Genomic DNA, 115,343 nt, shown 5'->3' on the forward strand with positions numbered 1-115,343 from the left:
TGAAGGACATACTTTTTGGTGAGCTTAATGTAATAATTCCACACTACGCGCACTTCCATAATTCTATAAAGCAGCAGGAAAAAGAGGATCAGACAAATAAATCGACTAATTATGGTTGAAATTGCAGCGCCTTGCACTCCAAGTGCGGGAAAGCCAAAGTGACCAAAGATCAAGATATAGTTACCAATCACATGAATGATATTCATCTGCATGGAGACAACCATAGTCTGCTTCGTAAATCCGTGTGTGCGAATCGTAGCCGCTAATGCATTAATGAGAGCTTGGAAAAAGATAAAACTTCCCACAATGTGAATATAAGACTTTGCATAGACCAGAATGTCCCCTGTTACATTTAGAGCTTGAAGTAAATAACCTCCAAAGGAAAGCAAAAAAGTGCTGAGGATAAGGCCGATCGCTAAGTTAAGCGTGAGGGCATTACCAATGACCTGCGCTGCTTCTTGAGGCCTCTTAGATCCGAGGTATTGGGATACAACCATGGCAGCGCCGTTTCCGATTACGCTAAGCACAAGAATAGCCATGGCAATAATCTGATTAGCCGCCCCGACCCCCGCGACAGCATCATCAGACACGGAACTGATCATAAAGGTATCCACACTGCCCATCAGCATGAACAGAAAAAGCTCCAGGAAGATGGGCCAGGTTAACCTTACGAGATTCAATTCTTTAGATTTCAAGAGTACACCTTCTTCATTATAATACTGGATTCACCAGATCACTAAACATAGGGTATATTAGCACAGCTTTCATCAAAAAGCATTAGCAATCATAAAGCTATCTACATTGCTCCATCCATTATTAGATATTTGTTCTCTAAAACTACCCTTTACGAAACTTTCCGCGCGGAGACACGTCCATATATTCACAGTAAAATATGGGAGGATTTTGATAAATGGTTCTTTTAAAAAAGATACTACCTGCTTGTATGGCATTGTTCCTTGTTACTCAAACTCTTGTATCGGCTGCTCCTGCTCCCAAACCAGTCATTATAAATATCAATGGTTTATTTATTGCTACAGACATCAACCCTCATATTCAGTCAGGTAGAGTAATGATTCCAGTTCGAACGCTCGCTTCGCTGGGATTGACCTATTCTTGGAATGTTCTATCACATACAGCTACAATTACGAATCTGGCAAAAGATACATTTACAATGATTCAGGGGAAGAGTATCGCTTATAAAAACGGGCAACCGGTACAGATGGACAGCGAAGCCAATAACTATAATGGTCGTATGATGGTGCCAGCACGTTTTGTTAGTGAAGCTTTTGACTACAAGGTCTACTATGAAAAGGCTCGTGGAATTTTGTTTATCTCAAGCAAGGATTACTCCCCTAGCAGCAAAATTTTGGAGGCATCTACTCTTAAGGAGGCCCGCTTGGCGGCTATCTCCATTCCGATTATGTTTTCCTTCAAACCCGATTTTGGAAAAGAGGGCGACTCGTCAGGAGGTTTTTACAGCTATTCTTTCGCAGCTAATGATGCCTCACGTTACACTTACAATGATGGTTATGCCATAACAGTGGTTGAAATTAATAACGGTGCAGCAAATGCGGTCTGGCAATATTACACTGTGGATATCCCAGGTTATGGGCCAACTACTTTAGGTGGAGAAAGACCTGATAAAATGGAGGAAATGTTCCATGACTTTTTTAACTATTCTGATGGAGTCTTCTATCGGCGGACTAATGGATCAACTGAGATATTTAAATACACAACACAAACATACGGGGATATCATTCAATTCGTTCCTGATTCAGAGGAGTAATGAGGACGGAACAATTCTGCTGAAGAATAACAAATGAAGAAGGCACCTCATCTGGAGTGAATCCAGCGGGGGTGCCTTTTGATTTTAAATCAGGATCGGTTGAAATCGCTTAAGCCTTTTGCTCAAACAGCTTAGTAATTTCGATAATAACTTCAGTAGCCTTAACCATATTGTCTGCAGAAGCATACTCGAACTTACCATGAAAGTTCTCTCCACCCGTAAAGATATTGGGGGTTGGCAATCCCATGTAGGACAGCTGAGAACCATCCGTTCCACCGCGAATTGGACGAATAACGGGTGTGATTCCGAGGTGTACCATTGCTTCATGGGCAATATCAACAATATGGCGTACAGGCTCGATTTTTTCACGCATATTGTAGTATTGGTCGTTGATCTCAAGTATGACGTTCTCCGAACCGTGAGTGCTCTTGAATTCATCGACTACACTGGTTATAAAAGCCTTCCGTTCCTCAAAATGCTCTCGATCAAAGTCGCGGATAATGTAATGGAGCTTGCTCTGTTCAGCATTTCCCTGCATCGAGATCAGATGAAAGAACCCTTCAAACCCTTCTGTGAACTCAGGGGCTTCATTCGCCGGAAGTCTATTGTGCAGAGCCATGGCGATTTTGGATGAATGGATCATTTTCCCCTTAGCTGTCCCTGGATGAACGTTTACTCCATGGATTGTAATTTTAGCAGCTGCGGCATTGAAGCTCTCATATTCCAGTTCCCCGAGCGGCCCGCCGTCAACCGTATAAGCATAAGCTGCACCAAAAGCAGGAACATCAAATCGATGTGCTCCACGTCCGATTTCCTCGTCAGGAGTAAACGCTACTCTTAAAGTACCGTGTTTGATTTCAGGGTGATTCAAAAGATAAGTCATAGCTGTCATAATCTCGGCCATACCGGCTTTATTGTCGGCGCCAAGCAGAGTGGTACCGTCTGTAGTAATTAGCGTGTGTCCTTTGTATTCGTTAAGCTCAGGAAAGCTAGCCGTAGAAAGCACGATATTCAGGGCCTTATTCAAAATCAGGTCGCCGCCCTGATAGTTCTCAACGATTTGTGGATTCACATCCTTGCCAGTAAAATCGGTAGCCGTATCCAAATGCGCTAAAAATCCGATGACCGGGACTTCTTTGTCGCTGTTGCTGGGAAGAGTAGCCATGACATATCCGTTCTCATCTATAGTCACGTCTTGCATGCCGATCTCTTGAAGCTCATCGACCAGCTTACGGGCAAGCACCCACTGCCCTTCCGTCGAAGGACAAGTATCACTATCCTCATTCGATTGTGTATCTATCTTCGCGTAGGAAATAAATCGGTTCATAACCTCTTGCTTCAACTTACCCATCTCCTCTATATAGTCGTATGTATATAGTAACATTTTCTACGTTTAGTCTCACTTTAATGCTTTATGGAAGAGAAGAGGTCAGGGGTTTCTGCTGAAATAGGGGGGGAGGAATAATATATGGAAAAATCTGTGGGGCTTTCTCCCTCTTTTTTCGTGTTTTTTTTGCAAAATACTGTAACTTTAGACTCGAATTTTAGTCATCGAACTGCACCGCACGCGAACTGTAACAAACTCGCACCCGAACTACACCGTACAAGCACCCGAACTCGCACCGCATTAAACTAAACTCGCACCTGAACACGAATCCGCACCGCACCCGCACCCGAAATGCACCTGAACACGAATCCGCACCCGCACCGCACCCGAAATGCACCTAAACTCGAATCCACACCGAACTAAATTCGAACTCGAATCCGTACCGCACCCGAGAATGTACCGAACTCGAACGTGAACTCGTACCGGACCCGATCCTAAACTTGCCCTCTCGCGGACAGTGTAGCAACTAATGATGTATTAATCCGTTGGTTGATCATTGAAGGAACATAGCTAGAGCTGAAATGTTGTATAAAGTGCAGGAATTAGTGGGTATCGGGTGTGTTGAAGTCAGAAATGTTGTATAGAGTGCAGGAATCGGTGGGTATCGGGTGTGTTGAAGGCTGAAATGTTGTAGAAAGTGCAGGAATTAGTAGGTATCGGGTGCGTTGGAGGCTGAAATGTTGTATAAAGTGCAGGAATCGGTGGGTATCGGGTGTGTTTGGGGGTCCGTTGCTCAGTAGTTTTCCTATACAGTGCTACTTGTACATGCGTCCATCATACGATAGATCATATATTATCTAAAAATTATCAAATATTTTGTCGAATAGTGGTGCTTTGAGGAACCACTTTTAGTGAATGGTATGAAAAAGACTGATCCTCCGGTTTTACCGTGGATCAGCCTTAATTATTAATAATTAGATCTTAGGAGACTAATTCGCCCTTAATAGCTTCAGCTGCAAGCTTATAGGAATGTAAGCGAGCTTGATGATCATAGATCTGTGAAGCGATGATAAATTCATCGGCGTCTGTGTCCGCAAGAATTTGTTGTAATCTTGCATGGACAGTTGCTTTGTCTCCTGAAATGGAATACTGCAGCTTATCCTGCAGGATTGCTTTTTCCTGAGGAGACCATAAACCATCCAGACTATCAACGGGAGGCTGGAGCTTGCCGGTACGACCGCGGATAATGTTAAGAAATTGCTGCTGCTGGGAAGTAGCCAGCTTGCGTGCTTCTTCTACGGTTTCAGCCGCAGTGATGCCTAGACCAACCATAACATGCGGTTTATCTAGATGCTCAGAAGGCTGGAAGCTGCTGCGATATAGATGAAGAGCGGGGAGCAGATAATCCGGTGCGAAATGGCTGGCAAAAGCAAAAGGAAGACCCAATTGGCCAGCCAATTTAGCACTGAAACCGCTGGAACCCAGAAGCCAAATCGGAACGTTAAGTCCTTCTCCGGGGATCGCCCGAACTCCCGGTGGACGGGAACTGCTAGCAGTGGGGTCGAAATAGGCCCGCAGTTCGCTTAGTTGCTCAGGGAATTCACTGCCATCGCTGCCAAGACCGCGTCTTAATGCCCGGGAAGCAGGTTGATCGGAGCCAGGTGCACGGCCGAGCCCGAGGTCTATACGGCCGGGATATAAGGATTCCAATGTTCCAAATTGTTCTGCGATCACCAGAGGAGCATGGTTGGATAACATAATTCCTCCTGAGCCCACGCGGATAGTACGGGTGCCTGATGCTACGTGACCGATAACCAGTGAAGTAGCTGAACTGGCAATACCGGGCATATTATGATGTTCTGCCAGCCAATAGCGGTGATATCCCCATTGTTCGGCATGACGGGCCAAATCGAGTGTATTATGAAGTGAATCCGCCGCTGTCCCTCCTTCAATAATGGGGGCAAGGTCCAACACGGAAATCGGAATGTCCTGCAATAGCTTCAATATGATCCCTCCTAAAAGTTTTGCGAAGCAAAACTGCCTCGAAAGCGTAAACTATAAAGTTTTGCGAAGCAAAACTGGCTTCGAAAGCGTAAACTATAAAGTTTTGCGAAGCAAAACTGCGTCGTAATCGTACACGCTACATATAATCTGATTATCTTTTAAGCAGTATTTGCTGCTTTCTGCTAATCTACACGATATTATAACATGAAGTTAAGTCATTTACCTACTTTTAGTAAGTTTACAGACGGCTCTGTAGTCATCCATAACCCCGAACCGATAAATAATCTATTTGACGAATCCAATTCATCTGAAAAGCTTCTCAGATTTTATACATGAATATCGCCAAAAAAAAGTAGTTTTAAATATAAATTTAAGCTTGGAGAAGTACTTTTTCAAACAGCTTTCTAATATATATGTTTTTTTGACCTTATTTAATGACTGGATTCCAACGGAGTTTCTATATATAACCTAAGGAAATAAACTTGTAAGCGGTTTAAAAAAGATGTTGTGCTTTTCAGATCAACTTGCTATAATCACCTTGAAAAGGTTTTCTAAAAAGGAAGTACACACTATGAAGCCAACAATTCGAGATGTCGCCAAGATGGCTGAAGTATCTATCAGTACCGTATCCCGTGTGATGAATGCACCCGAGACGGTGATAGAAAGCAAGCGCAGCAGAGTTATGGATGCAATCCAGACCCTGCAGTATCAGCCTAATGCTTTTGCACGAGGTCTTATCTACAAGAAGTCATTTACACTCGGTTTACTCATCCCGGATATTGAGAACCTGTATTTTGCAGGGGTTATCCGTGGAATGCAGGATGCGTGTATCAAACTCGGTTATAGTCTAATGATTTGTAACACCGACCGAGACAAAGAACGCTTACTGTCATACATTGATGCCTTTCATGAGAAACAGGTAGACGGGATTGTTTTCGCCAGTGATGTTCTGTACCCTGAGTACTATGAGAAATTAGTGGGCTGCCGAATACCATTTGTGCTGGTCTCCTCACATTCTGATGAGTATGACATTCCTTGTGTGGAGATTGATGATGAAGTTGCCGCATATGATGCAGTGAAATTTCTAATTGAGCTGGGTCACAAGCAAATCGGGATGATTGGTTTTAACCATGATAATTCCATTTCAGGTCCGCCGCGTTACGATGGATTTGTAAGAGCTCTGAATGAATTTGGCTTGGAGCACAACGTGGAGAAGATCAAATTTGCTAATCATCGCTTTGAACACGCTTATCAAGCTGCTCATGAGTTGTTCACTGAGTACCCGGAAATAACGGCTGTATTCTGTGTCGCTGATGAATTCGCAATGGGTACGATTTCGTACTTGAAGGATCGGAACATTCATGTACCCGGTCAAGTGTCGGTCGTAGGGTTTGATAACCTGCGGATGTCCACTATGTTTATTCCAAAGTTAACTACCATCGCACAGCCTATTTATGATTTAGGATACCGCGCAGCTGAGAAAATACATGAGCTTCTTACTACGGGAAGCGTAGAGGTAAAGCGTGAAAAGATGGAACATAAATTGATAGTGAGAGAATCATCACGTGAAAAATGAGACACTCTCCTTTTTTTCACAAGACTCTGAAAAGCTTTTCAAATTATCGAAAGCTCAAAACTCTTAAAAGCCTTGAACTAGACTATTGGAACCATATAATTGATTATTTAAGATTAAAAGTATAATTCAGGACTATTGGAAACCTTTGGGCAGTATGCTATGATGGAAATGTAAGCGTTATTTCGGAAGATATTCTCGCAGGTTAGACCATTTCGTTAAGTATCTTTAATTCTTTTTGAAAAGCTTTGCAAGGAGGTGATTCAGCCAATAGACGGCTCTGGCATCCACATATTATTCATGAAGATGCAATTCTCTAAACCAATTAAAGGGGATGTATGAAAAGATGAAAAAAGCTCCAGGACGCAAAATGCCATTGGCAATTGTGCTTTGCTTGTCATTTACAATGATGCTTAGTGCATGCGGCGGTAATGGTAATAACAATGCTGCACCAACAAATGCACCGGCAGCAACAGAAAAAGCAGCTGAACCGGCATCGACAGAGAACACCAGTACCGACACAGCCGGATCACCACTGGAACTGGCGATGAAGGGTGACTATAAAGGAACAAAAGTAACCATGTTCGGCCCGTTCGTAGATGCCGACCAAGTGAAGTTTGAGAACAGCATCAAGGATTTCGAAGCCAAGACAGGCATCGATATCCAATATGAAGGCTCCAAAGAATTTGAAGCTACTATTAATATCCGCGTAGATGGCGGAAATGCTCCGGATATCGCTGACTTCCCGCAACCAGGTTTACTTTCATCCATTGCTAAAACTGGTAAAGTAGTCGATCTGACAACTGTTCTGGATCAGGACAAATTGAAAGCGAACTACAACCAAAGCTGGCTGGATATGTCCACCATGGACGGTAAAGACGGCAAAATCATGGCGGGTATTTGGAACCGCAGTAACGTGAAGAGCCTTGTATGGTACCCTAAGAAACAATTTGAAGAAGCCGGTTACAAGATTCCAGAAACTTGGGATGAAATGTTGGCTTTGACTGAGCAAATCGCAAAAGACGGCGATCCTGCATGGGCAATTGGCATCGAGAGCGGCGCAGCAACAGGCTGGGCAGCAACCGACTGGGTAGAAGATATTATGCTACGTACTACTACTCCTGAGAATTACGACAAATGGGTAAAAGGTGAGCTACCATTCACTTCCCCAGAAGTAAAACATGCAATAGAAGTCATGTCCAAAATTTGGTTGAATAAAGATTATGTCTATGGCGGTACAAAATCCATCGTTACCACTGCATTCGGCGATGCTCCAAAACCTATGTTCGACAACCCGCCAAAAGCTTGGTTCCACCGTCAAGGTAACTTTATTACAAGCTTCTTCCCTGAAACAGCAAAAATTGATGAGGATTATGGCTGGTTCTACCTACCTTCCATTGACCCTCAATACGGCAAACCAGTACTCGTAGCCGGTGATATTTACTCCATGTTCAATGACCGTCCTGAAGTTCGTGCGGTATTGGAATTCTTCACAACAGGTGAATCCATTAAGACTTGGGTTCAATCCGGTGGTGTAATCGCACCAATGAATGACGCTTCCCTGGACTGGTACAGCTCTGAGTCAGATCGTGCTATGGCTAAGTTGGTTCAAGATGCATCGACCCTTCGCTTTGACGGTTCTGACCTTATGCCTGGTAGTGTAGGCGCCGGAACGTTCTGGAAAGGTATGACAGACTATGTGAGTGGCACAGCTACTCTGGATCAGGCTCTTGAGCAAATCCAGTCTGGCTGGAAAAATTAATTACATTAATACAATGATGAACTGTTGATTGGCTAGGATTCCACATGAAGAGGGGCAGCGAGAACGGAAGAAACATCTGCCCCTCTTTTTGTTTTATAAAAAATGGTTGTAACAATGCTTACGAAGAGAGTTTTGCCTACGGCAAAACTTTAAAGATGATGCTTACGAAGAGAGTTTTGCCTACGGCAAAACTTATAGGAGGAGCTAAAATGGGTGCACAAGCAAAGCAAAAAATCAGTATAAAGGCGGTGCTCTTATCCCTAGCTGTATTATTAGCTAATATCGTGGTAAACGGGCTAATTTTCAGATTTTTCCGGGATTCAACACTTAATCCGCTGGTTACTGCTGTTCTTGCCGTCCTTTGGGGCGTGCTAGGCGTTTATCTAATTTACTATACCTTGACCTGGGCGGTTGAGCGGTATCCTGAGTATATCCGAACCAGGGTACTACCTTATGTATTTATCGGCCCCGCAGTTATTCTACTAGGCTGGTTATTGATTATGCCTGCACTGCGGACGTTATACTTAAGTTTTTTCGATGCTTCTTCCGAGAAATTTGTGGGATTAAGCAATTATGCAGCCATATTCAGCGATCATTTGATGGCCACTGCACTGCGCAATAACTTATTGTGGGTATTCTTAGGAACTTTGGCTTGTGTTACCTTCGGCTTGTTGATTGCTATTCTGGCAGACCGCAGCAGCTATGAAAAAATCGCTAAATCTATCATTTTCATGCCAATGGCTATTTCCTTTGTTGCAGCAGGTGTCATTTGGAAATTTATTTACTACTATCAGCCGGGTGATGAGCAGATTGGTTTGCTGAATGCGATCGTTACTTATTTTGGGGGCGAGCCGCAGGCTTGGACCAGCATGCTGCAGCCTTGGAACAACCTTTTCCTCATTGTAATTTTGATTTGGATGCAAACGGGTTTTGCGATGGTTATTTTCTCAGCAGCAATTAAAGGTGTTCCCGAAGATATTATGGAGGCTGCTCGTGTGGACGGCGCCAGTGAGATTAAAATCTTTTTTGGCATTATGATTCCGTATATTTCAACCACGATCCTGACGGTCACTACAACTATTATTGTCTTCACATTGAAAATATTTGACGTCGTCATGGTGATGACGGGTGGTCAATACGATACAGAGGTGGTAGCAACACAGTTCTATCGACAGTTCTTTATGTACCGCAACTTCGGTTACGGCTCGACGCTGGCTATCGTTCTGCTGATTGCAGTTTTACCAGTAATTCTTATTAATCTGCGTCAGTTCCGCAAGCAGGGGGGATTCTAATGGTCGGCAAGAAAAAAAGAAAAGGTGGCAAGACGGTAGTTAATATCGTCCTCGGATTGATCTGCGCGATATGGCTGCTTCCAACACTGGGTCTCTTTATCTCATCCTTTCGGCCGGCGGCAGATATTCTGCATACCGGTTGGTGGAAGATATTCCCGCATCAGGAATGGAAGTCTGGCAAGACCATTCAACTCTCCAAGGATGTGGACCTTCGTCAGCCTATAGAGGTGAATGGAAAGACCTATAGTGACGATCAGTTAAAAGCAGGCGTTGCAGCAGACGACGGCCGTCTACTGTGGGAGAATCGCAGAGCTCGTACTGTAAATGTTCAAGAAAAAGGCTGGAAAGTGAAAACGGATGTAACACTCGATAACTACAAAAATGTTCTATCGGGTAAGGAATATAAGATTAAGGAAGCAGACGGTACCGAAATCACACAGAAGGGCTCCGGTCTTTCCCAAGCCTTCTGGAATACACTTACGATCGCCGTTCCCGCGACTGTAATTCCGGTGTTGATCGCCTGTTTTGCCGCTTATGCCTTCGCTTGGCTGCGGTTTCCGGGTCGAAAAACCTTGTTCGTCATTATTATTGCGATGCTCGTAATACCGATTCAGGTAGCGCTTATTCCAGTGTTGAAGGATTTCACGTCGCTTGGCCTGAACGGAAGTTATCTGGGGATTTGGTTAGCACATACTGCATTTGGATTACCACTGGTTACGTACTTTATGTACAACTTTATCAGCCAATTACCGAAGGACCTGTTCGAATCCGCCTTCATTGATGGTGCAAGTCACTTCACGATCTTCAGCAAACTGATTCTACCGTTGTCCGTACCTGCATTGGCATCTATCAGTATCTTTCAATTCTTATGGGTCTGGAATGATTACCTCGTCTCGCTTATTTTCATTGGAAATCAGCCGTCTGTACAGGTTATGTCCATGAAAATTGCCGACCTTGTAGGATCACGGGGGAATGACTGGCATTTGCTCACCTCGGCAGCTTTTATCTCGATGCTGACGCCGCTGGCTATTTTCTTCCTGCTGCAAAAGTATTTTGTCAGAGGACTTATGGGCGGGTCGGTGAAGGGTTAATCCATAGCTAAAATGAATATCACAGAGAGCAGACTGCTTTTAGGAGGGGCCTTATAGAGATGAAGATGAAACCATACGAACATCCAGAAGCATTATATCCTTACCGTGAGTGGAGCTTGGGTGAGGATGCGTATAATGATGAGAACAACCAACGTAGTGAGAGTATATTTGCACTTGGCAACGGCTATATCGGGATGCGGGGTAATTTTGAAGAAGGTTATCATGGAGATAAAGGAACGTCTGTAACCGGCAATTATCTAAATGGATTTTTTGACTCGGAACCTATTGTCTATCCGGAGGGTGCCTATGGGTATCCTTCCCGTAACCAGGCTATGCTTAACGTTACCGATGCCAAAATCATTGAACTTCGTATTGATGGACATCCCTTTCATTTAAATACGGGCCATGTGCATCGGTATGAACGGAAACTGGATATGAAGAACGGTATTTTGCACCGGTTGGTTGAATGGGAATCACCAGCCGGTCACCGCGTACTCCTGCAAATTCGGCGGGTGGTAACCTTGCAGCATAAACATTTGGCGGCCGTAGATTATGAGGTTACGGCCCTGAATTTTGACGGTATGGTTACGTTTCATTCGGTTATGGACGGCAAAATTGCCAAACAGGAGGTTACTGATGATCCACGCCTCGGGGCGGGCAGTGCCGAGCCGAGCTTGCTGCTGGAAGGGTCCGAGCATGGTGAATCCCTTATCTGGATGAAGCAGCGGACACGGCATACACGGTTTGCGCTGTTCACAGCTATGAGTCACACCGTGCATTCGTCATCCGGCTATGAAATGACGGAGAAGCTGGAAGGAGAACGAATCTCTGCAGAGTTTGAAGTTCCGGTACTTAGCGGGGAGACCGTATCGCTTACCAAATACATCTCCTATCATACTTCCAAGGATTATCCGGAAGACGAACTGATGGGTCGGAGTGTTAATGTACTGCAGATGGCGGAGAATACGGGCTTTGAGGGTCTGGCTCTAGAACAACAAGCCTACCTAGATACCTTCTGGAGTCGGACAGATGTAGAGATTAACGGTGATCCTGCGTTGCAGCAGGGCATTCGCTTCAATGCGTTCCAACTGCTGCAATCCGTGGGCCGGGATGGCGTTACGAACATCGGTGCCAAAGGGCTGACAGGTGAAGGCTATGAAGGCCATTATTTCTGGGACACGGAAATGTACATGCTGCCCTTCTTCACATTCACCCAGCCAGAAATTAGCAAGGCACTGCTGGAATTCCGCTATGCCACACTTGGCAAGGCTCGGGAACGGGCGACTGTTATGTCCCAGAAGGGGGCGTTATATCCTTGGCGTACCATTGACGGGGAAGAGAACTCATCCTATTTCCCGGCGGGTACAGCGCAGGCGCATATCAATGCCGATATTGCCTATGGTCTCAAGCAGTACGTACAAGCAACGGGTGATTATGAGTTTTTGGCTGCCAAGGGTGCAGAGATATTGTTCGAGACTTCCCGTTTCTGGGCAGACATGGGACATTTCAATCCGGCACGTGGCGGGGCTTTCTGCATTGATGCGGTGACGGGACCGGATGAGTATACGGCAATCGTCAACAACAATGCATATACCAATCTGATGGTGCAGGATCAATTGAACTTTGCTTTTCAAACAGCGGGGCTGCTGAGAGAGAAGTACCCTCAGGATTATGAGCGCCTTCAGAAATCGCTCGGACTGACTGAGGAAGAAGTTCAGGGTTGGCTGGAAGCAGCACAGAAGATGTTCATTCCTTTTGATGATGTACTCGGAATTTATGCACAGGATGATACCTTTCTAACTAAGCGAAAATGGGATTTCGAGAACACACCTGCAGATAAGTATCCGCTGCTCTTGAATTATCACCCTCTTGTGATCTATCGACATCAAGTGCTTAAGCAGGCTGACTTGGTAATGGCTATGTTCCTGTTGGGAGAAAAGTTCAGCTTAAGCGATAAAATCAGGAATTATAACTATTATGAGCCGCTGACCACGCATGACTCTTCCTTATCACCTTGTATCCATAGTATTGTCTCAGCGGAAATAGGAGATTTGGAAGAAGCTTACGCTTACTTCGACCGTACAGTACGAATGGATCTGGATGATATTAATCGCAATGCCAAGGATGGATTGCATACCGCAGCAATGTCAGGCTCATGGATGTGTATCGTAAATGGGTTCGGTGGTTTACGTCTTCATGAGGGAGTGTTGTGCTTTAATCCGACATTGCCACAACAGTGGGACAGCTACCGCTTCAAGATTGTAAACCGCGGACAATTGATTGATATATTGGTCAGTCCGGGAGAAGTAGTCTATACACTTGTGGAAGGTAAGGGATTAGAGATTAAGCATAAGGGACAAAGCTTATTATTATCTCCACAGGAGCCGGTAAGAATGTCGCTTATGAAGAAACTCGAGGCTGTAATCTTTGACCTAGATGGTGTTATTACAGATTCTGCGGAGTATCATTATCTGGCTTGGAAGGCATTAGCTGAGGAGCTTGGACTTTCCTTCGACCGGGCAAAGAATGAACGGCTCAAAGGTGTCAGCCGAATGGAATCTCTGGAGATCGTGCTCGAAGATAGCGGACTACACCTCTCCGAGAAGGAGAAGCTGGAGCTGGCTACGAAGAAAAATGAGAACTACAAACGGATGATCGAGCGGATTACTCCTGCTGATCTATTGCCGGGGATTGGATCGCTGTTGGACGGCTTGCAGGCCCGCGGGGTCTCTATTGGATTGGCCTCAGCCAGCCACAATGCTCCCTTAATTCTAGAAAGATTAGAGGCAGGTCACTGGTTCCAGGCTGTCGCTGATCCGGGAAGCATTGCTAAAGGGAAACCCGATCCAGAGATCTTCCTTCTGGCTGCTGAAATGTTGGGTGTAGATCCTATGAACTGTATAGGTGTAGAGGATGCAGAGGCTGGTGTTCGCGCCATCCAAGCTGCAGGTATGAAGTCGGTGGGAATCGGGTCTTCCGATCAGCTTGGAGCTGCTGATCTGTTGTTGTCATCTACTTTTGAGCTTAGTACGGACCTGCTATTCGGATTGTTTAATCGCCAATAAGAGTGAAAAATCCCCCGTCTCATCTTCCAATAAGGGAGCGGAGCGGGGGATTTTTAGCATAGCGATTATAAAAAATCAAAGTCAGGGAAAATCTGTCCCAGATGTTGCTTCATATGCTCAAGGTAATCTTCTATTAACCATTCCAATGTGACAGTGCCTCCTTGAGGGAGCAGATACACAAGAGATAGTTGAAGGGGGGCCAGAGTAGAAATAACGCGGATTACAGACTGGTTGAGACTTACCCATAGATTCAATATCTCATCCGGGTCTGCGCTGCTATAGTTCTGGGCATCCACCCATTGGTTTTGATTGTATGAAGTTAGGTCAAGGGGCTGGGACTCATGCTGAATCCTAATAAACCGCGATAGGTTGTTGATGGCTGAGTCGCATAAATGTCCTAAAATTTGCAGCCGGGACCACTTTCCTTCTGGATGCAGTTCAACCCATTCCGTATGAGAGAAGCTGTGATACAACTTAGGAACTTGTTGAAGCAATGAATCTAACCCTGAAACAGTGTTCATGATCGTTACCCCTCATTCGGTTATTTAGCATCACTTGTACTAAGTATGATTTAGGTTGTTCCGCCTACTTCTAATTCTACAGGGAATATATGCTCCATGGCGACCGAATGTCCTTCTACCTGTTCAAGGATCAGGTCAACAGCCAGCTTACCCATAGCTTCAATGGGCTGGCGAATGGTTGTGATAGACGGTGTCAGGAGGCCTCGAAGAGAAATGCCGTCATAGCCGATAATCTTAATATCCTCAGGAACCCTACGCCCGCTTTCACGGCAGGCTTTAAGAGCATAGGCGGCAATAACATCACTGCTGGCAAAGATACCATCCACATCGGGATGTTCCTGAAACAGCAGCTCCAGCAATCTTTCATATTCATGAAAGTTAAAGCCGTTAATATCGGTATGCAGAGAGGTGTGCCAAATCCCTCTCTGCTCCACGATGTCCTGAAACGCTTTATGTCTATCCAGAGACAACACATTTAAATGCGGGTGGCCGCCAATATGAGCCAGCTTGCGGCAGCCTCTGTCTACAAGCAGTGTGGTTGCCAATAATCCGCCCTTATAATTATCCGAACAAATATAAGGGATATCATCAGAAAGCTTCCGGTCAAAGGTGACAACCGGTAAATGGATCTGATTATAGGCTTCAACTTCTAAGGTATGACTGCCCATGATAATACCATCTACCCTGCTGGATCGGAGCATGTCAATATGGTCTAATTCCTTGCTTTTATCCAGTTGGGAGTTGCACAGTAGCAGCTTATAACCGTGGCGGTAAGCGTGATCCTCGATATGTCCGGCTAATTCACCAAAGAAGGGGTGGGATACATGAGGAACAATCAATCCAATGATATTAGACTTGGAGCGGCTAAGGGAGCGAGCCAGCTCGTTGGGGCGATAATTCAGCTCTTTCATCGCCCCGTATACTTTAGCTTTCAACTCTTCGCTTAAATAACCCCGGTTGTTCAGCACTCTGGAGACCGTTGTAACGGAAACGCCAGCCTTGAGTGCAACATCTTTTATTGTAGGCATGTCAATGCTCTCCTAAGTTATACGTCCTTAAGGCAGGATTCCTCCCCGGTAACTTCGTCAGCATAATGAATGGAGAACTGACGTGTAACCAGATCGGCCTGCAGGGTTGCCCGCAGATTCTCGAGATTCCAGGTTAATTCTAACTTGGAAGATACACCAGTGTCCACTACTGTAAGCTCTCCGTCAAAGACAGGATAGGAATTGCGGAATCTCATCAAGTTAAATAATCTCTTCAGTACAGGGCGTTCCAAATTCTGCTCTACTTCTTCCCGGGAGTAATAATGGCGATTAATATTACGGCCCACCTTCGTTTCCTCCAACAGTTCAATATCATTCTTACCTGCCAGCAGACCCACATAATACACTTGTGGAATTCCTGGTGTGAAGAACTGAATAGCGCGGGCAAGAACATAGGCGTCATCATCGTCACCCAGTGCGGAATAATAGGTACAATTCAACTGATAGATATCCAGATTATTGTAGGCCATGGTGTTGTATACCTTTTTAACGTTAGCACCCTGCGAGAACAGGTTGTTTTTTGTTTCTTCAATTTCTTCCGGAGTCAAAAGATCGGCCACATCTACAATCCCGATTCCATCGTGTGTATCCAGTGTGGTGAACTGCTTTCTTGGACAGATGGTCAGCCAATGGGCTAGACGCTCGGACTTACCGCTATATAGGGCATGCAGAACAAGCATAGGAAGTGCGAAATCATAGACCCAGTAACCTTTCTCCGCGAGCTTCATTTGAATGCTGTAATGCTCATGAATTTCAGGTAGCAGTTCAACCCCGTACGGTTCAAGAATAGCTTTTACCTCATCTAGCATTTCCCAAGTATCCGGTTCAATGAAGAAGCAACTCGTTCCCGCCTTCTTGGTGGCATAAGCAAATGCATCCAGACGAATAATCGAGGCTCCGCGCTCGGAAAGACCCTGTAGATGATGCTTCACGAACTGTTTAGTGGTTTCGGTGTACATATTCAAATCTACTTGTTCTTCATCAAAGGTACACCAAATTTTCTCGGTGCTTCCATCGGCAAAGGTTACGTCAATGTAAGGGGCACGGGGCTTGCGTTTATATATGGCATCCACATCTTCCTGGGTAGGCTCTCCGCCTGGCCAAAAGTCCTTATAACGGATGAATAGGTCGGCATATGGTGATTGGTCTTTATTATTCTTAAAATCATTGAAATACTCCGAGCTGCGGGAGATATGATTAATCATGAAGTCATACATCAAGTAGAAATCCTTGCCCATCAAGGCGATATCATCCCAGGAACCGAAGTCAGGGTCTACTTCCTCATAGGTTAGCGGTGCAAAACCGCGGTCTGCAGAGGACGGGTAGAACGGCAAAATATGCACGCCTCCGATAGTATCGGTAAAATGTTCTTTCAGAAGCTCCGCAGTTTCTTTTAAGTTACGCCCTAAGCTGTCGGCATAAGTAATAAGCATCACATTGTTTTTAATGGTCAAAAGTGTACTCCCCTGTCATAAGAAATTGGATTTCATGGTAACCCTTACATTCCTATTATAGGGAAACTACAAGATGTATGTCAACCGGTTGACATACATCTTGCATAATTTATTCTATTCAAAAAAGTATGGCTTTTAAAAAGGAAAAGAGGAATGAGCAAAAGAACCACGAATTAGTTAATATTGTCGAAATTTCCCGATTTATTAGTGGGTATAAGGTCTTAAGCGAAGACGAATGGGAGTGTAAATATGGGGGATGAAAGAATCTATCTCAGGATGTCGATTTATAGCCTTGTTATGATTCTGTTCCTTAGTATGACGGTATCCTTTCGACTGGAAACCGTTAGTGCGAAGCAAGGTTCAGCCCCGAATGTATTGATTCTTAATTCATACCATAAAGGCTTTGATTGGACCGATGACCAGAATGAAGGGATAGCAGACCGTTTCAAAAAAGCCGATACTATACCCACTATCCATAGTGAGTATTTAGATTGGAAGCGTTATCCGTCGAACGAAAACCTGAATAATTTTTATACTATGATTAAAGCGAAATATCAGTCTATTCCTATAGATGTAGTTGTTGCTACGGACAATGCAGCCTTGGATTTTGCTATGAAATATCGCAAGGAGCTTTTGAGTGATGCCCCTATTATTTTTAGCGGGGTGAATGAGGCAGATGTGAAAAGAATCAAAGATCGAAATAACATTACCGGTGTGCTAGAAGAAATTGATCCTACAGAAACTCTAACCATGGCTTTAGAGATTAATCCTTCTATTAATAAAGTTTATGTGCTCTTTGATAATTCTGAGAGTGGCGCATCCACGGGCCAAATGATTATCGATAAGATATTATCTCTAGATCTTGGGTTGCAGGCTTATCCTATGAACCGCCTAACTAGTGAAGAAATCATGCTTAAGGTTTCGACACTTCCTTCTAACAGTATCATTCTTATGTCTACATATTTTAGTGACGCCACAGGAAGAATTATTGAATTCGGCCGTTTTTCGAGTGAACTCAGTGAGAACAGCCGTGTACCGGTTTACCATACTTATGATTTTGGATTAAACCATGGTGCTTTTGGCGGAAGTATGATCAGTGGAAGGATTCAGGGTCAGAGAGCTGCAGAGATGGCGCTGCGTATACTACACGGAGACAATCCTAATAGCATTCCTATATCTTCAGGGGATACCCTTCGTAAGGTGTTTGATTATAATGAACTGCAGCGGTTTCACATTTCTTTGCGGGAACTGCCAAAGGGAAGCGAGGTTATGAATAAGCCCTTCTCCTTTTATGAGACGTATAAAAGCCTTGTGCTCAGCATTATCGGGGCCTTTGTCGTATTGCTTGCATTCATTGCCATCCTTTTGTTCTATGTGGGCTTAGTCAAACGGATAAGAAAAAACCTGGAGAAGAGCAACGAGCGATTTGGACTTGCGGCTTACGGCTCTGATGCGGTCATTTGGGATCTGGATATGTCCACAATGGTTTACTATTTCTCAGACAGCTGGTATGAATTGCTTGGGTATGAGAGGGATGAGGTTGACGAGACGCGGGGCGGATGGAAAAAGCTACTTCATCCGGAGGATATCGAAGAGGAAAATATGCAGCGGACCCAGCATCTGGAGGGCCGGACGACTTATTACTACAGTGAATATCGGATGGTTGCCAAGTCAGGAGAATATAAGTGGTTTCAGGCCCGGGGCAAGGTGTTGCGGAGTTCAAACGGGGAATATATTCGCTTTGCGGGATCGATAATTGACATCACAGACCGCAAAGGGTACGAGACCAAGCTGCAAATGAGCTATCAGGAGCTGGAATCTACTTATGAAGAACTTACGGCACTGCAGGATGAGCTGCTGGGACAGTACAACAAGGTAGTAGAGAATCAGAAACTGCTGCAGAACAGTGAAGAGAAATATCGGCTGTTGGCCTATAATGATGTGCTCAGTGGCTTGCCTAACCGCCTGTCATTAGGTGAAGAGTTGAAATCATTTATTGAAGAAAATCCCGACGGTCATGCGGCAGTATTCTTTTTGGATATTGATAACTTTAAGTATATCAACGATACGATGGGGCATACCTTTGGCGATCAATTGCTAATTAAAGTGGGAGAGCGTCTGCTCGACCTGTCTGATGATCAAAGCAGGCATTATCGTTTTGGCGGTGATGAATTTGTTATTCTACTAAAGAATATTACAAGTGCGAGTGAGGCTATTGCCTATGCAGAGGCTTTGGTTCAAGGTTTCAAGGAGCCTTTCCAGCTAGGGGAGAGTGTTGTTCATATTTCTACCAGCATAGGCATTGCCACGTATCCTGAGAATGGTATGAATGCGGAAGAACTTCTGAAGAATGCCGATATCGCCATGTACAAAGCCAAAGAAGCCGGTAAAGGAATTTATGTTGTTTATGGACAAGCGATGCAGAAGCATTTTGATGAACGAATGATTATTGAAAAGCATCTAAGAAATGTAATTCCAAATAATGAGCTCTCCTTGCATTACCAGCCTATAGTTAATATTACTGGAGAGATGTGGGGCTTTGAAGCTTTATTGCGTTGGAATAGCCCGGTGTTAGGGTTCGTCTCCCCACTCTCTTTTATTAGAATTGCTGAAGATTGTCGATTAATCGTACCGATCGGTGAATGGGTGCTGCGTACAGCCTGCCTCTTCATTAAGGACCTGCATGGAAAGGGTTATGAGGGGTATCGGGTATCCGTTAATATTTCCGTCATTCAATTGATGCTTGAAGAATTCTCGAATGTGGTACTTTCAATCCTGGAAGAAACAGGGCTATCTCCGGAATTTCTTGAGCTTGAGATCACGGAATCGATCTTCATGGAGTCCTTTGAGACCATTGGTGCTAAGCTGGAGCTTCTGAGGGATAAAGGGGTCAGTATTGCCTTGGATGACTTTGGAACAGGCTATTCTTCACTCAGTTATTTGAAGCAATTGCCGATAAATACATTAAAGATTGATAAATCTTTTATAGACAGCATTGATACCCCTAACAATATGTCTTTGGCAAACTCTATAGTGACTATTGGTCATGACATGGGGCTGAGCGTTACGGCAGAAGGGGTGGAAACGTTAGAACAGCTTGCTTTTCTCGAACAAACCAATTGCGACAAAATACAAGGCTATTATATCAATAGACCGATTGTTGAAAGAGAGGTGGAGGACTGGATAAAGAGCCAGTTAGCAGATCGTTTAAAGTCTTGATTATACCGATCCCATTTCTATGTGAATTGTCACAAATAGCAGTATTGTAACTGGTAAACATGCCCAACGCATACTATAATAATATAAAACTAAAGTTAAAATTAGAAGGGATGGCTTAAATGTTTAAAAAAGTACTAGCAAGCAGCTCAATCCTGTTTTTGGCCTTATTTCTAGTAAGCACTTCTGTCTTTGCAGCAACAACGGATACTACTACTCTCACTAAGAATCAACAAGAGGCTTTAAGAATTATTGAGACAGCTAACGCTGAAATAGCCGCAAAAATTGACACAGCGGTTGCTGAAGCAGATGCACTGCAAGCTACCTATGTAGCTGAGATCAGAGAGATTCAGATTAAAGAAAAGGGATTAACTTTAACCAAATTGATGGCAGAGCGCAAGGCAGAATATACTAAAGTCTTAAATGAAATTAGTACTACCCTCTATAATGAAACGCTGGCAATCTCTCAAGAAGCCATCAGACAAGCCGCTAAGCTTGGAGTTAAAGCAGAATGCAGTTGGGTTTTGGTGAAGCTGGCTGATACAACGATTTGGATTGACCCTATAGCTGTATCTATGTAAGGAAGGAGCGAATCACATGAGGGGCTTGAGCCTTGGAAAAGACGGAGATGGCATAGAACAAGAACAACAAGGATCTTCCAACTTCCTCCTCTTGGCAAGGGGTGACGGCTCGGAAGTGATTCTACAGACTATCGAAAAAGGAAAAGTATTTTATGTGTACCCTAGTGAAGATGCAGAGACGCTGGAGTTCTTTTACATACTTGAAGGTGAATGCACAAGTAACGTCGATGAAAAAAGCGTTGTATTAAAACGAGGCGACTATTTTTACTCGCAGCAACTACAGGATTCGGTGTTTTTTAATGTTTTAACTGATATAAAGATGTTGTGGTATACTACTAAACCTGCGTTCCACTTAATTAGTTCTATGATTGGAAAGCTCGCAACTGTAGTTAAGAAAGTGGAAGAAAAGGATAATTATACTTATCAGCACAGCGGAAGAGTACAGAAATACTGTTTGCAATTAGCCATAATGTTAAAGCTATCGAAGGACCGTTTGGAAGACTTATATTTCGCGGCCGCATTCCATGATGTAGGAAAGATTAATATTCCAGAAGATATTCTGAATAAGCCAGGGCGTTTAACGGAAGAGGAGTTTGATATCGTTAAACGTCATTCTTACGATGGATATGTTTTAGTGAAGGATCTTTACTATAATAATATTAGCCACATTATTCTCCAACATCATGAACGACTGGACGGTTCGGGATATCCTTACGGCCTGAAAGAAGATGAGATTATGCTGGAAGCCAAGATAATCGGAATTGTTGACACTTTCGATGCCATGACTTCAGACCGGCCTTACCGGAAAGGGCTTGATGCAACGATTGCTATGGCAGAGTTGAAACGATTGTCGGGAATTCATTATGATGCTCATCTTGTTGATTTGTTTGAGAGAGCACTAATAGTAGATGGAACATTGCAACCCGCTGAATAAAAAAAGAGCTATTCCTTATAGGAATGGCCCTTTTTTATTTTTATTGCAACCAGCTTATTTCAAAATCCTCCGAGCAAGCTTCACCTTATCCTTATAAGGCGGGTAGACAACGCCGAGGTCTATCCTCGTGCTGCGTTTTACAATGCTTTTGCGGTGGGAAAAGAGGTCGAAGCTATGTTTGCCGTGGTAAGCACCCATACCTGAGTTACCGACTCCGCCGAAGGGAAGGTTGGGACTGGCTACATGGGAGATCGTATCATTAATACAACCGCCACCAAAGGAAACTCTGCTCAGAACCTCATGTTCCACATTTCTATCCTCTGTGAACAGATATAATGCCAGGGGTTTGGGATGGTCCTTAATGGTCTGGATGGCCTCCTCTAAATGGCTGTACTCCATGATCGGGAGTATGGGCCCGAAGATTTCATCCTCCATCGAAGCTTGATCCCAGGTTACAGGGTAGAGCAGAGTAGGCTCTACGTATAAATCCTCCGGTGCCACCTTACCGCCCATAATTATTTTCTCTTTATCACGCTCAATTAACCCGGCTAGTCTCTGAACCTGACGTTCATTAACGATCCGGCCATAATCAGGGTTGTTCTGCGCATCGGAGCCATAGAATACCGTGATATAATGCTTGATCAGCGAAATCAGCTCAGCTGCAATATCACTATGAGCAAGTAAATAATCAGGGGCGATGCAGGTTTGACCTGCATTAATCAGCTTACCCCAGACGATGCGCTTGGCTGCAAGCTTCAGGTTAGCACTTTTGTCGACTATGACAGGGCTCTTACCCCCAAGCTCCAGCGTTACAGGGGTGAGGTTCTTGGCAGCTGCCTCCATCACAATCCTGCCGACCGGCACACTTCCAGTGAAGAAGATATAATCGAATTTAGCGTGAATAAGCAGGGATGTGGTTTCTCTTTCACCCTCCACTACACGGATATAGGACTTATCAAAGGTTTCACTAATCATATCCCGAATAAGGGCCGAGACTCTCGGAGTACTCTCTGAGGGCTTGAGGACAGCTCCGTTACCGGCAGCCATCGCTCCAATCAAAGGTTCCAGCAGCAATTGAAACGGGTAGTTAAACGGGCCTATAATGAGTACCGTTCCGTAAGGCTCGCTTATCGTATAGCTTTTGGACGGAAATAAATGCAGGGGCGATTTGACCCTCACAGGCTTCATCCACCGGTTCAGCTTCTTAGTCACGGATCTTATACTGTCGAGGACAAAGCCTATTTCGTTGGAGTAAGCCTCGAATTCGCTTTTATGAAGATCGGTGTTCAAAGCGGTAAAGATTCGGCTTTCGTTGCGAAGGATGACCTCCCTCAACTTCTGCAGCTGCTGGATTCGAAACGAAGCCTCTCTTGTAATGCCGCTGTCAAAAAAATGCCGATGTTCTGCAAGCATGTCGTCTATATGTTGAGAAGTTAGTTGTTCCACTGAAAAACACTCCTTTGGGCTGCTGGTAGGATACGAACGGATTCTTTATTGTGGTAAACGGTAAAAGGCGAACGGCTCTCCATGACGAAAAGAGCTGCTGGCTTGATCGAGATTGTCCAGCGTGTGCTGATCTAGCGAAATAGAGATACTTTTCAAGTTTTCCTTAAGCTGTTCGACCTTGGTGGCACCAACGATAACAGTGGAAACGGCAGGTCTGCCCATCAGCCATGCTAAAGAAAGTGCAGTAGGCGAATGTCCGAGATCTGCGGCAATATGCCCAATGGTTTCTCCTAGCTTAATACGGCTGTCGCTGAGAAATCGGCGGAAATTAGGGTCCGTATCTGCACGAGAGCCTGCTGGCGCGGTGGTACCTGCATTGTATTTTCCGGTCAAAATACCTCCGGCAAGCGGAAAGTAAGGGATCATTCCAATGCCTTGATCCAGACAAAGCGGCACAAGCTCTTGCTCAGGTGTCCGGTCTGCGAGGGAGTAGCTGCACTGAATGGATATATATCGAGAGAAGTTCTTCGCTTCACTGATACTGAGAGCTTTCATGAGTTCCCAAGCCCAATAGTTGGAGGCACCGATATAGCGTACCTTCCCTGAGGAAATCATGTCATCTAACGTTCGCAAGGTCTCCTCAAGCGGGGTTCGCGGATCAAAGGTATGGATCTGGTACAGATCAACATAGTCCGTTCTTAGGCGGCGCAGGCTATCTTCCAGCTCCTGCATAAGATGGTGGCGGGAAGAGCCCGATCCGTTCGGGCCTTTTCTGGCAACCAGTCCGGCCTTGGTTGTTAAAACGGCCTGCTGCCGTCTGCCCTCAAGCGCCACTCCGATCATACGCTCGGACTCCGTTCCTGCATAAATATTGGCCGTATCTATAAAATTAATACCTTGATCCAAAGCTGCATGTATAATCTCAATGGACCCCGTTTGATCGGCCCGTTTGCCGAAGGCATTCGTACCGAGTCCGAGAGCAGATACTTGTAGTCCACTAGGGCCAAGCTGACGATAATCCAGGGGAATCACTCCTTAGTTGTAGGCATGACAAATGGGTTATGATATATATAAGTATAATTCATTTGGTTACCAATGGAAAAAAGGGGGATGTAAATGTTTATCCGTGCAGAAACACAGACGGTTCATGATAATTACAAGCTATTGATCGGCAGTATTGTACCTAGACCTATTGCCTTTGTAACTTCTATAGATGAAGAGGGAATTGTGAATGCAGCACCGTTTAGTTTCTTCAACATTGTAAATAATGATCCGCCTATGATTATGTTCTCCTGTAATCGGTTGCCGAATGGGGAGATGAAGGGGACCTCCCGTAACATACTGAGCCATAAGGAATTTGTGGTTCATATTGTAGACGAGGATAATATCGAAGCGATAAACTACACCTCCATTAATGCGCCACATGGGATTAGTGAAATCAGTCTCGCGGGGCTTACGACGGTTCCGGCACAAGAGATAAAGGTTCCGCGTGTACAGGAATGTAAGATCGCCATGGAATGCAGGTTGGTGCAGCACGTCGATCTGGGTACATCCGATATGATTATCGGCGAGGTCTTAGTATTCTATATTGAAGATGAGCTTTATGAGAATGGCCGGATTAACATCGATAAGCTGAAGCCAGTAAGTCGTTTGGCAGGGGCCACTTACGGGACGATAGGGCGAACATTTGATAGGGCTAGACCCCTATATGACAGCAAATAAAAATAGGGACGCTCCAAAGCTATAGCTTTTGGGAGAGTCCCTTTTTCACAAATCGAACGGCCCGAGCCATCTCAAGCCCCGATGGATCACTAGCCGCAGCGTAGGTATCAAACTCTGCACGCTCTACCTCGTCAAGCAATCGGTTTAAATGAGAGAAAACAGCTCCGAGATCGCGGATGGCTGTCAAGGAACACCGTCCTTGCAGATCTGAAAAGCTGGCAAGCTGCAGCTCACGAGCGCGGCGGAGGTTATCCGCAAGTGAAGTCTGGCAATCAGCATCCTCAGACAGAGCTTTGGTGCCATAGATGGCAATACAGTCGGCGGTAACTTCTACTATCTCTATCATCCAGTCGGCGGCTACATAATGCGACGGGATGAGCTGTATCTCTTCCGCAATTCCTTTTATATACGAATGAATTACCTTCAAGTGGGCTGTCGAAGTCATCAGCTTCTTCAGTTCGCTCCGGTATTTGTAGTGGGATAAGGTGAAATGCAGCTCTTTCTGCTCCTGCCCCCCGCGCTTAAGCCATCGGCCTGCCTGATCTAGAGCATCCGCAGCCTGCTTATATCCGCGTCCACCCGTAGCAAGGCCGCTGAGTGCATCTGCCAGTAATAGACTGCTCTCATAGGTCATGCGTTTGGCCTTGACGAAGGCATTAGGGGGAACAATAATAATATTAATTATTACGGCTATGGCTACACCAATGAAGGTCTCGGTGATTCGCCACAGAACGTAGCTGTCCTGATAGAAGCTAAGTGCAAGGATCGAAGTGACACCGATTTGCGTAACGGCCTGGATATTAATGCGGCAGGCGGTGGCAACTCCGATTCCAAGCAGCAGCATGATCAGAATAGAGAAGCCGCCTACATCGAAGAAGCGCCCTACGAAAAGACTGACAACTCCCCCGAGGAATATGCCAAGTAGTCGGTAAATACCCTTTTCGAGTGAAGCCTTCACGGTTCCCTGAGTAATAAGAATCGCAGCAAGCGGTGCAAAGTATAAAAATTGATTGCCATATAAAGCATTTACGGCCATCCAGGAGAGGGACGCGGCAAGCGTTACCCGTATCATATAAAGTGATAAACCATATCTCTCAAGGCGGTTTTGTAACCCCTCGTTCATGTCCTTCATCTCTTTTCATAAAATTAGGAAACAGAGCATTATCTTTCAGTCATTTACATTATAGCACCGGGCAGTGGGCAGAATTTAGTTCAGTTCTTACGAACTTGTTAAGTTTTAAAATTGGGAGTTTTAAAGGATAGACTATCGCAAATGTATGATATTTCCTATATGCTATATCTATTAATAATATGTCGAATAAAAGAGAATAAGCACTTCATAAAAATGGACTATTTTAAGTAGGGAGGTTGTTTGCTATAGCTGTCGAGGAAGGGACTATCATTTCTTTTGCCGAGGTTACTAAGCGGTATGACGACGAAGATCCAGTATTAAAGGGAGTAAGTTTTGAGATTGAAAAGGGAAAGTTCTATACGCTGCTAGGTCCGTCCGGCTGTGGAAAAACAACTATATTGCGTCTGATCGCGGGATTTGCGGAGCCGACAGAGGGCTCTATTTATCTGAACGGTAAAATCATTAACCACATTCCCGCCAACGAACGGCAGGTCAATACGGTGTTTCAGGATTACGCGTTATTTCCGCACTTGAATGTTTTTGAGAATGTGGCCTTTGGTCTACGCATTAAGAAGCTGAAAAAAGATGTAATCGCGCAAAAGGTTCAGGAAGCGCTGCGTTTCGTCAATCTGGTCGGCTATGATCAGCGTGCCATTAATGAAATGTCGGGAGGTCAGCGTCAGCGTGTGGCGATTGCCCGAGCGATTGTTAACGAGCCGCAGGTATTGCTGTTGGATGAACCGCTGTCTGCTCTGGATTTGAAGCTGCGTACGGAGATGCAGTATATTTTGCGTGAAATGCAGCAGCGGCTGGGGATCACCTTTATTTTTGTTACGCATGATCAAGAGGAAGCACTGGCGATGTCAGACTGGATTTTTGTTATGAATAAAGGGAAAATCGAGCAAAGCGGCACGCCAAACGACATCTATGATGAGCCGATTAACCGGTTCGTAGCAGACTTCATTGGGGAATCGAATATCGTTCCCGGCGTGATGATTGAGGATTATCTAGTGGAGTTCAATGGTCACCGCTTTGAGTGTGTAGATGCTGGGGTTAAACCTAATGAGTCTGTAGAGATTGTGATCCGTCCGGAGGATCTTGAGATCTCCACACTGGAACAGGGTAAGCTGCGGGTGCGTGTAGATTCCCAGTTGTTCCGAGGCGTTCATTATGAGATCAGTTGTTATGATGAATCTGGGCATGAGTGGCTCGTCCATTCAACACGTAAGGCGGTTGTAGGCAGTGAAATCGGTCTGTACTTCGATCCAGAAGCGATCCATGTGATGAGGTTCGGTGAAACGGAGGAAGAATTCGACAGACGTCTCGAAGCTTACAGCGAGGTGGAGAGCCATGAACAATAAGGGCAAGTCGTATTACCTAATCCCTTATTATTTATGGATTGCTTTATTCGTAGTGGCTCCGGTCCTACTAATTATCTATTACTCTTTATTTGATCTGGATGGACATCTGACGCTGGATAATTATGTTAACTTTTTTACACCTGTTTATCTGAAAATGACGCTGAACTCCTTTTGGTACGCGTTTTTGATTACAGTCTTTTCACTCCTGATCGCGTATCCGGCGGCATATTTACTGACCCGAACCAAGCATAAGCAATTATGGCTGTTGCTGATTATTTTGCCGACATGGATTAATCTGCTGCTCAAAACTTACGCTTTCATTGGCATATTCGGCACCTTCGGGCCCGTGAATACTTTCCTGGATGTGTTAGGAATCGGGGAACAGCAAATTCTGTTTACAGGCTTCAGCTTCGTGTTCGTATCCGTCTATATATTTATACCGTTTATGATTCTGCCGATTTACAGTGCGCTTGAGGAGCTTAATCTATCACTGTTGGATGCGGCCCGGGATTTGGGTGCTTCCAGCTGGACAACGTTCAGACGGGTTATTTTTCCGCTGACGATTTCGGGTGTTCGTTCCGGCTGTATGGCTGTTTTCATCCCGGCCTTATCCTTATTTATGATTACTCGCCTGATTGCTGGAAGCCGGGTTATTACACTCGGTACCGCGATTGAGCAGCATTTTCTCGTCACACAGGATTGGGGTATGGGTTCGACGGTTGCGGTTTTCCTGATTGCCATTATGGCGCTCTTTATGATTCTGTGGGGCGGTTCTCGAAAAGAGGTGCGGCATGAGAAATAATAACCGATTCTCCAATGTGTATCTGGTTCTGGTCTTTGCCGTTCTTTATGCACCGATTTTTTATCTGATGTATTACTCCTTCAATAGCGGGGGGACCATGCATGGGTTTGAAGGCTTTACGCTTGACTACTATCGTGAGGTAATTCATGATACCCGGCTGATGATTATTGTCATTAATACGCTGGTTATCGCGCTTTTGTCCTCGGCTATTGCGACTATTATTGCGATTGTGGGGGCGCTGGCGATTCAGCGTATCCGTGACCGACGGGCGAAAAATGCTTTGCTGTCGTTGAACAATGTGCTTATCGTCAGTCCGGACGTCATTATCGGGGCATCCTTCCTGATCCTGTTCACCATCGTGGGCATTAAGCTAGGGTTTACGTCGGTGCTGCTGTCACATGTAGCCTTTAGCGTACCTATTGCTGTATTGATGATATTGCCTCATTTGCAGGATATGAGTCCAACCTTAACGGATGCCGCTAGAGATTTGGGGGCGAGCCGCAGGGATGTGTTAACGAAGGTTATTTTGCCGATTATTAAGCCGGGGATATTTAGTGGATTTTTTATGGCGCTCACGTATTCTTTGGATGATTTTGCGGTTACATTCTTTGTGACTGGCAATGGGTACTCCACGTTATCGGTTGAGATTTATTCCAGAGCCCGGCAGGGGGTATCCCTATCCATTAATGCGCTATCGACGATGATCTTTCTGTTTACCATCATGCTAGTGGTGGGGTACTACTTCCTGAATCGCCGAAAAGCGCGCCCGAATGTCGCTGAGCCTGTTGCTGACTTGGGGGTGCCTAGATGAAACAGCTAGTAAATACGTTGTTGGCTATTATTTTTACGGCGTTTGCCCTCATGTATTTGGGTGCATGGATGAACTCCAATGAAGGGTATTCCGGAGAAAATACACTGACGATCTACAACTGGGGAGATTATATCGAGCCTGAGCTGCTGGAAGAATTCGAGGCGGAGACGGGAATCACGGTCATCTATCAGACCTTTGATTCCAATGAAGCGATGCTGACCAAGGTGGAGCAGGGTGGAACCACATTTGATGTAGTCATCCCTTCTGATTATGCCATCGCTAAGATGAAGGAAGAGAAGCTGCTGGTACCGTTGGACTCTGCTAAAATCCCGAACTTGTCTAATATTGATCCACGGTTTATGGATCTTTCGTTCGATCCGGGCAATCTGTACTCCGTGCCATATTTCTGGGGAACGGTTGGGATCATTTACAATCCGGAAATGACACAGGGCATAGACTTTACGAGTTGGGACTCCCTATGGGACAAGAGGCTGAACAACAGCATATTCCTGGTGGACGGTGCCCGTGAGGTGATGGGCATGGCGCTCAACAGTCTGCATTATTCCGTGAATGATCAGGATGAGGAGCATTTACAGGAAGCGCTCACCAAGTTGAATAAGCTCTCGCCTAATGTAAAGGCTATTGTCGGAGACGAGATTAAAATGCTGCTGGCGAATGAGGAAGCTGCCGTAGGCATCGTATGGTCAGGTGATGCATCCGAGGTTATGAGTGAGAATGACAAGCTTGAATACGTTGTACCCGAGGAAGGCTCCAATAAGTGGTTCGACAATATGGTCATCCCACGCACAGCGGCTAATGTTGACGGGGCGCATCAATTCATCAATTTCATGCTGCGGCCTGAGATTGCCGCCAAGAACGCGGAATACGTCGGCTATTCCACACCTAACGTTGAAGCGCTGAAGTTGCTCCCGTCTGAGGTGTCGGAGGATACACGCTTTTACCCGCCTGCCGAGATTACCGACCGGCTGGAAGTGTACGACAATCTTGGCAAACGAATGCTCGCCCATTACAATGAGCTGTTCTTGAAGTTTAAGATGAATAAGAAATAATGCGGTTGGATCGGTAAAGAACAAGGAAGCTAATGGGAGCGACTCTGTGCAGAATTTCTGCATAGGGTCGCTTTTTGGGTTCTAAGAGTAAACGGCGAACCAGCTACCTAACAAACGTGACAAACGTGACAAACGTGACAAACGTGACAAACGTGACAAACGTGACAAACGTGACAAATCCTAGTAACCCGTAGCCCGCACTGCGCTCACTTAGCAGACAAGCCGACTACCTAGTAATTCGGTAACCGAATATCTAAGCCCACCAAGTAACCAGTCTACACCAAACAACACCAAACAACACCAAACACAGAAAACCCAGCACGCCCACCTACACCAAGCTACTCCAAATCACACCAGGCCCACCAACTCTACCAAATTATCTTTACCAAATAAAATTAGATGGAAAATATCCCTCTAAAGTAGTTAATCTGAAGGGTGGATACAATTTAGAGGGAATAAATCCCTCTAAAAGAAGGATAAGGGCATAAATTAGCCATTTTTGAAGCAAATCAGCAGAAATAGAGGGAATATATCCCTCTAAATAGTTTTATATCGTGTTTACGGAGAAATTAGAGGGATTATTTCCTATTAAATATGACCAACTAGTTACTTAGACTCCATCAGCCAGACTAACTAATTACTCAACGACTCCATTTACCCGGCGACCTCCGATAATATGACCAACTAGTTACTTAGACCCCATCAACCAGACTAACTAATTACTCAACGACTCCATTTACCCGGCGACCTCCGATAATATGACCAACTAGTTACTTAGACCCCATCAACCAGACTAACTAATTACTCAACGACTCCATTTACCCGGCGACCTCCGATAATATGAACAACCAGTTACTTAGACCCCATCAACCAGACTAACTAGTTACTCAACGAACTCAACCAACCAGACGATCGGCTTTCTCGACCAATTATCATGTTGTTACTTTAGTCCGCTTAAAATTAGAGGGAAAGAATCCCTCTAATTTGGTTTATTAAAGGGATGGATGGGGTTTAGAGGGAATAGATCCCTCTAAATCAGGGGGAAAGGTATATATAAGCCGAATTGAGAAAAACAGTGGATTTAGTGGGAAAAAATACCTATAAATAGTCATATAACGTGTTTATGGGGAATTAGAGGGATTTTTTCCCATTAATTATTATTAAAGTATTCTAGAGCGCTCCGAGATAATTCGTATCGGACGATTCTTTGCTGGCTGCCGCGATAGGAGGGGATCAGCCAACCTTTTGTACACATACTCTGCAGCAGTCGGATGGCTGTTTTGGGATCCATATCAAAGTGTTGAATGACATCCTTTGGACGAAGTGGTTGAGCTGATACTAAGGCGAGACAAAGGATCTCTTTTTCCGCAAGGTGAGTGTGTGTGACGTTGGTCTGGGCAGGCTGATACCGGTTTAGTACCATACGCAGCAATGTGATACAGAGGTCGGGGCGCTGTTCAACGTCATCGTATGCAAAGGAAATTACGTGGTATCCCATAGCATAAAGGAAGGTCTCACGATTTAGTTCATTGCAGTATTTTTGGCGGTCCATGTCTCGAACATGTGATGAATACCCTTTAATTTCAATAAGCAGTTTTGTATAACCTGGTAACCAGGCAAAGTCGGCAAAATAAGACCTCCCCCTCCAATCAGAAACCTCGTATTCAGGATGTAGGTTTTCTAAATTTCCCTTAAGCGGCCACCAAATATGTCGGAGAAACAGTATCTCGCCATGACCGTGCCCTCTTTCCAACCGCCCCAAACGTTCACCTGTTCTCTTGGTCGCATGCTGCTGAATAAACGTTGTATGTATCTCTTCAAATTTCATCGACACCACTCCCCTCAGAAAAATAGAAAACGCCCCGGATCTACTCGGATGGAGTAGATTCGGGACGTTCTTCGTCTCATATATTCGTTAGTATAGGTTAATTATAAGAATATGACTAGTACCTCAATTTGAGCGGGAGGGCTGTAACATTATTTTATTCCCAACCGCATCCTGTAGCTAATCAGTACCTCCATGGTTCTCCCGTTGAAGTACTTTTCAACAGCTGTCTGAAATTCGGAAATATCCTGTGACAGATCAGGTGTACCCAGTTTCAACACGGTCTGTATACCGCCTTGACTAAGAGTGAGGCCGATATATCGCTTCGCATTACAAGGCTCCGTATTGTGAAAAACGATTTCTCTGGAAAAAGAGAAGCCTTTATTGGCTTGAATTCGGGATAGAAGCTCTTCTTTTCTCCATTTATGTGCTCTATCTTCCGGTGGTAGCAGACGGGTTACGATGTCATCAGCTTTGGCGACCAAGTGTTTATAACGCGTCTCGATACTAGGTAGGAGCATCAGAGGCCAATCACAATCGTAAGCTGCAAAAACACCGCCTTTTCTCAAAACACGTAAGACTTCCGTTAATGTACTCACCGGCTCCATCCAATGAAAGGACTGGGAGCAAGTAACGATGTCTACGCTTTCTGAGGCTAGGTTAAGGTTGTTTGCATAGTCTTGAGCAAAGGATATGTTGCTGGCAACACCATCTTTGTTTCGTAGACTTAGTTTCTCTAATGCTTTATCGAGCATATCCGAGTTAGGCTCTATGCCAATTACCGCTTTCGCGGATTCTTCCCACAAAAACGTTGATAAACCGGTGCCACATCCTATATCTACAACAAGTGAAGGGAAAGCTCCTAAGTAATTTTTAAGCAGGGTGGTTACCAGAACGGGTGCCTCCGGTCGATAACGGTCGTATTCCTCTTGAAATCCCAAAAAACGATCAATGTTAGCTTGGCTGTTGCCTTCCGGAATCATCATATCCCTCCATGCGTGAATACTATCATGTGTAACAGAACAGTAGCTAAGTATGAAAATAAATACTACCGGAGCAGTGCAGGATCAACAGCAGGCACAAGTCCCTCGGCGGCGGCACGCTCCAGCAGGGCAGAGATAGCGGCGTATCCGCTGTCGCCCAGATTCATAGAGAATTCATTAACATATAGATCAATATGTGATTTGGCTACTTCAGGAGCCAGCTCCTGCGCATGACTTAGAACATAGTCACGAGAAGCGGTGGGATGATCCCAAGCATATTGGAGTGAGCTGCGAATCCACCCTGTGATGGCTTCTGTATCGAGATCACGTCGGGCAATAATCGCACCAAGCGGAATAGGTAGACCGGTATCCTCTTCCCACCAACTGCCCAGATCGGTCAGCATGTGGAGACCGTAAGAGGAGTAGGTGAAGCGGGCTTCATGAATGACCAACCCGGCATCGATTTGGCCATCGCGTACAGCAGGCATTATCTCATCGAAAGGCATAACAATAATTTCACCAATACCGTCTGGGACATGCTGTGCTGCCCATAAACGGAATAACAGATACGCTGTAGACCGCTCACTCGGTACAGCGATGGTGCGTCCAGTAAGTCCTGCTGGGCGCTTCACAGCTAAAGGCCCCCCAGCCGTCAGAAGCAGCGGGCCGCAGCCCCGGCCCAGTGCACCGCCGCAAGGGAGGAGCTTGTACTGCTCCAAAGCCCATGGTAGAGCAGCATAGGAGATCTTGAGGACTTCAGGACCCTTGCCTTCCGCTGCTAGACCATTAGTTATATTAATATCCGCATAGGTTACATTCAGTTTAGGTGCACCGGGTACTAGCCCGTGCGCCAATGCATGGAATACAAAGGTATCATTAGGACATGGAGAGAATGCAATATTAAGCTCTTGGGTGTTTATTGTCATTTATAGCACCTCCAGTAATATAGTTGCGGCTGCCGTGAGTGCTTCCAAGGCATCGCCGATCTTCCAAGCAGCCCGGTCACGCGGGCCGACCGGGTTCGAGATGGCGCGGATCTCCAGCGCCATCAGCCCCAGCGCCTGGGCGGCCACGGCAACCCCGTGGCCTTCCATCGCTTCTGCGGCCGCGCCCGGTACGCGCGCCGCGAGAGCGGCGGCCGTCTCCGCCGTGCCGGTCGCCGTCGAGACCGTAAGCACGGGACCCGTGCTTACCGGAAGCCCGGCCGCTGCCAGCGCGGCCGCAACCGCCTGCACCGTGCCGGGGTCAGCCGGCACGGACACGCTGCCGAAGCCGAGCTCGGCAGCGCTGCGGAAGCCCTCCGGCGTCTCCGCCCCGAGGTCGGCGGCTATCATCTCGCTGGCAACGACCAGCGAGCCTAGGGGCGCCCGACCCGGGAACCCGCCGCCGATCCCGGCGCTGATGACGCAGCCGTAGGACCCGGCTGCCAAGGCCGCGGCAGTTCCTGCCGCCGACGCTGCGGTACCTGCGCCCGCAGCCACAACGTGGAACCTATCGCTGCCCTTAAGGCCGCGAAGGACCGCGTCCCGCTCCGCTGCGACTGCCGTTACGATCAGTACGCGCCTTTGCTCCACAGCTTCGCCCGTGGAGTTTCTGAAGTGTTCAGTCATATCGCTGCCTCCTTAAACCTGTGTTCTTATATCGCAGTCTCTTATTAAAGTAGTCTTCTTCAAAAGCTGCCTCCGTAAATTATTGCTTCCTTAAATATCGCTATCTTTGTATCTCTCAGTCTTCTTTTAACGCTGTCATCGTATATCAATATATTCTTGTACGAATATATTCTTCAATACTGCTGACTCTTTTATCTTATGAATTCTCTGTAAAACTTTCGGCTCAACACCAAAATCAGTGCTTTACAGGTGACGAGAAAGACAGAAATCCGTTACGCCAATAGAGGGGTTTTCTCCCTCTATTTCTGTACCTGGTACCCCGTTTGGGCAATTAAAGGGGATTTCGCCTGCTAATTTTGAGGATACACCTCTTTGGGGCGATATGGGTAAGATTATAGGGATATTTTCAGACTGTTGAGAAAGTCCGAATTTCAACACGACACCGCGTTAATTTGGTATAATATAGATAACTTTGCTAGAAAGCGCGGTGTCTTATGTTAAACGAAAAAGATCAAGGGGATAGCGGAAAATATCAAATGGAGATGGTTTGTTTAGACCAGTTGGTTCCCTCCGATCACCTCCTTCGTTTGGTCGAAAAACATGTGGATTTTTCGTTCATTACCGAAAAGGTACGCCCTTATTATAGTGCAACCCAAGGAAGACCTTCGATTCCACCCATCCGTTTATTCAAAATGATGCTGATTGGCTACCTGTTTAACATTCGTTCCGAACGCATCCTTGAGCAGGACATTAACGTTAACCTTGCCTACCGGTGGTTTTTAGGCCTGGGCCTTAGTGAACCAGTTCCGGACCATTCCACGATTAGTTATAACCGGAATGGACGATTTCAGGGAACCGATGTCTTCCAGGAAATCTTCGACGAAGTGGTGCGGCTTGCCATTTCCCACCGCATGATTGCGGGGCGGCTCTTAATTACAGATTCGACGCACATCGAGGCGAATGCCAATAAAAATCGTTATACGCAGCAAATGACGAGTGAGTCCCCGCACGCCTATCTGCAAGAGTTGGAGACCGCAGTCCATGAAAGCCGCCGTGCTCACGGGAAAAAGCCATTAGCTCCTCCACGCGGGAAACGGGAGGAGGAGCCCAAAAAACTGAAAGTGAGCCTGACTGATCCAGAGAGCGGCTACATGAATCGTAAGAACAAACCGGAAGGATTCTTTTACTTAGACCACCGGACGGTTGACCACAAATACAATATGATTACCGATGTGTATGTGACGCCAGGCAATGTCAATGATTCAACCGTGTATATGGAGCGCTTAACCCGGCAACTGGAGACCTTTGGTTTTCGAGACACCCTCGAAGCCATAGCCTTGGATTCCGGATACATGGTGCCCCATATTTGCAAACAAACGACGCCATGGATGACTGTAATTGCCGAGCGGAAACCACCCAGCAAACCCGGCTTTCTCACGAAAGAAGACTTTACCTATGATGCGAAAAAGGATGTATACGTATGTCCATTAGGACAACCACTCACGTACCGAACGACGAACCGACAAGGCTACAACGAGTATATATCATCCAAGGGGCACTGCGCGGCTTGCCCGAAAGTCACTCAATGTACTGAAAACTCCAAGCACCAGCGTACGATTCAGCGGCATGTATGGGAAGACTTCAAAGAGAAAGTACACCAAAACCGGAAAAGTCCCGAAGGCGAGAAAATCTACAAATACCGCGCTCAAACCATTGAGCGTAGCTTTGCTGATGCCAAAAATCTCCACGGGTACCGTCGATGCCGAATGCGGGGCAAAGCCAAGATGCAGGAACAGGCATTGATGACGGCCATTGCACAGAATCTGAAGAAAATGGCCCGTCACTTAGCAAAGATGGAGGCCTATGCTTTTCATTTGTGTATGAAAAAGAGTAACCTTCACTACTTTAACCGTCATTTGGGTTTCCGCATGATATTTGCAGCTTGAAAGTTTGCTTTCTCAACAGTCTGATATTTTCCCTTTAATCTCAAATTGATGGCGTTTCGGTCGTATTAGCGGGCATTTTCCCCTCTAATTCGCCGAAGGACGGGTCCGCAACCCGGATTCGGCTAGCTGTAAGCATTCCTTTGTTCGCAAGGAAAAGGATACGCCGTTTTAGAGGTCAGGTCAAACAGGGTTGAATCATTTTGTGAAAAGCATTTGACAAAACCTTTTTATGGAGTTATATTTATCTTAATTTAAAGATACTTAACTTAAAGGGAATCAAAAAGTACGCATTTAAATACATTAGAACATATAGGATAGGAGGTGGAATAAATGAGCGAATTCGAAGGGTTGGAGCAAGAGAGTAAAGACAGCTTCGTGTGTGATAAGGATCAGGCATCTTCGCTGAAATTGTTCGTGGTGTTGTCGAAAGCTTACCGGAGCTTAATGGATCAGGCTGTTAAGGATATGAAGAGCTACGGGCTGTCATCCGCAGAGTTTATGGTGCTAGAAGTGTTGTATCACCGTAACCGTATTCCGCTTCAGCAGATTGGAGAGAAGATTCTAGTCACAAGCGGAAGCATTACGTACAATATTGATAAACTGGAGAACAAGGGATTCATGAAACGCGTTCCCAGCAGCGAAGATCGTCGAGTTACGTATGCGGAGATCACTGAGGCAGGGCGGGAGCTTTTTGACACCATATTTCCTCTTCATGTCTCTTCCATCCATGCTCTTATGGGCGGGTTGAATACCGAAGAGAAGGATCAGGCCATAGACTTTTTGAAGAAGCTGGGTAAAGGCGTTTAGAGTGGCTCCCAAGACTCGCGCCTCCAGCCAAGATTTTTAAGAATACAAATTTTTTTATCAAATATCTTAAGGTTAAGATAATAAAAACAAAGAGAATGGAGAGTGTTAAAAATGGTAAGTGTAGGATTGTTATTGATAAGATTGGTTATCGGGGTTGCTTTCATAGGACATGGTGCACAAAAGTTGTTTGGATGGTTCGGAGGTTATGGTCCAAAAGGTACCGGCGGCTGGCTGGAGTCTATCGGCATTAAACCGGGTGTTACTATGGCGGTGCTGGCAGGGTTGATGGAGCTTATTGGAGGATTGTTGTTTGCGGCGGGTCTGCTGACTCCTGTTGCAGCGATATTGATTATTGCTACTATGCTCGGGGCCATTGTTAAGGTTCATGCTCCCAACGGTTTTTGGTCCACTTCAAACGGCATTGAGTTCCCATTGACACTGCTCGTGGTAGCAGCCGGTGTGGCGCTTATAGGTCCAGGCTCGATTTCACTTGACGCATTGTTCTTTAACTGAAAAGGGGGAGTATACTAATGACACTTCAAAATGCAGGCATACATCATATTACAGCTTTCGTGGGCGACGCCCAGCGCAATGCTGATTTCTACGCAGGGATTCTCGGACTGCGGCTAGTAAAGAAAACCATTAACTTCGATGCACCTGAGGTCTACCATCTCTATTTCGGGAACGAGAGCGGCGCTCCGGGGACCATCATTACGTTCTTCCCATTTTCAATGGGTCGTAAGGGAAGAATCGGCGGCGGGCAGGTCGGTGTAACGACTTACGCGGTCCCTGTGGGATCACTCGAATTCTGGGAGCAGCGTCTTGCCGCTTATAAGATATCGGTTACCAAAGTAAGTCGTATCTCTGAAAGCTATCTTTCCTTCGCCGATTATGACGGGTTGCGAATCGAGCTTGTGGAACGGGAGGCAGGCCCTCTCAGTACTTGGTCTTTTGCAGGGATTCCTGCAGAGCATGCTATCAAAGGCTTCGGTGGCGCTGTTCTCTACAGCACAAATCCTGAGAAAACGGCAGATACCCTAAGTCGTACTTTGGGAATCGAACGTATTGCTGAAGGGGATGGGTATATCCGTTTCAGAACCACCGCAGATTTGGGGAACATCATTGACCTGAAGGCTGAGCCTGTTCCGATGGGAGCAGGGGGCACGGGCACAGTTCACCATATAGCTTGGCGGGCAAAAGATGATTCCGAGCATCTGGAGTGGGGCCGTCTTGTCCAAAGCCACGGCTACCAGCCAACACCGGTACAGGATCGCCAGTACTTTAACGCCATCTACTTCCGCGAAGAAGGCGGAATTTTATTCGAGATTGCTACCGATCCTCCGGGGTTTGCCCGTGACGAAGAACCGAATGCTCTGGGACAAAAGTTGATGCTTCCAGCCTGGTTTGAGCCACACCGTTCAACGATTGAAGAGAACCTGAGTCCATTTCAAATTCGCGAAATCGAGGTGAAGTAAGGATGAATCATGTATTCCGCAAGGGTACAGATGATAGCAAACCTACGCTTGTCTTGTTCCACGGCACCGGAGGCAATGAGAATGATCTGCTGCCCTTAGCTGATCTGCTCTCACCGGGTTCATCTGTGCTGGGTGTTCGCGGCAATGTGCTGGAGAACGGCATGCCACGTTTCTTCCGGCGCCTCTCGGAAGGGGTATTCGATGAAGCGGATCTCATATTCAGAACGCATGAAACCAAACAGTTCTTGGAGAAGGCAGCCGCCCAATATGGATTCGATGCAAACCATCTGGTCGCCGTTGGCTACTCTAATGGAGCGAATATTGCCGGCAGCCTGCTGTTTCATTATAAAGATGTTTTCCAATCCGCAGTGCTGCTGCACCCGATGGTGCCGCTACGGCGGCGTACACTTCCTTCGTTAGACGAAGTTTCCGTCTTCATCGGAGCAGGAACCAATGATCCCATTTGTCCTCCCGCAGACACTCGTGAACTGGAGGGACTGCTGCAAGGGGCCGGCGCGAAAGTCACGATGCACTGGGGTAATCAGGGACATCGGCTTAGTATGGAGGAAGCCGAGGCAGCAAGGGACTGGCTGTCTGAGCGATAAGAATAAGTAAAGCCCTCTTTCCTGCCTAGGAACGGAGGGCTTTATTGCATGTTGTTGGAGTACATTTCATAATGCGAAAATTTGCATAATTCCACATGCAAAAACTGTAATTAACACTGGATAACGTTCCGAAATCAGCAGGTTTTACACTAACCACCCACTTGTACAGCTGAAATCCTGCACAGAGTACAACAATTCCGCTCCTGAAGCACGTCTGCGGCTGAAATCCTGCACAGAGTACAACAATTCCGCTCCTGAAGCACCGTCTGCGGCTGAAATCCTGCACAGAGTACAACAATTCCGCTCCTGAAGCACCGTCTGCGGCTGAAATCCTGCACAGAGTACAACAATCCCGCTCCTGAAGCACCGTCTGCGCCTAAAATCCTGCACAGTGTACAGCAATTCCGCTCCTGAAGCACCGTCTGCGGCTGAAATCCTGCACAAACACCCATGACGCTAAGGCGTCACCCCCTAAAATGAAAATATAGGATCATCCTCGTTATTTTCGTATAAAAGTACAACACAGTTTTTACCTGGTGAAAAATGTTTATGGATTTGACTTTGTTGGGCATGATTTCACGCAAAGCTCAATTGAATAGGGAAAGAATCCGAGCGGTTATTGAATTCCACAGACGAGGATATTCTTGATGGATTAAGCTTTCTACCTGTTCTGCCTTGATGCTGCTGAAGTCATTGTCTTGAATCGCCAAGGTGTAAGCACCATGCACAGAATCACCAATCGCAATATGTCCGCTTGCATATCCCCCGATGGCTATATGCGAGGCTATGGCACAACCGCCAATAGAGAACACTCCAACAGACAACCCGCCGACCGCAAAGATTCCCACAGCCAAACCACCGACGGCTATGGCGCCCACCGCCAGCCCGCCCATAGATAGAAGTAATCCTATCGCCAGTCCTGCAAAACTGAAGAGACCCAAAGCAAGTGCACCTAAGCATAGACCCCCCAAGGTAATAATGCCTACGGATAGACCGCCTATAGCTATATTACCAACTGCAATAATTCCCTTGGCAACGTATACTCCACGTCCAATGTTTACATGGATCAGTGGAACTCCGAACCAAGTTTTCTTGCTTTTGTATTCATAGTGATACATAAATCTCCGATCAACTGCCGGTTGACTGATATGGGTAATCTCCATAGGAGGGGGATTACTCGGGGCATCCTTTACCAGACTATCCACGCTAACGTTAAACAGCTCGCTTAAGGAAAGCATTTTATCCATCTCAGGATATGATTGCCCCGATTCCCATTTTGAAACGGCTTGCCTAGAAACCCCGATGATCTCTGCCAGCTTTTCTTGCGACATGCCCCTCTGTTTTCTTAATTGTTGCATTTTTTCCGAAAATTCCATTGTTATCACCTCATGTTTATCATATCGTGAAGAAGTATTCATGACTATCAAGTCGAGTTAACATATTGTCAACCTACGGTTGCATCTGCGTGGCATCAGCTATTTTTCTATGTACACAACTATCTATCGAGGAGGAAAACCATGCTGCATATCGTGAATGGGGATTCGGTAGCGAATAAGCTACGACAAGGTATTGTGCAGGATGATATTTTGGTATGGAGGGAAGTTTACCCTCACGGCCCTGTGTTTTCAGATTCGGAAGGTATGGATAACCGTTTGGTTCGGGCAGCTTATTTGGAGCATACCCTGGGAATTCTCAGTTTGGATTATATACAAATCAGTGAGGCTCAGGAAAAGGCGCTGGCGAACTGTCATGCCTATGAGGAAATAGTATTATGGTTCGAGCATGATTTATTTGACCAGACGATGTTATGTTATTTGCTGCATCGGCTCAGCAGACTTCATTTACCGAAAACGAAGCTGAGCCTGTTATGCATTGGTGAGTATCCGGGAATTGAAAGATTTATGGGATTAGGGCAATTAACCGTGGAGCAGTTGAGCCCGTTATATGGAACTTGGAAACTGATTGGTGAACATGAATTGAAGCTGGGCACGGCCTTATGGGAGGCCTATACGTCTCCAAATCCGCAATTGCTTCAGAATGAGTTGGATGAAGACACCTTGGCCCTGCCGTTTGCACATGAGGCGTTTAAAATGCATTTATCACGGTTTCCCTCTACATTTAATGGACTAGGCATCGTAGAACACACTACGCTTGCAAGGATTCATGCTGGAATGAACACGGCATACGAGTTGTTTACAGATGTTGGTAGCACTCTTCATACTTTAGGGATGGGCGATTTAGAATATGCTTATCATTTGAGGGAAATGTCGCAGGCTCCACATCCATTGTTGCAAATCGGTGAATGGACGGAATTTCCTAGGCTTAACCCGGGATCGATGCCTTTTCCTGACGCTATTATTGTATTAACAGAGCTGGGAAACAGGGTGCTGACGGGCGCAGAGGATTGGTTCTCCACAAATGGGATTGATGAATGGTATGGCGGAGTACATCTTCAAGGAGATTCTCCAAAGTGGCGCTGGAATCCCGAACGGCAATGCATCCAGAATATCGTGATTTAGGGCCTTGAACTCCGAATTCAGTAAAAAGACGACAGCAAATCTCCAATAAACGGGGCTTGCTGTCTTTGGTTATAAAAGGATTGAATTTTTCCGCCTCTTTCAGGTAGTATGAGGAATACAAAAAAAGGCCGTAAGGTTGCTTTGGAAAGGTTGACCTAACTCATATGATTAATAGTTTAAAGGAAAGTCACGCTGCAGCATCAATCGTCTCTTCACGGAAGCAGAGACTGCAGCTGGCAGTAATTCTGGGCGGTATTGCAACGATAGGTCCCTTGTCTATTGATATGTACTTGCCGGCACTCCCTGCACTGAGTACCTATTTCGGCACTACAGCTGCCTTGGTGCAGCTTAGCTTGACCTTCTTTTTACTTGGATTAGCTCTCGGTCAGCTGGTGGCAGGCCCTCTTAGCGATGTATATGGACGTCGGCTGCCACTGCTCATAGGGATGATGATTTACGCCGTTTCTTCGCTGCTTTGCGCTTTTGCTCCCTCTATCGGGCTGCTGCTAGCGCTGCGATTGATTCAGGGTTTGGCGGGATCGGTAGGGGTGGTTATTTCACGGGCGGCGGTTCGGGATTTGTATACCGGTTCTGAACTGACAAGATTCTTCTCCCTTCTGATGATTGTGAACGGGCTGGGTCCCATAGTCGCCCCGGTCCTGGGTGGACAACTGCTGCGGGTGACAACATGGCAGGGTGTTTTCATAGTACTGTTTGTGGCTGGACTGCTCTTTTTTGCAACCATTCTTCTAAAATTACCGGAGACCTTACCGAAGGAGCGCCGTTCTAGAAGCGGATTAAAGGGTACTTTGCTTACCTTCCGTTCTTTGCTGGGCAATGCTAAATTCATGGGTTACGCTTTATCGCAGGGCTTCGTCATGGCGGCTATGTTTGCTTATATCTCGGGGTCATCATTCGTTCTGCAAAATATTTTTGGAGTCTCTCCGCAAATATACAGCTTAATCTTCGCTATAAACGGGCTAGGCATTATTATAACCGGGCAGATAGCTGGCAGATTGTCAGGAAGGGTGGGGGAACGCAAACTGTTATTTGCCGGGATTCTTCTCAGTACGCTGGGAGGCTTACTGCTTCTGACTACTGTATTGGCTGGAAGTGGACTTATGCCTACACTAATCTGTCTGTTCGCTGTGGTCGCAAGTGTCGGTATAGTATCTGCTACCACATTCTCACTGGCGATGCAGGATCAAGGGGAAACCGCGGGAAGTGCTTCGGCGCTTCTTGGATTAATACCGCTGCTGCTGGGAGGCTGCGTGGCTCCGTTAGTGGGTCTGGGTGGCGAAGAAACGGCACTTCCTATGGCTATCGTCATTGCCTCTGCTAGTCTTTGTGCATTCATTGCCCATACTGTGCTTGTTAGGGGAGGTAAAGCCTGATATGAGTCGTAAGGATTTGGTTACTCTATTATCGCTGGCGCTCTTATGGGGGGCATCCTTCTTATTCATGCGGATAGCCTCGCCTGCCTTTGGCCCCGTCTTCACAACGGAGCTGCGTGTCAGTCTGGCTGCGCTTACCCTGATCGTCTATGCTCTTCTGCGCAAGCGTCCCATCGGGGTTCTCCGGCACTGGAAGGCCTTTCTTATTCTTGGGGCTATTAATGCCGCACTCCCTTTCACTTTGATCTGTATGGCAGAGCTGCACCTGAGTGCTTCAATGGCAGCTATTCTCAATGCAACAACACCGATGTTCACGGCACTGGCTGCCTGGGGGATGGGGCAAGGGAAACCGGGTTGGTCCAAGAGCATTGGTCTTGTTATTGGGCTGGGCGGTGTGGCTGTTCTGGTAGGATGGAGCCCGGTCCCGATGGAGGGCAAAATTCTGTACTCCGTATTTCTATCTTTAGGAGCTGCATTATCTTATGGTTTCGGCGGTTTGTACGCTTCCCATGCCGGCAAAGGAATAGAGCCGCTGACGCTGGCCATCGGTCAGCAGCTTGGAGCAAGTCTGGTCCTGCTTCCGTTGGCCATTATTTATGCACCGCGTCACCTGCCTCCAGCTTCTGCCATTTATTCGGTCATCGGATTGTCCTTTCTGTGTACTTCTGTGGCCTATTTAATGTATTTCCGTCTGATTCGCAACATAGGTGCTGTGAAGACAGTGACGGTTACGTTTCTTGTGCCGATTTTTGGCATCCTGTGGGGTGTACTTTTCCTGAAGGAATCCCTTTATTTGAACACCGTCGTCGGGCTGGGTATTATTCTGCTTAGTGTAACTTTAGTCAATCGTAAATCCCGCGAGTCCAGCCCGTCCAGCCCGTCCCGTGAGACCAAAACCTTATCCAGCTATATAGATTGAACTTGATAAACTGACAAAAAGGATTGAAGTAACGGAGGGGAATTTTGGAACTGGAGGAGCGATAGCGACCGCCCGAAAGCTTTCCGTAGGAAAGCTCGCTTCGAAAGCATAAGCTGTATCCGGATTTCAACCGCTAAAAGCGGGTTTAATCAAAGAAATCTGGATACAACAGCGGCCGGAGGTCCAACATTCACCGTAGTTACGACCCAAAACCAATGTAGTAAAATCTTAAGTTCATCTTATATAGTTTCTGAATTCCTTGAGCTTACTTGCGTGGAAGCGCTTTTTTGGTTACTCTGAAGAGAGTTTGTGAGACAGAATATTCAGGAGGCGGAAGCATGAATTACCGGCAGTTGGGTAACACGGAACTTTCAATAAGTGAGGTCAGCTTCGGGACATGGGGGATTGGCGGCGATTGGGGAGGCTCAAGCGACAGTGATGCCTTAAAAGGGTTGGGAAAGGCGATAGATAGCGGCGTTAACTTTTTCGATACGGCCGATGTATATGGATCTGGACATGCAGAGCAACTGCTCGCCAAAGCTACGAAGGGCAAAGAGGACACCGTGCACATTGCCACTAAGTTTTGCCGTGCCGGTGATATTCATGATCTGCGGACATATTCTGAGGATGCGGTTAGACAATATTGCGAGCAGAGTCTGAAGCGTCTGGAGCGGGAGGCCATTGACCTCTATCAAATCCACTGTGCGCCGATGGAGATTCTGAAGGACGGACGGGTATTTGAGACGTTGGATAAGTTGAAGTCGGAAGGAAAAATACGTCATTACGGTGTAAGTGTAGAAACGGTGGAGGAAGGCTTACTATGCTTGAATGTACCGGGAGTCAAAGCACTGCAGGTCATATTCAACCTGTTCCGCCAAAAGCCTGCAGAGGAGCTTCTGCCCCAAGCTAAGGCAGCGGGTGTCGGGATATTAGTAAGACTGCCGTTAGCCAGCGGTCTTTTAACCGGGAAGTTCTCGAAGGCTACGGCTTTTGCCGCCAATGACCACCGTAACTTCAATGCAAACGGAGAACACTTCAACGTAGGGGAGACGTTTGCAGGTCTGCCTTTTGAGAAGGGTGTAGAGCTTGCGGAGGAATTGAAGTGGATTGCCGAAGGTCGTGGAGATATGGCTAGAGCCTCCATGCGCTGGCTTCTTGATTTTCCGGAGGTGTCTTGTATCATTCCAGGGTTCAAAAATGTAGCTCAGGTAGATAACAATCTAGGTGCTATAGATGTTCCTATCTTTAGTGACGCTGAAAAGGCCGCTCTTCGGGAGTTTTATAACCAACGGGTCGCCGCACACATCAGAGGCCCTTATTAATATCATAAAATCACAGAATAGCCGTCAAGGTTGCAGCATACTGCGCCGTGGCGGCTGTTTGAATCACGTAGGTTAAAGGGAGTGTATTCGAATGGGAAGCTCGGTCATTGAAATTATTGAGAAACGCAAGTCCGTAAGGGCGTATGAATCAACACCTATTGACCCTGAAGTCTACAATGCGGTTATGGATTATTTAGGACAGGAGGAAAATCTGACGGGACCCTTCGGAGGGAAAGTAAATATCGAATGGATCTGGGCTAAAGGAGATGACGGAGGGAAAGGAATTAAGCTTGGGGCGTATGGCTTGATTCAGAATCCACAGGCTTATTTGGTAGGGCGGATCAAAAATGATAAAAAGGCGCTGGTAGAGTTTGGTTATGTGTTTCATAAGCTCATCTTGTTTGTAACCGGATTGAATCTGGGTACCTGCTGGGTAGGAGGAACATTTAACCGTAATTCATTCGCCCGTGAAGTTCACATGGAGCAGGATGAGATTATCCCTTGTATCACGCCTATCGGCTATGCTCGGGAGAAGCAGCGGTTTCTCGATACTACTTTGCGATATGTAGTTAAAGCCGACAACAAGAAGCCGTGGGAAGAGCTGTATTATGATTCTAACTTTGAGACTAAATTGGCTCGAGAAGAGGCGAATGCCTTGCTAACCCCGCTGGAAATGGTTAGATTAGGGCCTTCTGCCTCTAACAAGCAGCCGTGGAGATTGGTGCTGTCCGAGGATCGGAAAGCCGTGCATTTTTACCTGATACATACTCCTAATTATAGCGGTAATAAATTAGGGTTTGAAATGCAGCGAATCGATATCGGTATTGCGGTCTGTAATTTTCATTTAGTCTGCAAAGAGTTGGGGACCCAAGGCTCTTGGGTGATGATAGACCCGCAATTGAAGATCAAAGATCAACACACCGAATATATTGCCAGTTGGATGATGGCCTAATAAACTAACCTGAAGAGCAGGGCTATGAAAGAAGCCATAGCCCTGATGCTGTCAATAGAATAAAGACTAGTGCCAACGTATCGCTTCGGTGCCAGACTAGAACAAACCAAGGGGTGCGTTCCTTGCTCGGATCATAGCCGCGCGATTCGATAGCTGTCGCAAGCTCGTCACCCATACTGATGACTAGAATGAGCAGGGGTACAATGAGCATAGACATTTGTCTGGGTGTCCAACGTTTGAGCGGATGCTTCCGCCGTCCGCGTGATCTCAGCGCCAGCTGGAGCTGGGATAATTTGCGGAGAATCCAAGGTATGAACTGCAAAGTAATCGAGACAGCCAATGACCAATTCCGCGTATGTATCCCCAGTTTTTTCAGTGGAGCAATCGCCCACTCCAACGCTTCACGAAGCGGTGCCCCTGTAGTGGTCTCCGTAAACAGAAAACCTAGTGCTATCATCAGTATAAACCGCAGAATACTTAATCCTCCCTGCACGATTCCTGAATAGGATATACCAAGAGGTCCAAGCTGCCAATCCGCATGATGCAAGGATATAGAGGACAGCACCCATAAGAACAGGAACATGATTAGAAAAGGCCGAAAGAATACGACGGTTCTCCTCCAGGTTATATCCGCAGACCAAACCAGTACAACAATGAATCCTGTTGTAAACAGCAGAGCGCCAGGGGAATTCATTCCCAGTATAATTAGAGTCCATAATGCCATTCCCAGCCATTTCACTCGGGGGTCAAGAGCTTGCCAACGAGCCTTTCGTTTGGAAACCGAGGCGCGGTGCAGACTTGCAGACGGAAGATTACTGTATACCTTATGAGCGGTCAACGCCTCTTCAGGGTCCCGACCCAATGCAGGATGAACGTCATCCGCAGGAATAGGATAGACATGATCACGAAGCTCCTTGAGGAGGCTTTCATGGCTGCCGGGTATACTGGACAACAGACCCTGCAGTTTGAGCTTTCTGCCTATCCGGGCATATACAGGTGCTTCAAGACCGGCTGCATTGAGCTCATCTGGTTCGTCGATCAGCGGAGCGACAGCGCCTTGGTAATGAACGGAACCCTGACACATCACCACAATCTTATCTGCGATCGGAAAGAAGCTGTCCAAGTCATGCGTACCAATGACAATCGTCAATCCGCTTCTCCGCAATTCCTGTATCGTTTGCAGGAAGCCGCGGATAGCTGGAGGATCGAGACCTGCCGTAGGCTCATCGAGAACAAGCAGATTAGGAGTGATGGCAATTGCTCCGGCAATACAGAGCCTCCGTTTCTCCCCCCCGCTTAATAAAAAGGGGGAACGCTGACTGTATAGTTCATAGGGGAGTCCTACCTTATCCATTGCATGTTGGATGAGTCCTGGCCTAAGGGGCTTCGACACTTCGCGTTGTTCTAGTCCGTACTCAATATCCTTATGAGCGCTGCTGGCGAACAGCTGCGTTTCAGGCTGTTGGAACACCATGGATACTGAAGAATTGTCGTCTTTAATGGAGGAGCTTATGCTGCCGGAATCAGGCTCATCCAATCTGGATATTAAGCGCAGCAGGGTGGACTTGCCGCTGCCGGTAACTCCGCAGATTAAGGTAAGCCGACCTTCAGGAATATGAAGGTTAATATTATGCAGTACCTGTTTTTTATCATAGGAATATGTAATCTCTTCTAATTTGATTGTCATAGGATACCCTCAAGATCACTTTCTGTTAGCGGCAAATTCTCCTTAGCCCACCCTTGGGATTGTAGCAAACGGCCAATGCCTAGAACAGGAGGGAGGTCCCAGCCCAGCTTATCGGGAAGAGGTGAAGCATAGAATAAGGTCCGCGGGTCTCCGTCATAAATAATCTTTCCTTCCTCCATCACTGCCACTCGGGGACTTTCAGACAGCTCCTCCATACGTTGGGTAACCCACAATACCGTTGTACCCTGTTTCCACAAATCACGGGCGAGGGTAAATATGTCTCTGCGTCCGGCGGGATCCAGCATGGAAGTGACCTCGTCAAATATAATCATCTCGGCATCCAGTGCCAGACAGCTCGCTATGGCAAGACGTTGACGTTCTCCGCCGGATAGTGAGGCAATATCGTCCTCGGCTTTATGAGCCAATCCTACTTTTCTGAGCAGCCTATCGATCCGAACCTGCATTTCAATCCGGGGAATCCCCCGGTTCTCCAGCCCGAAGGCAATATCTTCTGAAGGGGTGGAGCCGATGGTTTGCGACTCCGGGTTCTGGAATACGAGCTGTATACGCTCTTTAACAGCCTTCCGATTCACAGGGGAGTTCAAATCAAGTCCAGCAGCGCTTAGACTCCCTCCAGTGGGCATTACTAAACCGTTAAAGGTGCGTATCAAGGACGATTTACCACAGCCGTTAGCACCGGTAAGCGCAAGCCATTCACCCCGTTTAATTTGTAAATGAATTCCTTGAAGAACAGGCAGCTCTTGTTGTCCATCACGGAACATTAAAGTTAGATTATGTGCTTGAATCATTCTCGTGCCTGCTTTCCTGAAGCTGAAATCATCATTTGTTCTCGATTATAGCAAATAATTAAAGATTGATGTATTGATTTAGGGATGATATAGTGATCCTTAAAAAACTGGGGGTATTTCTCAACCATGAAGGAATGGTCTATTAGAGGTTTGGTTTTTAGCGCTTTGTTCGCCGCAGTCATGATATCTTTGAGCTCCATGAAAGTTGTATTGCCCTTTTCGGCCGTTCCGATTACGCTGCAGACTTTGGCTGTCATGCTCGCCGGATCTGTTCTGGGAGCCCGTTATGGCACGCTTTCAGTGCTGATTGTTATCGGACTGTGTGCAGCCGGATTTCCGGTTATGGGCGGTAAAGGCGGTGTATCCATCTTGACCGGTGCTACTGCCGGATATATTTGGGCTTGGCCCTTCGCGGCCTTTCTAATTGGGTGGTTTGCTCAGCGTATGACACAGACTAAATACACGGTACTCAAACTGTTGGTGGTCAATTTTGTATTCGGTTCATTACTAGTGTATCCAAGCGGGGTAAGCTGGCTGGCCTACTTTTACCAGATTGATTCCGTATCGGGAGCTTTGGTTGCGGGTATGTGGCCATTCCTGCCGGGTGACTTCATCAAGGCAGTAATCTGCTCGGGTGTTGTAGCTGCGGTCTGGAAGGTATACCCGATAGAGCGGATTCTTAATGTAAAAGCGGGCACCTGGCAGTCCGATGAAAAAACACTGCCCGGCCGTTCATAGAACGGTCAGGTCAAAAAAGTTCAGTAAACGTAAAAATCCTCCCGTCTGCTTATCGTAGACGGGAGGATTTTTACTATTTAACAGTATTCTTACTAGCCTCGTCAGTAGGAATTCCTGCTTCCTTATCCTCGGGGGGTTCAAGGCTTCCCCATACGGAGACACTGCCGCTATTCACTTTGAAGGTTGCCCAGCCGTCCTTTTCAATGGTTATGGACTCTTGCCGGTTCTTTGTGAAGTCAACCCAGGCTTCACCCGCACGATGTTCGCCTACGAACATTCGCTTCTCACCATCATCACCGTTGGAGATTACGACCGCACAGCCCGTCCCCTCATATTCCTCGACTCCGCGCCGAACCCAGCCTATGGTGTTAGGATGGTCGAAATAATCCTCCTGCTCGCCGTATGCTTTTTGATAGCGGACATAGAGCAGGGGATCTATAGCCGTCTTCTTGCTATCCACCGGTGAGGGGCCGCCGATCCCGTAATAGTCTCCATAGAATATGACAGGATAGCCGTCCCGGCGGAGCAGGGTCAGAGCATAGGCACTTTGCTTGAACCAATCCCCAACCCATGATTCCAGCGCTTCGTGGGGCTGTGAGTCATGGTTGTCTACGAAGGTTACGGCGTTGGCGGGATGCGTCTGGACAAGGGTATCCTCGAAAATTTTGGTCAGATCAAAGTCTCTGCCCCCTAGCGAAGCAGCATGAAGCTTGTAATGGAGGGAAACATCGAATAAATCGATCTGACAATCCACGGTGTTCAAAAATTCCCGGCAGGCATTTAAGTCCGAATTCCAGAACTCCCCAACGATATAGAAATCCTCACCGCGCTTTTTGGTCATCTCTGCTGCGAATTCTTTGATGAAATCATGATTAATATGCTTAATGGCATCCAATCGATAGCCGCTGCATTGGAGTGTATCCACCAGCCATTTACCCCATTCCAGCATTTCTCTATGAACCTCTGGATGGCTGTAATCAATATTGGCGAACATGAGATAATCATAGTTACCGAACTCATTATCCACATTCGAATTCCAGCTTTTATTCTCGCCTATAATTCGGAACACACCACTGCGGTTTTCTTTAGCATCAAAGTCGGTGCCGTTGAAATGACTGAAGTCCCATTTAAAGGTGGAATATTCATCTCCGCGGCCCGGGAAGGTGAACTTGGTCCAACCCTCAATCTCAAAAGGCTGCGATATGTCCTCCATCCGATTATGGGGATCCACCTCAATGACCTGGAAGGTTTCCTTTTCATCTGCACCGGCTTTATGATTCATGACTAGGTCTACGTAAACGGCGATGCCATTCTTTTGGCACTCGGCAATGGCTTCAACCAGCTCCTGCTTGGTGCCGTATTTTGTACGGATGGTTCCCTTTTGATCAAATTCCCCAAGATCGTACAGATCATATACACCATATCCCGTATCCTCTGCGGAGACAGCCTTTGTAACGGGTGGTATCCAGACCGCATCTATACCCACCGCCTTGAGGTCCGGTGCCAGCTCGCTAAGATGCTTCCAATGATTTCCGTCAGCGATAACATGCCACTCAAAAAATTGTATCATCGTATGGTTACGTTTCATCTCACACATTCCCTTCAATCCACTTTATATGTAGAATTTCTCTAGAATAAGTCCAACTGGCGCGGGGCTAATCCCTGTTCTTCAGAGCCCAGCATAGCTTGAAGCTCTTTCGCATTATCAGTAGCATCACCGCCTGAATTATTGTTAAACACTACGTACACAACTTTTGAAGATTTCTCTAGTTGAAGCAGGTGCTCACGCCACTCCTCGAGCTCTTCGGTGCTATAACGGTATAGATATCGAAGATTGCGCCAATCCGGATGCTGACTCTGATTCCAACCTCCCACACTACGTCCGTGCATGCGGACTAAGGTCATCTCCGGCGAGGTAGCCACAGGAACTATGGGAACGGAGCCGGAACCGGCTTGAGGCTCATCCACAACCGTATGAATCCAGCCTTCCTGCTCCAAAAGCTGAAGGGTCTTATCTCGGTATTGGGGACTGTACCAGCTGCTATTACGGAATTCAAGCGCACAAGGGACGTCCAGCATCAATTCTTTGGTCTCGTGTAAACGATTAATGTTCTCCCGGGTGCAATCGAACCAAGGCGGGAACTGGAACAAAGTCATCGCCAACTTCCCGCCGCGAATCACCGGTTGAATGGAATGATGGAAGGCTTGGAACATTTCCTCTATGGTATCATAATAGTTCTTCTTACCGCGCAGATGGCCTGTCATTCCTTGATAAGCCTTAACAATAAAGCTAAAGCCGTCCGGTGTTTGTTCCACCCATTTGGTATAATTTTTAACAGGCTGCACTGCATAAAAGGAGCTGTCGATTTCTACAATCGAGAAATGGGCGCTGTATGTGGGCAGTCGCAGGGCCGGTTTGATTTTGCCGTACAGCTCCTCATGATCCCCGAATCCTGTTAGACCTATCTTAATCATACCCCCGCCTCCTTCTAAATGTGCGAATATAATCTGATTTAAGTGTCAGCTATTCCTTATTAAACGAAATAGGTGGTGTGAAAAACAGGGAGTGTTGATTTAAATCTCGAATTCATGCAACATGAAGGTAATAACAGAAGCCCATTCAATGTAAAGCCCAGTTTGACAACGAAGGAGAGCTACCCATGGAGCATAAGTTTCAGCAACTAAGTAAGAATGTAATCATTATGCACGCGGAGCATGACACGGACCGACCTATTTTGGCAGCGGTACTAGGTGGCAGACGCACCCTTCTGATGGATGCGGGCAATTCACCGGCTCACGCAGAGCTATTCCGCGAAGAGTTGTCCAAAAGGGGCTATAGACAGCCTGATATTCTAGCTCTAACCCATTGGCACTGGGATCATACCTTCGGCATGTCCGCCTGGAATCTGCCTGCAGTAGCCCATGTAGAGACCGCCAACGCACTAGCTTCTTTGGCAGGGCTGGACTGGTCAGAGGCTTGTCTTGAGCAGCTGGTAACTGAGGGCACGATTAGTAAGGAAAGTGCTGCTGATATACGCAAGGAATACGGGGAAGAGCGGACCATCACGCTGATGGAGCCGGACATAATTTTTAAAGACCGAATTACCCTTGATCTTGGCGGAGTTACTTGTGAACTGGTTCATGTAGGCGGGGATCATTCAGAGGACTCCTGCTTCTTATATGTGAAAGAAGATCGTATCTTATTTCTTGGAGATGCCCTCGGCCCCTCTGTTTATGGAGGACCGCGAAAATACAGCAGTACCGGCTTCTTAGGACTGCTCCGTCTAGCGTATAACTATAGGGCAGAATGGTATGTGGAATCCCACGGAATACCCATGAATGAGGAGGAATTTCGCAAGGATCTATCCTCTTGGGAACGAATGGCACGTGTAGTGGATGTTTTCGGTCATGACCGTGAACGGGTGGTTCTGGAGATGAAGACTTTTCTGAAGATTGATGAGCTGCCGGAGGATTTGCTTCAGGGACTTGAGTATTTCATGGCGGGGACGAAATGAACTGAGCCTATGAACTAGGCCTACAGTTCTTAAGGGGGATTATCCAATATGGCGGAAACATTTAGCACAAACATTATGAAAGTTCATAATAAAAATGCAACAGGAATTCCGGTGCCGGCTGAGGTAATCACCAGTCTGAGCGGGAGTAAGAAGCCCAGTGTCAAGGTGAGCTTCAACGGATATACATATCGCAGCACCGTTGCTGTGATGGGCGGTGAATTCCTTATTCCCCTGAGTCAATCCAACAGGGAGGCCGCAGGCGTGGAGCCGGGTGATGCGGTGGAGGTCACTCTTGAACTTGATCTGGAACCTCGTACCGTTGAGATTCCGGATGACCTTAGAGTGGCGTTGTCTGCTCAAGAGGGGGCTCTTGAAGCGTTCGGAGCCTTGGCTCCATCGAAGAGTAAGGAATGCATCCGTCAGGTAAATGACGCGAAGACTCCAGAAACCCGAAATCGTCGGATTTCAGCAATCCTCGCCGCTTTATTAAAGTAATGAGACCAACATTTGATTATCCCTGTTCGATAAGGTAAAGGTAAGTTAAGGTTTATTCGAAACACACCCCGTTTCAGTGCGGCTCAGTCGAGAAACGGGGTTTTTTCTATGTATTAAGTGAAATAAATGTACTTTGTACAACTAGAACTACCTAATTCAGCGGATGCTGCTTTTTAGGTGCACATTGTACACTTATTTCTTCACTATTGGGCTGAAAAGATGATTCGGATGGACTTTAGATGTATAAAGTACAACTAAAGTCTGGCAGAAGCGCTTCATATATTAAATAAATGTATAAAGTACAACTAGAATGCACAAGAGCTGATATGGAAAGTAGGGAAATTGATAGTTTTTAGTTAAAAGCATTTCTTTTTAATGAGAAATGCTTTTTTTTCTGTGTATAAAAGTAAGGGGAGTTTAAAACAAACAATATAAATACACTATATAACAATATAAATATATTGCAAAACGATAAATATTGTGTTAAATTCAAATTGAAAAATAACTAAATGAGGTGCATTTTATGGTACGAGGAACAACACTTATTTTAAAGGTTACTGTTTTTGTTATTGCCCTTCCGATTCTTGCTTTGTGTATCTTTGTGTTGCCTTTGATAGCTAAAGAGGCGTCAGAGTTTTATCCTGCTTATTGGATATATCCCGCAATAACCGCTTTGTATGCAACCGCGATACCGTATTTCGTTGCATTGTTTCAGGCATTAAGACTCTTAAGCTACATAGACAAGGACAAAGCTTTCTCAGAATTATCTGTAAGAGCTTTAAAGATTATAAAATACTGTGCATTCACAATCAGTATTTTGTTAGCGGCATGCATGCCATTCTTATTTGTAATAGCGCAGGATGACGACGCCCCGGGTCTCGCAGCACTCGGATTGGTCATTACTTTTGCTCCAATTGTGATTGCGGTCTTTGCCGCTGTTCTTGAAAAGCTATTAAAAAATGCCATAGAAATAAAATCAGAAAATGACTTAACGGTCTGAGGTGAATTAACATGGCGATTATAATTACTATTGACGTGATGCTGGCTAAAAGGAAAATGAGCGTTACAGAACTTTCGGAGAGGGTTGGAATAACGATGGCTAATCTCTCCATTTTAAAGAATGGAAAGGCAAAAGCGATCCGATTATCCACTTTAGAGGCGATTTGTAGAGCTTTAGAATGTCAGCCTGGAGATATTCTGGAATACAAAATAGACGAAGACACCCATGGGTTAAGGTAGTTCAATAAACCACACACGAGGCTGCCGCTAATTTGAACGGCGGCCTCGTTTCGCTGTGAGGAGTATGAAGTAATGTTTTTGTACATACAGTAGTTGGAGTTGCGTGTCGTTAGGATAAGCTACCCGGCGAGGAGATGACATCATTGAAATCAATAATACAACTACTGCATTTTGGCTATCATCAGGCGATGAGTTGCTTATTTCCTATTGCGATCTTTGGGACGTTAGCTCTATCCGGCGTAATAGAGGTACCTTTTGTCTATCGTTATGATGCCATTCTTCTTATACTGCTTACAGTGCAGTACCTCATGTACCGCAGTGGACTCGAGACACGTGATGAAATTAAAGTGATCTGCATATTTCATTTAATTGGTTTGCTGCTGGAAATATATAAGGTAAGGATGGGATCGTGGTCATATCCTGAGCCCGGTCTGACGAAGTTGTTCGGTGTACCGCTCTATAGCGGATTTATGTATGCGAGTGTTGCAAGCTATATGTGTCAGGTATGGCGAAGACTGAAGATGGATATGACCGGTTGGCCGGGGCTTGCTCCTGCTGGATTACTAGGAGGAGCCATCTATTTGAACTTTTTCACACATCATTTCATTCCTGACTTCCGTTGGTGGCTGACGGTGCTTGTGCTCATTGCCTTTTGGCGAACATGGATCATTTATCGGGTACGGACCATTACCTATCGAATGCCCTTAACACTGGCTTTTTTCCTAGTAGGTTTTTTCATCTGGTTAGCCGAGAATATAGCTACTTATTTTAATGCTTGGAAATACCCTAATCAGTATCAAGCCTGGCAAGTAGTTAGTTTCAGTAAAATCAGCTCGTGGTTCCTTCTGGTAATCATTAGCGTTATTATTGTTGCCCAGCTTAAACATGTTAAAGCTAGCCGGAAAGCGTAAGCTTAATAATAGTTAAGTTACCTCTATACAGAGTGTGATACCATACGTTTATTACGTATAAATTGGAACGCTTGCTAATGAAACCGGGACACACTTAAGCTATCGAATGGAGAATGACCATGGGAGAAGACATGAAGGATGCAGGCTTACCCAGTGAGCAAGGAGTACACACGATGACGGCGATGGTCTATGATACCTATGGACTGCCAGAAGTCCTCCGACTGGAAAAAGTGGATGTCCCTGCACCGCAGGACCATGAAGTGTTGATAGAGATCCATGCGGCTTCGGTTAATTCATGGGATTGGGATCTTCTCCGTGGAAAACCGTACATAACCCGCCTGGGCAGTCTCCGTAAGCCCCGTTATCGAATTCTTGGCGCGGACATCGCGGGGCGGGTAGTCGCTGTGGGCGCCGCCGCCACACGATTCCGGCCGGGGGACGAGGTTTTCGGCGATCTTTCCGGTTGCGGCTGGGGCGGATTTGCGGAGTATGTATGTGCCAGCGAGGAAGCTTTGACACCTAAGCCTGCCGGGCTGAGCTTCGAGCAGGCGGCGGCCATTCCTCAGGCGGCCGTTCTAGCCTTGCAGGGGATGCGCGATAAAGGAAATCTGCAAAAGGGCCATCGGGTTCTTATCAATGGGTGTGGTGGCGGAGTGGGTACGTTTGCGGTTCAATATGCCAAATGGATCGGGGCAGAAGTGACCGGCGTTGACAGCACCGGGAAGCTGGATATGCTGCGCGTTATCGGGGCGGATTATGTGTTGGATTATACGAAAGTTGACTTCACCGCAAGCGGATTAAAATACGACCTGATCCTCGATGTCGTCGGAAACCGTTCGGTTGTCGCGCTGAAGCGCGCACTAAAGTCAGGCGGCACGTATGTAATGGTCGGCGGTTCTATCCACCGCATCCTCCTAGCTTTGTTGGCGGCACCGCTATCCGCTTGGCTTGAAAGGAAGACAATAGCGCTGCTAGTCCATAAGCCGAATCACGAGGATCAAATGGTATGGAAGGCGCTTGTCGAAGCAGGCCAAGTCGTGCCTGTTATTGATCGGCAGTATCCTCTAAGCGACACGGCCCAGGCGCTTCGTGATCTTGGAGAAGGCCGTGCGAAAGGGAAAATCGTCGTGTCCATGAAAAGTTAAAAAACACCCCGTTTCAGAGCGGCTTAGCCGAGAAACGGGGTGTTTCCTATTTCATTAAATAAAATAAATGTACTTTCTGCAACTAAAACTCCTACATTCGCCGGATGCAGCTCTTTAGATGCACTTTGTACACTTATTTTTTCACTATTGGGCTGAAAAGTGGGTTTAATTCGAATTTAGATGTATAAAGTGCAACTAACGTCTGGGACAAGCCCTTCATGCATTAAATAAATGCATAAAATACAACTAAAATAATTACACCAAGGTAAATTCACTACTCCCCACGCCGTGGGAGATATGTACGGCGTTACGCCCATTTCTTTTAGAGGTGTATAGTGCTTGATCCGCTCCCCCGAGCATCTCCTCATGTCCATAACGGTCATTGATGCTCTTGAAATGATCAATGTCCAGCAAAATGAGGGACAACGGGCTCTCGGTATGTGCCGATTCGGCAAGCCGTTTTCTACTCAGCTCCATAAAGTATGTACGGTTGTAAATGCTGGTAAGGCTATCTATAGTAGCCAGCTGTGTAAGCTTTTCCTGCAAAGAGTACGCTCCGTTACATCGATAAGCATGATCAATCTGCCGGCCCAATGACCATTCCATTTCCCTCTCCTCTTGAAGCAGCGGATCTGATTGCATGACATAGGAGACGGCATCTTTGCCGGCGGGAAGAAACAGTTGGGCCAGCGGTTTGCCGATAGCGGCGGAGCCCAGTCCCTGAATCATCTCGGCGGCGGCCCGGTTATAGTCAATGAGCATATCAAAACGATCCGTAACCAGCACGCCATCCCGCATGCTCTCAAAAAGGTTCTCACGATCGATAGGGGCTGCTGTGAGCATTCCTCTGGATTGAATAGCCCAAATATACATAACCGAGGTCAAGCTCATAATGACGGGTACAGGGTCCATTCCATAAGGCGTTTTGCCGAGCAAATATAATAAGGCGCCCAACATAGGGATAAAAAGGCCAGTAAGTATCGTGAACATCTGTCTGCGGTACACACGCTTCATTCGGTTCCATTGACACAGCATTAACAATGTAGATGCCAGCATACAGCCGAAGGTGAAGCTCCCGTGAACGATGTACTAGGGCCCCATAGTGATATCTACTAGTGGAGTGGGCGTATCGGCACGCAAATATACGGAACGATAGAACAAATGATGATAATCGTTGGTCCACACCAGCAGCATTGTTAGGAAGGGTATCGTATAAAGCGCTGCCACTTTTCTTCGATTGGTCAACCTCTCCAACCCCACGAAATGTAAGACCATAATCAGGCTCGAAGGGGCAATGAACGGCATCCCCAAATACTCCACTTTTAACCAAAGATTGATTTCTTGCAGAGAATTACCCGATAGCTCAAGCGCAATACCTAAGGTATAAATGGCTGAAGTGCAAGCGATAGCATTGAAGGACTTTACGCCCGCAAAATCGGTTTCCTTATAATAAGCGAGGATGGCGAGAAGGGCGTTCAGCACCCCGGGAATAGCAACGATCACAATATAATTGGAGATTAAAGTATTCATGTCGCTATGGACATAATGACGGAAAATTGCCGGAGGTATTTTACTCTTTGTCTAGTGTGAGTGTAAGGTTCAATGTGTAATATGTTAGTTAAAGCTACATCAAAATGTAATCGGGCTCATATTTGCAATAAACATGTCACTAAATATAACATTATATATTCAGGATTGGGAGGGATAGGTATGTCAACGATACTGACGGAGATTCCTGAGATTAAATTAGAGAATATAGAAATGAGGTACCAAACCGAAACGGCGGATGTATTGGCGCTTCACCAGGTTAGTCTTGATATCGCTAAGGGGGAGTTCGTTTCACTGTTGGGCCCTTCCGGCTGCGGAAAAACAACACTGCTGAGACTGATGGCTGATCTCATTGAGCCAACGGGCGGTAATATTACCGTCGCAGGCAAGAGTGCCAGAGAGGCAAGGCTCGCTCAGAAGTACGGCATCGTCTTCCAAAGTCCTGTGCTCTATGACTGGAGGAAGGTTAAAGACAACATTACGCTCCCTCTTGAATTGTTGGGAACGAAGAAATCGGTACGTGAGGAAAAGGCGCTGGAACTGCTGGAATTGGTGGGATTACAGGGCTTTGCGGATAAATACCCATGGCAGCTCAGCGGGGGGATGCAGCAGCGTGTGGCAATCGCCAGAGCCTTATCGATGGAACCTGAAATTCTTTTGATGGATGAACCGTTCTCGGCTCTGGATGAATTTACACGCGAACGTCTGAATGAAGAATTGTTGTCTGTCTGGAGTAAGGTTCAAAACACTATTGTATTTGTTACACACAGTATTCCTGAATCCATTTTTCTGTCCGATCGGGTATTTGTGCTATCCCCGCACCCGGGACGGCTATCCTCTGTTGTGAATATTCCTCTGCCTCGTCCGCGTACCGCCGAAATGAGAAACAGTCCGGAGTTTTTTGAACTGATCGCCCGTATTCGCGATAGTTTCGAAGGGGTGTAGCTATGAAAGGAAACGGCCTGTTAATGCGGAACCGCCTGCTCCCGCTCTTCGTATGGATATTCGGATTTCTACTCTTGTGGGAAGCTGTTTCCTGGCTGCTGCTGAATGTAATGGAGACGCCGCTGGCGCAGTCCAAGCTGCCTTACGTGCATGAGGTGATGGCTACCTTATGGCAGTATAAAGGCACTCTTCTCAAGGAAGGTGGAGCGACCTTCGGTAGTGCAGGTGTCGGTTTTCTGCTCGGTGCAGCTGCCGGGATTGTGTTGGCGGTACTGATGAGTATTTCGAAAATAGTTGAAAAGCTGACTTTTCCTTATGCTATTGCTTCACAAATGATCCCTATTCTAGGCCTTGCTCCAATTATCTACGGAATTGTACGGGATGATCAAATCTCACGCATTATTATCTCGGGTTATATTACCTTCTTCCCCGTTTCACTTAATATGCTGCGCGGCTTGCGCAGCGTGGATCTATCGGCACTGGAATTAATGCACTCCTATGCGGCTAAGCCGTGGGCGGTGTACTGGAAGCTTCGTTTGCCGGCAGCTCTCCCCGGATTGTTCAGCGGACTTAAAATTGCCGCTCCGCTGGCGGTAACGGGTGCCATTCTGGTTGAACTTATGGGAGCCCAGCACGGCATCGGTGTTATCATGCTGCGCAATCTTTACTACGGCCCCTCTCATACTTATATGTTCTGGTCTACGGTGATCGTCGGCGCATTGCTCGGGATCGTGAGTTATTGGTTAATGAGTCTGGTCGAGCGTGCAGTAGCACCTTGGCAGCCGGAGTTCCGCCCGAAAGGAGGCAGCCGCTAATGGATAGAAGCTCAATACAGGAGGCGGCGTATATCCCCTCTCCCGGAAATGACGGAGTTCGTCGTTCGGCAGCAACGGAGAAGAAAGGCCCTGGCTTACAACCTGAAGTTGAGGTGAAATCCAAAAGGCGCGGGAGGCCCGGAGGGTGGGTGAGATGGCTGGATGCCGGGGTGATTTTACCTTTGTTGGCAGGTGTTGTTTTCCTTGCACTGTGGGAGAAGCAGTTCTATCACTCTATATTTGATTTGAAAAAATATCAGCTGCCCTTGCCATCAGCCATTGCGCAGTCGATGAGAGAGAATTTCAGTCTGTTGTTATCCTATACCGGATATACACTGACTGAGGCGGTTCTCGGGATGTTGGTCGGCTCGGCTATCGGATTCTTGATTGCCTTAACGGCAACGGCCTGGCCTCGTTGGGGAGGGGGGAGTCTGACGATGGTGGCTGCCCTTAATGCCGTTCCAATCGTGGCGCTTGCCCCCATTATGAACCTTTGGTTCGGGGATGGCATCGGTTCGCGGGTTGCGATTGTCACGGCAACTACAATGGCGGCAATGGCCATTAATGCCTACAAGGGTATGGCGGCAATAGATCCGCTGGCGCTCGATCTTATGCATTCCTATGCGGCGGGCAAGCCTGCGGTATTCCGCTATTTGAGGATTCAGAACAGCCTGCCGTATGTATTCACTGCACTTAAGATCAATGCTACAGCCAGTATGATCGGAGCCATTGTCGGGGAGTTTTTCTTCTCTTCCAGAGGGCTTGGGTATCTGCTCTCCAACTCCATTAAGGTAGCTAAAATGCCGCTTGGCTGGTCCTGTATCGTATTGGCTGCGGTGGCTGGAGTGTTATTTTACCTAGTTGTTGAAAGATTGGAGAAGATTTTTATCAAATGGCATCCGTCTGCCAGATCCTGATTCATGAAATTCACTTCAATACATCCGGCCTCAAGTGTTAGGGACAAAGAAGTCCTCCTTAAGCCGTTTGCATAAAGAGCACCGCGATAGTAACCATACTGTGCATTCTGTTTGTGAGAGACTAAAAATTACGGTAGGGGGAGTTCAATTGATGAACGTGAAGAATCGGAAGTTTCGTGGTGTGTTCTTGTTGGCGGTTTTGATGCTCGTGATGACTGTGATGGCGGGGTGTGGAGGAAATAATAATGCCGCTCCATCTGCGGAACCGAATGCGGCTGCCAATGCTACGACTGAACCTGCTGCTGAGGCGACGGCTGAACCTGCTGCTGATCCCGTTACAGTTAAGTTGCAGCTGAAGTGGGTGCCGCAGGCACAATTTGCCGGATACTTTGTGGCTCAAGATAAAGGCTACTACGCTGAAGAAGGTCTTAAAGTGGAAATCCTGCCGGGAGGCCCTGATATCGTACCTGAACAACAAGTAGCAGGCGGTTCCGCGGATATCGGTGTGGATTGGGTGGCGAGCTTGCTGACCAGTCAGGAACAGGAAATGCCGCTGGTGCAAATTGCTCAGATTTTCCAAAAGAGCGGACTTGTGCTGGTCTCCAAAAAGGATGCAGGCATCAGTACTCCTGCGGATCTGGAAGGTAAGAAAGTGGGCAACTGGATGGGCGGTAATGAATTTGAAATCTTGGCTCTTTTTGATAAATATAAGCTCGACCCCAATAAGGATCTGAATTTCACGAAGCAAGGTTTTACCATGGACCAGTTCCTGGGTGGGGAAATTGATGCAGCCTCGGCAATGACGTATAACGAGTATCAAGTTGCGCTGGAATCAGGAATTCCTGCTGCGGATTTGAGTGTCATTGATATGAATGATGAAGGTGTAGCGATGCTTGAGGATAACCTATTCGCGAACAAAGAATGGCTGGCAGAGAATAAAGAAACAGCGGCTAAATTCGTTCGTGCTTCCCTTAAAGGTTGGAAAGAGGCTATCGCTGATCCTGCTGCTGCAGTAGATAGTGTGATGAAGCTGGCGGAAGCTGGCAGTACAACGAAGGAACATCAACTGACCATGATGAATGAGGTCGCTAAGCTGATCCTTCCGGAAGGTTTTGATCCTGCCAAGATGGGTTATACCGATGCTGCGGCTTTCCAGCAAACGGCAGATATCGCGCTTAAATTCGGTGTGATCAAAACAGCTTCCAAAGTAGACGAAGCCTACACTAATGAGATTGTTGAGATGGCTAGCAAGTAAGCTCTAACCACAGCATATTTATCAAGGGATGGCCGTCATTTTGGCGGTCATCTCCTTATAATATTATAAAATGAACTAAAAATTGATAGGCCAGAGGGGGTAACGGAGGTGAGGTTTAGGACTGTAGGAGCGATAGCGACCGCCCGAAAGCTTTCCGTAGGAAAGCTCGCTTCGAAAGCATAAGCTGTATCCGGATTTCAACCGCTAAAAGCGGGTTAAATCAAGAAATCTGGATACAACAGCGGCCGGAAGTCCAAACACTCACTGTAGTTACACCCGCTATAGGCCTATAAGGGGCCGAAGTTCGTTTTATATAGTTAACAGCAGATAGAGAAAAGAGGTGCAAGGAATGTCTCTACTGATTACAAATGCGATAAGGGTCAAGAACTATGTGGGTGGAGATTGGGTGGAATCATCCTCGGGGCGGGATGAGGAAGTGTTCAATCCAGCAACAGGTGAAGTGATTGCGTATGTGCCTATCTCCGGAAGAGATGAACTGAATAGGGCTGTTGAGGCTGCTGCATTGGCTTTTCAATCGTGGAAAAGAGTTGCCGTACCCCGGCGGGCCCGCTACTTCTTTCAATACCAGCAGCTGCTGGTTGAACACTGGAATGAGCTGGCGGAGCTGATTACGCTAGAGAATGGTAAAAGTCTGGAGGAGGCCTACGGGGAGGTTCAGCGGGGGATTGAGTGTGTGGAGTTTGCTGCAGGGATTCCGACTTTGATGATGGGCAGTCAGCTGCCGGATATCGCTACCGGTGTGGAGTCGGGCATGTTCCGCTATCCTTTGGGTGTAGTAGGGGGCATTGCTCCGTTCAACTTCCCGATGATGGTGCCGTGCTGGATGTTTCCGTTGGCGATCGCCTGTGGCAATACCTTTGTGCTAAAGCCTTCCGAGCGTACACCGCTGCTGGTAAACCGCCTCGGGGAACTGTTCGCTCAAGCAGGATTTCCTTCGGGTGTGCTGAACATTGTTCATGGTGCGCATGAGGTTGTGAATGGCTTGCTGGAGCATGAGGAAGTTAAAGCAATCTCATTCGTGGGCTCGCAGCCTGTGGCGGAGTATGTCTATAAGACCGGGACCTCCCATGGTAAACGTGTTCAAGCTCTAGCTGGAGCTAAGAATCATTCTATCGTTCTTCCCGATGCGGATCTGGATAACGCAGTGAAGAATATAATATCAGCGGCCTTTGGCTCAGCGGGTGAGCGATGCATGGCTTGTTCCGTAGTGGTGGTTCATGAGGATATCGCTGATGAATTGGTGGGCCGTCTAAAAGAGGCGGCGGATGATCTTCAAATTGGCAATGGCATGGATAAAGGTGTATTCCTGGGTCCAGTAATCCGTCAGGCTAATAAGGATAGGGCTGTATCGTATATTGAGGCGGGTGAACGTGAGAATGCCAAGTTGGTCCGGGATGGCAGGACAGATGCTGTAGTAAGCGGTGCTGGTTATTTTATCGGGCCGACGATCTTTGATCATGTAAAGCCGGGCATGGTGATTTGGAAAGATGAAATATTTGCACCCGTGCTAGCTGTAATTCGCGTCAAAGATCTAAGTGAAGCCATAGCTGTTACGAATCAATCTCCGTTTGCGAATGGGGCCTGCATTTATACGGACAGCGCCAAGGCGATCCGTGAGTTCCGTGAAGAGATTGATGCGGGGATGCTGGGTGTGAATCTGGGTGTTCCTGCTCCCATGGCGTTCTTCCCGTTCTCTGGCTATAAGAAATCCTTCTATGGAGATTTGCATGCGAACGGCCGGGATGGCGTTGAATTTTATACTCGCAAAAAAATGATCACTGCACGTTATTAATCCATTCATATAAACCAATAGGGAGTTTGAGGGGAGAGAATGCTATGCAGAGCTTGGAGACGGAAAGTGAGCTGGCGATTAAGAAGGATCAGAAGTACTTATGGCATAATATCACCCCTTACAGTGAAACTAACCCGCCGATGATCGCAACTTCGGCTAGCGGTTCATGGGTCACGGATATTCACGGAAATAAATATTTGGACGGTATGTCTGGTTTATGGTGCGTGAATGTGGGTTATGGCCGGAAAGAGCTGGCGGAGGCTGCTTATAACCAATTGCTAAGTCTGCCGTATTTTCCGTTGACGCAAAGCCATCTGCCTGCTATTGCTCTGGCGGAGAAGCTGAACGAATGGCTGGGAGATGATTATGTAATCTTCTTCTCGAACAGCGGATCGGAAGCGAATGAAGCAGCTTTCAAAATGGCCCGTCAATACCAGCAGCAGATCGGCCAGCATTACCGCCACAAATTTATCGCCCGTTACCGCGGGTATCACGGTAATTCGATGGGAGCCTTGGCGGCTACCGGTCAGGCGCAGCGGAAGTATAAGTACGAACCTCTCGGAGGAGGATTTCTACATGTGGCGCCGCCCGACAGCTACCGCCGTCCTGCCGGACAAACGGTAGAAGAATTCAATCTGCAGTGTGCGCAAGCCATTGAGGATACGATCGTATGGGAAGGCGTGGAGACTGTCGCGGCTGTGATTATGGAGCCGGTGATTACAGGGGGAGGAGTGATTGTGCCGCATCAAGTCTATATGGACCGGGTGCAGGAAATCTGCCGCAAGCATGGCGTGCTGCTTATTATTGATGAAGTAATCTGCGGCTTTGGGCGCTCCGGACGTAAATTCGGCCATCACAACTTCAATATTAAGCCCGACATCGTGACGATGGCTAAAGGGTTGACCAGTGCCTACCTCCCGTTGTCCGCAACAGCCGTACGTAAGGATATCTATGAAGTCTTCAAGGATAACAGTGATGACTATGGTTACTTCCGCCACGTTAACACGTTCGGGGGGAATCCTGCAGCTTGTGCATTGGCTTTGCGCAATCTAGAGATTCTGGAACAGGAGGATCTTATCGAGCGTGCGGACATATTGGGTGCTAGATTGAACCGAGAGTTCTCAGAACTGCTTGATCATAAGCTTGTAGGTGACATCCGCAGCTTTGGATTAGTTACAGGTATTGAGCTTGTTGAAGATAAAGTTACTAAGAAACCGGTGCATCTGGACACGGTAAAAGGAATTATAGCCAAGTGCAAAGCTAAAGGGCTTATTATCGGCAAAAACGGCGATACCGTAGCCGGTTTTAATAATGTGCTAACCTTTGCTCCGCCATTATCCTCCACTGACGAGGATATACAGTTTATTGTGGATACCTTTAAATCTGTAATGAGCGAGAGCTAGGCAGGGCGAACTTTTCCGGATAAAGAAGTTGGTAAGCCCGCAACGCCACCTGAATCGATATCCGATTCTCCGGTAACATGAAGTCTTCGCCGAGCAGTTCAGTGATTTTATCTAAACGGTAATAAAGTGATTGTCTGACAATGAACAAATTCCGTGCTGCAATCTGCTTGGAGCCGTCGTGGTCCAGATAGACACGGAGGGTCAGCATCAGCTCACTGCCCTTGGTCTGATCGTGGTCGATTAGGGGCCCGAGATAGCTGCGTATGAAGGCTTGAAGCGTTATGCCGTCATTTAAGCTGAGTAGTAGCTGGAACACGCCGAGCTCTTCATAGAACAGTAATGATTTTTGGTAACAGGGGTATAGAGATAATGCTTGAACAGCTTCCTGATAACCCGCATACGCATGTTTAAGCCCGGTATGGGGTTTGCCGACGCCGATAATGAGTTGCAGGTCCTTTAGCTTCTCGTCGGATCGGATGTGCTGTAAGGAATCGAGTGCCTGCTGCAGTCTGGGCTTGCCTGGAAGCTTGGATTGGATATCAAGGGCGATGACGGTCAGGCGGTTATTTTTGAGCGTGATAAGTGGACGCAGGGAATATTTCTCGAAAATGGATCTCAAGATGAGCGACAAGTGGAAGGTGATGGATTCCCAATCATTTTCGGAGCTGTTCCATTTCACATCCCGGGGATTCTCAATCTCGATCAGGCATACGCGGTACGGGAACTCGTTCATCACATTGAAGTCTGGTCCGATCAGGCTTTTAAGGCGCTTATCGTCTTCTATCCGACCGTTGATCAGCTCATCAACCCATAGATTCTCCGAAAAAAGCTTACGCTCTTCCATATAACGCGTGCGAAGCAGCTCCTGGGCAATAGACAGCGATGCGGAGTCCAGCAGCAGGCAGTCGAATTCCTGCGGTTTGTGGGTACAAACCATCATGAGATAGGCCCATGTCTGATCGAGTGCCCCTACAGGCTTAATCATCATAGTTTTATTCCCGTATTCCCGTGTATAAGGCGCCGCATCAGGTTGGCTGCCTTCCACCTCTTCGCCGAAGGTTGCGAAGAAACGAAGTAAGGGGGCTTGATCCTCGGGGGAAAGCGCCGGGAAGAACAGGGGTTTGCCTTGCAGCTGCATATAGACGATTTGTGTGCGGGTGCTTTTAGATAAGAGTTGAAGGACTTTGATTGCCCCTTGCGAGGTTAAGGTTAACCGGTGGAATTCACGTGAGATACTCTCCAGTTCCTGAAGCATCCGGTGATGGCGGTTGATAATAAGGGAATGCAGATCCATTGTGATATCTACAAAGCGAACGGTGCGGGTGAAGATGATCAGCGGGAAATCATGCTTATCGGCCAACTCGACTAACTCTCGCGGAACGGAACTGAAATAACTACCGATTTCAATGCAAAGACAGGCGGCATTTTTGTAAATTAGATTCTCCATAAAGGCCAGTGAAGAAGGCACATCAACGCCTATGCCAATACCCGTAGTCAAAATCATCTCCTCGCCATGAATCAGACTCTCGAAGCTTGCGCTTTCGAGTACATGCACCCAACGAATGGACCGATTAAGCCCGCTTTTTCCTCCGATCACCTCCGCTTCTGCGAACAGTGGTCTTTTTAGTGCATCGCGAATGGTAAATACAAGCTCCCAATCCATAGCTGTTCCCCCTAATCTAATCGTAAATCGTAAAAAATACACTTTTGAAATTAGACAATGTGTCTAGTGTAACGAAAATAGGAATTGATTATAGTTTGTATATAGTATGTTAGAATATATTACTTAACCCGGCAGGGGTTGGATAAGTTTGGGTGATTTATTTCTATTTTACTATAAAAAACACTTGCGGTAAGCAGAAAATTAAGACGACTATCGTAATAATGTTATATTATATAACACATATATGCTGTGGGGAAGAGAATATGAGCCGAAAATTCGTAAGTGCGCTGGGAATTTTCCTCGAATCGACTGAAAGACCTATGCTTCAGCATAGAAATAACCTAATACCAGATGGAGGGATAGCTGATGGGACATGATGCTCCGTTAACCACATTTTCACCGGATATGTTTATGCGTAATTTCGCTGAGGCCCAGTCGGGATTGACCCGTAAGGGCGCGATAGATGAGTCTAACCGCTGTCTCTATTGTTATGATGCTCCCTGCATTAAAGCCTGTCCGACCAGCATTAATATTCCTTCATTTATTAAAAGAATTGCCACGGATAACCTCAAAGGTTCGGCTTATACCATCATGGACGCAAATCCGGTGGGAGCCAGTTGCGCCCGCGTCTGCCCAACAGAGGAACTGTGTGAAGGGGCTTGTGTGCTGAATGATACCTCCGAACCGATCAAAATCGGCTTGCTCCAGCGTTATGCAACAGATTGGGCGATCCAAGCCCAAGTTCAATTATTTACAGCCGATGAATCTAATGGCAAAAAAGTCGCTATAGTGGGCGGCGGACCGGCCGGATTATCCGCAGCCCGCGAGCTGGCCCGTAAGGGATTTTCCGTTGTGATCTATGAGGCAAAGTTGTTGGCTGGAGGTCTGGATACACATGGAATTGTATCCTTCAGACTACCGCAGTCCGTATCCCTCTGGGAAGTAGAGCAGGTAGAGAAGTTGGGTGTGGAGATACGCACGGGTGTAAAGGTCGGCGTAGATGTGTCGGTAGAAGAGCTTAAATCCAGCTACGATGCCATAGTACTGGCTGCGGGAATGGGTTATGTCCCCCCAATAGGTATTGAAGGAGAACGATTATCAGGTGTATATGACGCTATCCAATTGGTGGAGAGCACCAAGTCGGGCATTCCAACGTTGGAACTGATGGGCCAACGTGTGGCTGTCATCGGCGCAGGCAATACAGCCATTGATGGAGCAACGTGCTCCGTACGTCTCGGTGCAGCGAATGTGAAAATGGTCTACCGCCGCACGCGCGAGGAAATGACCGCTTATGATTTTGAATATGAATTCGCCAAGCAAGAAGGCGTAGAATTCAGCTGGTTAACCCTTCCCAAGCGAATCGTTGGCGATGAGCTTGGGAATGTCACGGGTCTTGAATGTGTACAGATGAAGCTTACGGGTGAGGTGGGCAAGGATGGGCGACTTGTCCCGATGCCAATCGAAGGCTCTGAATTTATAATGCCGGTAGATGCCGTAGTGGTTGCGATCGGTCAAAAGCGTCGTACCGACCTGATCGATGCCTTCGGCCTGCGTCATGAATGGGGTGTTGTCGAAATTGATGAGACAACATATCGCACCTCCGACCCGCAAATCTATGCCGCCGGGGATATTGTCTTCGGTTCCGGTAAAGGCGAGGCCATGGTCGTATCCGCCGCCCAACAAGGCAAGGATGCCGCCTACGCCATCATCCAGCAGTTCCTCCCCCAACAGACGAGCGTGATTGGCTCGGCAGTTTAGAAGAAATTCAATTTTTCTATGATGAGGGTGAAAAGTAACGAAGGGGAATTTTGGAACTGGAGGAGCGTTAGCGCTCGCCCGAAAGCTTTCCGTAGGAAAGCTCGCATCGTAAGCATAAGCTGTCTCCGGATTTAATCCGCTAAGGATATAAATCAAATAAATCTGGAGACAACAGCGACCGGAAGTCCAACATTCCCCGTAGTTACGGCAATCACTGGACATAAGTATAATGATTTAATTTTTTAGACTGGCGACAAATCAAAGGGAGGAACCATTCATGGCAGATCTGAGTATTAATCTAGCAGGAATTAAGTCACCCAATCCATTCTGGTTGGCATCAGCGCCGCCTACCAATACAGGTTATCAGGTGCAGCGGGCATTCGAAGCCGGCTGGGGAGGTGCCGTGTGGAAGACACTTGGCGACCCCATTATTAACACCTCATCCCGATTCGCCGCCGTACACTTCAATGGGCAGCGGGTAGCCGGTTTCAACAACATAGAGTTAATCACCGATCGGCCGCTGGAAGTGAATCTGAAGGAAATCTATGAAACGAAAAAAAGATTCCCGAATCATGCAATTATCGCATCCCTGATGGTTGAGCCCACCCAGAAGGCATGGCATGAGATCGTCAAAAGAGTCGAAGCTATCGGTGTCGATGGCCTGGAGCTTAACTTCGGTTGTCCGCACGGAATGGCAGAGCGGGGAATGGGCGCAGCTTCCGGTCAGCAGCCCGATCTCGTGCTGGCACAGACCTCATGGGTGAAGGAAGTGGCAACCACTCCTGTAATTGTGAAGCTAACGCCTAATATTACCGATATTACCGTTGTTGCCCGCCATGCCGTTAAGGGAGGCGCGGACGCAATCAGTATGATTAATACGATCAACAGTCTTGCAGGTGTGGATATTCACAGCTGGAACACGATCCCGCATGTCGGAGGGCAAGGTGCGCATGGAGGCTACTGCGGTCCGGCCGTGAAGCCGATAGCTCTTAGCATGGTAGCGGAATGCGCCCGTGACCTGAACGTTGGCGTACCGATCTCCGGTATTGGCGGAATCTCCACTTGGCAGGATGTTGTTGAATTTATGCTCATGGGCGCTACCGGCATACAGGTGTGTACAGCGGTTATGCATCACGGCTTCCGGATCGTCGAGGAAATGATTGACGGTCTGAATAACTATTTGGATGATAAAGGATTGGCCTCCGTCACCGAGTTGATTGGTAAAACGGTATCCAGATATTCTAACTGGGGAGATTTGGACCTCAACTATAAGGTTGTCGCACGAATTAACGAGGAGAATTGCATCAACTGTAATAAATGCCATATTGCATGCGAGGATGCTTCGCATCAATGTATTGATATGTTGACCAACGCAGAGGGCAAAGCGATTTTGCAAGTTCGGGAAGAAGACTGTGTCGGTTGTAACCTGTGTTCTATCGTTTGTCCGGCAGATGGGGCCATTGATATGGTTCCGTTGGAAAGCGGATTGGCGCCTATGACCTGGAATGAGCGGCAAAAAGTGATCACTACATTGAACGGCTCCTATTCGGAAGCGGAGGTTGTGTAATCATGAAGAAGATCATTAAAAACGGGACCATTGTTACCGCGGCAGATACGTATATAGGAGATGTCGTTCTGGAGGATGGAATGATTACGGCGATTGGCTTGAATCTGGAGGCAGAGGGTGCAGAAATCATTGATGCGGCGGGCTGTTACGTATTTCCCGGCGGAATTGATCCGCATACTCACTTGGATATGCCTTTTGGCGGGACCATTACGGCTGATGACTTTGAGACGGGTACAATAGCTGCCGCTTTCGGTGGAACAACAACTGTAATTGATTTCTGCTTAACCGCCAAAGGAAAACCGCTGCAGGAGGCCGTGGATACGTGGCACCGTAAATCCGAGAATAAGGCCGTCATCGATTACAGCTTCCACCTGATGGTTTCTGAATTGAACGATACGGTGCTGGGCGAGCTTCCGCAAATCATTGAGAGCGAAGGCATTACCTCCCTGAAGGTGTTCATGGCCTATAAGAATGTTCTTCAAGTAGATGATGGCACATTGTTCAAGACCTTGCAGACTGCCAAAAAAGAGGGTGCGCTGGTGATGGTGCATGCCGAAAATGGGGATGTAATTGATCATCTAGTGGAGCAGGCTTTAGCCGCAGGGAATACAGACCCGATCCACCATGCATTGACTCGTCCACCGGAGTTGGAAGGCGAGGCCACTGGCCGAGCGGCTTATTTAACGGAGCTGGCTGATTCCCAGCTGTACGTAGTGCATGTTACCTGTGCCGAAGCAGTATGGAAAATTGCTGAAGCCCGTAAAAAAGGGCTGCGCATTTACGGTGAGACCTGTCCGCAATATTTGGTGCTTGATCAGACGGCGCTTGAGAAGCCGAACTTCGAAGGTGCAAAATATGTATGGTCGCCTCCGCTGCGTGAACAGTGGAATCAGGAGGTTCTATGGGATGCGCTGTGGAGTGGCAGCTTGCAAACCATAGGCTCCGACCAATGCTCCTTTAATTTCAAAGGGCAAAAGGATTTGGGTCTGGGTGATTTCTCCAAAATCCCGAATGGTGGCCCTACCATCGAGGACCGATTTAGTATTTTGTATTCGGAGGGTGTGCTGAAGGGGCGGATTTCTCTGAATAAATTCGTAGATATCATCTCTACCTCCAGCGCCAAGTTGTTCGGATTATTCCCGCAGAAGGGAACCATAGCTGTAGGCAGTGATGCCGATCTAGTGATCTTCGATCCCAACGTGGAAAGAACCCTTTCTGCGGAAACCCACCATATGAATGTGGATTACAACGCCTTTGAGGGCCTTAAGGTAAAAGGTGAACCGGTATCCGTTTTTAGCCGGGGGGAGTTTGTCATCCGCGACAAGACATTCGTCGGTAAACCCGGAGCCGGGAAATACCTGCACCGAAAACGGTTTGAAGCCTCGGCACCCCGCCCGCTTAGAGATAAAGTCAGTGAAGGGGTGGTCTAATGGCAGCCTATGAGGAGTTTGCGAAAGAGCAGCAGGCGATTGACCAGCTGCTTTTCAAAGGCTACACTATTGCCGGCATTCAAGAAGATCTAGACGGTGCTACAGTGAAGTTCGTGATGGGAGAGCCGACGAAGGGTGTCGTATATTTGCAGCTACTTACAGCAGATGCTCGTAAATATGTAACAACGCTGCTCTTTTCTATGAATAGTTAAATATTTATTATACTGTGATGCACAAAGGGACCTCTTTACATAGGAGGTTCCTTTTCGCTGTTATGTATGGAGGCCGATGTGCCTCAACACACAATGATTATCATTCATTATCATGTATAATGAAGTGATAATGTAGAAGATGAGGGGAACACTGATAGATGTATACTCTGGATATTATGTCATGGCTGACAGAGGATAGATTGCTATATATGCTGGAACAATATCGCTCGCTCGGGCCGCTTCCGGGTATCGGGTTGGCCTTTATGAAATCATTCGTGCCGCCGCTTCCAACAATCGGCATTGTAGGATTGAACGCAGCGGTATATGGATTATGGCTAGGGTTCTTGTATTCATGGATAGGGCTGGTAGCGGGCTGTTTGACCACATTTGTGATTATACGAAAAGTAGCCTCTCACCGGTACCTAAAGAAATGGGCGATGCGGCCCAAGGTGGCAAAAAGTATGGTTTGGGTCCGGCAGAGCGGCTTCAGCTATGTCTTTTTGCTCAGTCTTTTTCCAGTAGGACCTTTCGTGGTTATTAATATGGCTGCGGGACTGGCGGGTATGAGGCTGCGTTCTTATCTCCTTGCACTATGTGCGGGCAAGGCTATAATGGTGTTTGCTGTCTCTTATATCGGGAATGATGTAGACCGGTTTATCCGTCATCCGTGGGAAGTGATTTATGTGCTGCTGTTTATTGGATTGTCACTGTGGGGTGTCAAAGCGATAGAGGCGCAATTTGCCAAAGCGGCACGGCGGAGCGGGAAGGGTAATGTATAGTGTTGTTAATGGCTATAATCTATACCACAACAATCTGAGGAGGTCTCGCATGAAGTTTCGCAAGCTGGGAAGTACAGGAATAGATGTATCCGTAATTGGTTTAGGAACATGGCAGTTCGGCGGAGAGTGGGGCAAGGATTTCACTCAAGTTGAAGTGGATGCCATGCTTGATAAGGCGGGGGAACTCGGGATCAATCTGTTAGATACAGCAGAATGCTACGGGGATCACTTGTCTGAGAAGTTTATCGGGAGCTATCTGGCCCGCCGCAAACGGGAGGATTGGATCGTGGCGACGAAATTCGGCCATCATTTCCAGGGTCATCTCGAGCGGGAACAGCTATGGAGTGCTGAGGATGTATTGAAGCAGCTGGACGATTCCCTGCGGGCGCTTCAGAGTGAATATGTAGACTTGTACCAATTCCACTCCGGTACGGATAACGATTTCAATAATGACAAGCTATGGAGCATGCTGGACAGACAAGTTCAAGCAGGCAAAATCCGCCATCTAGGCATTTCCATCAGCGCCTCCAATCAGGGAGTGTATCAGACTTCTTCTGCACCGGGAGTACAAGCGGAAGTTATACAGGTTGTTTATAACAGACTTGATCGTAAGCCGGAAGAACAGATTTTCCCGCTATGCCTAGAGCATAATTTAGGTGTGTTGGCACGGGTTCCGCTGGCCAGTGGGTATTTAAGTGGCAAATATAAGCCGGATGCAGTTTTCCAACCGGGTGATGTTCGAGCTAACCATAATGAGGAGACAAGGAACAAGCAGCTGAAGGAAGTAGGCGAGATCGCTGCAAATGAAGTGCCGCGTGATATTCCTATGGCACAGTGGGCGCTGGCGTGGTGCCTGCAGAACCCGGCTGTGACCAGTGTAATTCCAGGCTGTAAGAATGTAGAGCAGGTGGTCTCCAATGCCGAGGCCGCTGATCTGGATATGGTGCAAGCAGACTTTCAATAAGTAGGTTCTAAGTTACAAAGCTCCACACTTCGTGGGGCTTTTTTTTTGCATTATCTACGCCCAAGTAGCTCGTTTCCGCCCATTCTAATGTACTTTTACACTATAATCGGCTCAAGTAGCTTGTTTCCTATATCATAAAAAGATCGCGAATTTTGGACTCGGACGGCTTCCCGACACTCTTGTGCTCCCAGCTATTTGTTATGGGATTATAGTGGTAATCCCTTTGCCACTCCATGATGTGATGGGTGATTGATCTTAGGGCAGCTACAATCGTATAAACTTCCAGCTCCGTCATAATCGGGTGAAGGGAAATGCGGACCCAGCCCGGTCTTTCCGACTGATCGCCTGTATTCAGAGTCTCTGAAATTTGAGAGGACAGCTTCTTGCCAATACCAAGCAGATAGTGACCATAAGGACCGGCGCAGGCGCAGCCTCCACGGGCTTGAATCCCGAAGCGGTCATTGAGCAGCTGGGCAACGAGGTTGTAATGAATGTTCTTTAGCGTAAAAGAAACGATGCCCAGTCGCTCGGTATGGTCGCCTGCCAAGATTACCAAGCCGGGTATAGTATCCAGACCCTGAAGCAGCTTCTCACACAGCTCCCGTTCGCGAACTCTTATATATTCAACTTTCATAGCTTCTTTCAGATTAAGACAAAGAGCTGTTCGAAAGGCTGCCAAGAATCCAGGTGTTCCTCCGTCCTCACGGGCTTCAATATCCCTTGTATAACATCTTCCGCCCCAAGGATTTACCCATACGACGGTTCCTCCGCCCGGTTCATCGGGGAAACGGCGGTTGTACAGCTCAGCATCAAATATAAGGATTCCGCCTGTGCCCGGGCCTCCCAGGAATTTGTGGGGAGAGAAAAAGATGGCATCCAGCTTCTCCGATGGAGATGGAGGATGCATGTCTATATCTGTATAGGGAGCGCTGGCGGCACAATCTACAAAACAATACCCCCCATGCTTGTGCATAACAGCAGCGAGCTTATGATAGGGTGTTTCCATACCGGTTACATTAGAGCATGCCGTGAAGCTTCCAATCTTAAAGCGTCGAGTGCGATAAAGATGAAGGATATCATCAAGCTGTGTGGGGTCGACACTGCCACCTTCTCCAGGAGGTACAACAACCAACTCCCCGATACTCTCCTGCCACGGCAGAATATTGGAATGATGCTCCATATGACTAATAAAAATAACCGGTCGATCCTCCGGCGCTATCATCATTTGTTCCTGAAACCACTCTGGTTTATTCAGACCGAGAATCCGCTGCAGCTTATTAATGGCTCCTGTTGTGCCGTAGCCGCAGAACAGGAGCGCATCATCCGCTGTAGCGTGGACATGTCTTTTAATAATACTGCGGGCTTCATTGTAGGCTAGGGTCATCGTAAGCCCGGTAGTATTGGATTCAGTATGCGGGTTAGCGACATAGGGGCCAAAGGTCTCCAAGAGACGGCGTTCAATAGGCTCATACAGACGACCGCTTGCGGTCCAGTCGGCGTACAGCAAGGGCTGTCTACCATACGGGGTGGTAATGAAGTGTCTTATGCCAATAGTATGTTCACGAAAAGGCCTGAAATGCTCTTGCAGCGAAGTTGGTGCATCCGTAGAAGAAGCGGGAATGATACTTAGCATGGGACAATCCCTCCAGCCAGCAGTTTCTCCGAGAAACGGTGCCATCTCGTAAAAGGACGGCGCAGTCGTTTCTTCTTGGCCTCAGTATATGCCTGCTCGAGGGAATAGGTTAATGCCCATATGGATTAAATAAACAGCTGCATATCGCTTTCCAGAGCGTCCTTCAAGTAGGCGGAGGCCTCGATGATCTCTACCTCAGGCAGCAGTTCCTCCGGCTTGAAGCCCATGATTTCCACAGAGAGCTTGCAGGCATAGAATTTGATATTTTTTTTGCGTGCACCTTTTAGAAAATGAATCAACTTCGGCGCTCCCTGATCCTCGATCATTTCCTCAAGCATCATCCGTCCTAGACCGCTGAAATTCATGCGCGAGAGCGGCAAATGTTCCGGTCCCTTTGGGGTAACCACGTCCATAATTTTTTCGTAGATGGTTTTGTCCTCAAGCGTCATCGTCTCAGGATCACGAATCAGGAACAGTCCCCAGAAGGCAAAGAACATCGTAACCTCCACATCGATATCTCTAGCTGCATTCGCCAGAATTAACCCTGCCATGGCCTTGTCATATTCACCGCTAAACATTAGTAGGTTGAGCTTTTTACCCATCGGTCGCCTCCGTTAAATCTGGAATGACCTTAGTATGGATCCGCTCTGTAGAAGGTATTCATTGATCTGTAATAGGACAGTAGCTATCTGAAGTTTTTATCGCAAAAAAAAAGCCCCCTATCCGGAGGCTCTTTCTTGAGGACAATTAACACTATGCTGTACTATTCTAGTTTGTCGTCTTCGGTGGATTCTGGGTCCAACGGGCGAAGGAGGTCATAGTGACGGGCCGCAAGCCATACGCTGCTAGTGAACAGCACAATAAGTCCCAATATAATAGCAAACCGCCAATCGCCAGCTTTAAAATTCAACTGGAGAACGGTCAGCACCAAGGCCACCTGAGTCCAAACGAGAGTTCTTTTGCGCAACGCTCCAATATCACCAGTCATCGTAGGCATGCCTCGAATGATACGGTAGGCAAGAATTGCAAGAATCAGAGCAAAAATGGCCGTCCCCAATAATTCGGAAGTCGTAAATATATTCATCTTTTTCAAAGTCCTTTCTCGGGTTCCCTAGGATTATATAATTGTAGTATAGCCCATTATCGGAATAGCTTGCGAATTTCATCGGCAGGCAGCGGGATGTAGAAAAGGAATCCCTGAATATGATGACATTCATGTTTTATGAGGAAATCAGCCTGTTCTTGGGTTTCCACACCTTCAGCGATCAGTTCATATCCAAGCTGGGAAGCTACTAGAGCGATCGATTTAATAATGGTTTCATCAATTGTGCTGACACCAATTCCAGTAATGAAGGTTCGGTCGATTTTGATTTTATTGACCGGGAAATGCTTCAAATAATTCAGTGAAGAATATTTTGTGCCGAAGTCATCGATAGACACGACAATGCCGCGGTCACGCATCAGCTGCAAGAGCGGATAATGTTCTTCGAGAAGTGCCGTGCTCTCCGTAATTTCAAACTCTAGGATATCGGTCTCCAATTGGTATTGATCCAGAATGGAGAATAAATTCTCAATCAAATTACGATGGTAGAACCAGCTGTTCGAGATATTGATGGAGGTTCGCAGCAACTTCATATTGTCTTCCCGCCATTGGCACAACTGTCGGCATACTTCTCGAATGACCCAGTCTGTAAGCTGAATCATCAGTCCGGCCTCTTCAACGGCACCAATAAAATGACCGGGTCCAAGTAAACCCTTCTCAGGATGATTCCAACGGATAAGCGCTTCTAGGCCGGTGATTTCCCCCGTGACTGCATTAACCTGAGGTTGATAATGCAGCACGAACTCATTATTCTCCAGAGCAGAGCGCAGGTTTTTGGCAATCATCGTCTTTTGAGTAAGTTTCTCTCTTAACTCCTGATTGAACAGAAAGTAGTCAGGACCATCCATCATTTTCGCTTGATACATGGACATATCTGCAAATTTCAATAAATCCTCTATGTTCAAAGAATGTTCTGGATATAGAGAGACACCGATACTTGTCGATAAGTTCAGCTGGGTTCCGGCCATGTATAGCGTCGCGGAGATGAGTGACCTAATTTGATTTACGACCACAGAGATCTGGTCACGCGGTAAATCTCCAAACAGCATTACAAATTCATCCCCGCCTGTGCGGGCAAACATTCGAAACGGTATATTTCCGTCTACGATCCGTTTGGCCAATGTTTTAATAACCTGATCCCCTGCTGAATGTCCCAGTGTATCGTTAATTTCCTTAAATTTATTCAAATCCAGGAAAAAAAGAGTGTAGGACTGGGTAGGTTCTGCGCTTTGCAGCAGCCGAGCAAATTCATCCATGAAATACCGGCGATTTGGAATCTCGGTCAGACTGTCATAATAGGCAAGTTTCTCATACAAACGTTCGGATACACGGAGATCGCGGGTACGAATACTTACTATGCGCTCAAGCTCCTGATTGAACCGCCGTTGATGCCATGTTATGTACATTATGAAAGCAATGATTAAAATAAAGGAGAAGTCGATGAAAAGGATGTCCCGCAGTGCTGCCCATTTCTTTTGCGGATCTAGCGTAATCGCCATTAACCATTCCTGGTTATAGAGTTTGATAGGAACCGTGATAATTTTGCCTGTCTTGCTATGCTCATTACCGAATAGAAAGGTACCATCTACCTTAGTAACAAAGACGTCAGTGTCCTTCAAGAGGAATTGATTCACAATGTCATCTATACGCAGGGTTACAGAGACTATACCGCTAAAGGTATCACCATTATACAAGGCTTGCCGGATAATCATGCCGTTGCTGCCTTGAGCAAGGGTTCGCGGACCATCAACGGTTATTGTTTGTGATCGTATTGTTTCTTGGATCATTCCCGGTGTGGATAAAGAGGACTCCAGAAACAAGCTCTTATCCTGAATCGCCGTGTTGCCCACAAGGGGATAAAGGTAATTTATAATGCCATTCGGTGCTACTGTAATGTTCAGCACGTGTTTGGAATTGTTGTAGGCCATAGCTAAATAGCGGTTAATAACGTTGGGGTCAGCATCAAAACCAACCGTTTGGATGAAAGAATAGACACCTTTTACAATCGATACTCTCTCTTCAATATTCGATGTTAGCATGATTGCCTGTGAGGACAAATCGGATTTCAGGGCTTGGTATTCCCGGTCCACCGATAAGGTATAGTAGTAGAATAAAGAGATCTGTAGAACGACTAAGAAGCCGAGGATGATCGTTAAAGGCTTTTTATTAATGAAAGCCATAAATTGCCTCCGATATGCGAAATTCAACATTATTTGCTGTAACTTAAGGGAACGTTTCCCACGCCGCGAGAAAAATGTCGAGAATTGTCGTAGGTGTCTCTATAGCATGTCATTTTTATAGCCATTGCGCAAGAAAAATCATGATAATAATCCTTATAAAAATAAAAAACGGATAGACGGGCATCGCCCCATTCAGGCGATTACCCGTAAATCCGTTTATCTGAAATATAAAAGGTTTAATATTTCGGAAAAGCGGTAACCTGTAGATACTTCTCAGCCTATTTCTTGAATATACGAAGCGGAGCCCCGATAGGTAAGAAAGTGCGTCCGAAATGAGCGTTTAGTACAGATGCACCGCAGCCATAAAGTGAAACAATACCAATGGCTAGCTCGGAGATAGCAGCAAGCTTATGGAAGGCTTCAGCAGCGATTCCAAAGGAGTCGAAAGTGAGTCCAAGAAACAGGAAGTCAATCAATATGAAAATCGTGAGCAGTACCTTGTTGGTTTCTACGGCACCGATCGTCATAAACAACGTGAAGACCAAATATCCTAGAAAAGCAAAACCGAGTTGTTTAGGATCTACAGCTTCAGCCAAAACGGTTCCAAATACACCAAGTTTGATTAGCCAGCTGCCTGCCATGCTGAACCAGAAGAATGCATAGGCACCGAAGGCCGTCATACCAAATGTATTATTGTGCTTCGCATCCTGGATCGCTGCGAAAAGTTGGGCAAAGGCTCCGAGAAAAAGTGCCCAAGGGATAACAAAACTAAGGCCTGAGGTAATTTCAAGTTTCTGAGATGAGGCAACGAGGGTAACAATAGCCAGTCCGAGCAGACCAATTGCACTTGGGTCGGCAGTGACTATTTTGACGGATTGAGTAGATTGAGATTGTGCTGACATGTAAGAAAAGCCTCCAATATTTATAGAAATGTTCGCTCAAAATAACAGCACCCGAGAGGGCGCTGTTATTAAGCTTGCCTATCATATCATATCGTTAATAAATTGCCTATAACCTACTATCATTAATTGTCGTTAAATGGAGTATCTTGTGACAAAAAGGAAATAATTCCTGATGCCTTCAGCGGTTTGCTTATATAATACCCTTGCAGCTCGTCACTACCCAAATTACGCAGCATATCGAATTGAATCTTCAGCTCGATACCCTCAGATACGACCAGGAGACCCAGATTATGACTAAGCTCTATGATTGCTTTAACCAGAGTATCATCAGACTGTGAGTGAGTGATCTCAGATATGAAAGAACGGTCGATCTTAATTACATCTACAGGGAAACGCCGTAGGTAACTTAAGGATGAGAACCCTGTACCGAAATCATCCAGTGAAATCCGGAAGCCGTGCTCTCGGAGGTTCTGCAGGGAGGTGAAGAAGCTGTCACCCGACATGAGTACACTTTCAGTAATTTCAAGCTCTAGGCTGTAAGGGGAAAGGCCATTATCCTTCACTGCCTCTAATAATTCATTCAGCAGATGCGGCTGCATTAACTGCATAGCGGAAATGTTAACAGCGGCTCTTAATGAAAGGCCTTGATCATTAAAGCTGCTCAGATCCCGACAAACCTGCTGAAATACCCATCTTCCTATATTAACGATCGAACCGTTCGATTCAGCAAGGGGGATGAATTCAGAGGGGGAGATAGCCCCATAGGTTGGACTGCTCCAGCGCAGCAATGCCTCAACCTTCCTAATCCCCAACGCTTCTGTTGAAAGTATGGGTTGATAGTGAACCTCTAACTCCTGGTTATCTATCGCCGTTAATAGCTGCTGCCTCAGAACTTTCTTCCGGCGAACACTTTCTTCGAGTGCATCCGAATATTGGAAGAAGTTGTTCCGGCCGGTTTCCTTTACGTGAAACATGGCCAGATCGGCTTGCTTGACCAGAAACTCGGCATCCTTCCCATTCTCAGGATACACGCTTATTCCAATGCTGGCAGTACTATATAGAAGTTGCCCATGGATTTTATGGGGGGCTGATAGAGCCTCCTGAATTTTTTGCAGATATAATTCAATATCTTCTTTCTTATGAATATCGGCTAAGAGAATGGTAAACTCATCGCCTCCTAATCGGGAGGTCAGATTAGGGTCGCCCACAGCACGTGTTATGCGTCTGGAAATTTCCTTCAGGATAGCATCCCCAGAATCATGGCCCCAAGTGTCGTTAACGGTCTTGAAGTTGTCGATATCAATGAACAGAAGCGCAATTTGTGAGTTATTCTGCTTGGCTTTCTCTATCGCCTCATTTAGCCTTGTGAAAAACAAGGTCCGATTGGGCAGCTGAGTAAGAGGATCAAGCTTAGCTTGCAGCTGAAGACTCTCTTGAGCAGACTGTAAAGAAGAGATCATAGCATTAAATTCGTGTTCTACATCACTGAACTCGTCTTTTGTGGTACTGACAATCCGAATGGATAGATCATGACTGCTGCTAATCGATCGAATCTTTCTATTTAATGACGCCATGCGTTTTAGAATAGATCGGTTTACATAGATAACAATGGCGATGCCCGATATTATAGTGATGGAGAAGAAAACCAGTCGAAAGCTTCGAATAGATTGCAGACCGCTCTGATAAATCTCTCTGGGTTGGTCTATGGTCAGAACAAGGGCAGGGTTCCCGAATACATCATCAATTAGAGTATGTATGGTTAAGAGATGCTCCGTCCGAGAAGATGTCCAAGTCGTCTCCCCCTTGTTTTGCTCAAGAAACAGCGGGGTTACGGGGGTTAGTCTGATGCCGAGAGGGCTCAGTCGGCCGATCCGCCTAATTTCCTCTTCGTCAATCATTCTTCCGGCAATAGCAATTCCCTGCATGGTCCCCGTATTATTGCTTTTGACAATAGGTAAATAGGTAACCAACATCGGACCTTCATCTAGGAGAACAATTCCCGAAATACTATCCCAGTTACGGGTCACTTCAGGCAGATTACTCTTAATCTTAGCGAACAGTCCTTCGAATTCAGCCGACAGCGGTGACACTTCTTCATCCTGATTATTATAATAAGTACCGCCATATACAGTTTCTCCATACTTGTTTAATAACGCGATCATATGGAAGTTATTAGTTTCATATGTGGTTTTATCATAATTACTTAAGATGTAGGGATTCAGTACCCGATCAGTCTTAGGTGAAGCAGTAGATACAAATTGGTAGGTATCATCCCACATGGAATAATTAACCAGACTTGTCTTCATCATTTGCAATTCATCATTGTAGGAAGCGACAATATCATGCAGGGTGTTTTGCAGGTCCGCCTCATCCAGCTTATCAAATCGATTTAGTAGAATGAGTTGTACGAATAAATAAGTTACTCCAAGTCCGAACAAAGAGACACATGTGATGAACAGGGCTATTTTTTTACGTAATTTCATAGGGACCCCTTATAGGTAACTTGAGATATTTGGAAGTTTTTCACTATTAGTGTAGCATGATTATGGCTATTTTGGCAGCGAAATTCCTCCCAAAAAGGCGGAGATTGTTGTATGATGTTAATGATAATTATTATCAGATAATAATAATAAAAGGAGATAAGCGTCGAAATGAACAAGTGGTCTTTATTTAAGCAGGCATCCCGGTTTGGAGTAATTCCCGTTATGCTCATTCCGGTTGTACTTGGAACCGTTGGGGCTTATGTATGGGAAGGTATATTCCATCCGGTATTATTTATAATAACCTTTGTTGGGGCGGCTGCGGCTCATTTATTCTCGAATATGGTGAATGATTTATGGGATTTTCGAAATGGAACGGATGTGGAGGCACACCTTACCCCTGAAGTCATAATGACAAATTCGGGTTTTTTATCAGGGGGTGTAGTTACAGAGCGTTTATTCGCGATTCTTACGTGGAGCTTGCTGGCTATTGCTGTTATATGTGGAACGGTGCTCAGTATCCTCAGTGGTTGGGAGATATTATGGTTTGTCGGGGGCGGTGCGCTCATCGCCTATTTTTATGTAGCTCCACCTCTGCGCTTTGGTTATAGGGGTAAGGGGTACAGCGAATTGGCTATTTTTCTCGCTTTTGGTCTTATGCCCGTAATGGGCACTTATTACGTTCAGACGGGCCATTTCAGCATGAAGCCTATATGGTTGTCACTGCCGGTGGGTCTTCTGACGACACTGCTGTTGTTCAATCACCACTTTCTACACTGGAAGGCTGATCAGCAGGTAGGCAAAAGAACGCTGGTCGTGGTATGGGGAGAGCGCAAGGCTCTGATTTTTTCGAGAGTACTGCTGTTTATATCCTATGCCTCTTTGGTAATGTGTGTGGTCTTAGAGGTACTTCCTGTATATGCACTCCTAGCTCTTCTAACTGCACTCCCGGCCCTTCGAGTGTATCGCGGCCTTAAATCGTATAACGCATCACCAGCCTATCTACCGCTTATGGGCGCTTCTCTTAAAGCTTCTACCCGTTGCGGTGGAGTTATGGCCTTAGCTTTATTGGTTCAGGGTATCCTGTAACCCTCTATTCCACATCCGAAGGGTGATATGCTGGTGAATGTTAGGACTTTTTTAAAGTTTGTTGAGATTCAGACAAAGGTTGCCAGCATGATTCCTTTCCTATTAGGAACGCTATATGCCCTGTACCGGTTTGATGACTTTTACGTGCTACGTGCTCTATTGATGTTCGTGTCTTTGCTGAGCTTTGACATGGCGACAACGGCCATTAATAACTATTATGATTTCAAAAAAGCGTCAAAAAAGCACGGTTACGGGTATGAAACGCATAACGCTATTGTTCATCACAAGCTGAAGGAGAGTGTGGTAGTCACAACTATTGTGACGTTGCTGCTGCTGGCAGTGGGCGGGGGAATAGCGCTGGTGTCACAGACTGGACTCCTTGTCTTCCTGCTCGGGGGATTATCGTTTCTGATTGGGATCCTATACTCTTTCGGGCCGATACCCATTTCGAGAATGCCGCTCGGAGAGCTGTTCTCCGGTCTCTTCATGGGCTTTGTAATCATCTTCATCTCGGCATATATCCATACTGATGTGAGTGTGGTGGCGCTTCTAATTCAGGACGGCTGGGTCAACCTGCATGTTAATATCTTGGAGGTTCTCTACCTTTTCTGGTTCTCGGTCCCGGCGATCCTGGGGATTGCCGGCATCATGCTGGCCAATAATATCTGCGATATTGAAGATGATATCGAGAATCGCAGATATACTCTGCCAGTCTACATTGGTAAGAATAACGCGATTCTGCTGTTCAAACTGCTCTATTATGTGTCTTTTCTGGACCTCATCGTACTCCTGCTCCTTGGGGTGAATGTGGTACTGGTACTCTTGATATTGCTGACCCTGATTCCGCTTCGCCGTAATATTTCGTTGTTTGCCGAGAACCCGGACAAAGCAACAACCTTTATCTTATCCGTTAAAAACTTCGTTCTTATGAGTGTTGCACGTATCGCAATTCTAAGCGTTGCTGTTTTACTTCATTCATTGAGTTAAGAATTCTTCCGCTATATAAGATGAACTTAAGATATTAACTTAAGGCTCAGCCGTCACTACCGTGAAGATTTGGACTTCCGGCCGCTGTTGTATCCAGATTTCTTTGATTTAACCCGCTTTTAGCGGTTGAAATCCGGATACAGCTTATGCTTTCGGGCGGTCGCTATCGCTCCTACAGTTCCAAATTTCCATAACTAAGAAAGAGGTGTAGGTGATGAAACAAAAACTTCGCTGGGGAATCATGGGTTGTGCCCAAATTGCGACAGGATCAGTTATGCCCGCAATTGTAGAATCTGAGAGTGGAGTCATTCAGGGTATAGCCAGCCGTGGGCTGGAGAAAAGCAGTGCTGTAGCCGCAGAGTTCGGAGTGAAAAATGCCTATGGAAGCTATGAAGAACTGCTTAGCGATGAGGAGGTCGATGCTGTTTATATCCCGCTTCCTAATCACCTACACCGGGAGTGGGTGATCCGAGCTGCGGAAGCTGGCAAGCATGTGCTGTGCGAAAAACCGATTGCGCTCAACAGCAGTGAAGCTGCAGAAATGGTCGATGCCTGTAATAAGGCGGGTGTACATCTGGCAGAGGCCTACATGTATCGGCATCATCCGCGGATTTCTGAGGTGCAGGCGCTGATTGCAAGTGGTGAAATTGGGGATCTTCGGTCCATCCGGGGTACTTTCACCTACAATGATGCCGGAGATACTACTAATATTCGCTTCCGGTCGGATTGGGGCGGCGGATCATTATATGATATTGGCTGTTATCCGTTAACCGCAGCACGGTTGCTGTATGGTGTGGAGCCGGAAGCGGTGACGGTGCATGCTATTTTCTCTCCCGAGCATGACAATGTGGATATGATGGCCTCGGGTCTGGTGGAGTTTCCAGGGGGTCTGAGTCTGATTTTTGACTGCGGAATGTGGGCTTACAACCGCCAGTTTCTGGAGATCACAGGCACGGAAGGAAGAATAGAGATCCCCATGCCGTTTAATGCCAGATATGAGGATGCTGACTTTTCTGTACATACTGCAGACGGTACGCGTCTCGTAAAAGCAACGGGGGCTAATCCTTATGTTAATCAGGTGGATAATTTCGCAGCAGCAGTCTTCGAAGGAAGTCCTCTATATAAGGCGGAAGATGCGATATCCAATATGATTCTGCTGGAAACCTGCCTTCGTTCAGCCAAAGAACGGGTAAGATTTACTCTGTGATAAGTACCGTCAAATATGGACATTTGTTGCGCATCTAAAAAAAAGGGCTCAAAACCCAGTATTTTCTTAGACAGTCCGTCAAATACAGGGTAAAATATGGGCGTAACCGTATCTTCTTGGGATACCTATAATCATTACGCACTCTTCCATTTATCCAATATTCGTGTACTGATCCTTCTAAGAAATGCACTGCAGCGATTGTGATAATTATTTTAACGGGTGAAGAGGTTGACAGATGGATCAAATGGGAATCCACTATAATAATTGGATTGTTCTATTATCATTCGTATTAGCGGTAACAGCGGCATATTCGGCTATTAATCTGATTTCGCAAGTATCCCATTCGATGGGCAGAATTCGGAGTTTATGGCTTTTATCGGGAGCATGTGTCCTGGGCAGCGGGATTTGGGCCATGCATTTTGTCGGTATTTTGGCGAGCCGTATGCCTTTTGAGGTTGGGTATCATCCGGGTATGGCCTTTTTGTCCATGCTGGTGGGCATGTTTGCCTGTTACTTGGCACTTCGGTTTGTTTTTACACCATATCCTAAGCGATGGCGGCTTATTGTGAGTTCTATTATACTTGGGACCGGCATTTCCGGAATGCATTACATAGGTATGTTCTCTATGGAGATTGAGGCAACCATTCATTATAGCTTACTAAAGCAGGCACTTTCGTTCATGATCGCTGTATTATTTTCCTATATGGGGATTTATTTATTTACAAGATTCAAAGACGATCGAGGCTTCAGTAAATGGAAGCTCTGTTCTGCACTTTGCATAGGCATTGCAATGACGGGTATGCATTACACCAGCATAAGTGCAAGTTATTTTGAGTACGATGTATGGAACAGCACCAAGCCTTTCCTGATGCAGACGGATGTTATTTTGCTCACGGGGGTTTCGTTGGTAACGCTGTTTATGTTCACGATTTCCGGTGGGGCCGTATTTTTGGATCGTAATGTGCTTGAACGTATGGCCTATCATGATCCGCTGACAGAACTGCCGAACCGTCACGGCTTGGAGAGGTATTTTGAGAGTGACTTTTTCAGAGGGACTTCCGGTGCGGTGTTTTTTATTGACCTGGACCGCTTTAAGTCAATCAATGATACATTGGGTCATGATATCGGGGATATGCTGCTGCAGGAGGTTGCTGGCAGGTTGGAGAACTGTATCGGTGACAATGGCAAGGTATTCAGGCTGGGCGGTGATGAATTTCTGATCGCTCTTCCACACTGTACCTTAGAAGAGGCCGGAGAGAGTGCCCAAGGTATTTTACAGGAGGTCAAGAAGCCTTACACGATTGAGGATAATGAGCTGTATGTTACCGCTAGTGTGGGGATTAGCTTAACACCTGTCCACGGGACGGACCGTTCTGCACTAATGAAGGCTGCGGATACCGCACTATATACCTCCAAGGATTCCGGAAAGAACAAATTTAGCGTGTTTGACCTAGAGATGAACCGCTATCAAGTGCGCCGAATGTCCCTCGAGAAGGATTTGCGTAAGGCACTGGCCAGGTCGGAGTTCATGGTGGTGTATCAACCGAAATGGGATTCGATCACAAATGTTACGGTTGGCCTTGAATCGCTGCTGCGTTGGAGACATCCGGAGCACGGTATTATCTCTCCAGTGGAATTTATTCCAATTGCAGAAGAGACAGGTCTTATTGTTCCCATTACGTATTGGATGCTGCATGAAGTCTGCAGTCAGAATATGCTTTGGCATAAGGAAGATGTTGCGACTGTTGCAGTGTCTATCAATATGTCGGCACGTATGTTTGAGGGTGAGAGCCTATACGACATTGTTGAAGAGGCCTTGACTCGTTCGGGTCTTGCCCCTCATTTTCTAGAGCTGGAGATTACAGAATCGATTGCCATGAACAATATGGAAGAGACTGTAGTGCTGCTGTCCAAGCTAAGGAAGCTCGGAGTAAGAGTGTCATTGGACGATTTCGGTACCGGGTTCTCATCCTTAGGCAGTTTAGATGAAATACCGATCAACACGCTCAAGATTGATCAGGTATTCATCCGCAAAAGCAAGATGCACTCCAAGAAGGCCATTATAAGTAATATTATTGCGATTGCGGCTAACCTTAATATGGAAGTTATCGCGGAAGGTGTAGAGACCACAGAGCAGATTGAACTGCTGCAGTCACTGGGCTGCACGGTCATGCAGGGGTATTACTATGGTAAGCCTATGCCGGTGAATGAATTAGGACAGTGGTTTTTGGATAAAAAAGCAGTCTAAAGCATAAATATCACATAACTATAAGCTGTGAATTTCTTGAATGTACATAGATCGCTTGTTGTAAAAGTGAGAGAGCTCTCATAATTACTGCAGGGCGGTCTTTTTAGTCTGGAATCATTACCTGAATGAATGCCGTAGCGTGATTATTCTCCATATTTCTTTTTCCATTGTTCGGTCCATTCGGAATAACTCAATCCAGTGACTTCCTCCAATGTTTTACCGTCTACTGAATAACAACTTCCAACCATACCTTCCACATCGGGAAAAGAGTATCCGCCAATAACTTTACCTTCGGAGAGCATCACATACACATTACTCTTTGCATGATATATCTTTTCCAAAGGATGATTAGAAACGGTGAAGCCATATATGATTACTTTTTTTCCAAAGTACAAATCAGGCTCTGCCTGTTGAACGCCCCATGCCTGTTGAAAAGGCAGTGATTCTGGATGTCCGAAAAGTTTGCTCTTATCCAAAGTGTAGCTATAAACTTCACCTAGGGGGAAATCCACATAATATCCATGCTCCTTCACGTATTGTTTGGCAATTTTCTCATCACTAGCCACCTGGCGGCTGCACCCAACAAAAATTAACGCAAATAAACTAATCAAAATCCCATAATATAAACTCCTCACTCTTGCACCCCCTATTTGGAAAATACTCCTAACCCTTATACTGATCGAAATATTTGAAGTTGCGTAATTCTGCTTCACACCAAGAAAAGGCAGCCCGTAATGTTACGGTCTGCCCTTTCTTGGTGTTTAATAAATGGGCCCTATGGTTCGGATCAGGTACCGCAAAAAGTACGGTAGGGATGGGCTGATGATTCAGGCATTGTGCAGAACTCAGCTTGTTCAGGTAAATGTTCGTAGGGGCTTGAGAGTGCTTCCAGAAGCCGCTCCATCACGTGGTAGTCTCCTTGGTTCACCGCGGAAGCAAGGGCTTCTTCTACCCGATGGTTTCTAGGGATCAGCGCGGGATTACTGCTGCGCATCAATTGATGCGAAGAGGCATGAGGCTCCTGCTGCCTGCCTAGTCTCGCCTGCCACAGCTCCAGCCACTGCGAAAATTCAGCGGTGCCAGACAAAGCCGTATCCTCAAGCTTATCAAAAGTTAATGCGCGGAAGGTGTTGGTGTAATCCGCACGATACTTCTGCATCATATGGAGCAGGCTCTCAATAAGGGGCTCATCCTGCGGCTCTTCATCAAACAATCCCAGTTTAGTTCTCATTCCCGTAAGCCAATTACGGTTAAACTGCTCACCAAAATCCGAGAGCGCGTCCTCAGCCAGTTGAACGGCCTTCTCCTCGTCATCGTGCAGCAGCGGCAATAGGGTTTCTGCGAATCTGGTAAGATTCCAAGCTGCAATCTGCGGCTGATTACCATAGGCGTAGCGGCCTTGAATGTCAATGGAGCTAAATACCGTTGCCGGGTCATAAGTATCCATGAATGCGCAAGGACCGTAATCTATGGTTTCTCCGCTAAGAGCCATGTTATCGGTGTTCATCACTCCGTGAATAAAACCAACAAGCTGCCATTTGGCGATTAGCACAGCCTGACGCTTGATAACTTCCTGAAGAAGGCGAAGATAGCGATTCTCTTCAGCATCAATTTCTGGAAAATGCCTTTGCAATGTGTAATCGGCGAGAGCTTGGAGATCCTCTGCGGTGCCCCATTTTGCAACGTATTGAAAGGTGCCGACCCGTAAGTGACTGGCAGCTACACGGGTCAGAACAGCACCGGGTTCTTCGGTGTCGCGGATGACGGGTTCACCGGTTGTTACCACCGCTAAACTGCGGGTGGTAGCAATACCAAGGGCATGCATGGCTTCGCTGATTATGTATTCGCGCAGCATCGGCCCTAGCGCAGCCCGGCCGTCTCCTCCCCTGGAGTAGGGCGTTCTACCTGAACCCTTAAGCTGAATGTCGTATCGCTCTGCTGTGGGAGTGATCTGTTCTCCAAGCAGCACAGCACGGCCATCCCCTAACTTGGTGAAATGCCCGAATTGGTGTCCTGCATAAGCCTGAGCAAGAGGGAAGGCGCCTTCGGGTACCTGATTGCCGGCGAACACCGCTACGCCATCATTGCTTTGCAACGCTTGGACGTTCAACCCCAGTGAGGTCGCCAACGGATCATTAAGAATAATCAACTCAGGGGATCGTACAGAAGTAGGGGCCTGTTTGGTGAAAATGGATTCCGGCAGACGAGCATAGCTGTTGTCGAAATTCCACCCTGTTTCTAGGGTTTTCTTTTTCTCTGTCATATGGGCACTCCTCCTTTTTCTTTTGGCATATCTTTATACTTTCATTTCCCTATTTTATAGCATACAAAGAGTGCCTTTAGTGTTTGCACCTACCTATTTATTATACCCGTTTAAAGGGATCAGCTGCTTGCTGCTGCTTGCTGGCTTTTCTGAATCGCATGCATGCCCATGATTACGGCAACAAGCTCATAAGTATCCAAAAGTTCGCTTTTATTATTCAGATGAAAGGCACCTGAAGAGAACCAGTTGTTTATTTGTTCAAATTGGGCGACAAGCATTCCGGATTCATCGGCTATCGCATATTCCTTAGAAAACGCAGGAGATGTAATCTCGTATTCACCTCGCCCCTGGGTCTCATAAGTAAATTTCTTGGTGAAAAAAGAAAGTCTGCTTCTTAATACACCTAATAGATCTCCATCGGCATCAGCAACCTCCCATTTACCTGAAAAAAATGGAAACTTCCCTTTGTATAGCAGATCACCGTTCTGCCCATACACATCAATTGAAGCGCTGAATGCTCTCTTCAAATCGACATGACCGATGGTTTCTTCCTTGTCGTTGAGAATCTCCGTAATACCGGTACTAAAAAACTTATCCCGAAAGTATAGGTTCAATACACTCGCCTCCTTTGAAATCAATACGATGCAAAAAGTGTAAAGTTACACTTATCCGGACTCAGAATCCGTTATTTCACCAAATCGGGGCTATAACGAAGGCATGCGGACTCAGGAACGTTAATTACTTAAATAACCTCATTTCTAGCGCATTCCAAGGTAATAACGGATCCACAGTCCGCACAGCATCTAAAAGCCCGATTCTAGAGGAATAGCGGCTCCACAGTCCGCATCCTGTTGAGACTAATGTGTTAGGTGCGAGCGGTTTATAATACTCAATAGAGAGCAGTAGGTGGTAATATATACAGCGACCAAAACCAGCTAAATAGTATGTCAAGTTAGATCCATTGGGCAAGAAAAGTTGGTCCATGGTAATTGAATGTACAAAGAAATCGCTCCTTTAAATGGTTGGTGGTAGACTTCCATTTGACCAAAGGGCGATTTCTTTTTTGATTTTATGAGATTTTGAGTATGGTCTACCGCTGAAACCAGCGGAGAGGACGGAATGATTGCGTAAAAGCGATAGCGTTCGCCTTTGTCTCCAGATGTACACTGCTAAGTGTAATTCAATACATCTGGAGACAACAGCGATTGTAGCAACGTTCCGTTCGCGGAGCGTCTCTCAGAACGCCTACTTACCAATTGCTCAAAAAAGAAGGACTGTCCCAGCTTATACTTTGAACTGGTCTACCAGAACCTGAAGCTTGTCCGCCATAGAGGATAGGAAAGCAGCCGAAGCCTCTACTTCCTCCATCGCCGCAAGCTGCTCTTGTGAAGAAGCTGACAAGCTCTCTGCTCCTGCGGCGGTTTGATTGGATATGTTCACGATGTTCTGAATAGAATGGACTAGCCCATCTGAAATCGTGGCCAGCTCCCGTACCGTTGTAGATATCTGCTGGCTTTGAGCAGCCATTTCGGACACGGAGTTTTCAATCTCAGAGAAGGAATGTCCGGCAGACATAATCATCTCTTTGCCTTGGCCCATCTCATGGGTGGAACGCTTCATATTTTCTCCGGCTTTATCCATCTGATTAACAATTAAGCCTACCAATTCGCCAATTTGTCCGGCTGAGTTGGCAGAGCGTTCTGCAAGCTTCCGTACAGAGTTAGCAACTACAGCGAAGCCGCGGCCTTCTTCACCGGCGCGTGCTGCTTCAATAGCAGCATTCAGAGAGAGGAGGTTGGTTTCTTCGGCAATACTGGCAATTGTACCAACAATACTCTCAATCTCCTTGGAGTGGCTGGACAGGGAGTCTATAATGCCAGACAGATGCATGATGCTCTCATTCACAACCAACATCTGGCCTGTGCTGGAATCGATTGCCTCCCGGCCTGTACGGGCTTTCTCTGCGTTAATGACGGCGTTATTCATAGCTTTGTCAGCATTTCCGGCGATTTCCACAATAAAGCGTGACATGTCTTGTACCGCCTGATAACTGCCCTCCAAATTCTGCAGTTGAGTCTGTGATCCCTCGGCCAGCTCAATGGTAATGTTAACGCTATGCTCTCCGGCCCGGTTCGTCTCCTGGGCACTGGCAGATAACTCCTCTGATGATGAGGCGACTTGTAAGGAGGTATCATTAACTTCCGTGATGAGTTTCCGCAGACTTAATGTCATATCGTTGAAGTCACGGGCAAGGGTACCGATCTCGTCCTTGCTGTTGAATAGAATTGGGTCATGAGTAAGATCGCCCTTGGCAACGAGATTAACGGATGTAGACAGCTTGGATAGTGGACTAACCATGCGGCGGATCAAGAGATACGCGATCAGAATAGCAATAATTAAGATAGATGACCCTATAATAAAGGGCTGTACAATAATATCCATGGTCCGTTCCTGAATCAAGGGACCGTCGAAATTAATAGCCATTAAAGCAACGATAGGTTTAGTGGGGTCGTGGTCCTGATAGATGGGTCCGTAGCCTGTTTTAAGAGAGATGCCTTCATATGTATAGATCTCGGAGTAAGTGGAGTGCTTCATGGTGGTGATCGTTTTCTTGTCCTCTTCGTTGAAATAGAAGGAGTCTCCAGCCTTATAGCCTCTATTTTTGAAACTGCTGTCGGCGGCTAGAACCTTGCCATCCAGAGACAGGATAAAGGCTTCCTTAAAGATTGGCTTGTGCTTAATGATCCAGCTGATCCGATCCTCAATGGCTTTTAGTTTGCTGTTATCACCCGCTACAAGAGCGGCGATATCCTTTGGATCAATAAGGCCTGTAGTAATATTAGCGCATCCTACCAATTCAATACCGGCAGCCTCATCCACCTGATTATGAGCCGTTCGGTAACCGACAAACCCTATGGATGATCCCACAAGCAGCAAAACAATAAGCATCATCCATGTTAATTTAGTTGCTAACTTCATTCTCTATCCCACCAGCCTCGATATTTTGTTTTCAGTGATCTTATATCACTGCTACGATTATAGCGTATCAGTGTAAAGAGAGCATTAGCATCAATGTTGTGTTTTTGTGTCGGATTATGCTCTTTTTTGTAAGAAAAACTGATATTTTCAAAGTATAAGGCAAATGATCAGAAAAAGTATATAGATCAATATAAAAGTGCAGCTTATAGGTAACAAAAACTTTTAATCCAAGGTTATTGAATCTACATCATATATGATGATACGCTAAGGGTATAACATACAACCGGGAGCTGAACAGGATGTCGCAAGAAATGGACCCGCTAGTCGAAAGTATAGGATTATCCATGTGGAGGGTTCAACGGAAGATTATATTGGGGATGAATACGCAGAAAGAGCTGGGACTCACCTTCCCTCAATATTCTCTTCTGAGTATGATTGCCAAGGAAAAGAAATCACGGGTTATCCAGCTGGCGGATAAAATGGAAGTCAAATCGAGTGCGGTTACGGTTATGCTGGATCGGATGGAAATACTGGGCCTAATCAGCCGTGAAACGGATGAGAATGATCGAAGAGCCGTTGTAGTTACGATTACTGACAAAGGTCAACGTATTCAAACGGAGGGGAAACGACGTTCCGAGATGCTGCTCGGTCAATACTTATCTATTCTAGAGCCGGATGAGCTGAAAAGGTTTGCCGAGTATTTCGAAAGAATTGTCATTCAAGAACCTTAGAAAGCTGCAAAAGGATATATAAAAAGGAAGAAGGCCATGCCCCGAACTGGGTGCATGGCCTTCTTCAGGTATTATGGTTTGTCTGGAAGCTGTGTGACATAGCTGTCTGATAGCTGCAGTAGTCTTAATGCCCGGTTATACTCATCCTCCGTTGCAGCAGGCTTCTTACCTCCAACGGCAAGAGGATATTGAGTGTTATCCTCGAAGCTGTTGCCGGGGATCAGTAAGCCCGAGGTACCGATGAAGGAACCGGATGGCAGATAATATCTTTCCGGCAGAAGGTTATAGGTCTCGGTCAAAAGATTTTGGCCGAAATGCAAGTAGTTTTCCAGTGAGACACCCAATAGTCCAGCGGCAGTAGGCAAGATATCAATCTCTCCGCCAACCTGTTCCAGAACCTGCGGTTCCGTATTTCCAGCGCCAAGAATAAGGAGCGGAATATTGGTCATGTGGGCGTAGCTGTATTCAAGTCCATAAATTTCATTCATCAGTTCTTTGTCATCATGATCAAGCGAGTAGATAGGCAAGCCCATGTGATCACCATAAATCATGAACACACTGTTATCCCAAATACCGTTGGCCTTCAATTCCTCAACGAATTGACCGAATGCTTCATCCGCATAATTCTGTGAGCGAATATAATCGCCAACAAAGGTTCCTTCGTACCGCTCCGGCAACTTCATCCGGTATTTGTCTTCCGGAATCGTGAAGGGATGGTGGGCTGACATGGAGATGACCTGAGCATAGAAGGGCTGTCCTTGCGTGCTCATCTCCTTGAGCTTATCGGATGTTTTGTGATAGAGCACATCATCCGAGGCTCCGAAGAAAAAGACATCTTCATCCCCAAAAAACTTATGATCATAATAATGATCCCAACCTAATGAACTGTACAGCTCACCCCGGTTCCAGAACTCCACATCATTTGTATGGAATGTTGCGGTCTGATAACCGTTCTCCTTCAGCAGACGCGGCAAGCTTGGTAGCTTCTTGTCCACATAGGCCATAGTAGCGGCTCCGCGGGGCGGAATGTAGAAGGAGGTATTCACTACAAACTCGGCATCAGAGGTATTGCCCTGACCAACCATTTGATAGAAGTTAGGGAAATATAGACTGTCCTCCATAAGACGGTTGAGATTCGGTGTTACTTCCTGTCCGTCTAATTTTAGACCGAGCAGGAAACTTTGAAAGGATTCCAATTGAATAATGATGAGGTTTTTACCTTTAGCCGCACTTTGGAGATTAGGCTTCACTGAAGGGTCAATGCCTTTTAGTGTATTAATCGCTTCCTGCGTGATTTCACGAGTGTTTACAATGTCTGTTTTTTCATTCGCGAAAATAGTATAAGCTTCATAACTCAAGATACCCATTTCCTGCGCTTTTTTAATCTCATTCATACTGGCCTGATTAGGGAGTATATTGAAGAGACACAGCCCCAGTGAGATAATGAATACCACAGAAACAATACCTTTCCGGCCTTGCTGGTTAATCTTTCTCTTCAAGTCCCGGCCCTTCTTATTACGCAAGAAATAATAGCCCAACACAATAATATCCAAGAAGATGAGTAAATAATAAGGATCCATAAGCGAGAATACGCTGTTTCGAACGGCGGTCACCTGATTTACCTGCTCTAGGGCATGGTAAGTTACGATAACTCCATAATATTTGAAATACATAATGGCGGCAAAAAAGATCGCAGTTACCAGCAAATTAACCGTCATGTAATACCCAAGTTTCCGTTTGGAGGAGAACCTTTCAATGATGCAGAAGAGGGCCCAAACGAAAGGAATCTCTGTAAGTAATGATTTCCAAGGGAGCATATCCCCGAAAATGACACCCCAGGCTAAAAAGCTTTTTAGGACAAAAATTAAAGTGAAAAATATAAAGGGTTTCACGATCCAACGTTTACCGTTAATGAATGACACGGCCTCGCCTTCTTTCTACATGATGAAACGCTGTTTTTAGACTTAACTAACAGCGCAATGCATGGAAATTCCATGGTAATAAAATTTATTATGAAGCGCCATCCTTCGATTGTCAAAATCAGTGGAGTTAAAGGGGCAAGTTTGAACCATAGTGTATATACAATTATACAATTATACAATGATCGGCGGAGGGAGAATAGGGCATGAATTACCCGGTTATGATCTCGGTCAGAGCGCTTGTGGAATATTCTTTCCGCAGCGGCAGTATAGAATCGGGCTTCCATACTGCCGCCTCCATGGCAGAGGGTACCCGGATTCATCGAAAGATACAGAAGCAGTATAAGGAAGGCGATCGTAAGGAAGTGTATTTGAAGGCGGAAATTCCGTATGGTGAGCTGTTATTCATAGTGGATGGCCGTTGTGACGGCCTGTTAATTAAGGATACAGGACAGCTTATAGTTGAGGAAATTAAATCAACCTCCGAGCCGCTTGATAGGTTGGGTGAGGGTCGCACGGTACATTGGGCTCAAGCGCTTATGTATGCTTATATGGTATCCACAGAACAAGGCCTCTCCTCCATAGAGGTGAGATTGACTTATGTGCAAAGCGGAAGTGAAGTGCAGACAAGTATGAATAGGACTTTGACTCTGGAGGAGCTGAATTCTTTTGCAATAGATACGGTATCCCGGTATGCAAGGTATGCGGAGCTGCTGCTTCAGCATAATCAACATAAGGAGAAAAGCGTCCGCATGCTGAACTTCCCCTTTCCGACCTACCGGGAGGGGCAGCGGCATTTTGCTGGGGCCGTGTACAAATCCGTCTCAGAAGGTGTGAATTTGTTCGCTCAGGCTCCAACAGGAATTGGGAAAACGATGTCTACTTTATTTCCGGTTATCAAGGCGATGGGAGAAGGGCGGGCACGGGTCCTTTTCTATTTAACAGCAAAGACGGTTACCCGAATAGCAGCGGAAGAAGCTGTTGCCCTGTTGGTATCACAAGGAATGCATCTGCATGCCATCTCGATTACGGCGAAAGAGAAAGCCTGTTTTCGGGAGGAAGGCCTCTGCACAAAGGAGTACTGTCCATTTGCAGAAGGTTATTATGATCGGATTAACGACACGCTGATCGATTTATTGGAGCATGAGACCCTGATGACACGGGATATTATAGCCCGGTATGCACGAAAGCATAGGGTCTGTCCCTTTGAGCTGTCGCTGGATGCGGCTTATGCGTGTGATGCCATCATCTGTGATTATAACTATATTTACGATCCAAGGATCAGCCTGAAGCGGCTGGTGGAAGAGAACAAGAAGGAAACGGTGCTGCTTGTTGATGAGGCGCATAACCTGGTAGACCGGGGGCGGGAGATGTTCTCGGCTTCACTTCGCAAAGCTCCTTTTCTAGGCTTGCAGCGAGCCTTCAAGGGAGTAAACCATAGACTCAGTATTGCCGCAAAAAACGTGAACAGCTTTTTTATAGCGCTCCGTAAAAGCTGTAATGAGGAAGGCCAGGGCCAATGGATTACCTATCCTGAAGAGCTGCCTTCCCTGCTGGAGGCATTTGCAGCGGAGGCAGAGCAGGAGCTTATAGTACCTTCTATTGTATTAGCCTCTCAGACAGCAGAAGCAGATGAGGGTGAAGAGAGCTTGCTGGATACGTATTATGCGGTACAAGCCATGCTGCGCACCTTCAAAACCTATGACGAGCGATACCTTACCTATGCCGAGGTCCAGCGCAGCGATGTATATTTGAAGCTTTTCAATTTAGACCCTTCCTATCTTTTGCAGCAGACGGCTAAGGGGTTCCGCAGTCAAATCTCGTTCTCAGCTACACTTTCACCCATGTCCTATTACAGAGATATGATTGGAGCCACGGAGGATGACTACAGTCTGGTCGTTCCTTCTCCCTTTCAAAAGGAGCAATGGACGGTTTCGGTACTCCCTCTTTCTACGCGGTATCATGACCGGGACAAGTCCTTGGTTCCACTCGCAGGTGCGCTAAATGACATGGTATCTGTGAAGGGGAACTATCTTGTTTTTTTCCCCTCCTATCTGTACTTGCGGGATGTGTATGAGATTTTTAGGGAGAGTTATCCTAGAATAACAACTCTTGTGCAGGGTACGGGGATGAGTGAGGAAGAAAGAGAGAGCTTCCTGGCGTCTTTCCAGGCGGGTAATGAGGAAACTCTGCTTGGCTTCGCTGTGCTCGGAGGTATCTTTTCAGAGGGAGTGGATTTACCGGGTGATCGATTGAACGGAGTAATGGTGGTAGGTGTCGGATTACCCCAGCTCGGGTTGGAACGTAATCTGCTACGGCAGTATTTCAATAATCAGGGGGAAAATGGCTTTGATTATGCCTATGTCTACCCGGGTATGTGTAAAGTATTGCAGGCGGGCGGGCGGCTGATTCGCACCGAACAGGATACGGGAGTCATTATGCTGGCAGATGACCGTTTTTTGCAGAGTCCATACTTGATGCTGCTTCCGGAGGAATGGAGAAACTACCGGGTCATCAAATAACAACGTATACTATATGAAAGGGCATTCATAACAGATTCAAGGGAGGTTAAACCTATGACGCTTAAGATTGGTATTATCGGGACAGGTTGGTTCTCTAAAGTACATGCGGATTTGCTGGCCGCTATGGATGAAGTGCAGGTGCAGGCTGTATGTGGCAGCAGTAAAGAAAAAGGGGAGGAAATGGCCAACCAATACGGTGCAGCGGGATATGGGGATACGACCGAAATGCTGGATGCAGAGAACCTGGATGCTGTATATATCTGTGTTCCCCCACATTCCCATGGAGCCATCGAACGTTCCATTATTCGTCGGGGTATTCCCTTTTTCATAGAAAAGCCGCTGGGTGTCAGTACGGAGATACCCGCCAGCCTGCTTCAGGACATCAAAGAACGACAATTATTAACCTCGGTCGGTTACCATTTCCGTTATCAGGATAATATTGCCCGGCTGAAGGAGCTTTTGCGCGGAGATAAAGTAGGTATGATTGTCGGTCAATGGATGGGAAGCATGCCGGGCGTAGCCTGGTGGCGGAATCAAGAGCAGTCCGGCGGGCAATTTACAGAGCAGACTACACATATTGTGGACTTGCTGCGGTATCTGGGGGGCGAAGTAACCGAGGTGTATGGAATGTTCGGCAACCGGGTTGTACATGAGCAGCATGACAATGTAACTGTATCCGATGTAGGCACAGTTTCACTGAAGCTTGAAAGCGGCATCGTAGCTAATATCTCTAATACATGCGTATTGCCGGGAGAAGTAAGCCGTGTAGGCCTAAGTTTTTATAATGACCGCGGCCTGCTGGATTGGAATCCGGAGCGGCTGCTGGAGGTGCGGAGTGGGGACAGTACGGAGCATGCAAACTCCGGTGATCCTTATCTTGCAGAAAGCGAAGCTTTCCTGCAAGCAGTGCGCACCGGAGACCGCTCGCGAATCCTTTGCGATTACGAGGATGGTTACAAGACTTTGAAGGTGACTTGTGCAGCTTATGAATCTGCGAAATTGGGGCTCCCGGTGAAATTATAAAAAAAGACACATCCTCTAAGTGAAGGATATGTCTGCGGCCCAAGCTGGGGCGGCCTATTAGTGGAGGAAAACCGCGAGCAAGCCCGGCGTTACGCCTAATGTGAATAATGCCGTCAAGATCATCGCGATGCTGGAGATGGTTCCGGTCAATGAACTCAGCTCAAAGGCTTTAGAGGTGCCCGTCCCATGCGCAGCGGTTCCCAGCGAAACACCGCGGGCAATCTCATTGTCAATGCGGAAGAGGCGCAGAACGGATGGCCCCATCAGTGTACCCAGGATTCCGGTCAGTATTACGAAGACGGCCGTAATATTCGGCACGCCACCGATACTTTGCGAAATACTCATAGCTATCGGTGTAGTTACAGAACGGGGTACCAGACTAGTAGTCAAATCACTGCTGAGATGCAGCCATTTGGCTAAGAATACCGAAGATACTACCGCAATTACCGAACCAGAGAGCACGCCTGCCGCAATTTCGGCGGCGTGCTTTTTGAGTACCTTGAAGTTTTTATGCAAAGGGATTGCAAAGGCCACAGTTGCCGGTTGCAGCAGCTGGGTCAGCCATTGGCCTCCCGCATTGTAAGAGTCATATGAAATTCCTGTAATCAGAAGGAAGCTTATAATAAGCAGCGGTGTGATGATTAGCGGGGAGACATACATTTTGGAGCTAAGAACATATACCTGCTTCGAGATCAGGTAGACTCCGACAGTAAGTATGAGCAGCAGTAGGCCGATTATCATGAGGATCTACGCTCCCTTGCTTTGTAAATAGCACCTGTAAGCAGCCCGGAGCAGGACATCACAGCAAAGGTGCCTATAAGGAGTAAGGCGAGCAGGCGCAGGCCGTCAGCTTCGAGCAGTGAAGTATATTTCATGACGCCGATTGCCGAAGGAATGAAGAAAAGCAATAGCTCGGCCAGCAGCCAGGAGGCTCCAATATCCACCCAGTTGAGCTGAACTACTCCAAGCTCCAGTAGAATAAAGAGTACTACCATGCCGAAAATACTGCCGGGTATAGGCAAATGCAACACTGAAGTTAACGCATTTATCAGGAGAGAGAATGCGGTCAACCCCGTTACTTGCAATAATCCTTTGGCTATTTTCTTCATAAGGCTCCGCCCCTTTCATGATAATGAAAGTTTACATCAATTCTTTTCATAGGTAAAATGAATAGAAAGAATAAGTGACATTCCATTTGTCTATGTGTGGAAGAGGGGTAGAATCGGTGGATATTCGGCAATTAGAATACTTTGTACAAGTGGCCAGGCTGAACAGTTTTTCCAAAGCAGCAGAGTCCTTATTTATAACCCAGCCAACGATCAGCAAGATGATCCGCAATTTGGAGGTGGAGCTCGGGGCGGATCTATTCTACCGCGAGGGGAAAAGTATCCGACTGACGGATGCCGGAGAAATTCTGTTAACGAAGGCACAAAACACTGTAGAGTCTTTCCAGAGCCTGTCTTCCGAGCTGGATAGTCTAAGGGATTTGAAGAAAGGTCATATCAGGATAGGGCTGCCGCCCATGGTAGGCGCAAGCTTTTTCCCGGCTGTAATCGGACAATTCCATAAAAAGTATCCGGAGGTTACCATCCGGCTGTATGAAGATGGAGCAAAAAAAGTAGAGAATGATGTCGAGACAGGATTGCTTGATGTAGGTGTAGTTGTACTTCCGGTGAATAGTGCCCGGTTTCATTACTTCTCCTTTAACGAAGAAAAGCTGCAGCTACTTGTACCTGTAACCCATAGGCTGGCAGGCACGGAGTCGGTTCCGATGAGTGAACTGGCTGAGGAGGAGTTCGTTCTATTCCGGGAGGATTTCACATTACATGACCGTATTATTACTGAATGTGTAAAAGCGGGTTTCCAGCCGAAGGTAGTCTATGAAAGCTCACAGTGGGATCTAATCAGCCGTATGGTAGCTGCGGGCCTCGGAATTGCGCTTCTTCCGGAGACCATCTGCCGTGATATGGACCGTTCACGGATCGCTATCATCCCCTTGACTGTGCCGGCTATTCCTTGGCAGGTGGGAATGATCTGGCGGAGGGACCGTTATCTTTCCTTTGCGGCCCGCGAATGGATAGATTTTGCCCGGGGACTTCTCGAGGAGTAATATTTTAACTATTTTTTTTGAAACTTCGACATTTTTTTCTTTTTTTGCAAATTATGTTTTTTGGTATCATCCATTATGATACTAGTATAGTAGGTGATAGAGAGAAGGTGAACGTAGTGTCCATTCCAAATTCTTACCCTGATGAATATACCAATAATTTCAGAGAAGACGAGCTATTGATGACGATAGAAACTCTTAGATGCGAGTTGCTTGAGGTGGCGCAGCAGCGTAGCCTCAGCGATAGTACTGTTGTGGCACTAAGTGAACGTCTGGATCGATATATATTAATGGCACAGAACAGGATGATGGAAGGTCTGCGTTCCCGGAAGTCCGGTGCCTCTCTTACGATATAGCTGTGACCATATAACTATAAATGAATAAGATTAGGGGAGGGCTATAGCAGCTTCCTCTTTTTGTTGTACTTTCTATCAAGTTCACCTATAATTATGTAAATATATTCAAGTCATCTACGACAGCAGAGGGGGGGTTCGGGTGAAAGCTAATATGCCAACTATACGATCAGAGATTGAGAAGCACCTGACCCATACTGGTCATAATCTCGCTTCGTTTGCAAAGATGTCCGGTCTTAACCGGGGCAGCCTTAGCGCTATTTTACATGGGAATCCCCCTAAGCCTATATCCTTGGGCCAGCTGGATGCTATCACCAAAGCCTTTGGTTTTCCTAAAGGATGGTTTTATACTCTGTACATAGAAGAGTGTTTTAGTGAGAATAAGGTGTCGCGCCGACGGGTGGAGCCTTTCCTTATACGTTGTGCTGAGATGGGCAAAACGCAATGCATAGACGAAGTTTTAAATAGAATTCTGGAATATCCTAAGCCGCTTGAACTTATATTCAGTGTGGCTGAGAAATTATTCGAACAAGGCAGGGTTAAGGAATCCATAATCTTCTACACCCTTGTAACAGAGAATGAGTCGGACAACTATTCGGATCGTTTGGCAATTAGTCAGTATCGTATTTTTAAGTCTCTTGATAGTGTCGTTGATATGGAAGAACAACTGCGGGCAGTGATTACCTTTGAACCGTTCCGGGGCCGTCTTGCGGAGAATATGGCTCTGGATGGCCTGCTCACATTGGCAAATGTCAGCTTCACCCTGCACAAATGGAAAGCCGTAGAGAAATATGCAGATGAGCTAAGAGCGCTGGCCCATGGAATTTATCGTGAAGAATTGAGCAGACGTAGAAATGGCAGACGCACTGAACCACTTGACCTGTTAAAGCCGCTGGTCCTTTATTATGGACACGGCTATCTGCTCAAGGCAGTAGCCCTTACCAAACAGGGGAACTACGAAGACGCCAAGAAATATACAGCCGGTTATGCCGATCTTAGCTGGTTCGAGCTACTTGATGATGAGTCAGCTCGGGTTGAGGTAGATAACTTCAGACGGTTTGCGGAGGCCAATACGTATACGTTAGAACTGCTGTCAGGCAATGTTGGGATATTACCCCGCTATATTGATTTTCTTAATGCACATCCAAATGAAATTTTACCTGGCCTGATTACGATTATGCACTCCGCTAACCGATATGGAAATTCAGTGGAGGGGATATTGACACGATTCTCGCGGGAAATGCTAAGATTTGAACGTTTCGAGGATCCGATTAATGTGGACCGAAGGTTCAGGCTGAACTACCAGTTGGCGATGTATTTTATTAATAAAGAAAAATATGAGAAGGGTATCGATTATGTTATACAATGTATTAAGACCAGTATGGCTATGAATAACGGAAAAGGGTTATTACAATGTATAACACTATTGGAAATGAATAGAGATCAAGCTTCAGTGAAGCAGTTAAGCGAATTTCAGATGCTCATGAAGGAGGTGAGAATAAATGAAAAAAACGCTGTTGACGATGACCGCCGTTTTGGCATTGTTTAGCTTTATTGCATTGGGATCGATCTCCAAAGATATTGGCGGAATGGTTACACCTATGGAGCATGGAGTAGGGCATGGGTGAGCTGTGAGCATCTCAAGTAAGATTTGGACAAGCTATCATACAAATCTACATAGTCTTACTTTGTTCTCCTGCCGATAGGTGGGAGTTTTTTTTGTGTATTGACAAAGTCATGTAGCGAAAATATAATTAGGTAGCCTAATTAATATAGTATCTAATAATTTGTTAACCTAACTAATATAGAGGTGAGAGAGATTGGGATGAATGATGAAAATACAGTCGCTCATAAGCTTATGATCGCCCTTCGCCAGCTGCATAGAGCACAGTGGCAACGATCCTCGGAGGGGAACAAGCCGAGTGAGATGACCTTGATGTTAAGTATTGGAAGGCATATGAAATTTAAAAAAGAGGGGCCGAAGGTGTCAGAAATTAGCCGCTATCTCGGTCTTACACCTCCAACCGTGACCCAGCTTATTAACAGTCTGGAGGCCAAAAGCATGGTGGAAAGGCAGGCTGATCCTACGGACCGCAGAGTTGTTCGGGTGCTCTTGACAGAGCAGGGCAAGGCGGTTACTCGTAGAGCCATGGTGCATAGGGATGCCTCTTTACAAAAACTGGTTGAATATCTAGGTGAAGAAGAGAGCAATCAGCTGGCGGATCTGCTGCTGAAGGTGCATCAATTTGCTCAAGAGAATCCGCCGCCAGACTTAGATCGGTTACAAATGAACGGAGATGAGAAGCTTGATTAAATTATTCAAACAATTGAAACCCTTTAAGCTCGCGATTACGGCTGTATTAATCCTTGTGTTCTTACAGTCAATGGGCGACTTATACCTTCCAACATTGATGTCCGACATTGTCGACGAAGGGATCGTACAGGGAGATCGAAGCCTTATTTGGAGAATTGGCGGATTTATGCTGCTGGTTGCTGGTGGAGGCGCATTGTGCTCTGTGATTGCCAGCTATTTATCTGCTAAGGTCGCAGCGGGGTTCGGTAAGAACACCCGGTCGCGAATGTTTAATCATGTAGAGAATTTCACCCTGCATGAATTCGACAAGTTGGGTACAGCGTCCTTGATTACACGGACGACAAATGATATCACGCAGGTGCAAACGGTGCTTACCATGATGCTTCGTATGATGATAGGAGCTCCAATGATGATGATTGGCGGTATTATTATGGCGGTATCCGAGGATGCTAAGTTATCCCTGATCTTTGTAGTGGTAATTCCTGTCCTAGTCGGAGCGATCTTCTTCATTGGTATGAAGGGCTTGCCGTTGTTCAAAGCCATTCAAATCAAGTTGGATAAATTAAATTTGGTGCTGCGCGAGCATTTGACCGGTATCCGTGTTATTCGCTCCTTCAACCGGATTGGACATGAGAATAAACGTTTTAGTGAAGCTAACCGTGATTTGACGGATACCGCTATTAAAGTAAATAAAATTATGGCTGGCCTAATGCCCCTTATGATGCTAGTAATGAATTTCTCTATGATTGCCATTCTTTATTTCGGTGGAATACGGATTGATGAGGGCAATCTTAGAGTGGGTTCCTTAATGGCATTCATTCAATATGCTATGCAAATCATGTTCTCCCTAATTATGGTTTCTATGATGTTTGTACTTATTCCGCGTGCCTCTGCTTCTGCTATTCGTATCAATGAAGTGTTGGATATGCAACCTGAAATTATAGATCCTACCCAAAGTGAACTGCAAACTACCGCTACTGCGACTAAAAAGGACGGTCGGGATGGTATGCACGGATTCGTGGAATTTAACAACGTGTCCTTCTCCTATCCGGGTGCAGAGGAGCCGGCTCTTTCTGGAATCAGCTTCAGTGCCCGTCCGGGTGAAGTTACTGCGATTATTGGCGGTACAGGGTCCGGTAAATCCACACTGCTTAGCTTAATTCCAAGATTTTATGATGTGAATGAGGGTTCTGTGCGTGTAGACGGAGTGGATGTACGTGATATGACGCAAGAAGAGCTACGGAACAAGATAGGATATATTCCGCAGAAGGCTGTGTTGTTCACCGGCACGATTAATGAGAATATCCGCTACGGGAAAGATGATGCGACCGAGGAAGAAATTCTGCATGCCGCGAAGGTGGCTCAAGCCTTCGATTTCGTGTCTGCGATGAAGGAAGGCTTTGACTCAGAGATTGCTCAAGGCGGCAATAATGTCTCCGGCGGTCAGAAGCAGCGTTTGTCTATAGCCCGTGCGCTCGTTAGAAAACCGGAAGTATATCTATTCGATGACAGCTTCTCGGCGCTTGATTTCAAGACCGATGCCAAGCTGCGGGCCGCTCTTAAGGGTGAGACCACAGAGAGTACTGTGCTGATCGTGGCCCAACGGGTTAGTACAGTTATGGATGCAGATCGGATTATTGTTATTGATGACGGTCAAATCGTCGGAATGGGAAATCACCGAGAGCTGCTGAAGAATAATGAAGTGTACCGCGAGATCGTATCCTCGCAGTTGTCAGAGGAGGAAATAGCATGAGTGAAGTTAATAAAGAGTACAAACGTCCTGATGCCGCACCGCCCCGACATAGAGGTCCAGGTGCCGGCCCTCCTGGAATGATGATGCCTGTTCAGAAAGCCAAGGATTTCAAAGGCACTCTTCGCCGGTTGGTTCGCTATTTACGCCCGCGTCAGGTTCAGCTAGTGTTAGTTTTTATTATGGCTATTGCCAGTACAGTATTTAGTATTTTCAGCCCTAAAGTCATGGGTAAGGCGACTACCAAGCTTTTTGAGGGTGCCTACGGCATGATGAAGGGTGTTGAAGGAGCTTCCATTGACTTTGGATATATTAATAACATCTTGCTTATCTTAGTCGGCCTCTATTTATTCAGTGCTCTGTTCAGCTACATTCAGCAATATATTATGGCCGATGTAGCTCAGAAGGTTGTATTTGATATGCGTGAGGAAATCAACGGTAAGCTTGAACGGCTGCCGCTGAAATATTTTGACTCCCGTACACATGGTGAAATTCTTAGCCGCGCGACTAATGATGTTGATAATATCAGCACGACGCTTCAGCAGAGTTTAACCCAGTTGATCACAGCCATTGTCACCATTATCGGTGTCATTATCATGATGTTGACCATCAGTCCATGGTTAACCTTGATTACTGTAATTACTTTACCGCTGAGTTTTGTCGTTATCATAGGTATCAGCAAGCGGTCACAATCCTACTTTATTGGTCAGCAGAAGTCCCTCGGACAGTTGAACGGCCACGTAGAAGAGATGTATACCGGACACCGTATTATCAAGGCATTCGGACGTGAGAAGCAATCACTTAATGATTTCAATGATATTAATGATAAGCTTTATGATTCCGGCTGGCGGGCTCAGTTCATGTCCGGTATGATTATGCCGCTCATGATGTTTATCGGTAACTTGGGTTATGTGCTAGTCTGTGTGGTTGGGGGTATCTTTGTCACTAAAAAAGTGATTGAAGTCGGAGATATCCAGGCCTTCATTCAGTATTCGCGTCAGTTCACGATGCCCATCACACAAACGGCTAACATCGCCAATATCATTCAGTCCACGATCGCATCGGCAGAACGTGTATTTGAGCTGCTGGATGAAGAAGAGGAAGTCGCTGAAGTATCCAATGTGCTGGCGAAGCAGGAAATGGGTGCTGAAGAAGGCGCTGTTGAGTTCCGTCATGTGAAGTTTGGCTACAAAGAAGATGCGATCCTTATAGAAGATATGAATATTGATGTTCGGCCTGGGCAGACCATAGCCATTGTGGGTCCAACCGGTGCCGGCAAAACAACCCTGATTAACCTTCTGATGCGCTTTTATGAGATCAGTGGTGGGGAAATTGTGATTGATGGAATCGGCATTACCGACATGAAACGCAGTGAACTGCGCAGTAAATTTGGAATGGTGCTGCAGGATACATGGCTATTCAACGGCACGATCCGCGATAATATCGCTTATGGACGTGAAGGATCAACGGAAGCGGATGTGGTTCGTGCGGCTAAGGCAGCCCATGCGGATCACTTCATCCGGACATTGCCGTTAGGCTATGACACCGTGCTGAATGAAGAGGCCTCCAATATTTCACAAGGTCAAAAGCAATTGATTACTATTGCCCGGGCAATTCTGGCTGACCCGTCTATTCTAATTCTTGATGAAGCAACCAGTAGCGTGGATACACGGACCGAGGTGCAGATTCAAAAGGCAATGAACAGCCTGATGAAGGGCAGAACCAGCTTCGTTATCGCTCACCGACTCTCCACAATACGTGATGCAGACATGATCCTGGTCATGAATCAAGGCAGTGTGATAGAGAAAGGTACCCACGAAGATTTACTCGAACAAGGTGGATTCTATGCCGATCTTTACAACAGTCAGTTCTCAGAGGAAGACTTGCCTGAGGTTGGTTAGCCTCTGATATCAATTTATTACCCCCCTTTTTCAATGGTGCTAAGCCTATTTGAAAAGGGGTTTTCTTCTTGATAGGCAGGTTTACCAGGGACAAGATAAAAAAGATTTGATAAAAAATTAAAGGGTATATATGATAAGAGTATAAAAATGACCCGTGGCTCATTTCAAAGGCCTAGGGTACAGAGAGCGGTGATTGGGATGTCAGGGTACGGAAAATGGGTGGCAGGTAGCAAAACGAAATGGATCACGCTTTTGGTATGGATTGCAGTAGTAGGTGCTCTTAGCATGTTATGGCCGGCTGTAAATTCGCAGGAAAAGAATAATGCCCCTAACCTTCCGAAGGACTCACAATCTGTACAGGCAGCGATTGTCGCAGAGAGGGAATTTCCGAGCGGTAGTGGTATACCTGCACTACTCGTATGGCACCGTGAAGGTGGAATGTCTCAGGAGGATCTATTACATATTCAAGCCTTATACAGCAACCTGGAAAAGTCTCCACTGCCTCATCAGAATTTCGTGCCTCCGCTTGGACAGCTCCCGCCGCAGGCTCTGCAGGCTTCATTATCTGAAGATCGCAGTACATTGGTGACACCGGTGCTGTTCAATAAAACTGCAGACAGCGATCAGCTCGGTGAAGCGGTGACCCAGTTAAAGGCTCTTATTGTAAAGGAGACGGGTAGTGACCCCGTGGCTGCGAAGCTGGATGGAAGTGATCTTAGCCTTCGTGTTACCGGACCGGTTGGTATCTCTATTGATGCTACAGGATTGTTCAAGAATGCAGACGTATCCTTGTTAATAGCAACAGTAGTTCTTGTGTTAGTGTTTCTATTGCTCATTTACCGTTCCCCGGTATTGGCTCTGATTCCGCTAATTGCAGTTGGTTTCGCGTATGGTGTAACGAGTCCGGTGCTTGGTAAAATGGCTGAGGCCGGTTGGATCACCGTTGATTCGCAAGCCATATCGATTATGACCGTCCTGCTGTTCGGTGCTGGTACGGATTACTGTCTGTTCCTGATTTCACGGTTCCGTCAGTTGCTGAAGGTTGAGGAAAGTAAGAGCCAAGCGCTGCTTCGTGCCATCACTGATTCCTCCGGGGCTATCGCAATGAGCGGTTTCACGGTAGTGTTGGCTTTGCTTGCGCTGTTGCTGGCCCAATTCGGAGCTTATCATCGTTTTGCGATTCCGTTCAGCGTCTCCATCTTTATTATGGGTATCGCCAGTCTGACGCTGGTTCCGGCGTTGCTAGCCATCTTCGGTCGGACCTCTTTCTTCCCGTTTATCCCGCGGACACCTCAAATGGAGATGGATCGGGCCAAAGCTAAAGGCAAGCCTATTCCACAGCGAAAGGTTTCCCGTAAAAAAGGAATTGGAGGACTTGTAGTCTCCCGTCCTTGGGCTATCGTTGGTGTTACTGTAGTGATACTTGGAATATTGGCCTCCTTCTCCAGCGGGATTAAATTCACGTATGATATTCTCTCCTCTTTTCCAAAGGACATGGAGTCCCGTGAAGGCTTCGATATGATTGGCAAACAGTTCTCCCCGGGGGAACTAGCCCCAGCTAAGCTGATGCTTGATACGCAGGGCATAGCGAACGGTCAAGATTTGAAGGTCATTCTGGGCGGGATTTCTTATGTAGATACCGTCTCGGATCCCCAGCAAGGTGCAGTGAATAAGAATATATTGGGCTATGATATCGAATTTAAAAGCAATCCGTATTCGCTGGAGGCCATGAGTCACGTTCCAGCTCTGCAGGCTACGGTTGAGCAAGCATTAATCGATGCAGGGATTGAAGATCCCAAGGGCAGTGTATGGGTTAGCGGGCAGACCGCCACTCAGCATGATACGAAAGAGGTTGGAGAGCGGGATACAAATCTAATCATCCCCGTAGTTATCGGATTAATCACCTTGCTGCTGCTCCTGTATTTACGCTCTGTTGTGGCTACCATTTATTTGGTGGCAACGGTAATTCTGTCCTTCTTCTCAGCACTGGGCCTAGGTTGGCTTATTATCCATTACGGACTGGGTGCGGAGGCGATTCAAGGCTCTATCCCGCTGTATTCCTTTGTGTTTCTAGTCGCGCTCGGCGAGGATTACAACATTTTTATGATCTCGAATATATGGAAGAAGCGCAAAAACATGCCGCTGAAGCAAGCCATCTCTGAGGGGGTAAATGAGACCGGATCGGTGATTACATCCGCAGGTATTATCCTGGCTGGTACCTTTGCCGTACTAGCTTCTCTGCCCATTCAAGTGCTTGTGCAGTTTGGTATTATTACAGCGCTGGGTATCCTGCTGGATACGTTCGTGGTTCGTCCGTTCCTCGTACCGGCAATCACGGTGCTCCTCGGCCGTCTAGCCTTTTGGCCAGGCAAGCATCAAGAGGTCGAGAAACCACTGCCTTCTAGTGTGGATTAGTAACGATGTGTAGGGCTGGATTTTAAAAGATTAAAAAAGAAAAAATCGAAAACAGGGATGATCCACAAGCCTTAAGGCTGTTGGATCATCCCTGTTTTTTGTAATAGATATCAATATAGATTGAACTTAAGATTCTTAGAATAAAGGAGTAGACGCACTGCGGTGAATGTTTGGACTTCCAGCCGCTGTTGTCGTAAGACTTTCTTGATTTATACCGCTGTCTTTCGGATGAAATCCGGAGACAAAGGGAGGACGGTGTTTTTTTCTGGATAATGAACAGCGTAGATCTCTGCTCAAGATGAATGCGTAAGCTTAACGGACCCAGCGGACGCTATTTACTCCATTTACCTAAATTCCTTATCTATGCGGACTCAGAAGGCTTTACTTACAAGAATTCGGCAATAAATAGCCGAGTATTCATCAATAACGGCATCTGTGTCCGCATAACTTACTTATAGAGCAATTTATCGACAATAAGGGATCTGTAGTCCACATAGAGGTCTTAAGTTCATCTTATATCGTATTCTATTCATTCCCTGAAGTCCGGCTGATCAGCAGCTCGTACTTGTCAAGAGAAGCTCCCAGGATGGCTTCATTTCCGCCGGCCCCCCGATGGGATTGGCGAAAGGAGTCACTAGAGGTCCAGCCTTTGAAAGCTTCCTCATTGTCCCAGACGGTACAGATTTTCAATTCTTCTACGCCTTCCTTGGCGCTGCCGTGCCATACCTCCATCCGGACAAAACCGGGCATATCCTGTACACCATTCGCTACGCCAAAGCGCTCCGCAATGGCCTCCGCATGGCCTTCCTTAACCTTGATGGTGTTCGTGACTACCAGCATGACAAAACCTCCCCATTTATTCATTCAACCTACTGCGGATTAGTAGTCCAGATTCCTGCAGTTTTCAGGAATACGCGATCCGGCAGCTTCAACGCCGCCAACGCCAGCTCAGCTACATCCTCAGGCTGCATCATCCGGTCTTCATCACCGATCTTAAGGCCTGCACTCTCAGCCAATCCGGTATTGACGGTGCTAGGTGTCAAAGCCACCACGCGAATATTATGCTTCCGAACTTCCTGTGCTAATGCCTCTGTCATCCCCATCAGAGCAAACTTGGAAGCACAGTAGGCAGAGCCTGTTGCAAAACCGCGTTCTCCGGCTGTGGAGGAGATGTTAATAATGTTGCCGCCATTCTTTTCAATCATCGCAGGCAATGCAGCACGCGTGACATAATAGGTACCGAACAGATTGATATTGATATGCTGCTCCCAATCCGCAGGATCCATCTCTAAAAAAGTACCAAACTTGGCGATTCCGGCATTGTTAATCAGTGCGTCAAATGTTCCGAGTTCACTTTGAAGGGCTACGACCGCTCGTTCGGCATCCTCACGAACAGACACATCAGCAACAGCAACGCTAACCTTTACATCGTATACTTCGGTCAATGCTGACTTCAAAGCTTCCAGATCTGCTGAAGTTCTGGATATCAGCCCGAGATTTGCCCCTTCCTTAGCCAACGCTAAAGCCAGAGCTTTCCCGATTCCCTTACCTGCACCCGTAATTACAATGCTCTTCCCTCTCAAATCCATAACTTGTCGTCACTCTCCCTTGGATTATTCTGAAGCAAGAATTTCACAGATTCTATTATACCTGAGTGGCTGATGACAATCACGTTCACCCAAGTTGATTGCAAGGATCAGCCACTTATGAGACTGACTAATTATGAACGTTAAGCTTATTCCTCTGGATCCAGCGTCGTCAGTGGTGTTGTAGCGGGGCCTTCGAATACTTTGCCGTCATAAGAGAAACGTGAGCCGTGGCAGGGACAATCCCAAGAGCGCTCTCCGTCATTCCATTCCACCTCGCAGCCCATATGGGTACAGGTGGTGTCGACCAGATGCAGTTTGCCTTCCGGATCTCGATATGCTCCTGCTCGTTTGCCATCATGGCGTACGACTGCGCCTTCGTCCGGCTTAAGCTCATCGGGCTTTCTATGCACAAATTCTACTTTGCCCCCGACTAAATCTTTGGCGACAACAGCATTCATCGTAATAAAGTTCTTTATACTTGGATTCGCCTTAAATCGTGTAGGATCGTACAGGTCTGTATAAGGGTTGTCCTTACGTTGGATTTGGTCTGAGATCATCAGCGCTGCAACCGTACTGCTGGTCATTCCCCAACTTTTATAACCTGTAGCGATATAGATCTCCTCATCCTCCGAGATCCTGCCAATGTAGGGCACCCTGTCCAGGGTAATCAAATCTTGAGTGGACCAGCGGTAAGGAATCGACTTAATGCCTAGAGTATGACCGGCAAACTTCTCCAGATTCTCATAGTGGCCGAAGGTGCAGATGCCTTTTCCGGTCTTGTGGGTCTCGCCTCCAATAAGCACCAGGTTTTTCCCTTCCCATTCAACGGCCCGTAGAGATCGGGTGGGTTGACTCGCACTTAGATACATTCCCCCCACAAATTCCGATTCCGGTTCAATAGCGAGAATATAGGAACGCTCGGGATACAGACGGGAAAAATACATGGCTCCTCCATCATAAAAGGGGAAGTGGGAAGCGGACACGGCATGCCGGCAGGTGATTTGATATTGATCCTTTTCGGTATATAGAGTTAGGTTACCGTCCTTATCTACATTTTCAGCAATTACCGTATGCTCATAAATCACTCCGCCATTGTCCAGAAAGGCCTGAATTAACCCCTGCAAATAGTGCAGAGGATGAAAACGTGCTTGCCCCGGGAGCTTAATGGCCCCTCCCACGATTAGGGGCAAAGGGATATGATCCAGCCATTGCCCGGGAATGCCAAGCTTCTCGTAAGCTTTAAATTCTTGCTCTAGCTGCTTCAGTGTATTATCATCGTCGGCATCAGAGTAGAGATAGGCTGCTTCACGCTTCATCCCGCAGGAAAGGCCGAGCTCTTCAGCCGTCGAGATGATCCACTCCATGGCTTGCGAATTAGATTCATAGTATAATCGGGCGTTTTCCTCCCCGAAATGATTGATGAGTTCATCATAGAACATACCGTGCTGGGCGGTGATTTTGGCAGTCGTAAACCCGGTAGTGCCGTTCAGCAGCACCCCCGCTTCCAACAAAGTAACTTTATAACCAGCTTTGGAGAGCAGATAGGCGGTTGTGATTCCGGTTATTCCGCCGCCCACTACAGCGACATCCGTATCATGATTACCTTTAAGTTTTGGAAAAGAAGGTAGATCTGTAGTATCACGCCACATTGATTCTGGATACTTCGGCAGGTTTTGCGATAGATTGTTTTCTGGATTCATCCCGTTATCCCTCCATTTGTATATAACTCCTTTCATTTATTACCACTCATCCCCAAAAAGAAACTCGTACGCGCTTCTTAAGGATCAGGATGTAAGGTTAATGTCTCGAAGGAGTTACAGAATACAGGTTCAGATAACGGGTTTGGGATATCTAGGGGAAATATAGGGGATATGATTTGGAAAGGATAGACACTGCGTGATGATCAGGTAGCTGGTTTCATGGAATATCCTGCGGCAGAGTAATTCGCATTAACGGATACTTTGTTCCGTCCGGTATTTTTAGCAAGGTAGAGAGCTTGATCGGCCCAGTGGGACAAGAGTTTTCCGTCTGCTTCAGCTACAGTCTCAGGATAACAAGCCACACCTATGGAGACTGTAATCGTGATTTTTTGGCCCGTTGGAAGCAGGAAAGGTTCATTCTCTACAGCTTTTCTAAGCTTTTCTCCGGATTGTTCCGCTTGAGAGAGCGGGCAATGCGGCAGCAGCACCGTGAACTCTTCGCCTCCATTGCGCGATACGATATCATGGGAGTGAGAATGATTCTGGAGCCGCCTGGCCAGCTGCTTCAGCACCTCATCTCCGGCAGGATGTCCGTATGTATCGTTGATGATTTTAAAGTGATCGATATCAATCGCAAGCAGGGACAAGCATTCCTGATGCCGTTCAGACCAAATAATCTCATTGTCCAAATGACGGTGGAATTGTTGGAGATTATGGAGTCCGGTTAAATAGTCGGTAGTAGCTCGAACCTCCAGCAGGGCGAAGAGTTCGTTAGAATGCTGGATAGATTCTGCAATATAATAGATGACCAACCCTGCTCCTAGTGAAATCAACAGTTGAGTGGGGTAGAAATCCATAAGATCCCGCAGGCTGCCCAAATTAAGGAGCAAAATCATAAAAGTAAGTGCCATGCAAGCTATATTACCGACCGTCATCTTCTTCAGGCGTGACCAAGGGAACACCGAAATCAAGCTGCAGCAAAGTCCGCCAAGCAGTAGAGTTACAGCTGTTGAGATTGTGTTAAGCGAAACGCCATAAAAAAGAATTCTGCCGAGAGCAAGAACTGCTGCGCAGATTAAGGATGGGAACCAGCCGACATATGCCGACACGATTACTATGGTCAGGTGGCGCAAGTTAATGAAAATATCAGGACTTATTTGAAAAGAGTAGTTCATTAGAATAATGCCGAACACTCCAAATAGCAGGCCTGCATTTATACCGGTAAGAACAGATGGTGGTCGATCTGATAGGGAAAATCTTTTGGATAACATCCCTGATAGGAAAACAAAAGTTGCGAGGATACAAAAGTTGGCGAAAAGGCTAGTTACTATTTTTATCATCATCTAAAATTAAAATCCCCTTGAAAAAAATTGACGTGCCTTATAAAAAAGGGCTGTATTCATTTTAGCTGAGACTTTAATAAAAGTAATGAGAAAAAAATCACATGCGTTTTCATTGACCTCTATACAACAAAGATTTATACTTGGTCTAAAAATAAACCATAAGGATGATCGCTATGAAAACCCTGAATTTAACCTCTCAGCGTAAAGCGGTTTATGATATCGTCTGCCAGTCCCATGACCATCCCACAGCAGCAGAGGTAATGAACCGTCTCGTAGAACAAGGCCATACTTTAGCTTACGGTACGGTTTACAACTCACTGCGGTATCTTTCAGATAAACAAATGATTCGGGAGCTTAAATTGGGTGAGGCCGCCAGCCGATATGATGCCCGTATGGATGATCACCAGCATATCATGTGTGAAAGCTGCGGGAGGGTGGATGAGGTGTTAACCCATGTCCCGGAGGACTGGATGAGTTCCGTCGCTAAGGAAACCGGCTATACAATCTCACATACCCATGTAGTGTTTGGGGGTATCTGCCAAACTTGCAAGAAATAAGATTTAAGAAACTCGAATTTGTATATATAAGAAAAGATCGTTTACATAAAACGGTCTTATTTTGTATGAAATCACAAGAATTTTAGCA

97 protein-coding genes and 1 pseudogene (1 of these 98 only partly in view) are annotated in these 115,343 nt (G+C 46.5%); 59 read left to right on the forward strand and 39 right to left on the reverse strand.

The annotated features are described in order from the left end of the window. Positions 1-695 carry the 5' portion of an MATE family efflux transporter gene (locus PWYN_RS13000; protein WP_240479733.1) on the reverse strand. It extends 682 nt beyond the left edge of the window, so only the first 695 of its 1,377 coding nucleotides appear in the window; its start codon is at positions 693-695; the stop codon falls past the left edge of the window. Positions 696-910: 215 nt separating this feature from the next. Between PWYN_RS13000 and PWYN_RS13005 the strand changes: the two genes are divergently transcribed. Next, entirely contained in the window at positions 911-1,786 is an 876-nt protein-coding gene (locus PWYN_RS13005; RefSeq protein WP_052087924.1) for a copper amine oxidase N-terminal domain-containing protein, read from the forward strand. Positions 1,787-1,895: 109 nt separating this feature from the next. On the opposite strand, the gene pepT is transcribed toward PWYN_RS13005, so the two are convergent. Both pepT and PWYN_RS13015 read right to left on the reverse strand, forming a co-directional pair. Then, entirely contained in the window at positions 1,896-3,128 is a 1,233-nt protein-coding gene (gene pepT, locus PWYN_RS13010) for a peptidase T (RefSeq protein WP_036652286.1), read from the reverse strand. A gap of 966 nt (positions 3,129-4,094) precedes the next feature. Further along, positions 4,095-5,117 carry an LLM class flavin-dependent oxidoreductase gene (locus PWYN_RS13015; RefSeq protein ID WP_084146703.1) on the reverse strand — a complete coding sequence of 341 codons (1,023 nt, stop codon included), beginning with the start codon at positions 5,115-5,117 and terminating at the stop codon, positions 4,095-4,097. 571 nt (positions 5,118-5,688) lie between these two features. Between PWYN_RS13015 and PWYN_RS13020 the strand changes: the two genes are divergently transcribed. The 5 genes from PWYN_RS13020 (at position 5,689) to pgmB (ending at position 13,900) form a co-directional block, all read left to right on the forward strand. After that, entirely contained in the window at positions 5,689-6,693 is a 1,005-nt protein-coding gene (locus PWYN_RS13020; protein ID WP_036652290.1) for a LacI family DNA-binding transcriptional regulator, read from the forward strand. 343 nt (positions 6,694-7,036) lie between these two features. Further along, complete coding sequence (locus tag PWYN_RS13025; RefSeq protein WP_036652292.1) at positions 7,037-8,452, forward strand: ABC transporter substrate-binding protein; 1,416 nt, start codon at positions 7,037-7,039, stop codon at positions 8,450-8,452. A 209-nt stretch (positions 8,453-8,661) separates the two neighbouring features. Then, positions 8,662-9,744 carry a carbohydrate ABC transporter permease gene (locus PWYN_RS13030; RefSeq protein ID WP_036652294.1) on the forward strand — a complete coding sequence of 361 codons (1,083 nt, stop codon included), beginning with the start codon at positions 8,662-8,664 and terminating at the stop codon, positions 9,742-9,744. Continuing rightward, a complete protein-coding gene (locus PWYN_RS13035) occupies positions 9,744-10,835 on the forward strand; it encodes a carbohydrate ABC transporter permease (RefSeq protein WP_036652297.1) in 1,092 nt (363 codons plus the stop codon). The genes PWYN_RS13030 and PWYN_RS13035 overlap by 1 nt, the downstream gene beginning before the upstream one ends. 59 nt (positions 10,836-10,894) lie before the next feature. After that, the gene (gene pgmB / locus PWYN_RS13040) at positions 10,895-13,900 is read left to right on the forward strand and encodes a beta-phosphoglucomutase (RefSeq protein ID WP_157261151.1); all 3,006 of its coding nucleotides are present in this window, start codon (positions 10,895-10,897) and stop codon (positions 13,898-13,900) included. A 65-nt stretch (positions 13,901-13,965) separates the two neighbouring features. Here the strand turns inward: pgmB and PWYN_RS13045 are convergent, their stop codons facing one another. From PWYN_RS13045 to gtfA, 3 genes are read right to left on the reverse strand one after another with little or no spacing between them, the layout of a single operon-like run. After that, complete coding sequence (locus PWYN_RS13045) at positions 13,966-14,421, reverse strand: DinB family protein (protein ID WP_036652299.1); 456 nt, start codon at positions 14,419-14,421, stop codon at positions 13,966-13,968. A 50-nt stretch (positions 14,422-14,471) separates the two neighbouring features. After that, the gene (locus PWYN_RS13050) at positions 14,472-15,449 is read right to left on the reverse strand and encodes a LacI family DNA-binding transcriptional regulator (RefSeq protein WP_157261152.1); all 978 of its coding nucleotides are present in this window, start codon (positions 15,447-15,449) and stop codon (positions 14,472-14,474) included. A 17-nt stretch (positions 15,450-15,466) separates the two neighbouring features. Next, complete coding sequence (gene gtfA, locus PWYN_RS13055) at positions 15,467-16,921, reverse strand: sucrose phosphorylase (RefSeq protein ID WP_036652304.1); 1,455 nt, start codon at positions 16,919-16,921, stop codon at positions 15,467-15,469. Between the two features lie 249 nt (positions 16,922-17,170). On the opposite strand from gtfA, the gene PWYN_RS28070 reads away from it, so the two are divergent. The 3 genes from PWYN_RS28070 (at position 17,171) to PWYN_RS13075 (ending at position 21,652) form a co-directional block, all read left to right on the forward strand. After that, entirely contained in the window at positions 17,171-20,140 is a 2,970-nt protein-coding gene (locus PWYN_RS28070; protein ID WP_052087925.1) for an ABC transporter substrate binding protein, read from the forward strand. 119 nt (positions 20,141-20,259) lie between these two features. Then, the gene (locus tag PWYN_RS13070) at positions 20,260-20,718 is read left to right on the forward strand and encodes a hypothetical protein (protein WP_036652307.1); all 459 of its coding nucleotides are present in this window, start codon (positions 20,260-20,262) and stop codon (positions 20,716-20,718) included. Between the two features lie 16 nt (positions 20,719-20,734). Then, the gene (locus PWYN_RS13075) at positions 20,735-21,652 is read left to right on the forward strand and encodes an HD-GYP domain-containing protein (RefSeq protein WP_036652309.1); all 918 of its coding nucleotides are present in this window, start codon (positions 20,735-20,737) and stop codon (positions 21,650-21,652) included. 54 nt (positions 21,653-21,706) lie between these two features. On the opposite strand, the gene PWYN_RS13080 is transcribed toward PWYN_RS13075, so the two are convergent. Both PWYN_RS13080 and PWYN_RS13085 read right to left on the reverse strand, forming a co-directional pair. After that, positions 21,707-23,140: an aldehyde dehydrogenase gene (locus PWYN_RS13080; protein ID WP_276203424.1), complete on the reverse strand. Its 1,434-nt coding sequence runs from the start codon at positions 23,138-23,140 to the stop codon at positions 21,707-21,709. Positions 23,141-23,143: 3 nt separating this feature from the next. Beyond that, positions 23,144-24,121: an aldo/keto reductase gene (locus PWYN_RS13085; RefSeq protein ID WP_036653812.1), complete on the reverse strand. Its 978-nt coding sequence runs from the start codon at positions 24,119-24,121 to the stop codon at positions 23,144-23,146. A gap of 93 nt (positions 24,122-24,214) precedes the next feature. Here PWYN_RS13085 and PWYN_RS13090 point away from each other — a divergent pair, with 93 nt between their 5' ends. Further along, positions 24,215-24,820, forward strand: coding sequence for a flavin reductase family protein (locus tag PWYN_RS13090; RefSeq protein WP_036652311.1), 606 nt, complete (start codon positions 24,215-24,217; stop codon positions 24,818-24,820). Positions 24,821-24,839: 19 nt separating this feature from the next. Here PWYN_RS13090 and PWYN_RS28075 read toward each other — a convergent pair whose 3' ends face one another. Continuing rightward, entirely contained in the window at positions 24,840-25,943 is a 1,104-nt protein-coding gene (locus PWYN_RS28075; protein WP_052087926.1) for an FUSC family protein, read from the reverse strand. A 245-nt stretch (positions 25,944-26,188) separates the two neighbouring features. Between PWYN_RS28075 and PWYN_RS13100 the strand changes: the two genes are divergently transcribed. The 4 genes from PWYN_RS13100 to PWYN_RS13115 are packed head-to-tail and all read left to right on the forward strand — an operon-like array spanning position 26,189 to position 29,996. Then, positions 26,189-27,313 carry an ABC transporter ATP-binding protein gene (locus PWYN_RS13100; protein ID WP_052087927.1) on the forward strand — a complete coding sequence of 375 codons (1,125 nt, stop codon included), beginning with the start codon at positions 26,189-26,191 and terminating at the stop codon, positions 27,311-27,313. After that, entirely contained in the window at positions 27,303-28,115 is an 813-nt protein-coding gene (locus PWYN_RS13105; protein WP_036652314.1) for an ABC transporter permease, read from the forward strand. Before PWYN_RS13100 ends, PWYN_RS13105 begins: the two co-directional genes overlap by 11 nt. Next, complete coding sequence (locus tag PWYN_RS13110) at positions 28,105-28,926, forward strand: ABC transporter permease (RefSeq protein ID WP_036652316.1); 822 nt, start codon at positions 28,105-28,107, stop codon at positions 28,924-28,926. The genes PWYN_RS13105 and PWYN_RS13110 overlap by 11 nt, the downstream gene beginning before the upstream one ends. After that, on the forward strand, positions 28,923-29,996 hold the full coding sequence (locus PWYN_RS13115) for an ABC transporter substrate-binding protein (RefSeq protein WP_036652320.1): 1,074 nt from the start codon (positions 28,923-28,925) through the stop codon (positions 29,994-29,996). Before PWYN_RS13110 ends, PWYN_RS13115 begins: the two co-directional genes overlap by 4 nt. A 1,150-nt stretch (positions 29,997-31,146) precedes the next feature. Here PWYN_RS13115 and PWYN_RS13120 read toward each other — a convergent pair. The 4 genes from PWYN_RS13120 to PWYN_RS13135 form a co-directional block, all read right to left on the reverse strand. Continuing rightward, complete coding sequence (locus tag PWYN_RS13120) at positions 31,147-31,824, reverse strand: DUF559 domain-containing protein (protein WP_036652322.1); 678 nt, start codon at positions 31,822-31,824, stop codon at positions 31,147-31,149. Between the two features lie 149 nt (positions 31,825-31,973). Further along, entirely contained in the window at positions 31,974-32,804 is an 831-nt protein-coding gene (locus PWYN_RS13125; RefSeq protein ID WP_036652324.1) for a class I SAM-dependent methyltransferase, read from the reverse strand. 65 nt (positions 32,805-32,869) lie between these two features. Beyond that, positions 32,870-33,730, reverse strand: coding sequence for a 1,4-dihydroxy-6-naphtoate synthase (locus tag PWYN_RS13130; RefSeq protein ID WP_036652326.1), 861 nt, complete (start codon positions 33,728-33,730; stop codon positions 32,870-32,872). After that, complete coding sequence (locus PWYN_RS13135; RefSeq protein ID WP_036652327.1) at positions 33,731-34,414, reverse strand: futalosine hydrolase; 684 nt, start codon at positions 34,412-34,414, stop codon at positions 33,731-33,733. It abuts the gene before it with no gap. Between the two features lie 494 nt (positions 34,415-34,908). Between PWYN_RS13135 and PWYN_RS13140 the strand changes: the two genes are divergently transcribed. From PWYN_RS13140 to PWYN_RS13160, 5 genes are all read left to right on the forward strand, one after another. Next, on the forward strand, positions 34,909-36,360 hold the full coding sequence (locus PWYN_RS13140; RefSeq protein WP_052087777.1) for an IS1182 family transposase: 1,452 nt from the start codon (positions 34,909-34,911) through the stop codon (positions 36,358-36,360). A 330-nt stretch (positions 36,361-36,690) separates the two neighbouring features. Continuing rightward, positions 36,691-37,167: a MarR family winged helix-turn-helix transcriptional regulator gene (locus PWYN_RS13145; protein WP_036652329.1), complete on the forward strand. Its 477-nt coding sequence runs from the start codon at positions 36,691-36,693 to the stop codon at positions 37,165-37,167. Positions 37,168-37,278: 111 nt separating this feature from the next. Further along, entirely contained in the window at positions 37,279-37,680 is a 402-nt protein-coding gene (locus tag PWYN_RS13150) for a DoxX family protein (protein ID WP_036652332.1), read from the forward strand. 17 nt (positions 37,681-37,697) lie between these two features. Continuing rightward, the gene (locus PWYN_RS13155) at positions 37,698-38,642 is read left to right on the forward strand and encodes a ring-cleaving dioxygenase (RefSeq protein WP_036652334.1); all 945 of its coding nucleotides are present in this window, start codon (positions 37,698-37,700) and stop codon (positions 38,640-38,642) included. 2 nt (positions 38,643-38,644) lie between these two features. After that, positions 38,645-39,247 carry an alpha/beta hydrolase gene (locus PWYN_RS13160; RefSeq protein WP_036652336.1) on the forward strand — a complete coding sequence of 201 codons (603 nt, stop codon included), beginning with the start codon at positions 38,645-38,647 and terminating at the stop codon, positions 39,245-39,247. Between the two features lie 149 nt (positions 39,248-39,396). Here PWYN_RS13160 and PWYN_RS13165 read toward each other — a convergent pair whose 3' ends face one another. Further along, positions 39,397-39,699 (reverse strand): hypothetical protein, encoded by a 303-nt coding sequence (locus tag PWYN_RS13165; protein WP_157261153.1) that lies wholly within the window; start codon positions 39,697-39,699, stop codon positions 39,397-39,399. Between the two features lie 135 nt (positions 39,700-39,834). Then, positions 39,835-40,623 (reverse strand): helix-turn-helix domain-containing protein, encoded by a 789-nt coding sequence (locus PWYN_RS13170; RefSeq protein WP_036652340.1) that lies wholly within the window; start codon positions 40,621-40,623, stop codon positions 39,835-39,837. A gap of 141 nt (positions 40,624-40,764) precedes the next feature. On the opposite strand from PWYN_RS13170, the gene PWYN_RS13175 reads away from it, so the two are divergent. The 5 genes from PWYN_RS13175 (at position 40,765) to PWYN_RS13195 (ending at position 46,353) form a co-directional block, all read left to right on the forward strand. Continuing rightward, positions 40,765-41,766 carry a DUF1835 domain-containing protein gene (locus PWYN_RS13175; protein WP_036652342.1) on the forward strand — a complete coding sequence of 334 codons (1,002 nt, stop codon included), beginning with the start codon at positions 40,765-40,767 and terminating at the stop codon, positions 41,764-41,766. 164 nt (positions 41,767-41,930) lie between these two features. Then, entirely contained in the window at positions 41,931-43,160 is a 1,230-nt protein-coding gene (locus PWYN_RS13180; protein ID WP_036652345.1) for a multidrug effflux MFS transporter, read from the forward strand. Position 43,161: 1 nt separating this feature from the next. Then, entirely contained in the window at positions 43,162-44,079 is a 918-nt protein-coding gene (locus PWYN_RS13185) for a DMT family transporter (RefSeq protein WP_036652347.1), read from the forward strand. A gap of 338 nt (positions 44,080-44,417) precedes the next feature. Beyond that, positions 44,418-45,401: an aldo/keto reductase gene (locus PWYN_RS13190; RefSeq protein ID WP_036652349.1), complete on the forward strand. Its 984-nt coding sequence runs from the start codon at positions 44,418-44,420 to the stop codon at positions 45,399-45,401. A 91-nt stretch (positions 45,402-45,492) separates the two neighbouring features. Continuing rightward, positions 45,493-46,353 carry a nitroreductase family protein gene (locus tag PWYN_RS13195; protein ID WP_036652352.1) on the forward strand — a complete coding sequence of 287 codons (861 nt, stop codon included), beginning with the start codon at positions 45,493-45,495 and terminating at the stop codon, positions 46,351-46,353. A 22-nt stretch (positions 46,354-46,375) separates the two neighbouring features. On the opposite strand, the gene PWYN_RS28080 is transcribed toward PWYN_RS13195, so the two are convergent. Together PWYN_RS28080 and PWYN_RS13205 are read right to left on the reverse strand one after the other, a co-directional pair. Next, positions 46,376-48,040, reverse strand: a complete 1,665-nt coding sequence (locus PWYN_RS28080; protein ID WP_052087928.1) for an ATP-binding cassette domain-containing protein — start codon at positions 48,038-48,040, stop codon at positions 46,376-46,378. Further along, positions 48,037-48,849, reverse strand: a complete 813-nt coding sequence (locus tag PWYN_RS13205) for an ATP-binding cassette domain-containing protein (RefSeq protein WP_036652354.1) — start codon at positions 48,847-48,849, stop codon at positions 48,037-48,039. Before PWYN_RS13205 ends, PWYN_RS28080 begins: the two co-directional genes overlap by 4 nt. Positions 48,850-48,975: 126 nt before the next feature. Here PWYN_RS13205 and PWYN_RS13210 point away from each other — a divergent pair, with 126 nt between their 5' ends. Beyond that, entirely contained in the window at positions 48,976-49,587 is a 612-nt protein-coding gene (locus tag PWYN_RS13210) for a biotin transporter BioY (protein ID WP_036652356.1), read from the forward strand. 73 nt (positions 49,588-49,660) lie between these two features. On the opposite strand, the gene PWYN_RS13215 is transcribed toward PWYN_RS13210, so the two are convergent. Beyond that, positions 49,661-51,175 (reverse strand): alpha-amylase, encoded by a 1,515-nt coding sequence (locus PWYN_RS13215; protein ID WP_036652358.1) that lies wholly within the window; start codon positions 51,173-51,175, stop codon positions 49,661-49,663. Between the two features lie 41 nt (positions 51,176-51,216). After that, positions 51,217-52,062, reverse strand: a complete 846-nt coding sequence (locus PWYN_RS13220; protein ID WP_036652361.1) for a DUF72 domain-containing protein — start codon at positions 52,060-52,062, stop codon at positions 51,217-51,219. A 185-nt stretch (positions 52,063-52,247) separates the two neighbouring features. On the opposite strand from PWYN_RS13220, the gene PWYN_RS13225 reads away from it, so the two are divergent. The 6 genes from PWYN_RS13225 to PWYN_RS13250 all read left to right on the forward strand — a co-directional run bounded on the left by PWYN_RS13225 (position 52,248) and on the right by PWYN_RS13250 (position 56,892). Further along, the gene (locus tag PWYN_RS13225) at positions 52,248-53,102 is read left to right on the forward strand and encodes an MBL fold metallo-hydrolase (RefSeq protein ID WP_052087929.1); all 855 of its coding nucleotides are present in this window, start codon (positions 52,248-52,250) and stop codon (positions 53,100-53,102) included. A 48-nt stretch (positions 53,103-53,150) separates the two neighbouring features. Continuing rightward, entirely contained in the window at positions 53,151-53,597 is a 447-nt protein-coding gene (locus PWYN_RS13230; RefSeq protein WP_036652363.1) for a YdeI/OmpD-associated family protein, read from the forward strand. A gap of 523 nt (positions 53,598-54,120) precedes the next feature. After that, positions 54,121-54,597, forward strand: coding sequence for a DUF2975 domain-containing protein (locus PWYN_RS13235; protein WP_036652366.1), 477 nt, complete (start codon positions 54,121-54,123; stop codon positions 54,595-54,597). 11 nt (positions 54,598-54,608) lie between these two features. Continuing rightward, the gene (locus tag PWYN_RS13240) at positions 54,609-54,836 is read left to right on the forward strand and encodes a helix-turn-helix domain-containing protein (RefSeq protein ID WP_036652368.1); all 228 of its coding nucleotides are present in this window, start codon (positions 54,609-54,611) and stop codon (positions 54,834-54,836) included. Between the two features lie 134 nt (positions 54,837-54,970). Beyond that, the gene (locus PWYN_RS13245) at positions 54,971-55,747 is read left to right on the forward strand and encodes a DUF817 domain-containing protein (RefSeq protein ID WP_036652371.1); all 777 of its coding nucleotides are present in this window, start codon (positions 54,971-54,973) and stop codon (positions 55,745-55,747) included. 119 nt (positions 55,748-55,866) lie between these two features. Further along, entirely contained in the window at positions 55,867-56,892 is a 1,026-nt protein-coding gene (locus tag PWYN_RS13250; protein WP_240479734.1) for an NAD(P)-dependent alcohol dehydrogenase, read from the forward strand. 255 nt (positions 56,893-57,147) lie between these two features. Here the strand turns inward: PWYN_RS13250 and PWYN_RS28085 are convergent, their stop codons facing one another. Then, the gene (locus PWYN_RS28085; RefSeq protein ID WP_276203425.1) at positions 57,148-57,735 is read right to left on the reverse strand and encodes a GGDEF domain-containing protein; all 588 of its coding nucleotides are present in this window, start codon (positions 57,733-57,735) and stop codon (positions 57,148-57,150) included. Next, positions 57,730-58,422: pseudogene (locus tag PWYN_RS28090) on the reverse strand (histidine kinase N-terminal 7TM domain-containing protein); the annotation flags it as partial. The pseudogene PWYN_RS28090 and the gene PWYN_RS28085, both read right to left, overlap by 6 nt. A gap of 180 nt (positions 58,423-58,602) precedes the next feature. Between PWYN_RS28090 and PWYN_RS13260 the strand changes: the two are divergent. The 6 genes from PWYN_RS13260 to PWYN_RS13285 all read left to right on the forward strand — a co-directional run bounded on the left by PWYN_RS13260 (position 58,603) and on the right by PWYN_RS13285 (position 65,588). Then, the gene (locus tag PWYN_RS13260; RefSeq protein WP_036652373.1) at positions 58,603-59,385 is read left to right on the forward strand and encodes an ABC transporter ATP-binding protein; all 783 of its coding nucleotides are present in this window, start codon (positions 58,603-58,605) and stop codon (positions 59,383-59,385) included. 2 nt (positions 59,386-59,387) lie between these two features. After that, entirely contained in the window at positions 59,388-60,200 is an 813-nt protein-coding gene (locus PWYN_RS13265; protein WP_084146707.1) for an ABC transporter permease, read from the forward strand. After that, complete coding sequence (locus PWYN_RS13270; protein ID WP_084146708.1) at positions 60,200-61,117, forward strand: ABC transporter permease; 918 nt, start codon at positions 60,200-60,202, stop codon at positions 61,115-61,117. The genes PWYN_RS13265 and PWYN_RS13270 overlap by 1 nt, the downstream gene beginning before the upstream one ends. A gap of 151 nt (positions 61,118-61,268) precedes the next feature. Continuing rightward, on the forward strand, positions 61,269-62,372 hold the full coding sequence (locus tag PWYN_RS13275) for an ABC transporter substrate-binding protein (protein ID WP_052087932.1): 1,104 nt from the start codon (positions 61,269-61,271) through the stop codon (positions 62,370-62,372). A 349-nt stretch (positions 62,373-62,721) separates the two neighbouring features. Further along, on the forward strand, positions 62,722-64,185 hold the full coding sequence (locus PWYN_RS13280; protein WP_036652375.1) for a CoA-acylating methylmalonate-semialdehyde dehydrogenase: 1,464 nt from the start codon (positions 62,722-62,724) through the stop codon (positions 64,183-64,185). Positions 64,186-64,229: 44 nt separating this feature from the next. Then, positions 64,230-65,588 carry an aspartate aminotransferase family protein gene (locus PWYN_RS13285; RefSeq protein ID WP_036652377.1) on the forward strand — a complete coding sequence of 453 codons (1,359 nt, stop codon included), beginning with the start codon at positions 64,230-64,232 and terminating at the stop codon, positions 65,586-65,588. Here the strand turns inward: PWYN_RS13285 and PWYN_RS13290 are convergent. Next, entirely contained in the window at positions 65,563-67,251 is a 1,689-nt protein-coding gene (locus PWYN_RS13290) for a PucR family transcriptional regulator (protein WP_036652380.1), read from the reverse strand. The genes PWYN_RS13285 and PWYN_RS13290 overlap by 26 nt on opposite strands. Before the next feature lie 366 nt (positions 67,252-67,617). Between PWYN_RS13290 and PWYN_RS13300 the strand changes: the two genes are divergently transcribed. The 6 genes from PWYN_RS13300 to PWYN_RS13325 all read left to right on the forward strand — a co-directional run bounded on the left by PWYN_RS13300 (position 67,618) and on the right by PWYN_RS13325 (position 73,961). Continuing rightward, positions 67,618-69,009 carry an NAD(P)-dependent oxidoreductase gene (locus PWYN_RS13300; protein ID WP_052087933.1) on the forward strand — a complete coding sequence of 464 codons (1,392 nt, stop codon included), beginning with the start codon at positions 67,618-67,620 and terminating at the stop codon, positions 69,007-69,009. Between the two features lie 277 nt (positions 69,010-69,286). Then, positions 69,287-70,576 (forward strand): NAD-dependent dihydropyrimidine dehydrogenase subunit PreA, encoded by a 1,290-nt coding sequence (gene preA / locus PWYN_RS13305; protein ID WP_036652384.1) that lies wholly within the window; start codon positions 69,287-69,289, stop codon positions 70,574-70,576. A 2-nt stretch (positions 70,577-70,578) separates the two neighbouring features. Beyond that, positions 70,579-72,006: a dihydropyrimidinase gene (gene hydA, locus PWYN_RS13310; protein WP_036652386.1), complete on the forward strand. Its 1,428-nt coding sequence runs from the start codon at positions 70,579-70,581 to the stop codon at positions 72,004-72,006. After that, positions 72,006-72,218, forward strand: a complete 213-nt coding sequence (locus PWYN_RS13315; RefSeq protein WP_036652389.1) for a hypothetical protein — start codon at positions 72,006-72,008, stop codon at positions 72,216-72,218. Before hydA ends, PWYN_RS13315 begins: the two co-directional genes overlap by 1 nt. A 158-nt stretch (positions 72,219-72,376) precedes the next feature. Next, the gene (locus PWYN_RS13320; RefSeq protein ID WP_036652391.1) at positions 72,377-72,997 is read left to right on the forward strand and encodes a TVP38/TMEM64 family protein; all 621 of its coding nucleotides are present in this window, start codon (positions 72,377-72,379) and stop codon (positions 72,995-72,997) included. Between the two features lie 49 nt (positions 72,998-73,046). After that, entirely contained in the window at positions 73,047-73,961 is a 915-nt protein-coding gene (locus PWYN_RS13325) for an aldo/keto reductase (protein ID WP_036652393.1), read from the forward strand. Positions 73,962-74,088: 127 nt separating this feature from the next. Here PWYN_RS13325 and PWYN_RS13330 read toward each other — a convergent pair whose 3' ends face one another. The 6 genes from PWYN_RS13330 to PWYN_RS28100 all read right to left on the reverse strand — a co-directional run bounded on the left by PWYN_RS13330 (position 74,089) and on the right by PWYN_RS28100 (position 82,261). Then, on the reverse strand, positions 74,089-75,594 hold the full coding sequence (locus PWYN_RS13330; protein ID WP_036652395.1) for an aminotransferase class V-fold PLP-dependent enzyme: 1,506 nt from the start codon (positions 75,592-75,594) through the stop codon (positions 74,089-74,091). A gap of 125 nt (positions 75,595-75,719) precedes the next feature. Further along, positions 75,720-76,196, reverse strand: coding sequence for a DsrE/DsrF/DrsH-like family protein (locus PWYN_RS13335; RefSeq protein ID WP_036652398.1), 477 nt, complete (start codon positions 76,194-76,196; stop codon positions 75,720-75,722). Positions 76,197-76,357: 161 nt separating this feature from the next. Continuing rightward, positions 76,358-76,678, reverse strand: a complete 321-nt coding sequence (locus PWYN_RS13340) for a hypothetical protein (protein WP_052087934.1) — start codon at positions 76,676-76,678, stop codon at positions 76,358-76,360. Positions 76,679-76,734: 56 nt separating this feature from the next. Further along, positions 76,735-78,876 (reverse strand): bifunctional diguanylate cyclase/phosphodiesterase, encoded by a 2,142-nt coding sequence (locus tag PWYN_RS28095; protein WP_052087935.1) that lies wholly within the window; start codon positions 78,874-78,876, stop codon positions 76,735-76,737. Between the two features lie 278 nt (positions 78,877-79,154). After that, positions 79,155-79,778 (reverse strand): acetate uptake transporter, encoded by a 624-nt coding sequence (locus PWYN_RS13350; RefSeq protein ID WP_036652400.1) that lies wholly within the window; start codon positions 79,776-79,778, stop codon positions 79,155-79,157. 122 nt (positions 79,779-79,900) lie between these two features. After that, the gene (locus PWYN_RS28100; protein ID WP_052087936.1) at positions 79,901-82,261 is read right to left on the reverse strand and encodes a bifunctional diguanylate cyclase/phosphodiesterase; all 2,361 of its coding nucleotides are present in this window, start codon (positions 82,259-82,261) and stop codon (positions 79,901-79,903) included. 168 nt (positions 82,262-82,429) lie between these two features. Between PWYN_RS28100 and PWYN_RS13360 the strand changes: the two genes are divergently transcribed. From PWYN_RS13360 to PWYN_RS13375, 4 genes are all read left to right on the forward strand, one after another. Continuing rightward, positions 82,430-83,347: a prenyltransferase gene (locus PWYN_RS13360; RefSeq protein WP_036652403.1), complete on the forward strand. Its 918-nt coding sequence runs from the start codon at positions 82,430-82,432 to the stop codon at positions 83,345-83,347. 33 nt (positions 83,348-83,380) lie between these two features. Continuing rightward, entirely contained in the window at positions 83,381-84,334 is a 954-nt protein-coding gene (locus tag PWYN_RS13365) for a 1,4-dihydroxy-2-naphthoate polyprenyltransferase (RefSeq protein WP_036653834.1), read from the forward strand. Between the two features lie 214 nt (positions 84,335-84,548). Then, positions 84,549-85,541, forward strand: coding sequence for a Gfo/Idh/MocA family protein (locus PWYN_RS13370; protein ID WP_205622747.1), 993 nt, complete (start codon positions 84,549-84,551; stop codon positions 85,539-85,541). A 235-nt stretch (positions 85,542-85,776) separates the two neighbouring features. Continuing rightward, positions 85,777-87,789, forward strand: coding sequence for a bifunctional diguanylate cyclase/phosphodiesterase (locus PWYN_RS13375; RefSeq protein ID WP_036652408.1), 2,013 nt, complete (start codon positions 85,777-85,779; stop codon positions 87,787-87,789). A gap of 143 nt (positions 87,790-87,932) precedes the next feature. Here PWYN_RS13375 and PWYN_RS13380 read toward each other — a convergent pair whose 3' ends face one another. The 4 genes from PWYN_RS13380 to PWYN_RS13395 form a co-directional block, all read right to left on the reverse strand. Beyond that, positions 87,933-88,424: a hypothetical protein gene (locus PWYN_RS13380; RefSeq protein WP_036652410.1), complete on the reverse strand. Its 492-nt coding sequence runs from the start codon at positions 88,422-88,424 to the stop codon at positions 87,933-87,935. 152 nt (positions 88,425-88,576) lie between these two features. Beyond that, entirely contained in the window at positions 88,577-90,052 is a 1,476-nt protein-coding gene (locus tag PWYN_RS13385; RefSeq protein WP_036652413.1) for a protein adenylyltransferase SelO, read from the reverse strand. Positions 90,053-90,171: 119 nt separating this feature from the next. Then, positions 90,172-90,666 carry an LURP-one-related family protein gene (locus PWYN_RS13390; protein ID WP_036652415.1) on the reverse strand — a complete coding sequence of 165 codons (495 nt, stop codon included), beginning with the start codon at positions 90,664-90,666 and terminating at the stop codon, positions 90,172-90,174. A gap of 670 nt (positions 90,667-91,336) precedes the next feature. After that, the gene (locus tag PWYN_RS13395; RefSeq protein ID WP_036652417.1) at positions 91,337-93,031 is read right to left on the reverse strand and encodes a methyl-accepting chemotaxis protein; all 1,695 of its coding nucleotides are present in this window, start codon (positions 93,029-93,031) and stop codon (positions 91,337-91,339) included. Positions 93,032-93,330: 299 nt separating this feature from the next. Between PWYN_RS13395 and PWYN_RS13400 the strand changes: the two genes are divergently transcribed. After that, on the forward strand, positions 93,331-93,762 hold the full coding sequence (locus PWYN_RS13400) for a MarR family winged helix-turn-helix transcriptional regulator (protein WP_052087937.1): 432 nt from the start codon (positions 93,331-93,333) through the stop codon (positions 93,760-93,762). A 71-nt stretch (positions 93,763-93,833) separates the two neighbouring features. Here PWYN_RS13400 and PWYN_RS13405 read toward each other — a convergent pair whose 3' ends face one another. Beyond that, on the reverse strand, positions 93,834-95,684 hold the full coding sequence (locus PWYN_RS13405; RefSeq protein WP_036652419.1) for an LTA synthase family protein: 1,851 nt from the start codon (positions 95,682-95,684) through the stop codon (positions 93,834-93,836). A gap of 203 nt (positions 95,685-95,887) precedes the next feature. Here PWYN_RS13405 and PWYN_RS13410 point away from each other — a divergent pair, with 203 nt between their 5' ends. Continuing rightward, complete coding sequence (locus PWYN_RS13410) at positions 95,888-98,203, forward strand: helicase C-terminal domain-containing protein (RefSeq protein ID WP_036652421.1); 2,316 nt, start codon at positions 95,888-95,890, stop codon at positions 98,201-98,203. Positions 98,204-98,257: 54 nt separating this feature from the next. Further along, a complete protein-coding gene (locus tag PWYN_RS13415) occupies positions 98,258-99,226 on the forward strand; it encodes a Gfo/Idh/MocA family protein (protein ID WP_036652423.1) in 969 nt (322 codons plus the stop codon). Between the two features lie 57 nt (positions 99,227-99,283). Here PWYN_RS13415 and PWYN_RS13420 read toward each other — a convergent pair whose 3' ends face one another. After that, positions 99,284-99,967 (reverse strand): CidB/LrgB family autolysis modulator, encoded by a 684-nt coding sequence (locus PWYN_RS13420; RefSeq protein WP_036652425.1) that lies wholly within the window; start codon positions 99,965-99,967, stop codon positions 99,284-99,286. Further along, positions 99,964-100,335 (reverse strand): CidA/LrgA family holin-like protein, encoded by a 372-nt coding sequence (locus PWYN_RS13425; protein WP_036652426.1) that lies wholly within the window; start codon positions 100,333-100,335, stop codon positions 99,964-99,966. The genes PWYN_RS13420 and PWYN_RS13425 overlap by 4 nt, the downstream gene beginning before the upstream one ends. Positions 100,336-100,451: 116 nt before the next feature. On the opposite strand from PWYN_RS13425, the gene cidR reads away from it, so the two are divergent. From cidR to PWYN_RS13460, 8 genes are all read left to right on the forward strand, one after another. Beyond that, positions 100,452-101,336 (forward strand): cidABC operon transcriptional activator CidR, encoded by an 885-nt coding sequence (gene cidR, locus PWYN_RS13430; RefSeq protein ID WP_205622748.1) that lies wholly within the window; start codon positions 100,452-100,454, stop codon positions 101,334-101,336. Between the two features lie 116 nt (positions 101,337-101,452). Further along, positions 101,453-101,689: an aspartyl-phosphate phosphatase Spo0E family protein gene (locus PWYN_RS13435; RefSeq protein WP_240479735.1), complete on the forward strand. Its 237-nt coding sequence runs from the start codon at positions 101,453-101,455 to the stop codon at positions 101,687-101,689. Positions 101,690-101,828: 139 nt separating this feature from the next. Next, positions 101,829-103,235, forward strand: a complete 1,407-nt coding sequence (locus tag PWYN_RS13440; protein ID WP_084146710.1) for a DNA-binding protein — start codon at positions 101,829-101,831, stop codon at positions 103,233-103,235. Next, positions 103,189-103,314, forward strand: coding sequence for a hypothetical protein (locus tag PWYN_RS30305; RefSeq protein WP_276203412.1), 126 nt, complete (start codon positions 103,189-103,191; stop codon positions 103,312-103,314). The genes PWYN_RS13440 and PWYN_RS30305 overlap by 47 nt, the downstream gene beginning before the upstream one ends. Positions 103,315-103,511: 197 nt before the next feature. Continuing rightward, positions 103,512-104,000, forward strand: a complete 489-nt coding sequence (locus PWYN_RS13445; RefSeq protein WP_036652433.1) for a MarR family winged helix-turn-helix transcriptional regulator — start codon at positions 103,512-103,514, stop codon at positions 103,998-104,000. Beyond that, positions 103,993-105,753 (forward strand): ABC transporter ATP-binding protein, encoded by a 1,761-nt coding sequence (locus tag PWYN_RS13450; protein ID WP_036652435.1) that lies wholly within the window; start codon positions 103,993-103,995, stop codon positions 105,751-105,753. Before PWYN_RS13445 ends, PWYN_RS13450 begins: the two co-directional genes overlap by 8 nt. After that, the gene (locus PWYN_RS13455; RefSeq protein WP_036652437.1) at positions 105,750-107,651 is read left to right on the forward strand and encodes an ABC transporter ATP-binding protein; all 1,902 of its coding nucleotides are present in this window, start codon (positions 105,750-105,752) and stop codon (positions 107,649-107,651) included. Before PWYN_RS13450 ends, PWYN_RS13455 begins: the two co-directional genes overlap by 4 nt. A 198-nt stretch (positions 107,652-107,849) precedes the next feature. Next, positions 107,850-110,066, forward strand: coding sequence for an MMPL family transporter (locus PWYN_RS13460; protein ID WP_036652438.1), 2,217 nt, complete (start codon positions 107,850-107,852; stop codon positions 110,064-110,066). Positions 110,067-110,591: 525 nt separating this feature from the next. On the opposite strand, the gene PWYN_RS13465 is transcribed toward PWYN_RS13460, so the two are convergent. The 4 genes from PWYN_RS13465 to PWYN_RS13480 form a co-directional block, all read right to left on the reverse strand. Beyond that, complete coding sequence (locus PWYN_RS13465; protein ID WP_036652439.1) at positions 110,592-110,906, reverse strand: antibiotic biosynthesis monooxygenase; 315 nt, start codon at positions 110,904-110,906, stop codon at positions 110,592-110,594. 29 nt (positions 110,907-110,935) lie between these two features. After that, on the reverse strand, positions 110,936-111,655 hold the full coding sequence (locus tag PWYN_RS13470; RefSeq protein ID WP_036652440.1) for a 3-ketoacyl-ACP reductase: 720 nt from the start codon (positions 111,653-111,655) through the stop codon (positions 110,936-110,938). A gap of 146 nt (positions 111,656-111,801) precedes the next feature. Continuing rightward, positions 111,802-113,355 (reverse strand): FAD-dependent oxidoreductase, encoded by a 1,554-nt coding sequence (locus tag PWYN_RS13475; protein WP_036652442.1) that lies wholly within the window; start codon positions 113,353-113,355, stop codon positions 111,802-111,804. A 203-nt stretch (positions 113,356-113,558) separates the two neighbouring features. Continuing rightward, a complete protein-coding gene (locus tag PWYN_RS13480; protein ID WP_052087938.1) occupies positions 113,559-114,698 on the reverse strand; it encodes a diguanylate cyclase in 1,140 nt (379 codons plus the stop codon). A gap of 173 nt (positions 114,699-114,871) precedes the next feature. Between PWYN_RS13480 and PWYN_RS13485 the strand changes: the two genes are divergently transcribed. Next, positions 114,872-115,255 carry a Fur family transcriptional regulator gene (locus tag PWYN_RS13485; RefSeq protein ID WP_036652444.1) on the forward strand — a complete coding sequence of 128 codons (384 nt, stop codon included), beginning with the start codon at positions 114,872-114,874 and terminating at the stop codon, positions 115,253-115,255. Positions 115,256-115,343: the final 88 nt, after the last annotated feature.

This window comes from Paenibacillus wynnii, from assembly GCF_000757885.1.
Lineage (GTDB): Bacteria > Bacillota > Bacilli > Paenibacillales > Paenibacillaceae > Paenibacillus_AQ > Paenibacillus_AQ wynnii.

Coding starts and splice junctions, on each gene's coding strand:
- PWYN_RS13165 (WP_157261153.1), bottom strand. CDS start 39,699: ATGGGTGTTTGTGCAGGATTTCAGCCGCAGACGGTGCTTCAGGAGCGG.
- PWYN_RS13220 (WP_036652361.1), bottom strand. CDS start 52,062: ATGATTAAGATAGGTCTAACAGGATTCGGGGATCATGAGGAGCTGTAC.
- PWYN_RS13465 (WP_036652439.1), bottom strand. CDS start 110,906: ATGCTGGTAGTCACGAACACCATCAAGGTTAAGGAAGGCCATGCGGAG.
- PWYN_RS13130 (WP_036652326.1), bottom strand. CDS start 33,730: ATGACAATAAACACCCAAGAGCTTAATATTGCATTCTCTCCATGTCCT.
- PWYN_RS13325 (WP_036652393.1), top strand. CDS start 73,047: ATGAAGTTTCGCAAGCTGGGAAGTACAGGAATAGATGTATCCGTAATT.
- PWYN_RS13245 (WP_036652371.1), top strand. CDS start 54,971: ATGACATCATTGAAATCAATAATACAACTACTGCATTTTGGCTATCAT.
- PWYN_RS13285 (WP_036652377.1), top strand. CDS start 64,230: ATGCAGAGCTTGGAGACGGAAAGTGAGCTGGCGATTAAGAAGGATCAG.
- PWYN_RS13375 (WP_036652408.1), top strand. CDS start 85,777: ATGGATCAAATGGGAATCCACTATAATAATTGGATTGTTCTATTATCA.
- PWYN_RS13205 (WP_036652354.1), bottom strand. CDS start 48,849: ATGATTCAAGCACATAATCTAACTTTAATGTTCCGTGATGGACAACAA.
- PWYN_RS13075 (WP_036652309.1), top strand. CDS start 20,735: ATGAGGGGCTTGAGCCTTGGAAAAGACGGAGATGGCATAGAACAAGAA.
- PWYN_RS13445 (WP_036652433.1), top strand. CDS start 103,512: ATGAATGATGAAAATACAGTCGCTCATAAGCTTATGATCGCCCTTCGC.
- PWYN_RS13370 (WP_205622747.1), top strand. CDS start 84,549: ATGAAACAAAAACTTCGCTGGGGAATCATGGGTTGTGCCCAAATTGCG.
- preA (WP_036652384.1), top strand. CDS start 69,287: ATGGCAGATCTGAGTATTAATCTAGCAGGAATTAAGTCACCCAATCCA.
- PWYN_RS13240 (WP_036652368.1), top strand. CDS start 54,609: ATGGCGATTATAATTACTATTGACGTGATGCTGGCTAAAAGGAAAATG.
- PWYN_RS13195 (WP_036652352.1), top strand. CDS start 45,493: ATGGGAAGCTCGGTCATTGAAATTATTGAGAAACGCAAGTCCGTAAGG.
- PWYN_RS28100 (WP_052087936.1), bottom strand. CDS start 82,261: ATGAAATTACGTAAAAAAATAGCCCTGTTCATCACATGTGTCTCTTTG.
- PWYN_RS13275 (WP_052087932.1), top strand. CDS start 61,269: ATGAACGTGAAGAATCGGAAGTTTCGTGGTGTGTTCTTGTTGGCGGTT.
- PWYN_RS13260 (WP_036652373.1), top strand. CDS start 58,603: ATGTCAACGATACTGACGGAGATTCCTGAGATTAAATTAGAGAATATA.
- PWYN_RS13420 (WP_036652425.1), bottom strand. CDS start 99,967: ATGATAATCGGCCTACTGCTGCTCATACTTACTGTCGGAGTCTACCTG.
- PWYN_RS13280 (WP_036652375.1), top strand. CDS start 62,722: ATGTCTCTACTGATTACAAATGCGATAAGGGTCAAGAACTATGTGGGT.
- PWYN_RS13270 (WP_084146708.1), top strand. CDS start 60,200: ATGGATAGAAGCTCAATACAGGAGGCGGCGTATATCCCCTCTCCCGGA.
- PWYN_RS28070 (WP_052087925.1), top strand. CDS start 17,171: ATGGGGGATGAAAGAATCTATCTCAGGATGTCGATTTATAGCCTTGTT.
- PWYN_RS13170 (WP_036652340.1), bottom strand. CDS start 40,623: ATGGAATTTTCGGAAAAAATGCAACAATTAAGAAAACAGAGGGGCATG.
- PWYN_RS13150 (WP_036652332.1), top strand. CDS start 37,279: ATGGTAAGTGTAGGATTGTTATTGATAAGATTGGTTATCGGGGTTGCT.
- PWYN_RS13175 (WP_036652342.1), top strand. CDS start 40,765: ATGCTGCATATCGTGAATGGGGATTCGGTAGCGAATAAGCTACGACAA.
- PWYN_RS13290 (WP_036652380.1), bottom strand. CDS start 67,251: ATGGATTGGGAGCTTGTATTTACCATTCGCGATGCACTAAAAAGACCA.
- PWYN_RS13025 (WP_036652292.1), top strand. CDS start 7,037: ATGAAAAAAGCTCCAGGACGCAAAATGCCATTGGCAATTGTGCTTTGC.
- PWYN_RS13400 (WP_052087937.1), top strand. CDS start 93,331: ATGTCGCAAGAAATGGACCCGCTAGTCGAAAGTATAGGATTATCCATG.
- PWYN_RS13300 (WP_052087933.1), top strand. CDS start 67,618: ATGGGACATGATGCTCCGTTAACCACATTTTCACCGGATATGTTTATG.
- PWYN_RS13360 (WP_036652403.1), top strand. CDS start 82,430: ATGAACAAGTGGTCTTTATTTAAGCAGGCATCCCGGTTTGGAGTAATT.
- PWYN_RS13105 (WP_036652314.1), top strand. CDS start 27,303: ATGAACAATAAGGGCAAGTCGTATTACCTAATCCCTTATTATTTATGG.
- PWYN_RS13385 (WP_036652413.1), bottom strand. CDS start 90,052: ATGACAGAGAAAAAGAAAACCCTAGAAACAGGGTGGAATTTCGACAAC.
- PWYN_RS13030 (WP_036652294.1), top strand. CDS start 8,662: ATGGGTGCACAAGCAAAGCAAAAAATCAGTATAAAGGCGGTGCTCTTA.
- PWYN_RS30305 (WP_276203412.1), top strand. CDS start 103,189: ATGAAAAAAACGCTGTTGACGATGACCGCCGTTTTGGCATTGTTTAGC.
- PWYN_RS13455 (WP_036652437.1), top strand. CDS start 105,750: ATGAGTGAAGTTAATAAAGAGTACAAACGTCCTGATGCCGCACCGCCC.
- PWYN_RS13120 (WP_036652322.1), bottom strand. CDS start 31,824: ATGAAATTTGAAGAGATACATACAACGTTTATTCAGCAGCATGCGACC.
- PWYN_RS13050 (WP_157261152.1), bottom strand. CDS start 15,449: ATGCCTACAATAAAAGATGTTGCACTCAAGGCTGGCGTTTCCGTTACA.
- PWYN_RS13415 (WP_036652423.1), top strand. CDS start 98,258: ATGACGCTTAAGATTGGTATTATCGGGACAGGTTGGTTCTCTAAAGTA.
- hydA (WP_036652386.1), top strand. CDS start 70,579: ATGAAGAAGATCATTAAAAACGGGACCATTGTTACCGCGGCAGATACG.
- PWYN_RS13140 (WP_052087777.1), top strand. CDS start 34,909: ATGTTAAACGAAAAAGATCAAGGGGATAGCGGAAAATATCAAATGGAG.
- PWYN_RS13115 (WP_036652320.1), top strand. CDS start 28,923: ATGAAACAGCTAGTAAATACGTTGTTGGCTATTATTTTTACGGCGTTT.
- PWYN_RS13340 (WP_052087934.1), bottom strand. CDS start 76,678: ATGAATATATTTACGACTTCCGAATTATTGGGGACGGCCATTTTTGCT.
- PWYN_RS13045 (WP_036652299.1), bottom strand. CDS start 14,421: ATGAACACTGTTTCAGGGTTAGATTCATTGCTTCAACAAGTTCCTAAG.
- PWYN_RS13335 (WP_036652398.1), bottom strand. CDS start 76,196: ATGGGTAAAAAGCTCAACCTACTAATGTTTAGCGGTGAATATGACAAG.
- PWYN_RS13425 (WP_036652426.1), bottom strand. CDS start 100,335: ATGAAGAAAATAGCCAAAGGATTATTGCAAGTAACGGGGTTGACCGCA.
- PWYN_RS13460 (WP_036652438.1), top strand. CDS start 107,850: ATGTCAGGGTACGGAAAATGGGTGGCAGGTAGCAAAACGAAATGGATC.
- PWYN_RS13410 (WP_036652421.1), top strand. CDS start 95,888: ATGAATTACCCGGTTATGATCTCGGTCAGAGCGCTTGTGGAATATTCT.
- PWYN_RS13020 (WP_036652290.1), top strand. CDS start 5,689: ATGAAGCCAACAATTCGAGATGTCGCCAAGATGGCTGAAGTATCTATC.
- PWYN_RS13225 (WP_052087929.1), top strand. CDS start 52,248: ATGGAGCATAAGTTTCAGCAACTAAGTAAGAATGTAATCATTATGCAC.
- PWYN_RS13070 (WP_036652307.1), top strand. CDS start 20,260: ATGTTTAAAAAAGTACTAGCAAGCAGCTCAATCCTGTTTTTGGCCTTA.
- PWYN_RS13475 (WP_036652442.1), bottom strand. CDS start 113,355: ATGAATCCAGAAAACAATCTATCGCAAAACCTGCCGAAGTATCCAGAA.
- PWYN_RS13350 (WP_036652400.1), bottom strand. CDS start 79,778: ATGTCAGCACAATCTCAATCTACTCAATCCGTCAAAATAGTCACTGCC.
- PWYN_RS13135 (WP_036652327.1), bottom strand. CDS start 34,414: ATGACTGAACACTTCAGAAACTCCACGGGCGAAGCTGTGGAGCAAAGG.
- PWYN_RS28075 (WP_052087926.1), bottom strand. CDS start 25,943: ATGAACGAGGGGTTACAAAACCGCCTTGAGAGATATGGTTTATCACTT.
- PWYN_RS13210 (WP_036652356.1), top strand. CDS start 48,976: ATGAAGGAATGGTCTATTAGAGGTTTGGTTTTTAGCGCTTTGTTCGCC.
- PWYN_RS13005 (WP_052087924.1), top strand. CDS start 911: ATGGTTCTTTTAAAAAAGATACTACCTGCTTGTATGGCATTGTTCCTT.
- PWYN_RS13155 (WP_036652334.1), top strand. CDS start 37,698: ATGACACTTCAAAATGCAGGCATACATCATATTACAGCTTTCGTGGGC.
- PWYN_RS28080 (WP_052087928.1), bottom strand. CDS start 48,040: ATGACAATCAAATTAGAAGAGATTACATATTCCTATGATAAAAAACAG.
- PWYN_RS13125 (WP_036652324.1), bottom strand. CDS start 32,804: ATGATTCCGGAAGGCAACAGCCAAGCTAACATTGATCGTTTTTTGGGA.
- pgmB (WP_157261151.1), top strand. CDS start 10,895: ATGAAGATGAAACCATACGAACATCCAGAAGCATTATATCCTTACCGT.
- PWYN_RS13160 (WP_036652336.1), top strand. CDS start 38,645: ATGAATCATGTATTCCGCAAGGGTACAGATGATAGCAAACCTACGCTT.
- PWYN_RS13330 (WP_036652395.1), bottom strand. CDS start 75,594: ATGCTAAGTATCATTCCCGCTTCTTCTACGGATGCACCAACTTCGCTG.
- PWYN_RS13145 (WP_036652329.1), top strand. CDS start 36,691: ATGAGCGAATTCGAAGGGTTGGAGCAAGAGAGTAAAGACAGCTTCGTG.
- PWYN_RS13480 (WP_052087938.1), bottom strand. CDS start 114,698: ATGATGATAAAAATAGTAACTAGCCTTTTCGCCAACTTTTGTATCCTC.
- PWYN_RS13180 (WP_036652345.1), top strand. CDS start 41,931: ATGATTAATAGTTTAAAGGAAAGTCACGCTGCAGCATCAATCGTCTCT.
- PWYN_RS13395 (WP_036652417.1), bottom strand. CDS start 93,031: ATGAAGTTAGCAACTAAATTAACATGGATGATGCTTATTGTTTTGCTG.
- PWYN_RS13250 (WP_240479734.1), top strand. CDS start 55,867: ATGGGAGAAGACATGAAGGATGCAGGCTTACCCAGTGAGCAAGGAGTA.
- PWYN_RS13110 (WP_036652316.1), top strand. CDS start 28,105: ATGAGAAATAATAACCGATTCTCCAATGTGTATCTGGTTCTGGTCTTT.
- PWYN_RS13485 (WP_036652444.1), top strand. CDS start 114,872: ATGAAAACCCTGAATTTAACCTCTCAGCGTAAAGCGGTTTATGATATC.
- PWYN_RS13215 (WP_036652358.1), bottom strand. CDS start 51,175: ATGAAACGTAACCATACGATGATACAATTTTTTGAGTGGCATGTTATC.
- PWYN_RS13320 (WP_036652391.1), top strand. CDS start 72,377: ATGTATACTCTGGATATTATGTCATGGCTGACAGAGGATAGATTGCTA.
- PWYN_RS13265 (WP_084146707.1), top strand. CDS start 59,388: ATGAAAGGAAACGGCCTGTTAATGCGGAACCGCCTGCTCCCGCTCTTC.
- PWYN_RS13090 (WP_036652311.1), top strand. CDS start 24,215: ATGTTTATCCGTGCAGAAACACAGACGGTTCATGATAATTACAAGCTA.
- PWYN_RS28085 (WP_276203425.1), bottom strand. CDS start 57,735: ATGCTCACAGCAGCCCCTATCGATCGTGAGAACCTTTTTGAGAGCATG.
- PWYN_RS13470 (WP_036652440.1), bottom strand. CDS start 111,655: ATGGATTTGAGAGGGAAGAGCATTGTAATTACGGGTGCAGGTAAGGGA.
- PWYN_RS13190 (WP_036652349.1), top strand. CDS start 44,418: ATGAATTACCGGCAGTTGGGTAACACGGAACTTTCAATAAGTGAGGTC.
- PWYN_RS13235 (WP_036652366.1), top strand. CDS start 54,121: ATGGTACGAGGAACAACACTTATTTTAAAGGTTACTGTTTTTGTTATT.
- PWYN_RS13185 (WP_036652347.1), top strand. CDS start 43,162: ATGAGTCGTAAGGATTTGGTTACTCTATTATCGCTGGCGCTCTTATGG.
- PWYN_RS13035 (WP_036652297.1), top strand. CDS start 9,744: ATGGTCGGCAAGAAAAAAAGAAAAGGTGGCAAGACGGTAGTTAATATC.
- PWYN_RS13230 (WP_036652363.1), top strand. CDS start 53,151: ATGGCGGAAACATTTAGCACAAACATTATGAAAGTTCATAATAAAAAT.
- PWYN_RS28095 (WP_052087935.1), bottom strand. CDS start 78,876: ATGGCTTTCATTAATAAAAAGCCTTTAACGATCATCCTCGGCTTCTTA.
- PWYN_RS13315 (WP_036652389.1), top strand. CDS start 72,006: ATGGCAGCCTATGAGGAGTTTGCGAAAGAGCAGCAGGCGATTGACCAG.